This window comes from Cellulosimicrobium sp. XJ-DQ-B-000, from assembly GCF_031119065.1.
GTDB classification, from domain to species: Bacteria; Actinomycetota; Actinomycetes; order Actinomycetales; family Cellulomonadaceae; genus Cellulosimicrobium; species Cellulosimicrobium funkei.
The window spans coordinates 113,597-228,939 of the sequence record NZ_JAVHYN010000005.1 but is presented as its reverse complement, the minus strand read 5'-3'; the positions used below and the strand labels follow the sequence as shown (position 1 = coordinate 228,939).

Genomic DNA, 115,343 nt, shown 5'->3' with positions numbered 1-115,343 from the left:
TCGGAGGCGAACGCGAGCGTGCGCCCCTCGCCCTCGGTGCGGACGGCGACGAGCGGGCGGCCCTCGATGGTGGCGAGGACGGTCGCGTCGGCCTTGGCGGTGAGGCGCTGGTAGCCGAGGAGGATCGGCCACTCGCGGTCGAGGCCGGCGGTGACGGGGTGCTCGACGTCGGTCAGGGTGCCGCCGATGCCCTCGGGGGTCTCCTCGCGGTCGTCGTACGGGAGGATGTCGACGGGCAGGACGGCCTCGACCGCGGTGCCGTGGTAGTTCGCCTTGGCCTGGAAGCCCTGGAAGCTGAGGTAGCCGCCGGCCATCATGAGGCCGCCGCCGCGGCGCACCCACTCGGCGAGGAGCTTGAGCCGGTTCGGGAACGGGCGCCCCTGGGAGAACACGACCGGCGGGAGCAGGAGCGAGTTGGCGCCGATGTCGGACAGGATCACGACGTCGTAGGCGTCGAGCTCGTCGAGCGTGGAGGGGAAGTCCTCGGCGACGAGGTGCGAGGGCAGGTGCGTGACCTCGTGGCCCTCGGCGGCCAGCGCCTCGAGCAGGCGCGCGCACCCGATCTCGAGCTGGGCGTGGGGGAACGCGTCGTACCCCTTGTAGTCGGTGGTCGCGTTGATCCACGACTCCCCGGCGAGCAGAACCCGGCTCATCCCGGCCTCCTTGCGATCAGGTCGCGCGGCGACGTCCTCGACGACGTTGCGCAACGTTGTGTAGCGTTGCGCAAGACCGTAGGGGGCGAGCGGCGCGGCTGTCAACACCCGTGCGCGGCCCGACGCTCCCGGTAGAGTGCAGGGGATCTGGGGGACCGCCCCGAGGAAGGGGAGCCATGACGCTCACGCGTGTTGCGCAACGTGCCGGCGTGTCGGCCTCGACGGCGTCGCGCTACCTGCGCGGGCAGCTCAACGTCCAGCCGGAGACGGCGGCGCGGATCGACGCCGCGGTCCGCGAGGTGGGGTACGTCGTCCCCGCGCCCGGTCCCGCCGCGCGCGACGACGAGCGTCGCACCGGGGTGGTCGCGCTCGTCGTGCCCGACTTCGTCAACCCGTTCTTCACCGCTCTCGCCGAGGAGGTCGCGCGCCTCGCGGGCGACCGCCGCGTCCCGCTCGTCGTCGCGCTGTCGACGCGGCACGGCGACGCCGAGTCCGGACTGGGGCAGCTCCTCGCGAGCGACGGCTCGCTCGGCGGCGTCGTCTACGTGGGGATGTCCCGCACCGACGACCGGCTCGCGCGCGCCGTCGCGGACGGGCTGCCCGTCGTCGTCATCGACGAGGAGGTCGACCTCGACCTGCCCGTCGAGACCATCACCGTCGACAACTACGGCGGCGCCTACCAGGCCACCAGCTACCTCGTGCAGCAGGGGCACCGGCGCATCGCCCACGTCGCCGGGCCCGCGGAGCTGTCCACGACCCAGGACCGCCTGCGTGGGTACGTCGACGCGATGCACGACGCCGGCCTCGACGTCGACCCGGACCTCGTGCGCCACGGGCCGTACACCGAGCAGTTCGGCGCCTCGACTTTCCCCTACCTCACGCGGCCCGGGAACGCGCCGACGGCCGTGTTCGTCGGCAGCGACATCGTGGCCGTCGGGATGCTGGGCGCCGCCGAGCTGCACGGCATCTCCATCCCCGAGGACCTCTCGGTCGTCGGGTGCGACGGCATCCGTGTCGGCCAGTGGCTGCGCCCCAAGCTCACGACGCTCGAGCAGCCCGTCGCGGCGCTCGCGCTCGCCGCGATGGACGCGATCGAGCGCTCGATGACCGGCACGCGCCCCGCGGACCCGCCCGCGCGCACCGTGCTGCCGCTCCACCTCGTCGTGCGCGGCTCGGTCGCCGGCCCGCGGACGGCTGAGGCCAGGCGTCTCTGACGGCAGGGCGCGCCAGGCGGCACGGTCGCAGCACGGACGCCCGCTACCGAAGCACGGGCGGTGCGTCCGTTCTGCACTTTTAGTGCCTTTTCGCCACGGCGCTACGCGCAGGGTCGGAGCACGGGCCGGGCCGAAGTCGGCGGGGTGCCGCGCTCGTCGTGGGAGGTGCCGCGCTCGCCGCCGCCGTGCCCGCCCTGCTGCTGGGTCGGGCGGTCAGCGAGTATCTGTGGGAGCTGTGGCGGCTGGATGGTCGTCAGACCGCCGCGGGAGCGGCCGATCGCGTGATCAGCGGGTTCATCGCCGAACCTCATGTAGTTCGGTCGTGCCCCTGTGTCACGGGGCAGGCGTCGGGGTGCCGCTCGTCGTCCCGGTCCACCACGACGACTACGGCGTGTTCCGCAGCCCGCTGCGCGACTTCCTCGCGCGGTCGCCGGAGCTGCCCGGGGTCGAGATCCGGCCCGCGGCGCGAGGCGCGACGGTCGGCCTCCGGGTCGACTGACGGGCGGATGCTCACCGTGAGGGCCCGTCCGGCGACCCACCAGGAACAGCGACCTTGTGGTCGGTTTTCGTGAGGGGTCCGGCCCAACTTTTCGTCTCAATATTTCAACTTCTGACTTGGCATCAGCGAAAGTCGCGCTTAGGGTCGAACGCAGCGCGGGGCCAGGACGGCGCCGCGCAGGCCCCGGCCCCCGGGGCCGTCCACCCATCCGGGTCGACCGATCAGCGGCGATCGACGAAGCAGCGGCACCGAGCACCGGTGCCGCGCTGCTGGTCGGGGGACCACGGGCTCCTCGATCCACGTCAAGGAGGACGTTGTGCACAGACCATCCACGGGCCGTCGCAGGCTCACCCGAGGTGCCGCGGCGGCGTTGTCCGCCGCGTTGCTCGTCCCGCTCGCGATGAGCGGGGCGAGCGCGCACCCCGGTCACGGCGGCGACGAGAGCGAGACCACCGCCGAGGCCGCGCAGGACGACGCCGCTCTCGACTGGGACAACTACGAGAAGGTCCTGCTGAGCAAGGACACCGGCGAACCGATCGACCTCGCCGTGCTGCCCGACTCGCGGGTGCTGCACACGGCGCGCGACGGCGTCGTCCGCCTCACGGACACCGCCACGGGCCGCACGACGCAGGTCGCGAAGCTCGACGTCTACGCCAACTCCGAGGACGGGCTGCAGGGCATCTCCCTGGACCCGGACTTCGAGGAGAACGGGTTCGTCTACCTCGTGTACGCGCCCCGCGTCATGGAGGGCACCTCGCCCACCGGGGTCGAGTACCCCGAGACGACGCCGCAGGGCAGCGCGCCGAACTCCCTCCCCGCGGGCGAGGACGAGAGCTACTGGGACCGGTGGCTGGGCTACAACCAGCTCTCGCGGTTCACGTGGGACGCGGAGAGCAGCACGCTCGACCTGGACAGCGAGCGCGCGATCCTCAAGGTCGACGCGCAGCGCGGCCAGTGCTGCCACGTCGGGGCCGACATCGCGTGGGACGCCGAGGGCAACCTCTTCCTGTCCACGGGTGACAACACCCCGGCCGGCGCACCCGGCGCCGACGGCTACGCGCCGAACAACAACGCGCCCGGCATGAACCCCGGGTTCGACGCCCGTCGTGGCGCGGGCAGCACGAACGACCTGCGCGGCGCGATCCTGCGGATCGACCCGATCGAGGACATCGCCCCCGGGACCGAGGTCGGGCCCGGCACCACGTACACGATCCCCGAGGGCAACCTCTTCGACGACCCGCAGTACGCGGGGTCGGAGGACCTGGTGCGCGAGGAGATCTACGTGATGGGGCTGCGCAACCCCTTCCGGATCGACTACGACGTCGAGTCCGGGGCGCTCGTCTGGGGCGACTACGGTCCCGACGCGGCCAACGCCAACCCCGACCGTGGCCCCATGGGCTTCGTCGAGTGGCAGCTGACGACCGAGCCGATGAACGGTGGCTGGCCCTACTGCCACGGCCCCAACGCGAACTACAACGAGTGGGACTTCGCGACGGGCACGCCCGGCGAGTGGTTCGACTGCGAGGCCGGCGCGACGAACAACTCCACGTGGAACACCGGCCTGGACGTGCTCCCGCCGGCCACCGCGCCGCAGGTCTACTACGGCGACCGTCCCGGCGACCAGCCGGAGCTGCTCGACCCGCTGGTCGAGCTCGGCGGCACCGGCCAGGCGCCCATGGGCGGCCCGGTCTTCCGCTCCGCCGACTACCCCGACGCGCCGGGCAAGTTCCCCGCGTACTGGGACGGCAAGCCCTTCATGGCCGAGTTCTCCCAGGACTACGTCGTCGCGTTCACGCTCGACGAGCTCTCGTCCGCCGGTGAGGTCACCGCGGTCGAGGACTTCCTGCCGAACGCGCACCTGGAGACGGTGAACCAGCCGATCTGGGACAACGTCATGGACATGGAGTTCGGTCCGGACGGCTCGATGTACGTCCTGGAGTACGGGGACGGCTTCTTCCGCCAGAACCCGGACGCCGGGCTGTACCGCATCACCTACGGGTCGGAGAACAAGACCCCGCGCGCGGCGATCTCCGCCTCCCCGGTCTCGGGCAGCGACGCGCCGCTCGAGGTGACGTTCGACGCCTCGGCCACCACGGACGCGGAGACCCCGAACGAGGGCCTGACCTTCGACTGGGACTTCGACGCCGACGGCGAGTACGACGCCCAGGGCGAGACCGTGACGCACACGTTCACCGAGCGCGGCCGCTTCGCCGTGCAGCTGCGCGTCACGGACCCGGAGGGCAACTTCGGCCTCGCGATCCAGCAGATCACCGTCGGCAACACCGCGCCGGAGATCACGCTGAGCCAGCCGGACGGCGCGGTCTTCGACTGGGGCGACGCGGTCCCCTACACCGTCGCGGTGCACGACGCCGAGGACGGCGACGACCCCGTGTGCCGGAACATCCAGTACACGTTCGGTCTCGGCCACAACGAGCACGCCCACCCCGAGGTGAGCGGTCGCGCCGCCGACACCGAGGACGGCTGCGGCTTCACGATCCAGACGAGCCCCGACGCCGTCGAGCACGGCGAGGGCGAGAAGATCTTCGGCACGCTCGTCGTGACCTACACGGACCAGGCCCAGGGTGACGTCCCCGCCATCACCGGCGAGGCCACGCACATCCTCAAGCCCCAGGCGCAGCAGGCCGAGTGGTTCGACGCGGCCGAGGGCGTCGAGGTCGTCGAGGACGCGGCGGCGAACGCCGGCCGCTACGTCACCTCGTTCGACGAGGGCGACTCGTTCACCTACCGGCCGCTCGCGCTCGTGCACGCCCCGACGGGCGAGGCCGTCGACGAGGTCACCGTCCGCGGCAGCGGCGAGGGCACTGTCACGCTGAGCTGGCAGGGCGAGGGGGCCGAGTCCTCCGAGCCGCTGGCCGACTTCGCCTTCACGGGCGAGGGCTGGCAGGACGTCACGCAGACGCTGAGCAGCGTGCCCGAGGGCTCCGGCTCGGTCGTCGTGACGACCACCGGCGGCGTGGACGTCGACACGGTGACGTTCGCCGTGGGCGAGGGCGGCACCGAGCCGGTCGTCGTGCCGGCCGAGCAGGTGTCCATCCAGATGTTCTCGCTCATCCCGTGGGTCAACGAGGCGGGCCTCCCGGCCGTCCTCGAGCGCCTGTCGGAGATCGGCTTCAAGAACATCGAGCCCTTCGGCGGCAACTTCTCCGGCTACACCGCCGAGGAGTTCCGTGCGCTGGCCGACTCCTACGGCCTGAGCGTGAAGTCGTCGCACTACAACGTCGACGAGGCCACGTTCGACGCGACCCTGGACTACGTGGGGACGCTCGGCCAGGAGTACGTCGGCTCGGGCGGCTGGCCCGCACCGGGGATCGGCACCTACGAGAACACGCTCGCGACGGCCGAGGCCATGAACCGGCTCGGGGAGCGGGCGGTCGACGCCGGCTTCACGAAGTTCTTCGGCCACAACCACGACGGCGAGTTCCGCACGACGTACGAGCACGAGGGGGAGACGCTCTCGGCCTGGGAGATCCTGGTCCGCGAGACGAACCCCGAGTACGTCACGTTCCAGCTCGACGTCGCGTGGGCCGCCCACGCGGGCGTCGACGTCCCGGCGCTCATCGAGCAGTACGGCGACCGGATCGAGCTGCTCCACGTCAAGGACGCCACGGGCCTGAACGCGGGCGGACGCCCGTCGTTCACCAACCTGGGCGAGGGCGAGGTGCCGCTCCAGGAGATCCTCACGGCGGCGCAGGAGGCCGGCGTCGCGTACTACGTCCTCGAGTGGGACCAGGCGCCCGACGGCGAGGACTTCGCGGCCCACGGCTTCGAGTACCTCACCGGCGTCCCCGCCGGCGAGGCCGGGCCCGACGTCACGGCGACCGCGCAGGCGCGCTGCCTCGCGGGCAAGACCTACGTCGCGGTGCGCGCCCTCAACGAGGACGACGTCCCGCTCACGGTGACGCTCGAGACGCCGTACGGCACGAAGACGGTCGAGAACGTCGCCCCGGGCGCGAACGCCTACCAGTCGTTCGCGGTCCGCTCCGGCGAGGTCGAGGCCGGCTCCGCGACGGTCACCGCCACCGACGCCGAGGGGAGGACGGCCACGGTCACGGCCGAGCACGACGCGCTGTCGTGCGGCTGACACCGGCCTGACGCGCAGGAGCGCCGGGTGAGGCGGACGTCCGACGCCGCCTCACCCGGCGCTCGCGCGTCCGGGCACCGACCCGCTCCGGACTCACGCCGGCCCGGGGGACGCACGCGTCCCCCGGGCCGGCGCCCGGGTGGGCCGTCGTCACACGTGACCCGGTCGGCGGCGTAGGCACCGAGCTCTCCACCGGGTCGACGACGAGGTGGGGCTGGCGACGACCACCCGAGCCGAGACGGTTCGGCGCGCGAGTCGGGCGGTCCGTGGGGAGCATGGCGGTGGCGTCGAGCAAGGGCGCCGTCCGCGCGAGCGTCAGGAACCTGTGATGACCTCCACCGCCCTCCCCGCCCACGTCCCCACCGCCGGGTCGGCGACCGCGACCGATCCGTCGGACGGGCCCGTGCCCGATGCCTCGCCGGCGCCGGGGACCGGCCGGCTGCCGCAGCCCCGCCCGCGGGGTCCGCTGAGCGCCGCGCTGCTCGCCGCGCTCGTCGAGCCGCCCGCCCCAGGCGCGACGGACCGCCTGCGCCCGGTCGAGGACGCCGTCGGGCCGGCGCTCGACGCGGCGGCCGGGGAGATCCTGCGCGACGAGGACGTCCAGCTCACGCTCGCCCTTCTCTACGAGCTCCACTACCGGGGGATCGAGGGCGTCGACGACGACTGGGAGTGGGACCCGGCGCTGCTCGCGGTGCGCGCGCGGATCGAGGCCCCGTTCGAGGCCGCGGTGCGCGAGCGCGCCGGCCAGCCGGCGTGCGACGCGACCGATGCGGCCGGCGTCGCGCGACGGCTGTTCGAGCTCGCGGCGGCCGACGACGGCCCGAGCCTGTCGCGGTACGTCGCGAAGCGCGCCGACGCCGGGCAGGCGCGCGAGCTCCTCGCGCTGAAGTCCCTCTACCAGCTCAAGGAGGCGGACCCGCACACGTGGGCCGTCCCGCGGCTCGCGGGCGTGCCCAAGGCGGCGCTCGTGGAGATCCAGGCGGACGAGTACGGCGGCGGTCGACCCGGCCGCATGCACGCCGAGCTGTTCGCGCAGGCGATGCGCGGCGTCGGGCTCGACGACACGTACGGCCGCTACGTCGACGCCGTGCCGGCGGTCGTGCTCGCGGCCCTGAACACGATGTCGCTGTTCGGCCTGCACCGGCGCCTGCGCGGCGCGATCGTCGGCCACCTCGCCGCCTTCGAGATGACGTCGTCGGTGCCGAGCCGCCTGTACGGCAACGGCTTCCGCCGCCTCGGGCACGACGCGGACACCACCTGGTACTTCGACGAGCACGTCGAGGCCGACGCGGTGCACGAGCAGATCGCCGCGCGCGACCTCGCGGGCCGCCTCGTCGAGCAGGAGCCGGCGCTGCGGGACGACGTCCTGCTCGGCGCCGCCGCGTGCCTGGCCGTGGAGGGTGACGTGGCCGCTCACGCGCTCGAGCGCTGGCAGCAGGGTGTCTCGGCCCTGCGCGTGCCGCTCGCGCCCGCCGTCGGGCCGCAGCCGGGCGCGGACCCGGCGCAGGAGCGCGACACGCCGCGTGGCTGACGTGACCGACGTGCTGCCGCTGCGCCGCGAGCAGCCCGACGAGCCGGCGACGGCCGAGCCGTGCGCTGCGCTGCCCGGTCTCGGCTGCGTGCGCCGGGCGGGCGACGTGCGCGCGCATCCCGTGCGGGTCGCCGCGAGGCTCGCCCACGCCTCGTTCGGTCGCGGTGCTCGCTCGACGACCGCGCTGCGTGGCGCGACGGCCTGGACGGTCGCCGCGTGACCGCAGATCGCGCCCGGCGCGAGGAGTCGCGGGTGGACGAGGTCACCGTCACGGCGTGCCCGGACGGGCCGCTCCTCGTGCGCGGTCCCGCGCGCCTCGTCGACCAGCAGGGGCGTGAGATCGAGAGACGCCGCGCGACGGTCGCTCTGTGCCGCTGCGGCGGCACGGCCATCCCGCCGTGGTGCGACGGTACTCACAAGGTGAACGGCTACCGGAGCGGGGAGCCCGACAGTCCGGCTCGTGGGACGGCTGGCGGCGGCGGGACGGGCGCGTAGAGCCGGCCGCGTGACCGCGAGCGGCAACCAGCCCGCCGCGACGCAGGCGTCGCGCGCACGGTGGCGTCGAGGAGCTGTCGGTGCCCAGCACGTTCCCGCTGTCGAAGGAGGACCGTGACGTGGCCCTCGCGTCCATGAGCTTCTCCGACGGCGAGCACGCGTCCGAGTGGCGCTGGGCGAGCGGCCCGACCCGCGTCGACGAGGATGGGTGGACGCCGTGGACAGGGGCTGAGGCACGTGCCCGACCGTGCGACAGCGGTTGCCAGCGCGGGGCGCGCAACTAGCGTCGACTCATGGTGACCGTCAATCGAGCCGTGCGATGCCCCTCCGACGTGGTGCTCGGCTTCCTCGCGGACGGCTGGTCGTACTCGACGTGGGTCGTCGGGACGGCTCGGATCCGTGCCGTCGACCGCTCCTGGCCCGTGCCTGGGTCGAGGATCCTCCACTCGGTCGGCCTGTGGCCCGCGCTGCTCGACGACGAGACGGTCGTGCGTGCCTGGGACCCGGACCGGGGGATCGACCTGCAGGCACGCGGCTGGCCCGCGGGCGAGGCGCGCGTGCGGATCGAGGTGCTCCCCACGGAGCAGGGCTGCACCGTGCGCATCACCGAGGACGCGGAGAAGGGGCCCGGCACGCTCGTGCCCCGGCCGGTGCGCAGCGCGGTGATCGGGCCCCGCAACGTCGAGTCGCTGCGGCGGCTCGCGCTCCTCGCGGAGCGACGGAACCCGTAGCGCGCCGCGCCGACCACGACGGCGTCGACGGTGGTCAGGCCCACGGGTCGAGCACGACCTTGATGCAGCCGTCCTCCTTGCGCTGGAACGTGCGGTACGCGTCGGGCGCCGACTCGAGCGGCAGCCGGTGCGTGCGCAGGTCCAGCACGCCGAGCGGGTCGGAGACGTCGGCGGCGAGGGGGAGGACGTCGTCGGTCCAGCGGCGCACGTTCGCCTGGCCCATGCGCAGCGTCACCTGCTTGTCGAAGAGCTGCATCATGGGCAGCGGGTCCTTCGCCCCGCCGTAGACGCCGGAGATCGAGATCGTGCCGCCGCGACGGACGAGGTCGATCGCGGTGTAGAGGGCCGCGAGGCGGTCGGTCGCGGCGCGCTCGGTGAGGGGCGCGGCGAGCGCGTCGGGCAGGACGCCGACGACCTTCTGGGTGGCCTCGGCGACGGGGGAGCCGTGCGCCTCCATCCCGACGGCGTCGATGACGGAGTCCGCGCCGCGGCCCGACGTGAGGTCGCGCACCGCGCCGACGAGGTCGTCGACCGCCGACGGGTCGAGGGTCTCGACGCCGTGACGCTCGGCCATCGCGCGCCGCTCCGGCACGCGCTCGATCCCGACGACGCGGGACGCGCCGCGGTGCCGCGCGATCCGCGCGGACATCTGCCCGATCGGGCCGAGCCCCAGCACCACGACCGTGCCGCCGGGCGGCACGTCGGCGTACGCGACGGCCTGCCACGCGGTGGGCACGACGTCGGAGAGGTAGAGGTACCGCTCGTCCGGGGTGCCGTCGTCGGGCGCGACGACCGGCCCGTACTGGGCCTGCGGCACGCGCAGGTACTGGGCCTGCCCGCCGGGCACCTGGCCGTAGAGCTTGGTGTACCCGAAGAGCGCGGCGCCCTTGTCCTGCGAGCGGACCTGCGTCGTCTCGCACTGGGTCTGCAGCCCACGCTCGCACATCCAGCAGTGCCCGCACGCGATGTTGAACGGGACGACGACGCGGTCGCCGACCCGGAGGTTCCCCGCCTCGGGCCCGACCTCCTCGACGACGCCCATGGCCTCGTGGCCCAGGACGTCGCCGGAGTCGAGGAACATCCCGAGCACCCCGTACAGGTGCAGGTCGGAGCCGCAGATCGCGGTCGACGTGACGCGCACGATCGCGTCCGTGGGCTGCTCGATCCGGGGGTCGGGCACGTCCTCGACGCTCACCTTCTCGCGTCCCTGCCAGGTCAGTGCTCGCATGGTGCTGCCGTCCTTCCGTGGGTGGTGCGCGAGGGGTGTGCTGCCGGCCGGGGCGACGGCCTTCCGTCGCGTCGCGCTCGCGGGGCGGCGCGGGTCGACGGGTGCCGGAGCGTCGCGTGGGATCGCGTCCCCCGAGCCGTCCCGGAGGCGACCGAGCGAAAGGCCGTGGCGGTGACCACCGCTCTCGCGTATCGGCGTCTGGCTGCACCGACGCCGCCAGTGAAGCACCGGCTCTGCCCCCTCACACGTCGAGCCGCTTCTCGTGCGCGGTCGCCGAGCACCCGGGTGGGAGGGCGCGCGTGCGGGCGCCCTCCGGGCAGGGCACCCTCGTGCCGTGGCACGAGACGAGAGCAGCACGGGTCGGACCCCGCTCGCGGCCCGGGCGCCCCGGGTCGTGGAAACCGGGACGCGGGCGCGCCGGGCGGTCGCGGTCGCGCAGCGGCAGTGGGTGCGCCACCCCCGGTGGTCGTTGGCCGGCAAGGGCGCGCTCGCGGCGGCCGTCGCGTGGTACGTCGGGGTGCTCGCCCCGGCCCCGTTCTCCGAGTACCCCTACTACGCCCCGCTCGGCGCGGTCGTCGCGACGACGAGCACGCTCGCGCGCTCCGTCCGCGAGTCGGCCCAGGCGATCTTCGCGATCCTCGTCGGCGCGGCGATCGCCCGGGGCGTCGACCTCGTCCTCGCCCCGAGCGCGCTGTCCGTGGCGGTCGTCGTGGGCCTCGCGCTCCTGTGCGCGGGGTGGCGGCGGTTCGGCGAGATGGGGACGTGGGCGGTGACGTCCGCCCTGTTCGTGCTCATCATCGGCAACGCCGCGAAGGTCGAGTTCGTCGGCGCGTACGCCGGTCTCGTCGTCGTGGGTGCGGGCATCGGCGTCGTCATCAACCTGCTCGTGCCCCCGCTGCCCCTCACCCCGACCGAGGAGGCCCTCGACGGGCTGCGCGACACGCTCGTCGACCAGGTCGAGGCGCTCGGTGACGGTCTCGCGGGCGAGCGCCCGCCGTCGGCGGAGGAGTGGGAGGAACGGCGGCGCGAGGTGGAGCCGACGCTCACCCGCGCGCGCGACGCCGTCGCGCGGACCCGGGAGGCCGCGCGCGCCAACATCCGGCTGCGTCGCCACCGCGACTGGGCCGCGTCGCAGGTGCGGCGCGCGCAGGAGCTCGAGGGGTCGGCCGACGTCGTCGGGTCGCTCGTACGGCTGCTCGTCGAGTGGGAGCGCGAGGACCGCGACGACCTCGCGCTCGGCGCCCGCCTGCGGCCGCTCGCGGCCCGCGCCCTGGACGCCTACGCCGGCGCGCTGCGGTCCGTCGGCACGGAGCCCGCCGACGCGGAGGCGCTCCGCGAGCTCTCCGCGCGGGCGCAGGAGCTGCACGACGGCGTCCGGGCGGCGCGCCGCGAGGACGACCGGGACTACTTCGTCGCGGGCGCGGTCGTGCTCGCCCTGCGGCGCGGCGTGGCGGTGCTGACGGCCGGCTGACGCCGGGGAGGACGCCGGGACGACGACGGCGGGCGACCGGACGTGCCGGTCGCCCGCCGTCGGGGGTGTCGCGCGGACGGGTCAGGAGGCCTGCGCGAAGGTCTGGATGCGGTCGATCTGGAGCGGCGGCTTCTTCTCGCCCGCGGTCACCGCGACCGGCAGCCGGTTCTGCGCCGGGGCGAGCGGGCACGTGACGAAGTTCGTGAACGCGCACGGGAAGGAGAAGGCGCGGTTGAGGTCGACCACGGTGTCGCCGTCCCGCTCGGTGTCGGGGACGCGCACGAGCCGGCCGTTGCCGTAGGTCTCCTTGCCGCTCGTCGTGTCGGTGAAGTGCGCGTTGCCGCGCTCGATCCCCGTGTCGTCGTCCGGGCGCCCGGCGACGAGGAGCGTGTGCTCCGTACCGTCCAGGGTGAACGTCACGGTGCCGATCACGCGCTGCTCCTCGAACACCCCCCGCTCCACCGTCGGGTAGTCCGACGCCTGCTCGGCCGTCCGCGTGAACCGCGCCGGGAGGACCCACCGCTCGTCGAGCGGGAACGTCTCGATGTCGTCGAGGCGCTTGCGGGCCGCCTCGCGCGGGTCGCGGACGCGCACGCCGAAGATCTGGCGGCCGGTCGCGTCGGTGCGGCGGATGGTCTCGACGCGCAGGTCGCCGTAGAACGCGGGCACGAGGGAGTACTTGTGGCCGGTCGACACGGGCGTCGGCGAGGTCACGGGGGCGCCGTCGAGCGTGACCGTCTCCCCGCTGTCGTCGGGCGTGTACACGACCTCGTCGTCCTGGACCGACCAGGTGCCGGGCACGCCCTCGACCTGCAGCGGCTCGTCGCCCGTCAGCCAGTCCTGGCTGACCATGGACATCCACCCGTACGGGCTCGTCAGCTCGTCGATCCGGGCGCGGTGCCACCGCTCCCACTCCTGGCGGTACTCGGCGCTCACTGCGGGCATGTCGGTCCTCTCGTCGATGTTTCGGGTCACAGGTCGGGTCACAGGTCTGGACAGGGTCGGGGTGCAGGTCAGGGCACGCGCGTCGCGCGCTCCACGAACGCGCACACCTGCGCGAACGAGTCGGCGTCGGCGAACGCGTTGCCCGCGGGGGTCCCGCCGGCCGACAGCTCGATGCCGGAGACGGGGTGGCGCGTCGGGCCCTGCGCGACGGGGAGGTGCGGCAGGGCGATCGAGTGCCCCGCGTCGGGGTAGTCGAGCAGCAGCGTCTCGTGGGCGTGGCCCGCGGCGCGCAGCGTCTCGACGACCTGGCGGGCGTACATGCTCGAGGGCCACAGGCCGTCGGCCATGCCGGAGACGCACGCGACGGGGCCCGCGATGCGCTCGACGGGGATGCGCGACGCGGCGGCGAACCGGCGGTCGCGCAGGCCGTCGACGTAGACGTCGCGGTACCGGTCGGGGGGCGGCCCGCCGGTCCACGGCTGCCACGTCACGCCGGGGTTGTCCTGCCACAGGTGCCGGAGCGGCTCGCCGTCGAGCGTCCACGTGGGGGAGTCCCACCCCTGCGCGGGGTCCGCGGCGCCCTGGGAGCCGTGCACGTGGGCCCCGGGCACGTAGGCGACGACGGCGCCCACCAGGCCGGGGTAGGTGGCGCCCAGCAGGAGCGCGAGCTCGCCGCCCCGCGACTGGCCGCTCACCACGACGACGCCCGCGCGCGGCGCGAGCTCGCGGTGCACGTGGCGCAGCGCGGTCTCGAAGTACTCCAGCGGCGTGCGGGTGATGTGGTCGGGCAGCCCGGGAACGCCGAAGTAGCCGAGCGCGAGCGCCTGCACGCCGCGCGACGCGTAGAGCGCGCCGCGCTGCTCGTTGATCCCCCCGCCGGAGCCGTTGAGCACGACGATCGTCGGGTGCGGACCGTCGCCTTGCGGCACGAAGAGCGTGCCGACGAGCCCGTCCTCGCGGACCTCGCGCCGTCGCACCCCGGGCCCGGTCCAGCGCTGCACGAGGTCGGCCGTCGCGCGCTGCGTGGCGTCGGACTCGTCCCACGCCTCGAGGCGCGTGCGCAGCGGGCGCGAGACGTCGGTCGCGGCCGGCCGGCCGGGCGTCGTGCCGGCCGTCGTGCCGGGCGTCGGGTCGGGCCGCTGCGACGTGAGGAGCGCCATCCCGTCGACGCGCCCGTAGTCGCCGGTCATCGGCGGGTCGCGGTCGAGCCGGACGGTGCCTGACCGGTCCGCGCGGTAGGTCGCGCGGGCGGACCACGCGGTCCCGGCGCGGTCCGTCGTCGCGCGGACCGTGACGAGCGCGCCGGGCGCGGCGCCGCTCACCTCGATGCGGCGGGCGACGTCGAGCAGGTCGTCGGCGGGGCTGACGGTGAGCCGGAGCGTCACGGCGTGCCTCCCGTCGCCGGGGCCAGCGCGTCCCAGACGTCGCGGTCGACGACGAACGTCTCCGCGTCCGGCCGGGCGCCGGGGACACGGCCCCCGGCGCGCTCCCAGTCGTCGCCGAGGCGGTCGGCCCGGTCGGCGAGGTCCTCGGCGCCGAACGCGCGGGGGTCCAGCGCGAGCACCCAGAGCCCGCGCCCCACGGCGTCGCCGCGCGCCCCGGTCAGCAGCCCGGCGAGCGCCTCCACCGTGAGACCGAGGAGGGACCCGAGCAGCCCCGCCGGGAGCAGCGCGCCGACGGCGCCCGCGTCCCGGGTGGCCTCGCCGTCGGGGCCGAGCGCCGCGCCGTCGGGCAGGGGCGTGCCCTCCCGGGCGCGGCGCCGCGCGTCGGCGAGCGTGACGGCGCTCGTCGCGGCGTCCACGACGAGCGCACGACCCTGCCCGGCCCGCGGCACCGCCACGGCGAGCGGGTTCGTGCCGACCACGGGGGCGGTCCCGCCGTACGGGGCGACGGTCGCGGGGGACTGGGCGAGCGCGACCCCGACCAGCCCGTCCTCGGCGAGCGCGCGGACGTACGCGCCGACGCGCCCCGTCCCGCCCGCGTGGCGCACGGCGACCACGCCGACGCCGAGCGCGCGGGCGAGCCCCGCGGCCCGGCGGACCGCCGCGGCGAGCGCGACCGGCCCGGGGAGGTCGTACGCGTCCAGCGTCGCGGTCGCCCCGGTCACGACGGCGGACGGCGCCCCGGTCCCGGCGCGCCCCGTCGTCGTCCGCTCGCGCGCGTCCCGCAGCTCGCGGACGAGGAGCGCGAGGCCGAACTCCGGCCACCCCGACGCGTCCCCCGCGACGACGGCGCGGGCCGCCAGGTCGGCGTCGGCGGGGTCGTGGGCGGCGAGCGCCGCGCGGGCCCGGGCACGGGCGTCCGCGGCGTCGACGCGCACGGTGGGGGTGGCGGGCACGGCGGTCCTCTCGGGTGGTGGCGGTGGGTCGGGTCGTGCGGGCGGGGCGGGGCGCGGGCCGTCGCGCGGAAGAGACGCTCAGTCGTCGCCGAAGAACGCCCCGGAGTCGATCGCGAGGCCCATGACGACGCTGCGACCGCGGCGGATGTGCTCGAGCTCGAGGCGAGCCGCGCGCTCGCCGTCGCCCGCGCGGAGCGCCTCGATGAGGAGCCGGTGGTCGTCGAGCGGCGGCCCGGGCTCCAGGGGCTGGCGCCCGCAGAGCCGGAACGCCCGCTCCAGGTCCTCGAGCGCGAGCTCGGTGATCGCGTGCAGCCGGGGGTTGCGCGAGTACTTCGCGACCCGGCAGTGGAACAGGTGCGACGCCGACAGGATCGACTGCACGTCCTGCGCCTGCGGGTACGTGCCCTCGGCGATCGCCGCGAGCTCGTCGACCTCGGCCGGGCTCGCGTGAGCGGCCGCGAGCCGCGTCGCCATCGGTCCCGTCGCCTCGCGCACGTCGAGCACGTCGACGAGCGTCTTGAGGGTGACCGGGGCGACGCGGCACAGCGCGCGCGGGCGCACGTCCACGAGGCCGTCGTGGTCGAGGCGGTGCAGCGCGTCGCGCACCGGCGTGCGCGACGTCCCGAACTCGGACGCCGTCTCCGTGACGTCGATCTCCTCGCCGGGGCGCAGCTCGGTGAAGATGATCCGGCGCCGCAGCTCGTGGTAGATCCGGTCCGCGGCCGGGACGACGCTCATGCGCCGGCCCCGGGCACGCGGGACGGGTCGTGGTGGGGTGGGTTCATGCTGCCTCCTACTGACGGGACCAGGGCACGAGACGTCGTTCGAGCACCGTGACCAGGGTCGTGGAGAGGTAGCCCAGCACGGAGATGGTGACGATGCCCACGTACATCTTCGCGACGGCGAACGTCGTCCAAGAGCTCCAGATCAGGTAGCCCAGGCCGTTGCGCGACCCGACGAACTCCGAGGCCGCGATGATGACGAACGCGCCGCCCACCGCGAGCTTGAGCCCGGTGAAGATGCTCGGCAGCGCGGCGGGCAGCGCGACCGTGCGCCAGCGCTGGAGCCGGCCCGCGCCGTTGGCGGTCGCCACGTCGAAGTAGATCTGCGGCGTCTGGAGCACGCCGCCCATCGCGTTGTAGAAGACGTAGAAGAACACGCCGATCGCGACGATCACGTACTTGCTCGCCTCGCCGAGGCCGAACACGAGGAGCAGCAGCGGGAAGATCGCGACCTTCGGCACGGGCAGCAGGCTCGCGAAGATCGGCCCGAGGAGCGTGCGCAGGGTCGTGACCGACCCGAGCGCGATCCCGAGGACCAGCCCGGGCACGGCGCCGAGCACGAACCCGATCGCGATGCGCGTGAGCGTGATGCCCGCGTGCTCGAAGAGCTCGCCGCTCCCGACGAGCTGCGCGAACGTCTCGGCGATCGACGACGGCGGCGGGAAGAACCGCGCGTCGAGCACGTTCGTCCGGCTCGCGAGCTCCCACACCGCGAGGAGCAGGAGCGGCGTGAAGGGCCCGACGACCCGCACGAGGCGACCCGTCCGCCGGCGGCGCAGCTCCTCGGTCAGCTCGCGCGTGATCTCGGCCGTGCGGTCGTCGGCGTCGTGGGGCGCGTCCGGCGCGCCGCCCGGGGCGGCATGGCCGCCCGGGCGGACGGGGGTCCGCTCGTCCGTCGGGGGCGTCATGCGACCGCCTCCCGGGCACCGGCGGCGGAGCGCTCGTCCGCCCCCGCCGCGTCCTGCACCGCCGCGTCCTGTGCCTCCGCGTCCCGCAGCAGCCGCCACAGCTCGTAGGTGATCTCGCCGTGGCGCGGGTCGCGGCGCAGCTCGAGGATGTCGCGCGGGCGGTCGAAGGGGACTCGCACGTCGGCGAGGATGCGCCCGGGCCGCGCGGACATGACGACGACGCGGTCCGCGAGCACGAGCGCCTCGTCGACGCTGTGCGTGATGAAGAGCACCGACCGCGAGGTCTGCGACCAGATCTTCAGCAGCTCCTGCTGCAGCACGACGCGCGTCTGCTCGTCGAGCGCGCCGAACGGCTCGTCCATGAGGAGGGTCGCGCCGTCGTCGGCCAGCGCCCGCGCGACCGACGTGCGCTGCCGCATGCCGCCCGAGAGCTGGTGCGGGTAGAAGCCGCGGAACTCCGTGAGGCCCACCATGTCCAGCAGCGGGGCGACGCGCTCGCGCCGGGCCGAGCGCCGCACACCGCGCAGGCGCAGGGGGTACTCGACGTTCTGCTCGACCGTGAGCCACGGCAGCACGCCGTGGTCCTGGAAGACGACGGACGGGCGCTCGGTCATCGTCACGGTGCCGCGGTCGGCCTCCTCCAGGCCCGCGAGGATGCGCAGGAGGGTGCTCTTGCCGCACCCGGAGGGTCCGAGCACGCAGACGAACTCGTTGTCCTCGATGGTGAGCGACACGTCCTGGAGCGCGACGAGCACGTCGTCCCGGCGACGGTCGTGGAACCCCTTCCAGAGGCCCTCGACGGAGACGGCCGTCACGAGCCGAGCTCCGCGGCCCGCTCGCGCGCCTGCTCGAGGAGGTCGGCGCGGAAGATGCTCTCGACGTCCGCCTCGCCCTCGTACTCGAGCGTGCCGCGGTCGCGGAAGAACTGCTCCTGGGCGTGCACGTCCTCCCAGTCGATCTCGCCCGTCGGGTCCTGCTCCGTGAGCGCGAGCGACGTGAGCGTCTCGACCGGCAGCTCGGTGTACCGCGCGATGATCTCCTGGTTCGCCGGGTCGTCCCAGCCGCCCGCCTCGAGCTCCGCCGCGGCGCGCAGGTACGCGGCCGTGAACGCGACGACCGCGTCGGGGTGCTCGTCGACGTACTCGGTGCTGAACACCAGGGCGCCGAGCTCGGTGCCCGCGTGGTAGTCGATCGGGAGGATCTCGGACGCGATGCCCTCGCTCTCGAGCGACGACGAGATGGGCTCGATCGACCAGGCGGCGTCGACCGAGCCGCCCACGAGCGCGGGGCCCGTCTCGGGCGGGCCGACGTTGACGAGCTCGACGTCGTCGAGCGTGAGGCCGCCGGCCTCCAGCGCCTTGGCCACCGAGTAGATGCCGAAGCCGCCGTCGCCGGGGATGCCGACGCGGCTGCCGGCGACCTGCTCGATCGACGTGATGCCGGAGTCGGCCGCGACGACGAACGGGGCCGGGTTCGGCCCGCTCTCCGGCACGCGCGAGACGCTCGCGATGACCGAGAGCGACGCGCCGGCCTCGGTCGCGTTGAACAGGCCCGCGCCCCACGTCGCGCCACCGGCCGTGACGTTGTTCGTGCTGACGAGCTGGTAGGTCTCGCCCGACGTCCCGCCCTTGGCGAGGAGCTCGACGTCGACGCCCGCCTCCTCGAAGTACCCCTTGTCCTCTGCGAGGAAGAACGGCGCGTAGTCCGCGTAGGGGGAGTAGAGGAACGAGATCTGCGGCGCGGCGTCGTCCCCGCCGCCGGACGGGTCGCTCCCGCCCGCACAGCCCGCCAGGATCCCTGCCGCCGCGACGAGCGAGATGGTGACCGACGAGCGGCGTGAGATGGCCATGAGTCCTCCTGGGGTCTGACACACGAGCAAGCGCGCCGTGATGTGCTTGCCACTATGCGCTAGTGCATCAGTTGGCCCCAGCGTGGTCCCCATCGTCTCGCTGAGTGGGACGACGTAACGCGAAAGAACCCCGAACGGGGCATCGGCCGGCCGTGCGCGGCCCGCCCGCCCGGTCTGCCGTCGTCACGGCCCGAGGACGCGCGCCTTCTGCTCCGCGAGCTCGGCGTCGGTGAGGACGCCCCGGTCGCGCAGCGCGGCGAGGTCGCGCAGCTGCGCGATGCGCACGTCCATCGCGGACGCGCCGCCGGAGGCCGTCCCGCCGTGCCCGGGGTCGTGCGCCCCGCCGTGCGGCCCGACGTGCGCGCCGGACCGGTCGTCGTCGGGCAGCCCGGTCACGGCGCCGAGCACGCCGACGAGGTCGGAGTCCTGCACGCGGTACGTCGTGCTCGACGCCGGGTGGGCGCGCCCGACGTCGTCCAGCATCTGCTGCACGAGCGCCCCCACGGGGCCGCGGACGACGAGCTCGACGTCGGGCCGGTCGTCGGGTGCCGCGGTGCGCAGCCCGACGAGGTCGAGCCCCAGCGCCGCGAGCCGCTGGAGGAGGCCGTACAGCGCGGCCTGGTCGCGGACCCGCGCTTCCAGCCGCGTGCACTCCACGGACCGGCGCACGCCGAGCTCGGCGAGGTCGGGCTCGGGCAGCACCACCGGCCCCAGCACCGTCACCTCGACCAGCGTCGTGCGGTCCATGCGTTCCTTCTCCCGGCTCGCCCACGTCGGTCCAGGATGCGCGGGCACGGACCCGGGCGGGATCACCCGGCGGGGGTGGCCCGCCGCGCCGGGCGGCCGACTACCCCCGACGGGTGAGCACGCGGACGCCGCGGCCGCTCCACAGTGGGAGCGTCACGGGACCGCCGTGACCCGACACGAGGGGTGCCCGATGGACGGATTCTGGGACTGGTTCTGGCTCATGGTGTGGTGGTTCTTCTTCATCGCCTACCTCGTCGTGCTGTTCCAGATCGTCGCGGACCTGTTCCGCGACAAGACGCTCAGCGGCTGGTGGAAGGCGCTGTGGATCGTCGCGCTGATCTTCGTCCCCTACCTGTCCGCGCTGATCTACGTCATCGCGCGCGGGCGGGGCATGGCGGAGCGGCACGCGGAGGAGCAGCAGGCCCGTCGGCAGGTCATGGACGACTACGTGCGGGCCACCGCCGGCACCGGCAGGTCGCCCGCGAGCGAGATCGCGGACGCCAAGGCGCTGTACGACGCCGGCACGATCGACGCCGACGAGTTCGCCCGGCTCAAGGCCCGAGCGCTCGCCTGAGGACGCGCGATGGCCGACGAGACCGCGCCGGGCCGCGAGGCGTCCGACGTCGCCGCGCGCCTCGCCGCGCTCGAGCGCGAGAACGCGGAGCTGCGGCGCCGGCTCGAGGAGCGGCCGGCCGCCGCGGCGCCCGCGGGCCCGGACGGCGACGCGACCGCGCCGGAGGCGGCGCGGCGGCCCCGGCGCGGGCTGCGCGCCGCCGCGTGCGCGGTCCTCATCACGCTCGGGGCGCTCCTCGCGCCGCTCGGCGCGGTGTCGGCGTGGGCGCAGCGCGAGCTCACGGACACCGACCGCTACGTCGCGACGGTCGGACCGCTCGCGGGCGACCCGGTCGTGCAGTCCGCGGTCGCCGGGCGGCTCACCGAGGTCGTCATGTCGCGCATCGACGTGGCCGCGCTCGTCGACGACCTCGTCGGCGGGCTCGAGGAGCGCGACGTCCCGCCGCGCGCGACCCGCGCGCTCGCCGCCCTGGAGGCGCCGCTCACGAGCGGCGTCGAGTCGCTCGTGCACGAGACGGCGACGCGGCTCGTGGAGAGCGACGCGTTCGAGGGCGCCTGGCTCCAGGCGAACCGCGTGGCGCACGAGCAGCTCGTCGCCGTGATGCGCGGCGAGGACGGCGACGTCCTGCAGGTGAGCGACGACGGCCGCCTGTCCATCCAGCTCTCCGGCCTGATCGACCTGCTCAAGGAACGCCTCGTGGACCGCGGCCTGGACGTCGCGGCCCGCATCCCGTCGGTCGACGCGACGTTCACCGTCGCGCAGTCCGCCGAGCTCGTCATGCTCCAGAACCGGTACGCCCAGGTCGTGACGCTCACGACGTGGCTGCCGTGGGTCGTGCTCGGTCTGCTGGCCGCGGGCGTCCTCGTCGCGAACCACCGCTCGCGCGCGCTCGTCGTGGCGGGGCTCGCCCTCACGGGGGCGATGGTCGCGCTGGGCGTCGGGCTCGCCGTCGCGCGGGGCCTGTACCTCGGCGCGCTCTCGGGGCAGGTGGTGCGGCTCGACGCCGCGGAGGTCGTGTTCGACCAGACCGTCGGCTACCTGCGCCTCACGCTGCGCACCGTCGGCGTGCTGGGCCTCGTGGTCGCGCTCGCGGCGTACGTGGGCGGGCCGAGCGCGTCGGCCCGCAGCCTGCGCGCGGGGCTCGGGCGCGCGGGCGCCGCCGTGCGCGGCTGGGGCGAGGGCCGGGGCGTCTCGACGGGTCCCGTCGGCGACTGGCTCGGCCGGCACAAGGCGTTCGTGCGCGTCGTCGTCGTGGCGGCGGCTGCGCTCGTCCTGCTGCTGGCGGGCACGCCGACGCCGGGCCTCGTCGTCGGGGTCGCTCTCGTCGCGGGACTCGTGCTCGTCGTCGTGGAGATCCTCGCCCGGCCGCCCGTCGTCGTCGCACCGCCGGGTCCCGGACCGGCCTGAGGCCGCGCGCCCGGCCTGCGCCGAGCCTGGCCGTGCTCGCCCTGCGCTCCGGGGGGACCGGGAATACCCTGCCCCCATGGCCTCGGTCGAGCCCCGTGCCGAGCCGGAGGACGTCACGCGCGTCACGGACGCCTCCGGGACCTCGCGCGCCCGCACCACCGTCCCGGACCTGCCGCCCTCCACGGTGGGCCGCCCGGAGGTCGAGGCTCTCGTCGCGGCGGCGGCCACGCGCCGCCTCACCCTCGTGTCGGCGGGCCCGGGCTGGGGGAAGACGACCGTCGCGGCGCGGTGGGCGCGCGGCGGCACCGGCCCGCGGGTCGCGTGGCTGACGCTCGAGCCGTTCGACGACAAGCCGGCGGCCTTCTGGGCCGACGTGCTCGCGGCGCTGCGTGCGGCCGGGGCGGTGCCCGTGGGGCACCCGCTCGAGACCCTCGTCGTGCCGCCGCGCCTCACGCCCGCCCTCCTGCGCCGCGTGCTGGCGGCGATCGAGGCGCTGCCCGAGCCCGTGGTCCTCGTGCTCGACGACTTCCACCACGCCGCGTGCGCCGAGGTCGCGGCGACGGTGGACGACCTCCTGCGCTACCGGCTGCCCCTGCACCTCGTGGTCCTCACCCGCGTCGACCCGCTCCTGCGCCTGCAGCGCCTGCGCGCGCAGGGCGAGATGACGGAGGTCGGTGCCGCCGAGCTCGCGTTCGACGCCTCCGCGGTCGCGGCGCTGGCGACGGCGCAGGGACGCGACCTGGCTGCGGACGACGCCGGGCGCGTGGTCGGCGAGACCGGCGGCTGGGCCGTCGGGGTGCGGCTGCGTGTCGAGGAGCACGACGCGACCAGCCGGGCGCGCGCCGCCCGCTCGGCGGCGGAGTTCCTCCTCGCCGAGGTCCTCGACAGTCAGGGGCCCGAGGCCCGACGCTTCCTCCTGCGCACGAGCGTGGCGTCGGCGGTGTGCCCCGACCTCGCGGCCGTCCTCGACCCGGGGGCGCCGACGGACCGTCTGCTCCCCGGCCTCGCCGCGGCGGACGGTTTCGTCATGACGTCGGGCGGCCGGCGCACCTGGTACCGCTACCACCCGCTGCTGCGCGAGATGCTCCTGCACCAGCTGCGCACCGAGGACCCGGCGGGGCTGCGCGAGGCGCACCAGGCCGCGGCCCGCTGGTTCGCGCAGGACGGGCAGGCGCTGCGCGCGCTCGAGCACGCGGCGGCCGCGGAGGACTGGCCGCTGCTCAGCGAGGTGTTCGTCGAGGGCGCGGCGGCGGAGCTCGCGGGGCCGCACCGCGAGACCGTCGCCCAGGTCCTGCGGCGCGTGCCGTACGCGACCCTGCGGCCCGACGCCCGCCTGCACCTGTGCGCGGGCGCGCTCGCGACCGTCGACGAGCGGTTCGACGCCGCCCGGCTTCACGTCGCGCGGGCGCGCGATCTGCTCGCCCCCGCCACAGATCCGGTGGCCGACCCGGCGGCGGCGGTGCTGCTCGAGCTGCTCGCCGCGTCCGCCGCGCGGTCGACGGGCGACGTCCGGGCCCTCGCGACGGCCGCGGGCGCCGCCCTCGCCGCGGCGGACGCGGTGCCGTACCCGTTCCCCGCCCTCGAGACGTACCGGGGCCTCGCGCGGGCGCACCGCGCGGCGGGCCTCGCGTGGTGCGCGGTCGGCCCCGAGCCGGCGGGGGAGACGACGTCGGGCACGCTCGCCGCCCCCGGTGGCCGGTCGTGGCGCGCCCCGCAGCTCTACGTCCTCGGGGCGCGCGCCGCCGCGGCGCTCCTCGCCGTCGCGGCCGGTCGGCTCGACGCGGGGGACGGTGCCGCGCGCGACGTGCTCGTCGAGGCGGAGCGCCGCGGCTGGGACGGGTACGCGCACGTGCGGCCCGCGCACGCGGCGCGCGCGTGGGTGCGGTACCTCCGGGCGTCGGACGACGGGCTCGACCGGCACCTCGCGCACGCCCTCGCGGCGGACGCCGGCGGGCGCGAGCCCGCGTCCGAGGCGGCCGTCCGGCTGCTGCAGGCGCTCGTCGCCGCGGACCGCGGGCACGCGCGCGCCGCGCGGCAGGCGCTCGTCGCCGCGGACCGCTCACTGGGACGGTCCGCGACGCCCCCCGTGCTCGCGGACCTGTGGGTGCGCGCCACGGCGGCCGCGCGTCTGGTCGACGACGGCACGGGCCCGGCGCTCGGGGCGCGCCTCGCGCGCGAACGCCTCGGGAGCGCCGCGGTCGTCGCCGTCTGCGGCGCGCGCGAGCTCCTCGCGGCGGGCCGCACCGGGGCGGCGGAGCGTGCCGTGGCGGGCCTCGGGGACGCGCCGGGGGAGGAGGCGGACGTCGTCGTGCGGGTGGAGGCGGCGCTCGTCGAGGCGTCCGCGCTCGCCCGGGCGGGCACGCGCCGCGTCGACGCCCCGCTCGGGCGGGCCCTCGACCTGGCCGCCGCCGAGCGGGTCGTCCGGCCGTTCCTCGCCGTCCGGGGCATCGAGCTCGACGAGCCGCTCGCGCGCGCCGTCGCGCGCCGCGACGACGCGCTCGCCGCGCTGCTGCGCACCCACCTGGACGCACCGGGCCGGGCACCGGAGCCGGTCCCGCTCGTCGAGCCGCTCACCGAGCGCGAGCTCGCGGTCCTCGCCGTCCTGCCGTCGATGGCGAGCAACGCCGAGGTGGCCGCCGACCTCTTCGTGTCGGTCAACACCGTCAAGGCGCACCTGAAGTCGGTCTACCGCAAGCTCGGCGTCGGCTCGCGGCGCGAGGCGGTGCGACGCGGCCGCGAGCTCGGCGTCGTGCCCTGACGGGTCTTGCGAGGAGACGCGCTCAGGCGCGGCGCCGGTCCACCGTGCGCAGCACGAGCTTCCCGAGCTCGACGAGGACGAGGAAGGCGAGCGCGACGAGCGCGCACACGCCCCACTGGCCGCCGTCGAGGTCGACGGTGCCGAAGATCCGCTGCAGCCCGTCGAGCGTCGTGACGAGGAACGTGAGCCCGAGGGATGCGAGCAGGAGCACGACGAAGCGGCCGTTCGCGAGCGTCTCGGACGACAGGATGCTCGCCCGCGGGTCGCGCCACTCGAGCGCGGCGACGACGTGCAGGAGCGACATCGCGGTGAGGCCCATCGTCGTCGCGACCGCGAGGTCGGCGTCGGCCTCGCCCCACGCGACGGCGACGAGCGTGCCGACGGCGATGAGCACGCCCCCGACGGCGAGCCGCACGCCGAGCGCGCGCCCGATGACCGGCTCGGTGGGCGGGCGGGGCCGACGCCGCATGAGGCCGGGCGTCGCGGCGTCGAAGCCGAGGCCGACGGCGAGCAGCACGTCGATCGCGAAGTTGACCCACAGGATCTGCAGCGGCGTGAGCGGGGTGCCCCCGGCCACGGTGAAGATGCCCGCGCCGACGAACGTGAGGATGAACCCGACGAGGACGACCATCTGGAAGCGGATGTACTTCATGAGGTTGTCGTAGAGGCCGCGGCCGCCCTCGACCGCCGCCACGATCGTGGCGAAGTTGTCGTCGGTGAGGATCATCTCGGCGGCGTCCTTCGTCACCTCGGTGCCCGTGATCCCCATCGCGACGCCGATGTCCGCGCGCGTCAGGGCGGGGGCGTCGTTGACGCCGTCGCCCGTCATCGCGACCACGTCGCCCTTGCGCTTGAGCACGTCGACGAGCCGCACCTTGTCCTCCGGCGCCACGCGTGCGACCACGCCGATCTCGCCGACCTCCGCCTCGAGCTGCGCGTCGGACATCGCGGCGAACTCGGCGCCCGTGAGCGCGCGCCCCTCGATCCCGAGCTGCCCGGCGATCGCCGCGGCCGTGGTGACGTGGTCGCCCGTGATCATCCGTACCCGGATGCCGGCGTCGCGGCACTCGGCGATGGCGTCGCGCGCCTCGCGGCGCGGAGGGTCCACGATCCCGACGAGCGCGAGGAGCTCGAGGTCGCGCACCGCGGTCAGCAGGTCGCCCACGAGCTCGTCGCGCGCGACGGTGCGCCGCGCGACGGCCAGCACCCGCATGCCCTCGCCCGCGAGCGCGTCGTTCTCCGCGAGGACGCGCGCGCGGCCCTGGTCGTCGAGGGGCGCCGACCCGCCGTCGGCCGTGAGGTACCGGACCGAGCGGGCGAGCAGCACGTCCGGGGCGCCCTTGACGAAGCACACGAGCTCGCCGTCGATCTCGTGGAACGTCGCCATGAGCTTGTACGCGGCGTCGAACGGGACCTCCGCGACGCGCGGGTGCTCGGCGCGCGTCTCCTCGACGTCGAGCCCGGCCTTGGCCGCGAGCACGACGACCGCGCCCTCCGTGGGGTCGCCGATGCACTCGCCGTCGCGCACGACGGCGTCGCTCGCGAGCGCCAGCGGGAGCGCGACCGGCTCGAGCGGGACGTCGGTCGACCCGGCCGCCGCGAGGATGCGGCCGGTCGTGGAGTAGCCCTCGCCGTCGACGGAGAACCGGCGCCCGGCGAGCACGAGCCGGCGCGCGGTCATCTGGTTGAGCGTGAGCGTCCCGGTCTTGTCGGAGCAGATCGCCGACGTCGACCCGAGCGTCTCGACGGACTTGAGGCGCTTGACGATCGCGCCCTCCTCGGCGAGGCGGCGCGTGCCGAGCGACAGGAGCATCGTCACGACGGCGGGCAGCCCCGTCGGGATCGCGGCGATCGCCAGGCTGATCCCGACCACGAAGAGGCTGTCGAAGTCCTCGCCGCGCACGAGCCCCAGCACGACGACCACGACGAGGGCGACCGCCGCCATGACCGTGATGATCACCGTGATGCGGTCGAGCTGGCGCGTGAGCGGCGACCTGTCCTGCTCGACCCCGCTGAGCATCCCGGAGATGCGGCCCACCTCGGTCGTCATGCCCGTCGCGGTGACGACCATCTCGCCGCGCCCGCGCGTGACCTGGGAGTTCATGTACGCCATGTCGGTGCGGTCGCCGAGCGGGGCGTCGTCCGCCGTGACCGCCGCGACGCCCTTCGCGACAGGCGTGCTCTCGCCCGTGAGCCCGGCCTCCTCGATCTCGAGCGAGGCGGCGACGAGCAGCCGCCCGTCCGCGGGGATCTTGCCGCCCGCCTCGAACCCGACGACGTCGCCCGGCACGAGCTCCTCGGCGGGAACCTGCTCCTGGCGCCCGTCGCGGCGCACGGTGGCCGTCATGACGAGCATCTGCTGGAGCGCGGCGACGCTCTGGGCCGCCTTGCCCTCCTGGTGCAGGCCCATGAGCGCGTTGAGGACGGTGAGGGCGAGCACGACGACGCCGGTCGTCACGTCCCCGAGCGCGATGATGCTCACGACCGCCGCGCCGACGAGGACGAGCTGCATGAGGTCGCGGTACTGGCGCAGGAACGCCTGCCACGGCCGTTCCTTGCGCTCCTGCGCGAGCGCGTTCGGCCCGTAGCGCGCGCGCCGCTCGGCGACCTGCGCGGACGTCAGCCCGGCGGCCGGGTCGACGTCGAGCGCCGCGCACACCGCCTCGGGCGGTGCCGTGTGCCAGGGGCCCGCGGGGGCCGGTGCCTGCTGTCGGGGGATCGGTGCAGCCGTCATCCTCGGCTCCTCTCGGGCGCTCGTCCCACCGTCGCAGCGGGCTCGGACGGGGTCCTCACCCGGCGGGGGTGAACGCCCCGCGGCGGCGCGGCACCGGTGCGCGACGTGCCGCCGACGCCCGCGCTCGACGCGCGTGCCGCCCGGGCCTCAGCCGCGCGACCCCACGAGCCCGCTCTCGTACGCGACGATCACGGCCTGCACCCGGTCGCGCACGCCCAGCTTGGCCAGCAGGTTGCCGACGTGCGTCTTCACGGTCGTCGCGGACAGCACGAGGCGGTCGGCGATCTCGGCGTTCGACATCCCCTCGGCCACGCACCGCAGGACGTCGAGCTCGCGCGGCGTGAGGGAGCGCAGCCGGGGGTCGAGGCCGTCGTCGACGGCCGGCTGCTCGCCCGCGGGCAGGTGCGGCGCGAAGAGGTCGAGCATGCGGCGCAGCACGCGGGGCGCGACGACCGAGCTCCCTGCCGCGACGGTGCGGATCGCCTCGACGAGCTCGTGCGGGCGCGCGTTCTTCAGCAGGAACCCGCTCGCCCCGGCGCGCAGCGCCGCGAACGCGTACTCGTCCACGTCGAACGTCGTGAGCACGAGCACGCGCGTCCCGGGGTGCTCGGCGACGACGCGCCGGGTCGCCTCGATGCCGTCCATGCCGGGCATCCGGACGTCCATGACGACGACGTCGGGGGCGAGGGCCGCGACCTGGTCGAGCGCGACGCGCCCGTCGGAGGCCTCGCCCACCACCTCGAGGTCGGGCTCGGACTCGATGACGAGCCGGAAGCCCATCCGCAGCAGCGCCTGATCGTCGACGAGCAGCACGGTCGTCACGGTCGTCCTCCCTCGTCGACGTGCAGGTCCCTGTCCGGGTGCTCCTGCTCCGGGGCGGTCCGGGCCCCGTCCTCGCCCGGGTCGCAGGGCAGGACCACGTGCACCGCCCAGCCGCCGCCCGGTCGCGGCCCCGCCTCGACGACGCCGCCGAGCAGCGCGGCGCGCTCGCGCATGCCCACGATCCCGCGGCCGGTGCCTCCGCCGGCGGCCGGACGCGTGCCGCCCTCGTCGCGGACGTCGATCTCGACCGCGCGCGCGGTGCGCCGCACCACGACCTCGGCCGCGGGCGTCCCGGGCGCGTGCCGCAGCACGTTGGTCAGGGCCTCCTGCACGATGCGCACGGCCCCGAGCCGCAGCGACGTGTCCGCAGGCAGCGCGACGTCGAGGCCGCTCGCGGCGACGGGCACGCCCGCCGCGCGGAACCGTGCGACGACGGCCGCGAGGTCCGTCCCGGTCGGCTCGACCGGGGTGCCCGCCCCGTCGCCGCCCTCCTCGGGGTCGAGCGCGCCGAGGACGCGCTGCATGTCGGCCAGCGCGTCCCGTCCCGTGCGGGACAGCTCGTGCAGGGCCTCGCGCGAGCGGTCCGGCGCCCGGTCGAGCGCCGCGCCCGCGCCGTCGGACAGCGCGACCATCACGGACACGCTGTGCGCGACGACGTCGTGCATCTCGCGCGCGATCCGCGCCCGCTCGGCGGCCCGGGCGAGCGCCGCGCTCTGGTCGCGGTCGCGCGCCATGGCGCGGTAGCGCGCGACGAGGTCCTCGTCGTGCAGCCGTCGTGCCCGTGCTCCCGACCCCGTCGCCATCCCCAGCAGCAGGAGCGCGAGCAGGAGGAGGACCGACACGGAGCGCCGGCCGGGGGAGAAGGGCGGCTGCGCGAGGTCGCGCACCGGGTCGCCGTCCGGCAGGACGATCGGGTCGCTCCACAGCAGCATCTCGGCGAGGCCGATGTCCTGCCACCACCACAGCGCCGCCACGACGACGGCGAGCACCGCTCCGCACACGATCCACGCCGTGCGGGGCGCGCGCTCGGCGGCCACGGTGTGCACCGCGCACGCGAGGCACACGCCGAGCACGCCGAGCACGCCCGCCGTCGCGAGCGAGGCGACGGCCAGCACGGTGAGGGCCGCCGTGACGGTCAGCGGGCGCGACCGCCGGAGCAGGAGCAGGGCCGCCCCGAGGCCGGCGCCGACGAGCCAGGCCGCGACGACCACCTGGGCCACGGGCTCGTCGGGGCGGAACAGCCCCAGCCCGGTGGACCCCTCGACCGTCGTGAGCGCGACCGCCGCGGTGACGAGCCCGAGCAGCGCGACCGCGCCTGCGAGCGCGAGGTCGGTCGCCCACGGGTGCCGCGCGAGCACGCGGCCGACGGCGCCGCGCCGCCGCACGTCGGGCTCGGCGCGCGGTCCGCCGTCGTGCGCCCCGGGCGCGGACGGGAGGGCGAGGGGCGACGAGGGCACGGGCCTACTCTCCCATCGGCCGTCGCGCGCCGCGTCAGACGACGTCATGGCGCCGCAGCCGGTACGCCGCCGCGGCGAGCAGCGCGGCGGCCCACGCCGCGAGGACGAGGCCTCCGCCCCACGTGCCGAGGTGCGGTCCCAGGGTCGTCGCGTCGAGCGCGGCGAGGCGCGCGTCGTCCTGCAGCAGGCGCGCCCCCGCACCGGGCAGCAGCGCGCGCGCCGTGTCCGCGACGCGTCCCGGGTTCGTCGCGAGCACGTGGTCGAGCACGACGAGCAGCACGACCCCGCCGACGAGCGCCCCGTCCGGCCGCCGCACGAGCGCCCCCAGGCCCAGGCCCACGAGGGCGACCCCGGTCAGGTAGAGCACGAAGCCCGCCAGCACGCGCAGCGTCTCGCGGTCCGCGAGGTCGAGCACGAGCGCGGCGTCCGCGCGCTGCTCGGCGGTCGCGGCGAGCGCCGCACCCAGCGCGAGCACCGCGACGGCGAGCGCGGCCGCCGTCGTCACGAGCGCCTGCGCCGCGAGCACGGGCAGGCGGCGGGGGACCGCGGCGAACGTCACGCGCGCGGTGCCGGTCCGGAACTCTCCGGCGCCGACTCCCGCGCCGAGCACGAGGAAGCCGAGCTGGGCGAGCACGGACCCCGCGACGGCGAGCGGCGCCCCGGAGGACCCGGCGTCGGGCCGGGCGAACGCGCCCAGCGCCCACGCCGTCCCCGCCGCCGCGGCGACGGTCCCGAGCGCGAGCCAGGCCGTCGAGCGCAGGCTCGTCAGCTTGTCCCACTCCGCCGCGAGCACCCGGGGCAGGGTCACCTGCGGCCGGTCGGGCGCGGGCGCGGTGCGGATCGGTGCCGGGGCCGTCGGGGGGACCGTCGCGGCCACGTCAGACCACGTCCCGCGTGCGCAGGCGGACGGCGGCCAGGGCGAGCGGGACGAGGACCCACGCCGCGAGGACGAGCCCTCCGCCGACGGCACCCAGGTCGGGCGCGCCCTCGACCGCGCCCTCGCCCGTGAGCAGGGACGCCGCCCCGGTGGGGAGGAACGTGACGACCGTGTTCACCGCCGCCTGCGCCGACGAGACGCCCGCGGGTGCCGCGAGCGGGTCGCCCGACAGGTCGGCCGCCAGCACGAGCGCGACCGGCAGCACGAGCACGACGAGCACCGCCGCGGTGAGCGCGGGGACGGGCCGCCGCACGAGCGCGCCGATCGCGAGGCCGAGCAGCGCCATGCCGGCGAGCAGGAGCGCCATCCCGACGAGGACCTGCGGCGTGCCGTCCCGGCCGAGGTCGAGCGCGAGGCCGCGCGCGCGGGCCGACGGCAGCAGCGCGAGCACCGCCGCCCCGACCGAGAGCACCGCGGTGAGCAGCGCGAACGCGGCGGTCGCCGCCGTCTGCCCCACGAGCACGGGCCAGCGCCGCGGCTCCGCGACGAACGTCGTGCGGAACGTGCCCGTGCTGTACTCGCCCGTCCCGACGAGGACGCCCAGGACGAGGGGCGGCACCTGGGCCAGCAGCAGGCCCGACGTGAGGGAGCCGAGCGGGTCGAACCCCGGGTCCACGGACGACGCCTGCGCCGAGAGGTACGTCAGCACAGCCGAGACGACGACGGTGAGCGCGGCCGCCCACCACGACGAGCGCAGGCTCGTCAGCCTCGTCCACTCCGCCGCGACGGCGCGGGGGAGCGTGGGGCCACCGGCGCTCGCGGGCCGGGGCACCGCCGGGTGCGCACGCCCTGACGACGCGGTCGGTGCGGTGGGGGCGGTCATCGGGCACCTCCGGCCGACGCCAGACCGGTCTCGCCCGCGGCACGGCCGCGGTACTGGACGGCGTCGGCGGTGAGCCGCAGGTACGCCTCCTCGAGCGAGCCCGCCGCGCCCGCGAGCTCCTGCACCGGCGCGTCGGCGAGCAGCCGACCCTGGCCGATGACGACGACGCGGTCGGCGCACAGCGCGAGCTCGTGCATGAGGTGCGACGACAGCAGCACCGCGCGGCCCTCCGCCGCGAGACCGCGCACGAGCCCGCGCACCCACAGCACGCCGTCGGGGTCCAGGCCGTTGACGGGCTCGTCGAGGACGAGCGTCCCGGGGTCGCCGAGGAGCGCGCCCGCGATGCCGAGGCGCTGGCCCATCCCGAGCGAGAACGTGCCTGCACGCCGCCCCGCGACGCTCTCGAGGCCGGTCATCCCGATCACCTCGTCCACGCGCGCCCGCCCGATCCCGTGGGTGCGGGCGAGCGCCGTCAGGTGGCGGAACGCCGTGCGGCCCGGGTGCACGGAGCGCGCGTCGAGCATGACCCCGACCGCGCGCAGGGGCGCCGGCAGGTCCGCGTACCGGCGACCGTCGACGGTCGCCGTGCCGGAGGTCGGGCGCTCCAGCCCGACGACGACGCGCATCGTCGTGGACTTTCCGGCACCGTTCGGGCCGAGGAAGCCCGTCACGGTCCCGGGCCGCGCCGTGAACGTCAGCCCGTCCACCGCCGTCGTGGGTCCGTAGCGCTTCGTCAGCGCCTCCACCTGGATCATCGGTCCTCCCGTCGTCCGCGGGCCCGGTCGTCGGGCACCGCCGTCGTCGACGCTACGAAGACCCGCGGGGGCACCGGCTCGGGCGGTCGGCCGAGATCCGCGACACTCCCGCCTCCTCCTCGGGGAGGAGGAGGTCGTGCCGGGGTGGGACGAGCGTGCCCAGGAGGGACGGTCCTGCCCGGGCGGACGGGGCGCGGCGCGGGCGGGCACGACGACGGTCAGGCGGTGGCGGTCCTTGCGGCCATCCGGACGCCCGCGTCCCATCCCGGTGCGCGCCCGCCGCCCGGGGGGACGTGGTCGGTCGCGAGCCCTGCCCGGGCGAGGGACCACGCGACGAGCGAGTTCGAGTTCCACATCTCGCCCCCGCCGGGCGGCCGCCGACCCCACGTGAGCGGCGGGACGCCACGCACGGCCCGCAGGATCCGCACGACCGCGGCGGCGTCGCGCGTGACGACGACGGGTGGCCCGACGGCGTGCTCCCGGTCGGGGATGGCGCCGTGCGCCCAGCAGCGGACCTCGTACCGGAACCAGCGGGAGCGGCCCAGCGGCCGCAGGCCCACGGGGCCGGTCACGACGACGCCCCGGTCGCACACCGGGCCGCCCCACGCGGGGGTCATCTCGACGACGTACGGCACCCCGTCGCAGCGCAGCCCCAGCGCCGCGTGGAACAGCGGGCGGGGACGCCGCCGCGCGAGCAGCGCGGCGGCGCGCTCCCACGCGGCGCTCGTGCGGCGGACGACGTGGCCCCCCGCCCCGACGGGCAGCCAGAGGAGCTCCGCCCGGTCGTCGCCGGGCGTGGTCGCGGTCACGCCCCGACGCTACGGCACCCGGGTCCGCGCGGGAGCGGTAGGCTCGGGGGCATGCTTCCGGCGTGAGAGCGCCGGCGGGATCCGAATGAGACAGCGGATCGAGAGGCCCCGTCGCTCCACACGACGGGGCCTCTCGCTGTCCCGGCGCGTCCTGCCGCCCGGCCGGGTGCCGTGCCTCACCGGACAGGGGAGGGCGCGGCGTCCGCTCCCGGCAGGAACGGGCCGAAGATGGCGGCGACCGCTGCGGCGGCCCCGGCGGCGTCCTGCCGCGCGACGGCCTCGACCAGCTCGTGGTGGTGGCGGTGCGCCGCCTCGTCGTCCTCGTTCTCCTCGTCGCGCATGTGCACGGTGAAGACGTCGAGCATGCTCGAGTAGAGCGTGACGTAGAGCGGGTTGTGCGTCGCGGCGACGATCGCGCGGTGCAGGTCGAGGTCGGCGCGCGCGCGGGCGTCGCGGTCGTCGGCCTCCCAGGCCGCCTCCCGCCGGTCGCGGAGCTCGCGCAGGTGCTCGACGTCGTCGTCCGAGCGGCTCGCCGCGGCGAGCGAGGCGGCGGTGCTGTCGAGGGCGAGGCGGAGCTCGAGGTAGTGGCGGCGGCTGCCGCCCGCGAGCTGGCGCTCCAGGGTGCCGGTCAGCTCGGAGCTCGAGATGACGAACGTGCCGCGGCCCTGCTCGCGGCGCAGCAGCCCGGCGTGCACGAGCGACTGCAGCGCCTCGCGCACGGTGTTGCGCCCGACGCCGAACTCCGCCACGAGCGCGGCCTCCGTGGGGATCCGTTCGCCGACCGCCCAGCGACCCGAGACGATCTCGTCCCGGAAGCGCGCCGCGGCCTGGTCGATGAGGCCTACTCGACGCATCGGTCCGCCTGTGCCAGACTGCTCCAGATTCATCCCATGATCCCATCATCCGCCGACCTCAGTGTGGAGTGTAGCGTGGCCACCCTCTCTCCCTCCCGAGCCCGCGTGCGCCCCGGACGCCTCACTCTCTGGGCGGGTCTCGCCGTCGCGCTGACGGCCCTCAACCTCCGGACGGCGGTGACCGGGTTCACCCCGCTGCTGGAGACGGTGGGCGCCGACCTCGGGTTCGGGGTCGCCGTCGCGGGCCTGCTCGGCACGGTCCCCGCGGCGTCGTTCGCCGTGTTCGGCTTCCTCGCGCCCGCGGTCACGCGGCGGTTCGGGCTCGAGCGCACGGCCACCGTGGCGCTGGGCCTCACCGCGCTGTCCCTCGTGCTGCGCGCGGCCTCCCCGACGACGACCGTGCTCGTCCTGTCGACGGTGCTCGCGCTCGCGGGCATCGGGGCGGCCAACGTCGTCATCGTGCCGCTGGTGAAGGCGTGGTTCTCCGACCGGCTCGCGCTGTGGACCTCGCTCTACCTCCTCCTCATGCAGACGGGGCAGTTCGTCGCCCCGCTGCTCGCGGTCCCGGTCGCCGAGGCGAGCAGCTGGCGCCTGTCCGTGGGGCTCTGGGCCGGGCCCGCCGCCGTGGCCGCCGTCGTCTGGCTCCTGCTCGCGCTCCGGCTGCCCGCCGCCCACCACGCGCCCGCACCCGTCGCGGCGGCCGGTGCGCGCCTCCGGGTGGGCCGGTCGTCCACCGCGTGGGGCCTCGTCGGCCTCTTCGCCATGATGTCGCTGTCCAACTACGCGATCATCACGTGGGTGCCGGCCGTCCTCACCGACGCCGGGGGCAGCGCCGCGCTCGGCGGTTCCATGGTCGCGCTGTACTCGGCGTGGGGCGTGCTCGCGGCCCTGGTGGTGCCCCAGGTCGCCACCCGGATGACGAACCCGTTCGTCGTCGTGGTCGCGTGCTCGGTGGTGCTCGTCGCCGGGTACCTGGGCCTCCTGCTCTCCCCGCTCGGCGGCACGGTGGTGTGGGTGTGCGCGCTCGGCATCGGGGTGAGCACCTTCCCCCTGTGCATGACGCTCATCAACCGGCGCACGCGGACGGCCCAGGCGGCGTCGGCCGTGTCCGGCTTCGTCCAGGGCATCGGGTACGGGCTCGCCTGCTTCGGGCCCCTCGGGCTCGGCCTGCTGCGCGAGGCGACCGGTTCGTGGTCCGTCCCGCTCGTCGTGCTCGCCGCGACCGCCGTCCCGGGGGTCGTGGCCGGCTGGTTCGCCTGCCGACCCCGCTTCGTCGACGACGCCGGCGTGTCCGCCGACCGTCCGGACGACACGGCTACCGAGGGCCCGGCATGACGTCCGCGTTCCCCGTGGAGGGTCTCGCCGGCTGCGCTCCGGCCGCGGCCCGGCGCGACGACTACGGGGCGGACCGGTCGGGGTCGGCCGTGATCTCGATCGTGCCCCGGGTGCCCCACCCGACCGCCGCCTTGCGCGCCGTGAGGATCGCGTACCAGCGCAGCGCCCGGAGGAACGTGGCCTGCCACAGACCGACCAGGGGAGCGGTGGCGTAGACGGCGAACCGCTGGGCGCGGCTCTGGTCCGAGCGGCGGAGCGTCAGGTACGGCGACGTCAGGACGAGCTGCGCCGCGACGAGGATCACCAACGACTGCCAGAGGATCGCGGCCTGGAAGATGGCGCCGGTGACGACGAGCGCGACCATCACGGCGGTCACCGCTCCGTACTGCATCCATCTCAGCGTGTGGTACCACCACGCGAACCGACCGACGGGCAGGTATCGCGCTCGCCATGCCGCACGGATGGTCGATCCCCGCATCCATCGCAGCTGCTGGCGCCGGTGGTGGGACATGGTCGTCGGCATGAGCGTGAACGCGAACACGTTGGGTTGCGCGACGGTCCGGCCACGCCGGAGCGCGAAGAGCGTCAGCAGCGAGTCGTCCGAGGCGTGCATCTCGCGGCCCAGGAGCGTCTCGCCGAGGTAGGTCTCCTTGTTGTCCCGGAGGACGTCCCCGCGGTAGAACGCGCAGCCGCCGGAGTTCACCATCACCGAGCCCATGCGAGACATCGCACCGCGGCTGACCATCTGCAGCGCGACGAACCACAGCTCCTGCATGCGGGTCAGGAGGTTGGTGCCGTAGTTGGAGACGAGGATGACCCCCGCGACCGACTGGACACGGGCGTCCGTGAACGGGGGGAGGGCGTTGTGCACGGCGTCGGCGTCGAGCACCGTGTCCGAGTCGACGGTGAGGTAGATGTCCGCGTCGGGCTCGGCGTCGACCCCGGTCATCTGGGCGTGCCGCTTGCCGCCGTTCGGGGTGCGGACCCAGTGCGCCACGATCCCGAGCTCGGCGGCCGCCTTCACGAACCACGCGCGCACCGGCGCGTAGTCGCCCGAGGTCGAGCCGTCGTCCGTGACGCAGACGGCGTCGAGACGGCGGGTCTGGCGCAGCATGGAGTCGAGGCAGTCGCGCAGCGCCGCCTCGTCCTCGTTGTACGCCGGGACGAGGGCCACGACGCGCAACCGGGCGAGCTCGACCTGCTCGCCCGGCGTGGCGACGACGGTGCGTTCGAGCGACGCCGTCAAGGCCTCCCACACCACCATCAGCAGGCCGACGAAGTAGACGACCGTGACCGCCGTCGTCACGCCGAGCAGGGAGAGCAGACGCCAGGACGCGTAGCCGGCGATCGCGAGCCCGACGCCCGCCATGACGACGCGTGCGGCCGTCCCGGCGTAGCGGGCCGAGCGCGGTGCGGTGCTGATCGCGGTCATGACGACCTCCCGTGCCCTCTCGGGCGAAGTCAGCGGGCCTCGCTGCCGCGGTCGCGCGACCGGCGACGGGCGACACGCACCAGGATAATCCCGAGCAGCACGGTCGCGGCCCCCGCGATCGCCACCCAGGTCACGCTCGCGCCCGTCGTCGCCAGGGCGACGGTCGCGACCGGCGCTCCGGCCATCCCTGCAGGTCCGAAGTCCTCGCTCATGGTCGTGCCTTCCTCGAGATCCCTCCGCCGCGTGCGCGGCGTTCGTTGACATCTCAAGGTTCGGGCCCGGCACCCCTCCGGCTCCTCGTCCGAACGGGCGCGGCCCCTCCTCCGATCGGTCGGGTTCCGCGAGCCGGTACGGCGCCGGTCACAGGAGCGCGGTGAGCTCCAGCCGCTCCGGGACCACGTCGCGGCCCGCCGCCGGGGTGAGCGACACGACCAGCCCGTCCTCGCCGGCGAGGACGTCCAGGTCGCCCGCGAGGCGCGCCCGGTGCGCAGCGTGCACGACGGCGACCACGACGAGACGCGACGACCGGGGCCCGGCCAGGACCGCCGCGACGTGCGCGGGGTCGTCGACGAGCCGGTCGAGGGTGGTGACGTCGAACTCTCGCTCCCGCAGGTGCGCGGCCAGGCGCAGGGGCCCGGAGTTGCGGGTGTCGTCCACGTCCGGCTTGTAGGTCGTGCCGTAGACCACGACCCGCGGGCGCTCGCCGCGACCCGCGACCAGCGCCTCGATCCGGTCGGCCAGCCGCTGGTGGTAGCGGGCGTTCGTCGCTCGTGCGGAGGCCGTCGCCGTCATGTCGACGCCGATCGAGGCGGCGTGGTCGAGGAGGTAGTACGGGTCGACCGCGATGCAGTGGCCGCCGACCAGCCCGGGGCGGAAGTCCTTGAACGACCACTTCGTGCGGCAGGCCGCCAGCACCTCGGCGAGGTCGACACCGAGGGCGTGGGCGTACTCGTTCACCTCGTTCATGAACGCGATGTTGACGTCGCGCTGACCGTTCTCGACGAGCTTGGTCAGCTCGGCCGCCTCCAGGCTGGAGACGGCGACGAGCCCTGCCGCGACCACGGGTTCGTACAGGTCCCACGCCGCCCGGGACGACGCCTCGTCGAGGCCGCCCACCACCTTGACGACCTCGGTGAGCCCGACCTCGCCGGGCGCGATCCGCTCGGGGGAGAAGGCCACGTGGAAGTCGCGCCCCGCGACCAGGCCGGAGCGCTCCTCCAGGATCGGCACGCACACCCCTCGGGTGACGCCGGGGTGCACGGTCGACTCGAACGAGACGAGGCTGCCGGGCGCGAGGGCGCCGCCGACGTCGCGGCAGGCGGCCTCGACCGCGGACAGGTCCGGGCGGTCGTCGTCGCCGACGGGTGTGGGGACGGCGACGACGAACGCGTCGCAGCCTCGGAGCGCGGCGGGGCTGCGCACGGTCCGGAACCGCGCACCCTCGCGCGGTGTCACGGTGGCGGCGTCGCGTGCGGCCTGCGTCCGGCGCCCCGCGGTGAGGTCGTAGCCGACGACGTGATGACCGTGCCGGTACAGCTCCAGCGCGAGCGGTCGCCCGACGTAGCCCAGTCCGACCACCGCGACCTTCCGCAGCGTCGGTCCGCTCTCGACGGGACCCGATGCGGTGTCCAGGAGTGCGCTCATCAGCGGTATCTCGGCTCTTCGACGTCCGGAGCGGGTTCGCCCTCGTGACCGGGCGGGATGACGCCGAGGCGTCGCAGGTGCGGCAGGGTGCTCGTCGTCCCGACCCACCACGACACCACCGTGGCCGGTCGTCGTCCATCGCACGCGTCACGGGGGCTGGAGGCCGGCCTGGAAGCCGATGATCGCGGCCTGGGTCCGGTTCGTGGCCCCGAGCTTGGCCATCGCGTGCGCGAGGTGGGTCTTGGCCGTGGTCTCCGACATGTAGAGGCGTCGGGCGACCTCGGCGTTCGACATCCCGGCCGTGACGCACCCGAGGACGTCGCGCTCGCGGGCGCTCAGTCGGTCGACGGCCCGGTGCGCGTGGTCGTCGTGGACGGGCAGACGGTCGCCGAGGGCGTCGAGCAGCCGACGCGTCACGGCGGGCGAGAGGATCGCCTCGCCCGCGGCGGCGACGTGCACCGCGTGGCGCAGCTCCGCGGTGGACGAGTCCTTGAGGAGGTACCCGGCGGCGCCGTCGCGCAGCGCGGGCAGCACGTACTCGTCGTACTGGAAGCTGGTCAGGACGAGCACGGCGACGGCCGGGTTCGTGCGTCGGATCTCGACGGTGGCGTCGAGGCCGTTCATGACGGGCATCTGCATGTCCAGCAGCACGACGTCGGGGCGGTGCGCCTGGACGGCGGCGACGCCCGCTCGGCCGTCGCCCGCCTGCCCGACGACGTCGATGTCGGGGTCCCCCTGGAGGAGCTCCACCAGGCCCTCGCGGAAGAGGACCTCGTCGTCGACCACGACGACCCGGATCATGGCTCTGCCCTCGGGATGACCGCCTCCACGGCGAAGCCTCCGTCCGGTGCGGGTCCGGCGCTCCATCGGCCCGCCAGCAGGTCCACGCGCTCGCGCAGCCCGTCGAGCCCGTGCCCGCCCGTCGTCAGCGGTTGCTCGGGGATGCGCGCCGGACGGGCGTTGGCCACCCGTACGCGGAGCGTCGCCGGTTCGTCCGCGACGTCGACCGTCGTGCGTGCGCCGGGCGCGTGGCGGACGGCGTTGGTGAGCGCCTCGCGCACGACGAGCACCGCCGTGCGTTCGGCGACGTCGGGAGGCTCCCGGTGGGCCGCCGTGACGCGCGCGTCGACCGGCTGGCCCACCTGCCGCATCTCCGTGACCAGTCCGTCGATCTCCGGGAGGGACAGGTGAGCGAGGTCCGGTGCGGCGACGTCGTGGCGGAGCCGTCCGAGCACCTCGCGCATGTCGTCGAGCGCGGCGCGCCCGGTCTGCCGGATCTGCGCGGCGACCGCGCCGGGGTCGGGCGCGGACCCCGCCTCGATGCGGTTCGCGCTCAGGACGATGAGCGAGATGCGGTGGGCGACGACGTCGTGCATCTCGCGCGCGAGACGGTCCCGCTCTCCGCGACGGACCGCGTCGGCGAGCTGCGTCTCCCGGACGATCTCCGCGTCCTGGCGCGCCCGCGCCGCGTCTGCCGTGGTCCGGGCGGCACCTCCCAGGAGCCACGCCAGCAGCGTCACGGCCACCACCGCCACCAGGTGGCTCGCCTCCCACGGTGGCGCGGAGACGACCCAGACCACGACGGCCCCGGCCTGGGCGCCCAGGACGGTCGTCGTGACCGCGCGCGTGGGTGCCAGGTCGCGGCCCACGAGGTAGGCGCACACCGCGGTGGCGACCACGGGGGAGAAGGCGCTGAGGACGGTGCACGCGACGTACGCTCCGAGCGGCCACCGGCCGAGCGCGACGAGCAGCACGGCGCCGACGACCTGCGCGGCCGCCTCGACCTCGACGGGACGACCGAGCACGTCCGCGTCCGCGCGCAGCACGACCAGGGTCACGCCGAGCATCGCGGTGGCGACCCCCACCGCGGCCTCGGCCCGCCAGCCACCCCTGGTGAGGACGCCCACGGTGACACGCTAGCCGCTCGTGCCGCCCAGCGACCGGCGAACGAGCACGTGTCCGCGCCGTGCCCACGGCTCGACCGGACGGTGGAGCATGTGCCCGGGGCACGACGAAGGCCCCTGGTCTGCGTCTCCGCAGGCCAGGGGCCACGATCATGGTGTCCGGAGGGGGACTTGAACCCCCACGCCCGATAAAGGGCACTAGCACCTCAAGCTAGCGCGTCTGCCATTCCGCCACCCGGACGAGTGGACCTTCCCGGCGTTTCCGCCGTTCCGGTGCGGGGAAAAACATAGCACGGTTCGGGGGTGGTTCTCACATCGCCGTCACGGCCCGGACCAGGGCCGCGACCTCGACCTCGACCTCGTCGTCCAGCTCGACCAGGGCCGTGCGCGGCGCCCGGCGTGCGGGGACGACCTGGGGCAGACTGGGCGGATGGTGGCCACGACGCGACGGAGGCACGCGTGACGGACGAGCAGCGACCCGCGGCAGGCCCGGCACCGACAGCACGGCCGGGCTCCGGCTCCGACCGCTCGGCGGCGTCGGTCAAGCACCTCGCCGGGGCGTCGAGCGCCGCGCGCAAGGTCGCGGGAGCGCGCCGCAACCCGTCGGTGGTGGGGTACGACGAGACCGTGCCCGCCTGGCTGCGCACGACGGCCGGCTGGTCGTGGCGCCTGCTCATGATCGTCGCGGCGGTCGCGCTCGTCTTCTTCGCGACCGCGCAGGTGCAGCTCGTGTTCGTCGCGGTCTTCCTCGCGCTCGTCATCACGTCCGTCCTGCGGCCGGTGACCGACTTCTACAGCAGGATCATGCCGCGCGGCCTGGCCACGGGGCTCGCGATCCTCACGGCCCTGCTCTTCTTCGCGGGCCTGCTGACGTACGTCATCACGTCGGTCGCGGGCCAGTGGCAGAGCCTCGCGGAGCAGTTCGACCAGGGCATCGAGCAGATCTTCGACTTCCTCGAGAACGGCCCGCTGCCCGTCACGATCACCGCGGACGACGTCAACGGCTGGATCGACAACGGGCGCCAGTGGCTCACGGAGCACGGCGGCGACATCGCGAGCCAGGCCGCGGCGAGCGCGGGCTCCGTCTTCGAGGCGTTCGCGGCCATCGCGCTCGCGATCTTCTGCACGGTCTTCTTCCTCGCCCGCGGCAAGGACATGTGGACGTGGTTCCTCAACCAGCTCCCGTCGCGCTCGCGCGACAGCTGGAAGATCGCGGGCGGCGCCGGCTGGTACACCTTCTCCGGCTACGCGCGCGGCACGGTGATCATCGCGCTCGTCGACGGCATCCTCGCGGGGATCTTCCTCGCGATCCTCGGCGTCCCGCTCGCGGCGCCGCTCGCCGTCCTGGTGTTCATCGGGGCGTTCATCCCGATCATCGGCGCCCCGCTCGCGATGATCATCGCCGCGATCGTCGCGCTCGCGGCCAAGGGCTTCCTCATCGCGCTGATCGTGACGATCGGCATCGCGCTCATCGGGCAGTTCGAGGGTCACGTGCTGCAGCCGCTCGTCATGGGCAAGCAGGTGTCGCTCCACCCGGTGGTGGTCGCGATCGCCGTGACGGCCGGCACCCTGCTCGCCGGGATCCTCGGCGCGGTCGTGTCGGTGCCGCTCGTCGCGGTCGCGTGGTCGGTGTTCTCGCACCTGCGGCACAAGGATCCACCGATGGAGGACGAGCTGCCGACGGCGAAGGAGATCGCCCTCGGGGACGTCGGCCCGGGCGTCACGCCGCCGCCCCCGGAGAGCGCGACGAGCTGACCGCCGCGCCTCCGGGGCGGCGCGCGGCCGAGGCGCGTCGACCCGTGCGGTGCCGCGTCGCGGGGAGGCGACCGGGATCACCGCGGGACGGCGGACACCCCCGCGTCGAGCCGGACCGAGACGTGCACGGTGTCCCCGACGTCCTTGCCGGTCGCGGCTCGCACGGACCGGAGCACCGCGAGCAGGTGCGGGCCGCCGTAGGCGACGAGGGACGCGTGGTACGCGACGTCGTCGACCGCCGCGAGCACGGGGACCCGGCCGCGCGTCCCGAACAGGTCGAGGACGTCGACGGGGAGCGTGACGAACGCTCCCGACCGTGTCCCGGCGGCGACCACCACGGCGTCGAACTCCACCGGGCCGGGGTCCGTCCACGTGGGCATGGCGTCGACCGTAGCGGAGAGCGCGGACGCGGGGAACGGGCCGCCCGGGCGATTTCCGCGCGGCCCGGTCAGCCGGCCTCGGGCCCGGCCGACCGGCCGTCGGCCCGTGCACGCGCGGCGCCACGACGGACGAGCGTCACCACGACCGCGGCCGCGGCGAGCAGCGCCGGTGCGACGAGCGACGCCCCTGCGAGGAGCAGCAGCAGCGCCGTCAGGGCCGTCGCGACCGCGGCGAGCCACCAGCCGGGAGAGCGTCGGGGGAGCAGGCGCAGCGCCGCCACCATGCCCAGCGCGTAGACGGCCACCATGCTGCTCGTGTGGACGCGGACGAACGGCTCGAGGTCCAGCCCCGTGGCGACGAGCACCGCGAGGTAGCCCGTCGCGAGCGCGAGCGTGACGGCCAGCGCGCGGCGCGGGACGCCCGCACGGCCCGCGAGCGCGGCGAGGGGTCGCGGGAGGTCGCCGTCCCGGGCGAGCGCCTGCCCGAGGTTCGCGAACGCGGCAAGATACGCGGTGAGCACCCCGGACGTGACGACCGCGGCGACGACGCCCACGAGCACCGGACCCGCCCCGGGTGCGCCCACGTGCGCGAGGTCGAGGAGCGCGACCGTCCCCGTCCCCGCGTCCGTGCCGAGCACCCCGACCGTCGTGACCTGGAGCGCCAGGTACGCGACGCCGACCACGACGAGCGCCACGCCCGTCGCGGCGGGGATCGTGCGCCGCGGGTCGCGGAAGTCGGCCGAGACGTGCGTGCCGACCTCCCACCCCGCGAACGCCCACACGAACAGGCTCACGGCGGAGCCCACGCCGGACCACCCCTCGCTGAGGAACGGCGTGAAGCGCTCGGCGCTCGCCGCCGGCGCCGCCGCGGCGACGACCACGACGACGGCCGTGAGCAGGAGCGTCGTCAGGCCGAGCTGGACGGCGCCCGCCACGCGCACGCCGAGGGCGACGGCGAGCGCCGGCACGACGACGAGCGCGACCGCCACGACCGGGACGACGGCGCGGTCCGCCCCGACGACGGCCACGACGTACTCGGCCCCGAGCACCGCGACGACGGGGACGCCCGCGCACACGCCGAGGAAGAACCAGTACCCGGTGGCGCGGGCCGCCGTCGGGCCGAGCGCCGCACGCACCGCGCTCGCGACCCCGCCCCGGTCGGGGTGCCGTGCGGCGAGCGCGGCGAACGTCCCCGCGAGCGGCACGCTCGCCACGAGGACGAGCGCGACGGCGAGCACGGACGCGGGCCCGGCGACGCGCGTCGCGAGGCCCGGCAGCGCGAGGACGCCGGTCCCGAGGACGCTCGCGACGTAGAGCGCGCTGCCGCGCGCGAGGCCCAGCGTGCCCGTCGGGGACCGGTCGAGCGGGCTGGCGGGCAGATCCCGTCCGGAGGGGGAGGCCGGGCCGCCCGTCGGGGCGGGCCGGGCTGTGCGGGAGGTCGTCGGGTCCACCCGCCCACCCTGGCAACGACGGCGGGGCCGGACGAGTGGCAGGCAGGACACGCAGGCACAAGATCCTGCCACCCTGCGCACGACGGCAGCCTGCGGCCACACTGGACCATGAGGATCGGGATACCCACCGAGGTCAAGAACCACGAGGACCGCGTCGCGCTCACCCCCGCCGGCGCGCACCACCTCGTACGGGCCGGGCACGACGTGCTCGTCCAGTCCGGGGCCGGGACCGGCTCCCACCTGCCCGACGCGGAGTTCGAGAGCGCGGGAGCGCGCATCGTGCCGACCGCCGAGGAGGTCTGGGGCGAGGCGGAGCTCGTCTGCAAGGTCAAGGAGCCGGTCGCGAGCGAGCACCGCTTCCTGCGCGACGACCTCCTGCTCTTCGCCTACCTCCACCTCGCGGCCGACGCGGCGTGCACGCGCGCCCTGCTCGACGCCGGTACCACCGCGGTCGCCTACGAGACCGCCCGGGCCCCGGACGGCACCCTCCCGCTCCTGGCGCCCATGAGCGAGGTCGCCGGACGCATGGCGACCCAGGTCGGCGCGTGGCTCCTCCAGCGCCCGGCAGGCGGCCGCGGCGTCCTGCTCGGCGGCGTGCCCGGGACGCGACCCGGCCGGGTCGTCGTGCTCGGGGGCGGCACCGCGGGGCGCCACGCCGCCGAGATCGCCGTCGGCATGCGCGCCGAGGTCACGGTCGTCGACCTCGCGCTGCCCGTGCTGCGCGCCGTCGACCGGGAGTTCTCCGGGCACGTGCGCACCGTCGTGTCGAGCGCGTACGCGATCGAGCGCGAGGTGCTGGAGGCCGACCTCGTCGTCGGCGCCGTGCTCGTCGCGGGGGCGCGCGCCCCGCGCCTCGTCACCGACGACCTCGTCGCGCGGATGCGGCCCGGCGCCGTGCTCGTGGACGTCGCCGTGGACCAGGGCGGGTGCTTCGAGGGGTCGCGGCCCACGACCCACGACGACCCGACCTTCGCCGTCCACGGCACCACGTTCTACTGCGTCGCGAACATGCCCGGCGCGGTTCCCGTGACGAGCACGCTCGCGCTGACCAGCGCGACGCTCCCGTACCTCGCGGCGCTCGCGGACGGCGGGGTCGACGCGCTGCGGGAGGACCCGCTCCTGCGGTCGGGGGCGTCCACCCACCGCGGCACGCTCCTCAACGCGGCGGTGGCCGCCGCGCACGACCTGCCGTGGACGCCCGTGGAGGACGCCCTGCGCCGGTGACGCACCCGGGTCCGGGACGGTCGAGAGCGGACGTCGCTGCGCGTCCACGGGCCGGGAATCCGGGTGACGCCGTGCGGCGCGGCGTGCCAGGCTCGGGCGGGTGCACCCCTTCGCCCTCGACGACGGCCACGTCCACCTGTCGAACCCGACCCTCGACGACGTCGACGCGATCACGGCCGCGTGCCAGGACCCGGACGTCGCCGCATGGACGGTGGTGCCGTCGCCGTACACGCGCGCGGACGCGGTGCAGTTCGTCGAGGAGTACGTCGGTCCCGGGTGGGAGCGCGGGGACGTCCTCACGTGGGGCGTGCGCGAGAGCGCGGGCCGCTCGGGCATCCCCGGCCCCGACGGCGTGGGCCCGGTCCTCGGCATGATCGGCCTCAGCCTCGACGACGCGCCCGAGGGCCGGCGGTCGGCCGAGATCGGCTACTGGACCGCCCCCGGTGCCCGGGGCCGGGGCCTCATGACGGCTGCGGGCCGCCTCGTCGTCGACTGGGCTCTCGACCCCGAGGGGGCGGGTCTCGCGCGGCTCTTCTGGCAGGCGTACGTCGGCAACTGGCCCTCGCGCCGGACCGCGTGGCGCCTCGGCTTCCGGGTCGAGGGCACGGTGCGCGGCTTCGCGCTGCAGCGCGGCGAGCGACGTGACGCGTGGCTCGGCACGCTCCTGCCCGACGACCCGCGCGAGCCGGCGGAGCCGTGGCCGGCGGACGCGCCGCCGTCGGGCCGCGCGGCCTGACGCCGTACCGCCACGGCGCTCCCGGGCGGCGAGGTATCCGTTTCCGTCGTGCCCGCCCGCGGGCCAAGATGGGCACCATGACCTCCGAGCCCACGACGCGCGCCGACGCGCCCGCGCCCACCACCGCGCCGGTCCTTCTCGACCTCGACCCCGCCAACCCGTTCGCGGCGCCGTCGGTGCTGCCGTACGAGCTGCCCGACTACGACGCGATCCGTGAGGAGCACTACCTCCCGGCGCTGCGGGCCGCGACGGCCGCGCAGCGCGCGGCGATCGAGGCGATCGCGACCGACGACGCGCCGCCCACCGCCGCGAGCGTGCTCGAGGCGCTCGAGCGGTCGGGCCGCGACCTCGCGCGCGTGCTCAACGCGTTCTACAACCAGCTCTCGGCCGACGCGACGCCGGGCCTGGAGCAGATCGAGGAGGAGTTCGCGCCCGAGCTCGCCGCGCACCACGACGCGATCTACATGGACGCGCGCCTCTACGCCCGCGCCCGCGCGCTCCAGGACGCGGTGGACGCCGGCGAGCAGACCCTCGAGCCCGACGCCGCGTGGCTGCTCCGCACGCTGCTCGTCCGGTTCCGCCGCTCGGGCGTGGAGCTCGACACGGAGCAGCAGGAGCGCCTGCGCGCGCTCAACGGCCGCCTGACCACGCTCGAGGCCGCGTTCGGCCGCAAGCTGCTCGCGGGCGCGAACGCCGCGAGCGTGCTCGTCACCGACAGTGCGGAGCTCGACGGCCTCGCCGAGGACGCCGTCGCGGGCGCGGCGGCGGCCGCCGCCGCGCGGGGGCACGAGGGCGCGTGGTTGCTGGAGATGCAGCTCCCCACCCAGCAGGGAGTCCTCGCCTCGCTCGCGCGCCGCGACGTGCGCGAGCGCGTGCAGCAGGCGTCGGAGTCGCGCGGTGCGACCGGCGACGACCACGACACGCGCGAGATCGTGCTCGAGACCGTGCGCCTGCGCGCCGAGCGCGCGCGCCTGCTCGGTTACGAGCACCACGCCGCGTACGTCGCGGAGGACGCGACCGCCAAGACGACCGAGGCCGTGAACGCGATGCTCGGGCGGCTCGCTCCCGCCGCCGTCGCGAACGCGCGCCGCGAGGCGGCCGACCTCGAGACGGCGCTGCGGGCCGACGAGCCGGGCGCGACGCTGCGCGCGTCCGACTGGTCGTTCTACGCCGAGCGCGTGCGCAAGGACCGCTACGCGCTCGACGACGCGCTGCTGCGCCCGTACCTCGAGCTCGAGCGCGTCGTGCACGACGGCGTGTTCCTGGCCGCGAACCGCCTGTTCGGCATCTCCTTCGCCGAGCGCCACGACCTCGTCGGGTACCACCCGGACGTGCGCGTCTTCGAGGTGTTCGACGCCGAGACGCCGGGGGAGCCGGGCCAGGGCCTGGGTCTCTTCCTCGCCGACTGGTACACGCGTGAGTCCAAGCGCGGCGGCGCCTGGATGAACAACCTCGTCGACCAGAACCACCTGCTCGGGCAGAAGCCGGTCGTCGTCAACAACCTCAACATCGTCAAGCCGCCGGCCGGCCAGCCCACGCTGCTCGTCTGGGACGAGGTCATCACGCTCTTCCACGAGTTCGGGCACGCGCTGCACGGCCTGTTCTCCGACGTGCGCTACCCGTCGCAGTCCGGCACCGAGGTGCCGCGCGACTTCGTCGAGTACCCCTCGCAGGTCAACGAGATGTGGGCGTGGGAGCCGACGGTCCTGCGCTCCTACGCGGTGCACCACGTCACGGGCGAGCCGATGCCCGCCGAGTGGGTCGACACGATGCTCGCCTCGCGCCAGTTCAACGAGGGCTTCGGCACGACCGAGTACCTCGCCGCTGCGCTGCTCGACCAGGCCTGGCACCAGGTCGGGCCCGACGGCGTCCCCGCGTCGGAGGCCGACGTCGTACCGTTCGAGGCCGCCGCGCTCGAGGCGGCGGGCGTCGCGTTCGCGCCCGTCCCGCCGCGCTACCGCACGACGTACTACAACCACGTGTTCGGGGGCGGGTACGCGGCCGGGTACTACTCCTACATCTGGTCCGAGGTCCTCGACGCCGACACGGTCGAGTGGTACCGCGAGAACGGCGGCCTGTCGCGTGAGAACGGCGAGCGCTTCCGCCGCGTGCTGCTCGCGCGCGGCGGCTCGCAGGACCCGCTGCAGTCGTTCCGGGAGCTCCGCGGCCGCGACGCCGACATCGCGCCGCTCCTCGCGCGCCGCGGCCTCGACGCCTGAGCCGACGGCCCGGGGAGGCCCCTGAGCCTCCCCGGCCCGCGCTCAGGGTCCGCTCCGGGCGCGCGTACGCCGCCCGGCCGACGCCCGACGCCCCGCGGGCCTCCTAGCGTCGAGACGTGGCCCTCGCCCGGGCCGCCACCGGCCCCGGTCCCGGAGGCCGCCGTCGTCCCCTGGAGCGCAGCCGCCATGCCGACCTCGCCGACCGTCCCGCCCGCCGTCGTCCCGGCCGCGGGCCCGCCGCACCGTGCGCGGCGGGTCGTCCTCGTGCTCGGCCTGGGCGCGCTCCTGCTCGTCGGGACGGTCGTCGCCGTCCTCGGCGTCGCGTGGGCGCGCGCCGCGACGAGCACGGCCGGCGCCGTGGAGTTCACCCGAGCTCTCGCCGTCCCGCCCCTCGCGGAGTCGCGCGTGGAGGACGGCGTGCGCGTCTTCGCGCTCGAGGCGCGCGCGGGCCTCGCGGACCTCGGCGCGTCCGCGCCCACACCGACGATCGGCCTGAACGGGGACTACCTCGGGCCCACGCTGCGGGCCGCGCGGGGCGAGCGGGTGCGCGTCGACGTGACGAACGCGCTCGACGAGACGACGACGCTCCACTGGCACGGCATGCACCTGCCGCCCGCGATGGACGGCGGCCCGCACCAGATGGTCGAGCCCGGCAAGACATGGTCGCCCACGTGGACGGTCGACCAGCCCGCCGCGACGCTCTGGTACCACCCGCACCTGCACGGTCGCACGGCGGACCAGGTGTACCGCGGCCTCGCGGGGATGTTCCTCCTCGACGACCCCGTCGGTTCGGAGGGCCCGGCTGCCGACCTGCCGCACGAGTACGGCGTCGACGACATCCCGGTGATCCTCCAGGACAAGCGCTTCCACGCCGACGGCCGGCTCGACGACGCGGTGTCGTTCCTGTCGCCGGTCGGCACGCTCGGCGACACGGTCCTCGTCAACGGCACGCCGGGCCCCTACCTCGACGTCACGACCGAGCGCGTCCGGCTCCGCCTGCTCAACGGCTCCGACTCGCGCGTCTACGACGTCGGGCTCGCCGACGGGGGCGCGTTCCGGCTCGTCGGGACCGACGGCGGCCTGCTCGCCGCGCCGCAGACCGTCGAGCGGGTCCGGCTCTCGCCCGGCGACCGCGCCGAGGTCGTCGTGACTCTGACGCCCGGGCAGCGCGAGGTGCTGCGCAGCTTCCCGCCCGACCTCGGCGTCAACCCCGTGTTCGAGCGCTTCTCCGGCGGGGACGACACGTTCGACCTCCTCGAGCTGCGCGCGGCCGCGACGCTCGCGCCCAGCCCGGACGTCCCGGCCGTCCTCGGAGCGACCGACCCGGCCGACGCGCTCGACGAGTCCGACGCCGTCCGCACCCGGCGCTTCGAGCTCTCCGGGAGCGCGATCAACGGCCGGTCCATGGACATGAACCGGGTCGACGAGGTCGTCACCGTCGGCGAGACCGAGGTCTGGGAGGTCACGGGCCTCGACGACACCCCGCACAACTTCCACGTGCACGACGTCCGGTTCCGCGTGCTCGACGTCGCCGGCGAGCCGCCCGGCCCCGACCTCGCCGGCTGGCAGGACACGGTCTACGTCCAGCCGGGGCGCGTGACGCGACTCCTCGTGCGGTTCGACGCCGCCGAGGGCACGACCGACCCGACGACCCCGTACATGTTCCACTGCCACCTGCTCACGCACGAGGACCGCGGCATGATGGGCCAGCTCGTCCTCGTCGCCCCGGGCGAGCAGGCGCCGTCGCGCCTCGACGCGCCCGACGGCTCCCCGCACCCCGGTCACGACGCCGCGCCCCTCGGCGGCACGGGCCCCCGCAGCCTCGCTCGGGGCCCGCACGGCGGTCACTGAGCCGCCCGCCGGACGACGGCGCGTCCGGGATATGGGCGGTCGGGCCCGGCGGTCGGCGCGTCCTGCGGCGACGGGTAGCGTGTCGCTCATGACCGCTCCGCACCCGGACTCCCTGGCCAGCGCCCTCGCGGCGACCGACGCGACCCTCGGCGCGGTGCCGCGCGCCGAGGACGAGGTCGTGCGGATCTGCCGCGAGCTGCTGCGCATCGACACGTCGAACTTCGGCGACGGGTCGGGCCCGGGGGAGCGGGCCGCCGCGGAGTACGTCATGGGGCTGCTGCACGAGGTCGGGCTCGAGCCGGAGCTGTTCGAGTCGGAGCCCGGCCGGGCGAGCGTCGTCGTGCGGCTCGAGGGCGCGGACCCGACGCGACCGGCGCTCGTGCTCCACGGTCACCTCGACGTCGTCCCCGCGCAGGCGGAGGACTGGTCGGTGGACCCGTTCGCGGGAGAGGAGATCGACGGACTGCTGTGGGGGCGCGGCGCCGTCGACATGAAGGACATGGACGCGATGATCCTCGCGGTCGTGCGCCAGATGGTGCGCGAGGGCCGCAAGCCCGCGCGCGACGTCGTCGTCGCGTTCTTCGCGGACGAGGAGGCGGGCGGTGCCTACGGGGCGCGCTACGCCGTCGACCACCGGCCCGAGCTGTTCGAGGGCGCGACCGAGGCGATCAGCGAGGTCGGCGGGTTCTCGGTCGAGGTCGGGGGGCGGCGGGCCTACCTGCTCCAGACGGCGGAGAAGGGCATCGCCTGGCTGCGCCTCGTCGCGGAGGGCCGCGCCGGGCACGGGTCGCAGGTGAACGACGACAACGCGGTGACGCGGCTCGCCGAGGCGGTCGCGCGCATCGGGACGCACCACTGGCCGAACACGCTCACGCCGACGGTCGACAAGCTGCTGCGCGGCGTGGCGGACCTCACGGGCCTGCGGTACGACCCCGAGGACTCCCGGTCGATCGAGGCCCTCGTGGCCGCGCTGGGCCCGGCGTCGCGGTTCGTCGGCGCCACGGTGCGGCACACGTCGAACCCGACGCAGCTCGCCGCGGGCTACAAGGCGAACGTCATCCCCGGCCGCGCCGAGGCGGCGATCGACGCGCGCCTCCTGCCGGGCCACGAGGAGGACGGGTTCGCGACGCTCCGCGCGCTCGCGGGCGAGCACGTGCGGGTCGAGGAGATCCACCGCGACATCGCGCTCGAGGTGCCGTTCGAGGGCGACCTGGTGGACGCGATGGTGGACTCGCTGCTCGCGGAGGACCCGGAGGCGACGGTGCTGCCGTACACGCTGTCGGGCGGCACGGACAACAAGTCGCTCGCCCGGCTCGGGATCACGGGCTACGGCTTCGCGCCGCTGCGCCTGCCCGCCGACCTCGACTTCTCCGGCATGTTCCACGGCGTCGACGAGCGCGTGCCCGTCGACTCGCTGCGGTTCGGCGTGCGCGTCCTGGACCGGCTCCTGCGCACCTGCTGACCGGAGGGCGTCGCGCGGTCAGGTCTCGCCGAGCAGCGCTCGGACGCAGGAGCGCAGCTGCGCGCGGTACCCCCCGCCGAACAGCACCGCGTGCACCGCGACCGGGTACACCTGGTGCAGCGCGACGCGGTGGCGCCACCCGCGCGCGAGCGGGTGCGCGGCGTCGTACGCGGCGAAGATCTCGTCGAGGAACGGCGCGCCGAACAGCGCGAGCATCGCGAGGTCGGCCTCGCGGTGCCCGCCGTGCGCGGCCGGGTCGATGAGCACGGCCTCGACCGCGCCCGCCGAGCCGCCCGTGCGGTCGTCCGGGCCGCCGCCCCGGCCTGGCGCCCACAGCACGTTGCCCGACCAGAGGTCGCCGTGCACGCGCGCCGGCGCGTCGTCGAGCGCGGGGCGGGCGAGGTCGGTCAGGCGCGCGGCGAGGCGGTCGAGGAGCCGCGCGTCCTCGGCGTCGAGCGCACCCCGGTCGCGGCCCTGCCGCGCGACCGGCAGGAGGCGCGCCTCGGCGTAGAAGGTCGGCCAGTCCGACCACGCGCCCGTCGGCAGCGGCAGCGGGTCGTCGAGCGGGCCGAAGAACGCCTCACCGGACCACCCCGGCGGGGCAGCACCCCAGGCCGGCGCCCCGGTGTCGTGCACGACGGCGAGCGCCCGCCCGAACGCCCGGGCCGCCTCGCGGGTCGGCGCGGTCGTCGGCACGCGCTCCAGGTCGAGGTGGTCGGGGCCGACGTCGAGCACGCGGGCGACGCGCGGCCCGCCCGGGACGTCGAGCCACGCCAGCCCGGCGGCCTCGCAGCGGAAGAACCCCGCCGGCGCCGCGGCGCGCGACTTCGTGAAGACGGCCGGCGCCGCCTCGTGCTCGCCGCTCACCGGGCCGCTCTCACCGGTTCGTGCTCGTGCTCACAGCGTCGAGCTGACCCGGATGATCTTGCGCCGCAGCCAGACCCGGCGCTCGCCCCCGACGTACAGCCGGGTGCGGGCCAGCTCCCAGCGCCCGTACTCCGCCTCGTCGGTGAGGAGCCTGCTCGCGTCCGACCGGCTCGTGGAGCGGTCGATCGTCAGGACGCGGTACTCGTACTGCCCGCCGTGCGCGGCCCATCCGGACCTCCGGCGTGACGTCGGCCTCTCCTCCACGTGCCACCGTCCTCTCTCGCCTGTCTCGGTCGCGGGCCGGGTGGTGGGACCGACCCGGCCAACGAGTGCCATTGTGCCCCTCTCGGCGCTACCGTCAGGGTATGACCGCTGACCCGCGTGCCGCGCTCGACCGGTTCATCGCCGCGCTCGAAGCCCACTACAACGCCGTCGCCGCACGTCGCGGGGAGGACGACCCCGCGGTCGACGACGCCTACTACGTCCTCGGGGACGCCTTCGAGGTGTACGACGAGGCGCTGGGACAGGTGCACGGGGAGGCGACGCCGTTCTACCTCGCGGAGGAGGACGACGACGAGGACGACGAGGACGACGACGCGGAGGAGGACGACGACCTCGACGACACGCTCGACGACGACGTCCTCTCCGGCGAGCTCGAGACCGACGGCGCGCGCTGAGCCGCCCGAGGTCGCCGAGGGAAGGACGGGGTCACCACCGCTCGGGGTAGCCGACGTCGAGCGCGCTCACGTCGTCGAGCGCTGCGCGCACGGCGTCGGGCAGCACGAGGTCGGTCGCGGCGAGCGACGTGCGCAGCTGCGCCGGGGTGCGCGCACCGACGACCGCGCTCGCGACGGCGGGGCGCCCCAGGAGCCAGGACAGCGCGACGTCGAGCGGCGCGCGGCCCAGGCCCTCAGCGGCGGTGACGACGGCCTCGACGATCCCCGACGACGCGTGGTCGAGGTACGGCTCGACGAACGCGGCGAGGTGCGGGGACGCGCCGCGCGAGTCGGCGGGGAGCGAGCGCCGGTACTTGCCGGTGAGGACGCCGCGCCCGAGCGGGGACCACGCGAGCAGGCCCAGGCCCAGCGACTCGGCGGCCGGGACGACCTCGCGCTCGGCGCCGCGCTGGAGCAGCGAGTACTCGAGCTGGACGGCGGCGAGGCCGACGTCGTCGGTCCCGCCGAGGAGGGTCGCGGCCCGCGCCGTCGCCCATCCCGGGTGGTTGGACAGCCCGACGTAGCGCGCGCGCCCGGAGGTCACCGCGTGGCGCAGCGCCGACAGCGTCTCGGTGAACGGCGTGCGCGGGTCGGGCGCGTGCACGAGGAACAGGTCGACGTGGTCGGTGCCCAGGCGCGCGAGCGAGTCGTCGAGCGAGTCGAGGAGCGCGCCGCGGGACGCGTCGACCACGGGGCCCGACGGCGTGTGGCGCACCCCCGCCTTGGTGCACAGCAGGACGTCGCGCCGGTCGACCTTCGCCCCGAGCAGCGACCCGAGGAGCGACTCGGCGTCGCCGTCGGCGTAGGAGGCGGCCGTGTCCACGAGGGTGCCGCCGGCGTCCACGAAGTCCCGCAGCTGCTCGGCCGCGTCGAGCTCGTCCGTGTCCCGGGCCCACGTCATGGTGCCGAGCCCGAGCTCGGACACGCGCAGGCCGGTGCTGCCGAGGTGGCGGTTCTCCATGGTTGCCGAGGGTACCGGCGGGCGCCCGCGGGCGACCGTCGGGGCGCGCGGTCGGGGACCTGGTCGGCCCAGGTTCACCCGCTCGGTCGCGGGTCTGCACGTGCGCGGCTGCCGCGCCCCGAGCGGGTATCGTGACCGCTCGTGAACGCGTGGGAAGCCGTCCTCCTCGGCCTCGTCCAGGGCCTGACCGAGTTCCTCCCGATCTCGTCGAGCGCCCACCTGCGCATCGTCGGCGAGCTGATCGGGTCGCAGGACCCGGGTGCCGCCTTCACGGCGATCACGCAGATCGGGACCGAGACGGCGGTGCTGCTGTACTTCCGGCGGGACATCGCGCGCATCTGCTCCGCGTGGTGGCGCTCGGTGCGCGGCGACCACGGCACGGACTGGCGGGCGCGGCTCGGCCGGCACGACCACGACGCCGCGATGGCCTGGTACATCGCGCTCGGCTCGGTGCCCATCGTGCTGCTCGGCCTGCTGTTCCAGGACGCGATCGAGAACACGTTCCGGAACCTCTACCTGACGGCGCTCATGCTCGCGGTCTTCGCGCTCCTGCTCGGCTGGGCCGACCGCATCGGCGCCAAGCGGCGCACGCTGCGCGAGCTCTCGGCCGGGCAGGCGGTCGCGTTCGGCTTCGCGCAGGCGCTCGCGCTCGTCCCCGGCGTCTCGCGCTCGGGCGGCACGATCACCGCCGGCCTGCTCATGGGCTTCACGCGCGAGGCGGCGGCGCGCTACTCGTTCCTCCTCGCGATCCCGGCCGTCATGGGCTCGGGCTTCTACCAGCTCTTCAAGTCCGCGGACGAGCCGGCCCCCGGGGCCCCCGGCGCCGGGGCGACCCTCATCGCTACGCTCGTCGCGTTCGTCGTCGGGTACTTCGTCATCATCGCGTTCCTCAAGATCGTCTCGACCTTCAGCTACACGCCGTTCGTGGTCTACCGCCTCGTGCTCGCGGCGCTCGTCGTGCTGCTCCTGCTCGTGGGCGTGCTGGAGCCGGGCGGGACGGCCGTCTCGACGCCGTGACCCTCTCGGGCCGCGGTCAGAGCCAGCCGACGCGCTTGAAGACGCGGTAGAGCACGACGCAGCCGCCCGCCATGAGGGCGAGCGCGAAGGGGTAGCCGAACGCCCAGTGCAGCTCCGGCATGTTGCGGAAGTTCATCCCGTACACGCCCGCGACGATCGTCGGGTACACGAGGATCGCCGCCCACGCCGAGATCTTGCGCATGTCCTCGTTCTGCCGCACCGAGACCTGGGTCATGTGGACCTGGAGCATGTCCGAGAGCAGGTCGTCGTGCGCGTCGAGGTGTCGGTCGATCCGTTCGACCGTCGTCACGACGCGCTCGAGCATGCGCCGGTTCACCCCGAGGTGGTCGGGGACGTCCGGGTCGAGCAGCTCGGGCAGCTCCGCCGTGACGGGCATCAGGGCGCGCCGCGCCTCGGTGATCTCGCGCTTGAGGTCGTAGATGCGCTCGACCGGGTCCTCGCGCTGCTGGTCGAACACCACGCGCTCGGTGTCGGCGACGGCGTCGCCCAGGCCCAGCTCGACCTGCGAGGCGCCGCCGACGATGGCGAGGACCGCGGCGGAGACGATCCGCTGGACGGGCGAGCCGTGGGGGTCGCCGGGCGCGGCGACCTTGTCGAGCATGATCGCGTGCACGTCCGCGTCGCCCTCCTCGGCGGTGAGGACGAGGCCCGGGCCGAGCAGCGCGGCGAACTGGCCCGTGTGCACCTGGCGGTCCGACTCGGTGAACCATGCCGTCGGGGTCACCAGGAGGAGCCAGTCCGCCGCGACGCGGCGCACGTGCGCCAAGGGGTGGCGGTTGTGCCGCGCGAGGTCCTGCCGCGTCGGGCCCACCCCGGTCGTGACCTGGGCCGCGGCGTCGAGCACGGCGTCGAGGTCCTCCAGACGCGCCCAGGTCACCGTGGCGCGGGCGGCGTGCCGGTCGCCAGGCGTGTCCAGGGTGCCGGGATCGGCCGGGTGCACGCCGTCGGCGCCGGGCTCGACCGTCCACGCCGCGACGGCGCGCACGGTCGGTCGTCGGGGCGCGGGGGCGGGCGCGCCGTCGGGCGGGGTGCCCGTCCGCGGCTCGGTGGGGTTCGTCACGTCCGCATTGTCCCGCGCCCCGCACGGACCTGCCCGGTCGCCGTCGGGCGCGGCGCCGCGCCTCGCCCGCGTGCCGGACGGCGGTCCGACGGCGGCGCCCCGGCGGCTAAGGTTGACGCGTGCACAGCTGGCCCGCCCCGCAGATCCCCGAGCTCCCCGGACGAGGCCTCCCGGTCCGGGTGCACGACTCGTCGACCCGTGAGCTCGTCGTCGCCGCCGCGGGCGAGGACGCCACCCTGTACGTGTGCGGCATCACGCCCTACGACGCGACGCACATCGGCCACGCGGCCACCTACGTCGCGTTCGACCTGCTCGTGCGCGCGTGGACGGACGCCGGGCACCGCGTGCGCTACGCGTCGAACGTCACCGACGTCGACGACCCGCTGCTGGAGCGTGCCGCCGCGACCGGCGTCGACTGGCGCGCGCTCGCCGTCGAGCAGACCGCGCTGTTCGCCGAGGACATGACGGCGCTCGGCGTCGTCCCGCCCGACGTCTACGAGGGCGCGGTGGAGACGATCCCCGCCGTCGTGGACGCGGTGACCCAGCTCCTCGACGCGGGCCTCGCGTACCGTGTCCCGGTCGAGCCCGGTGCGGGCGGTACCGACCCCGGCCTGGGCGACGTCTACGCCGACCTCTCGGCCGACCGCGCGTTCGGCTCGGTCTCACGGCTCGCGCGCGACGTCATGGAGCACCTCTTCGCCGAGCGCGGCGGCGACCCCGACCGCGAGGGCAAGAAGGACGCGCTCGACCCGCTGCTGTGGCGCCGCGAGCGCCCGGGGGAGCCCGCGTGGGACGGCGGCGCGCTCGGCACCGGCCGCCCCGGCTGGCACGTGGAGTGCGCGGTCATCTCGCGCGACGGGCTCGGCCTGCCGTTCGACGTGCAGGGCGGGGGAGCGGACCTGCTGTTCCCGCACCACGAGATGTCGTCGTCGCACGACCGCATGCTCGCGGGCGGCGGTGCGCCCCGCGCGCACGTGCACGCCGGACTCGTCGCGTACGAGGGCGAGAAGATGAGCAAGTCGCGCGGCAACCTCGTGCTCGTGTCGAACCTGCGGGCCACGGGCGTCGACCCGATGGCGATCCGCCTCGCGCTGCTCGCGCACCACTACCGCGGCGAGTGGGAGTGGACCGACGACGACCTGCCCGCGGGCGTGCGACGTCTCGAGACGTGGCGCGACGCCGTGTCCGGCAACGGTGGCCCGGACGCGACCGCGACGCTCGCGGCCGTGCGCGCCGCGCTCGCCGACGACCTCGACGCCCCGACGGCGCTCGCCGCCGTGGACGCCTGGGCCGCGGAGTCGCTGCGCCCCGGTCGTGACACCTCTCGCGACGAGGAGGGCGCCCCGGGCGTCGTCGCGCGCGCGGTGAACGCCCTGCTGGGCGTCCGGCTCTGACGAGCCGCCCCGCGCTGACACCGCCGCCCGCGAGGCGGGCCGTGCGTCAGACGGTCGGGCCCTTGCCCGGGTTGCCGCGGTCGCGGCGGCGCAGGTAGCGCTCGAACTCGCGCGCGATGGCCTCGCCGCTCGCCTCGGGGAGCTCGGCCGTGTCCTTCGCCTCCTCGAGCTGCTGGACGTACTCCGCGATCTCCGCGTCCTCCGCGGCGAGCTCGTCGACGCCGTGCTGCCACGCCTCGGCGTCCTCCGGCAGGTCGCCCAGCGGGATCGGCTCGGACAGCAGCTCCTCGATGCGCGCGAGGATCGCGAGCGTCGCCTTGGGCGACGGCGGGTGCGCCACGTAGTGCGGCACGGCCGCCCAGAGCGACACCGACTGCATCCCGCGCTCCGCCGCGGCGTGCTGGAGGACGCCGACGATGCCCGTCGGACCCTCGTACGTGCTCGGCTCGACGTCGAGCACGGCCTGCAGGCCCACGCTCTCCGACGTCGCCGTCATGGGGATCGGCCGCGTGTGCGGCACGTCCGCGAGCAGCGCGCCGAGCGTGACGACCGTGCGCACGCCGTGCTCCTCCGCGACGTCGAGCAGCTCGCGGCAGTACCGGCGCCAGCGCATGGACGGCTCGATGCCGTGCACGAGCACCACGCGGCGACCCGTCGGCGACAGGACCGCCGACGCGATCGTCGTCGTGGGCCACGTGATCTCGCGGCGGCCGTCGTCGTCGGTCGTGACGACCGGGCGGTTCACCTGGAAGTCGTGGTACTCCTCCGGGTCCAGCTCGTCGACGTCCTCGGCGCCCCACACCTCGTGCAGGTGCTGGAGGGCGGCCGTGGCGGCGCTCCCGGCGTCGTTCCAGCCCTCGAACGCCGCGATCATCACGGTCTGGCGGGTGCCCTCGGTCGCGTTCTCGGTCATCACCCCAGCCTATGCGGCCGGGCCCGACGGCGTCGGGGCGGGTTCGCGCCCGGCGTAGCCGCCTCAGCCGCAGTCGAGCGCCGGGTAGGCGACGTCGTCCGACGACGACCGCCCGTCTCCCGTGGCCGTCACCAGCGCGCTGCCCGCGTCGAGCGTGGCCGAGCGCGCCGAGAACGACTGGTACGCGGACGCGCCGGGCGCGACGCCCGCCACGGTGCGCTCACCGAACGGCGTGCTCAGTGTGACGTCCGCGGGCACCGCGCCGTCGTTCGTCGCGCGGACCGCGACGTACGCCCGCCCGGCCAGGCACCGGGGGACGGCGGTCGCGGAGACGTCGGGGCCGTCGAGGGCGGCGGACAGCGCGAGGACGCCGAGCACGGCGGTGGTCGACCGCACGACGCTCGCCGACGCGCCGGCGTCCTCGATCGCCGTGGAGCCGAGAGCGAGCGCCTCCTGGACCAGGGTCTGCGCCACGTCCCAGTCACGCCGGTCCGCGGCCTCGAGCGCGCGCCGCATCCGGTCCTGGACCCGCGCCCCGGCCTCCGGCTCGACCGTGCCCGCGGCGACGCGCTCGTCGACGAGGTCGACGACGTCGGTGTACCAGGAGGGGTCGGCCGCGACGTCGGCTCCCACGAAGCCCGCCTCCACCGCGGCACGGGTCGACGCGACGACGGCGTCGCGGTAGTCCTCGGCGTCCGGGTACCAGGCCGCGAGCGTGGCGTCGTCGACCGGGCGCGAGCCGCCGTCGAGGAAGCAGAACCCGGGCCCGGCGTTGGCGCCGGAGTTGATCCGCGTCGGGACGTCCTGCTGCGCGAGCCGGACGCCGCCCAGGCCCAGGCCGCGCTCGTCGCGCACCACCTGGCGCGGCGCCTGGTCGGTCAGCGTGATGGGCGCCGCCGACGGTGGGGCCGTCCCGTCCGCGACCCACGCGGCCACGTGGTCGTACACCGACGCCTGGACGAGGTGCTGAGGTACCCGGGAGCCGGACGGCTCCTCGCACGTCTGCGGCGTCCCGGGGTAGCCGCCGGGCGCGGAGCCGACGTCGCGGATCCGCAGCCGCCCGTAGTCGGTGATGAGCTTCCAGTCGCCGTGCGACGCGCCCGCGACCTCCCACGTGCGCCGCAGGTCGGTGTCGGGCTGGCGCTGCGCCGCCCCGAGGAGGTCGATCGCGACGTCGGTCTCGCTGTTGATCTTGAACACCGGCGTCTCGAGGTCGTCGCGCAGCAGGCCGCCCCCGCCGTGCAGCACGACGGCGTCGACGACCCCCGCGAGCGGGTCGACCGAGTTCACGTACGACCACAGCCGCCCCGCCGACTGCGAGTGCCCGGTCGCGACGACGCGCTCCGCCTCGAGCGGACCGAGCGGCGCCGTGCCCGCGGGGTCGCGCACCGCGGCCACGGCCTGGCTGAAGACGTCCCACGAGAGGGTGTCGTCGGTCACGGTGCCGCCGTCGGTGAGGTCGAGCGTGCCGTAGCGCTCGGGGCTCCAGGCCCGTAGGCCGGTGGGCGAGTGCACGCCCGCCCGCTGCGCCGACACCCCGACCCACGCGTAGCCCTCGCGCACCAGGTGCTCGTGCGTCTGGAACCAGTCGACCTCCTGGTCCCACTGGTTCGAGACGTTGTACCACTCGGCGATCACCGTGCCGTTGAACGTCGCGGGGTCGACGGGCCGGCGCACCACGACGCGGGTCCGGAACGCGTGCCCGGTGCTGAGGACCGTCGCGTCCGTCACGCCGTCCGCCTGGTAGCGGGTCGCCTCGCCCTCGACGAAGAACTCCTCCTCGACGTAGCCGCGCGCGGCCAGGTCGTAGTCGGTCGCGAGGAAGGGATATCCATGGGCGGGATCGCCGGGCGCCGTCGTCGCGGGCACCGGGCCGGTCACCACGGGGTCGGGGACGGCGGCGCTCGCGGGGAGCGCGGTCCCGGCGAGCACGAGCACCCCGGCGAGGGCGAGCACGAGCGGGCGGCGGACGGGGGGTGCGGACATGGCGACTCCTTCGTCGGGCCCGACGGCGGTGGCGGGCGCTCAGCAGCCTAGGGAAGCCGCACGCTTCTGTCGACCGGCGCGCGAGTTCAGGAGCGGCGTCGCCAGAAGCCGTCGCGCGCGACCGCACGCCCAGGAACGGCGGCGCGCCCGCGGCGGAGCCGCCCGGTTAGGGTCGAGGGTGCAGGGGTTCGTCGTACGACCGTTGATGGAGACCGCTTTGCCTTTTCGCCCTGACAGCACGTCCGCAGGTCAGCGCTCTGCCGAGCGTCCCGACGCCCCGACGTTGCCCGAGGCAGTCCTGTGGGACATGGACGGGACGCTCGTCGACACCGAGCCCTACTGGATCGCGGCGGAGCACGAGCTCGTCGCCGCGCACGGCGGCACGTGGACGCACGAGGACGCGATGTCGCTCGTCGGGAACCCGCTGCGCGAGTCGGCGCGCATCCTGCGCGAGCGCGGCGGCGTCGACCTGCCGGTGGACGAGATCGTGGCGTTCCTCATCGGGCGCGTGATCGAGCAGGTGCGGGTCGAGGTGCCGTGGCAGCCCGGCGCGCGCGAGCTCCTCACGGCGCTGGGCGAGGCGGGCGTGCCCTGCGCGCTCGTCACGATGTCCTACCGCGAGCTCGCCCGGCCCGTCGCCGAGATGGCGCCGCCGGACGCGTTCCAGGTGCTGGTCTGCGGCGACGAGGTCGAGCGCGGCAAGCCCGACCCGGAGCCCTACCTCCTCGCCGCGCAGCGCCTGGGCGTCGACGTCACGCGTTGCGTCGCGATCGAGGACTCGCCGGCAGGGATCGCCTCGGCCCGCGCCGCAGGGGCCGCGACGCTGGGCGTCGAGGCCGTGGTCCCGGTGCTCCCGGCGCCGGGCCTGAGCCGGACGCCGTCGCTCGAGCTCGTCGACGTCGCGCTCCTGTCGCGTCTCGTCGCGGGCGACGTCGTCGACCTCATGGAGGACGACGCCGCCTGAGGCGCCCGGACGGCCTGCCCGACGGTGCGCGGGCCGTCGGGGACGGACCTGCCGAGCGCATAGGCTCTCAGGGTGGACGGACCCGAACCTCGAGCACCCCGCACGCCCGCACCGGCAGGCCCGCGCACGAAGGGCTGGGTGATCGGCCGCGTCGTCGGCGCACCGGTGATCCTCACGCCGTCGTGGTTCCTCGCCGCGGCGATCCTCACGGTCCTCTTCGCGCCGACGGTGCAGCGGCTCGCCCCGCACCTCGGCCCCGAGATCTACCTCGTGTCCTTCGCGTTCGTGCTGCTGCTCTTCGCGTCCGTCTTCCTGCACGAGGTCGCCCACGCGCTCGTCGCGCGCGCCCGGGGCCAGCACGTGACCGAGCTCGCGGTGACGCTCTGGGGCGGCCACACGGCGTACTCCGGGACGTCGGCGCGCCCGCTCGACGGCTTCCTCATCTCGGTCGTCGGACCGCTGACCAACCTGGCGCTCGCGGTCGTGTTCTGGGTGACGTTCCAGGCGCAGCCGACCTTCTCCGTGCCCGCCCTCTTGCTGTACGCGGCCGCGTTCTCCAACGCGTTCGTCGGCTTCTTCAACCTCCTGCCCGGCCTCCCGCTCGACGGCGGCCAGATCCTCGAGTCCGCCGTGTGGGCCGCGACCGGGTCGCGGACGAAGGGCACGGTCGCAGCGGGATGGGTCGGGCGCGCGGTCGCCGTCGGGGTCGTCGCGTGGGCGCTCGTGTGGCCGCTGACCTACGGCGGACGGCCGGACCTGTGGACCGTCGCCTGGGCGGCGCTCATCGGGGCGTTCCTGTGGAGCGGCGCGGGGCAGGCCATCACCGTCGGGCGCACCCGCGAGGCGGTGTCCGGGCTCACCGTCCGCAGCCTCGCGCGCCCCGCGGTCGCCGTGCCGTCCACGGCGACGGTCGGCGCGGTCGGGCGCTCGGTGGCGCTCGCGGGCGGTCCGCACGTGGTGGCCGTCCTGGTGGACGGCGCGGGCCGGCCCCTCGGGTACGTGGATCCCGCCGCCGCTGCGGCCGTGCCGCCCGACGCCGCGGAGACGACCCCGGTCGGCGCCGTCGCCGTGCCCCTGCCCGGGGCCGCGACGATCGACGCCCACGGTGCGGGGCAGGACATGCTCGCCGAGCTCTCGCGCGTCGGGCGGGACGCGGCGGTCGTCGTCGTGACCGACGGCGGCCGCGTCGTCGGCGCGCTCGAGGTCGCCCGGGTCGTCGCGGCGCTGCGGGACGCCCGACGCGGACGGTGACCGGCGCGTCGTCCGCGCGCGCGACCGACCGGCGTCGGGTGCGGGGCGGGCGGCCCGTAGGATGGTCGCCCGTGACCTCCGAGCCCGCCACCACGCCCGGCCACCCGACCCCGCAGCCCGGTGGGGACGGCGCAGCCGCCCCCGCGCACGGCGCGTCCGACCGCCCCGGCGCGACGGGCGCGGACGAGCGCCGCGGTCCGCTCCGCGTGGGGGACAAGGTCCAGCTCACGGACCCGCGCGGTCGCCTGCACACCATCACGCTCGCGCCGGGCGCGACGTTCCACACGCACAAGGGCTACCTGCGGCACGACGACCTCATCGGCCGCCCCGAGGGCAGCGTCGTGCGCAACACCGCCGAGATCGAGTACCTCGCGATGCGCCCGCTCCTCGCGGACTACGTGCTCTCGATGCCCCGCGGCGCGGCGGTCGTCTACCCGAAGGACGCCGGCCAGATCGTCGCGATGGCGGACATCTTCCCGGGCGCGCGCGTCGTCGAGGCCGGCGTCGGGTCGGGCGCGCTGACGATGTCGCTGCTGCGCGCCGTCGGCGACGCGGGCGAGCTGCACTCGATCGAGCGGCGCGAGGACTTCGCCGCGATCGCGCGCGGCAACGTCGAGACGTTCTTCGGCGGCGAGCACCCGGCCTGGACGCTGTCCGTGGGCGACCTCGCCGACGTGCTCCCGACCGTCGCCGAGGACGGCACGGTCGACCGCGTCGTGCTCGACATGCTCGCGCCCTGGGAGAACCTCGACGTCGTCGCGCGCGCGCTCGTGCCCGGCGGCGTCCTCGTGTGCTACGTCGCCACGACGACCCAGCTCTCGCGCCTCGCGGAGGACCTGCGGGCCGACGGCCGCTACGCGGAGCCCGTCGCGTGGGAGTCGATGGTGCGCGGCTGGCACCTCGAGGGTCTTGCGGTGCGGCCGCAGCACCGCATGATCGGGCACACCGGGTTCCTGCTCACCGCACGGCGCCTCGCGGACGGCGTCGCGCCGCCCGAGCGCAAGCGCCGCCCGGCCAAGGGCGCGTACCCGACCGACGCGGAGCAGTGGTCGCCCGAGGAGCTGGGCGAGCGCCCGGTCTCCGAGAAGAAGATCCGGCGCGTGCGGCGCGACGTCGGCCAGGGCCCCGAGCAGACGACCGGTCCGGGCGCCGAGCAGAGCACGGACCGTGGCGCGGAGCACGGCGTGCAGCAGGGCGCGGACGAGGCCGGCGGGGCGCCCGACGTGTCGGGCGCGTGACGGTCCGGTAACGATCGGGGCGCCGCCGTCTCACCCTGGGTGTCGTCCGTGTGCACGGGCGAGACTTGTGCCTAAGGTCTACACCCGACCGCCGGACGATGGTCGGCACGGGCGCCTCGCGAGGCCCGTCGTCCGCCGTCCACCCGTGGTCGGGCGAGCCGGCGGCGAGAGGGACACCCGATGAGCGAGACATTCGGCCGTAGCGACCAGGCCCCGCAGGACGGCGCGCGCGAGCTCGCGCTGCTGTCCGCGAAGAACGAGAGGCTCGCCGAGGCGCTGCGCGCGGCCCGGGACCAGATCCTCGACCTCAAGCGGCAGATCGACGACCTCGCCAAGCCCCCGGGCACGTACGCGGTGTTCCTCGCCGCGCACCCGGACGGATCGGTCGACGTGTCCGCCGCCGGACGCAAGATGCACGTCGGCGCGAGCCCCAGCCTCGACGTCCAGCGCCTGCGTCCGGGGCAGGAGGTCAAGCTCAACGAGGCGATGACCGTCGTCGCCGCGGGCGGCTACGAGCGCACGGGCGAGATCGTCACGGTCAAGGAGATCCTCGACGCCGACCGCGTGCTCGTCGTCGGCCGGGCCGACGAGGAGCGGGTCGTGCGGCTCGCCGGGTCGGTCGCGCGCACGACGCTCCGCGTCGGCGACTCGCTCACCATCGACACGCGCAGCGGCTTCGTGTTCGAGGTCATCCCGAAGTCCGAGGTCGAGGAGCTCGTCCTCGAAGAGGTCCCGGACATCGAGTACGAGGACATCGGCGGTCTCGGGCCCCAGATCGAGCAGATCCGCGACGCCGTCGAGCTGCCGTTCACGCACCCCGACCTGTTCCGCGAGCACGGCCTGCACCCGCCCAAGGGCGTGCTGCTGTACGGGCCGCCCGGGTGCGGCAAGACGCTCATCGCCAAGGCCGTCGCCAACTCGCTCGCGCACACCGTGGCGCGGGCGCGCGGCGAGCAGGTGGAGGACGGCTCGGGCGCGGCGCGCAGCTACTTCCTCAACGTCAAGGGCCCCGAGCTGCTCAACAAGTACGTGGGCGAGACCGAGCGGCACATCCGGCTGATCTTCGCCCGCGCTCGGGAGAAGGCGTCGCAGGGGACGCCCGTCGTCGTGTTCTTCGACGAGATGGAGTCGCTGTTCCGCACCCGCGGGACGGGCCTGTCGTCGGACGTTGAGACGACGATCGTGCCCCAGCTCCTCGCCGAGATCGACGGCGTCGAGCGGCTGGACAACGTCATCGTCATCGGGGCGTCGAACCGCGAGGACATGATCGACCCTGCCATCCTGCGGCCCGGGCGCCTCGACGTGAAGATCAAGATCGAGCGGCCCGACGCCGAGGGCGCCAAGGAGATCTTCGCCAAGTACCTCACGGAGGACCTGCCGATCCACGCGGCCGACCTCGCCGAGCACGGCGGCAACCAGCGCGAGGCCCTCGACGCGATGATCCGCTCGGTCGTGGAGCGCATGTACTCCGAGGAGGAGGAGAACCAGTTCCTCGAGGTCACCTACGCCAGCGGCGACAAGGAGATCCTGTACTTCAAGGACTTCAACTCGGGCGCGATGATCCAGAACGTCGTGGACCGCGCGAAGAAGTCGGCGATCAAGGACCTCCTGGCCACGGGCCAGCGCGGCATCCGCGTCGACCACCTGCTCGCCGCGTGCGTCGACGAGTTCAAGGAGAACGAGGACCTGCCGAACACCACCAACCCCGACGACTGGGCGCGCATCAGCGGGAAGAAGGGCGAGCGCATCGTCTTCATCCGCACGATCGTCCAGAAGAAGGGGGAGGGCGGCTCGCCGCGCACCATCGACACGGTCACCAACACCGGCCAGTACCTGTAAGCAGGGGTGGTCGCGCCGCCCCGTGGACGGCGCGGCGCGGCGTCGGAGGGCGGACATAGGGTGAGCGCGTGAGCGTACGACGGGTCATGGGGATCGAGACGGAGTACGGCGTCCTGCAGCCGGGGAAGCCGATGGCGAACCCGATGCTCATGTCGAGCCAGGTCGTCACCACGTACCGGGCGCTCGCCGCGCGCAGCGACGGCGCCCGGGGTCGGGCGCGCTGGGACTACGACGACGAGGACCCGCTGCAGGACGCGCGGGGGTTCCACGTGCCGCGCGCGTCGGCGCACCCGTCCCTCCTGACGGACGACCCGTCGCGCCCCGCGCCGTCGGGGCCGGTCGACCGGGCCGCGGAGGGCGGCGCCGCCGGGGCCTCCCTCCAAGAGGTCGCGCGGCCGACGACGGAGGAGTACGACGACCCGAGCGCGGCGAACGTCATCCTCACCAACGGCGCCCGGCTCTACGTCGACCACGCGCACCCCGAGTACTCCTCGCCCGAGGTCACGGTGCCGCACGACGTCGTGTGCTGGGACGTCGCGGGGGAGCGGGTCATGCTCGCCGCGGCGCGCGAGCTGGCCCAGGTGCCGGGCGGCGGCGTCGTGCTCTACAAGAACAACGTCGACGGCAAGGGCGCGAGCTACGGGACCCACGAGAACTTCCTCGTCGACCGCGAGGTGCCGTTCGGCGTCCTCGTGGAGATGCTCACGCCGTTCCTCGTGACCCGGCAGGTGTTCGCCGGCTCGGGGCGCGTGGGGCTCGGCCCGGCGGGGGAGGAGCACGGGTTCCAGATCTCCCAGCGCGCCGACTACGTCGAGGCGGAGGTCGGGCTGGAGACGACGCTGCGCCGCCCCATCGTCAACACGCGCGACGAGCCGCACGCGGACCGGCAGCGCTGGCGCCGGCTGCACCTCATCATCGGCGACGCGAACATGTTCGAGACCGCGACCTACCTCAAGACGGGCACGACGTCGCTCGTGCTCTTCGTCGTCGAGCACCTGGAAGAGCTCGGCCCGGAGGTGCGCGCCCGCCTGGCCGGGCTGCGCCTCGCGGACCCGGTCGCGGACGTCCAGCGCGTGAGCCGCGACCTCGACCTGACGCGTCGTCTCGCCCTCGCCGACGGGCGCGAGCTGACGGCGCTCGAGGTGCAGCGCGAGTACCTGGAGGTCGCCGCCGACGCGGCGGAGCGCCTCGCGGGACCGGACGGGGTCGACGCCCCGACGCGCGACGTGCTCGCGCGGTGGCGCTCGGTGCTCGACCGTCTGGCGACCGACCGCGACGCGTGCGGGCGCGACGTCGAGTGGGTCGCGAAGCTGCGGCTCCTCGACCGCCTGCGCGAGCGCGACGGTCTCGACTGGGGCCACTCGCGCCTCGCGGCGATGGACCTCCAGTGGTCCGACGTGCGGCCCGAGCGCGGCATCTACCACCGCCTCCTCGCCGCCGACGCCGTGGACCGGGTGGTCACCGAGCGCGAGGTCGGCGCGGCGGTGCACCACGCGCCCGAGGACACGCGCGCGTTCTTCCGCGGCGAGGTCATGGCGCGCTACGGCGACGAGGTCTCCGCGGCGAGCTGGGACTCGGTGATCTTCGATGTGCCGGGCGCGCCGTCGCTCCAGCGCGTCCCGATGATGGACCCGCTGCGCGGGACGCGCGCCCACATCGGGGCGCTGCTCGACGCGAGCCCGGACGCCGCCGCGCTGCTGGCGGGTCTGGCAGGCCCGTCGTGACCGGCGGCGACTAGGCTGGACGCACGACGGCGCCCGCCCTCCGTGGGAGGGGCGCCGCGTGCGAGCAGGGCCGGGAAGGGCGCGAGCCCGGACGGGGTTGGAACGGACAGAGCGTCGGCGCGAGGCCGGCCGACGGACGAGGAGGCAGCCATGGCGGGTACCGAACGCACGCACGCGTCGCACGAGGACCGGCGTCCCGACGACGAGCCCGAGGCCCCGGCGACCCCGGTCGCGCCGCAGGCGCAGTCGCGCGACGCCGAGGTGGACGCGCTCCTCGAGGAGATCGACGAGGTCCTGGAGACGAACGCGGAGTCCTTCGTCCGGGGCTTCGTGCAGAAGGGCGGCGAGTAGGAAGGGTGACGGCAACCCGATGAGCACGGACCAGCCCGGGCGCCTGCCCGACGCGTTCACGACCCCCGGGTCGTCGTCCTTCCTGGAGTTCCTGTCCGGGCACGCCCCCGACCTGCTGCCGTCGCACCGCGTGGCCGGGCACGCGGCGTCCGGCACGCTTCCGGACGCGCCGCACGCCACCACGATCGTGGCGCTGACGTTCGGCGCCGAGGGCGTGGGCGCGGGCGTCGTGATGGCGGGGGACCGCCGCGCGACGATGGGCTCGATGATCGCGAACCGGGAGATCGAGAAGGTCTTCCCGGCCGACGAGTACTCGGCCGTGGGTATCGCCGGGACGGCGGGGATCGCCGTCGAGCTCGTGCGCCTGTTCCAGCTCGAGCTCGAGCACTACGAGAAGATCGAGGGCGCGCTGCTCTCGCTCGACGGCAAGGCGAACCGCCTGTCGACGATGATCCGCCAGAACCTCGGCCTCGCCATGCAGGGCCTCGCGGTCGTGCCGCTCTTCGCCGGGTTCGACCTCGACCGCGGCGCCGGCCGGATCTTCTCGTACGACGTCACGGGCGGGCGGTACGAGGAGCGGGCGTACCACTCGGTGGGATCGGGCTCGGTCTTCGCGCGCGGCTCACTGAAGAAGCTGTGGCGCACCGGTCTCGACCGGGCGGCCTCCGTGCGCGTCGCGGTCGAGGCGCTCTACGACGCGGCGGACGACGACTCGGCCACCGGCGGCCCGGACCCGGTCCGCCGGATCTGGCCGGTGGTCGCGGTCGTCACGGCCGACGGCTACGAGCGCGTGCCGGACGACGAGCTCGCGGCGGTCGTCGAGCAGATCGTGGCGGAGCGCTCCGGGGCGGGCGTGGAGCGCGGCCGTCCCCCGGTGACGAACGCCGAGGCCGTCCCGCACGACCGCCCGCAGGACGGCCCGACCGGAGGTGACGACGCGTGAACATGCCTTTCTACGTCTCGCCCGAGCAGCTGATGAAGGACCGGGCGGACTTCGCGCGCAAGGGCATCGCGCGCGGCCGGTCGGTCGTGGTCCTCGCCTACGAGGACGGCATCGCGTTCGCGACGGAGAACCCGTCGCGCGCGCTGCACAAGATCTCGGAGATCTACGACCGCATCGCGTTCGCCGCGGTGGGCAAGTACAACGAGTTCGAGAACCTGCGCGTCGCCGGGGTGCGGTACGCGGACCTGCGCGGCTACTCCTACGACCGCACGGACGTCAACGCGCGCGGTCTCGCGAACGCGTACGCCCAGACGCTCGGCACGGTGTTCACCACGGAGTCGAAGCCGCTCGAGGTCGAGCTCGTCGTCGCGGAGGTCGGTCGCACGGCGGAGCAGGACCAGCTCTACCGCATCTCCTACGACGGCTCCGTCGCCGACGAGCAGGGCGTGGTCGTCATGGGCGGCCAGGCCGACCAGCTCGGTCGCGTGCTCCAGGACGCGTGGCGGCCCGGTCTCGGGCTCGCCGAGGTGCTGCGCCTGGCGGTGCACGCGCTCGCGTCCGGCGGCGAGGCGGACGACGCCCGCACCATCCCGGCCGCGCAGCTCGAGGTGGCCGTCCTGGACCGCACCCGGCCCCGGCGCGCGTTCCGCCGTCTCACGGGCTCCGTCCTCGAGGGCCTCCTCGCGGACGACGACGCGGCGACCACCACCGACGGGACCGCCGAGGGCGCGCCCGACGACACGACGGGCACCGGCCCGACGGACGAGGGGTAGCGCCGCATGGACCGCAGGATCTTCGGGCTGGAGACCGAGTACGGCGTGACGTGCGCGTCCGACGACGGGCGCGGGCTCTCGGCGGACGAGGTCGCGCGGTACCTCTTCCGCAAGGTGGTCGCCTGGGGCCGCTCGTCGAACGTGTTCCTGCGCAACGGCTCCCGGCTGTACCTGGACGTCGGCTCGCACCCCGAGTACGCGACGGCGGAGTGCGACGACGTCCGTCAGCTCGTCGCGTACGACCGTGGCGGCGAGCGGATCCTCGAGGGCCTCGTCGCGGACGCGCAGCAGCGGCTCGAGCACGAGGGACTGCCCGGCCGGATCCACCTGTTCAAGAACAACACCGACTCGGCGGGCAACTCGTACGGCTGCCACGAGAACTACCTCGTGCGACGCCAGGGCGACTTCGCTCGCCTGTCGGACGTCCTCGTGCCGTTCCTCATCACGCGCCAGGTCCTCACTGGCGCCGGCAAGGTCCTCGCGACGCCGCGTGGCGCCGTGTACTGCCTGTCCCAGCGCGCCGACCACATCTGGGAGGCGGTGTCGAGCGCGACGACCAGGTCGCGCCCGATCATCAACACGCGCGACGAGCCGCACGCCGACGCCGAGAGCTATCGGCGCCTGCACGTCATCGTCGGGGACTCCTCGATGGCGGAGACGACGACCATGCTCAAGGTCGGCTCGACCGACCTCATCCTGCGCATGGTCGAGGCGGGGGTCCCCATGCGGGACCTGGCGCTCGAGAACCCCATCCGGTCGATCCGCGAGATCAGCCACGACATGACGGGCAAGCAGCCCGTCCAGCTCGCGAGCGGCCGGACGGTCACCGCGATCGACCTCCAGGGCGAGTACCTGCAGCGCGTGCGCGAGTTCGTCGAGCAGGACGTCGCGCCGACGCCCGTCGTCAAGCAGGTGCTCGACCTGTGGGAGCGCGGGCTGCGCGCCCTCGAGACGGGCGACCTCTCGCTCGTCGACCGCGAGCTGGACTGGGTCATCAAGTACCGCCTGATCCAGCGCTACCAGGCCAAGCACGGTCTCGAGCTCGACGACCCGCGGATCGCGCGCCTCGACCTCGCCTACCACGACATCTCGCGCACCGAGGGGCTGTACAACCTGCTCGCGGCACGCGGCATGGTCGAGCGGGTGACCACGGACCTCGAGGTGTTCGAGTCGACGGCCGTCCCGCCGCAGACCACGCGCGCGAAGCTGCGCGGCGACTTCGTGCGCGCCGCCCAGGAGGCCCGCCGGGACTACACGGTGGACTGGGTGCACCTCAAGCTCAACGACCAGGCGCAGCGCACCGTGCTGTGCAAGGACCCGTTCCGGAACGTCGACGAGCGCGTGGAGCGCCTCATCGAGTCGATGTGATGCAGGACGTGATGTGACGAACCTGGCCCTCGCGGCCGGGCGCCCTCGGGGCGTCCGGCGCGCTCGTCGTGCGCCCGCGTCCCGGGCCGCGCTCGTGCTGCTCGTGGCGCTCCTCGCGGCGCTCGTGCTCGGTGCGTGCACGGAGCCGGAGGACGCGACGGAGACGCCGCTCAACACCGACCTCACGGTCGCCGGGTCGTCCGGCGCCCCGCCGGCGCTGGAGTACCGCGCGCCGCTCGACGTGCCGGACGCGCGGTCGGAGGTGGTGTGGCCGGGCGCCGGGGCGGAGCTCGTCGACGGCGGCCCGCTGCTGCTCAACCTCTACGCGGAGGACCTGCGCGACGGCACCGTCCTGCAGAACACGTACACGGACGCGCCGCGCTGGCGCACGCTGACCGACGAGTCCGTCGGCCGCGAGCTGCGTGACCTTCTGCGGGGCCAGCGCGTGGGGGCGCGCCTGCTGCGCCTCGAGGTGGACGACGGCGTCCCCGTCGCCCTGGTCGTCGACGTCCTGCCGACGCGTGCGTCCGGGGAGCCGGTCGAGCCGGTCGACGGCCTGCCCACGGTGACGCTCGACGAGCAGGGCGCACCGAGCGTCACCGTCCCGTCGGAGGCCGCGGCGCCCGCGGGCCTCGTGGTGCAGCCGCTCGTCCGCGGCGACGGGCGCCAGGTCGAGGTCGGTCAGGTGGTCACCGTCCGGTACTCGGGCGTGCGCTGGTCCGACGGCGAGGTCTTCGACTCGACGTGGACGGACGGCGCGGCGCCCCTGTCGGTGATGATCGGCATCGGCGAGGTCATCGAGGGGTGGGAGCAAGGGCTCCTCGAGCAGTCGGTGGGGAGCCAGGTGCTCCTCGTCGTGCCGCCCGACCTGGCCTACGGCGCGACCGCCAACCCGCTGGCCGGCGAGACGCTCGTCTACGTCGTCGACATCCTCGACGCCCAGTTCCCCGTGACCGAGGAGAGCGCGGGCGACACCGGCACGGCCGACGACACAGCCGGCACGGCCGGCACCGACACGACCGGCACGGCCGGCACCGACACGACCGGCGGAGCGCCGGCCGACCGAGGAGACTCCCCATGACCGTCGCGATCCGCGTGATCCCGTGCCTCGACGTCGACGCGGGACGCGTCGTCAAGGGCGTGAACTTCGAGAACCTGCGCGACGCGGGCGACCCCGTCGAGCTCGCCGCCCGCTACGACACCGAGGGCGCCGACGAGCTGACGTTCCTCGACGTCTCGGCGTCGTCCGGCAACCGGGAGACGACGTACGACGTCGTGCGGCGGACCGCCGAGCAGGTCTTCGTCCCGCTCACCGTCGGTGGCGGGGTCCGCTCGGCGGACGACGTGGACCGTCTCCTGCGCGCGGGCGCGGACAAGGTCGGCGTGAACACGGCGGCGATCGCCCGTCCGGAGCTCATCGCGGAGATCGCGGACCGTTTCGGCAGCCAGGTGCTCGTGCTCTCGGTGGACGCGCGCCGCACGACCGGCGACGTGCGGACGGAGTCCGGCTACGAGGTGACGACCCACGGCGGGCGTCGCGGCACGGGGATCGACGCCGTGGAGTGGGCGTCGCGCGCAGCGGGGCTGGGCGCGGGCGAGATCCTGCTCAACTCGATGGACGCGGACGGCACGACCGCCGGGTTCGACCTCGAGATGCTCGCCGCGGTGCGCTCCGAGGTGCGTGTGCCGCTGATCGCGAGCGGCGGGGCGGGCGCGCCCGAGCACTTCGTGGCGGCGGCGCGCGCCGGGGCGGACGCGGTGCTCGCCGCGAGCGTCTTCCACTTCGGCGCCCTCACCGTCGGCCAGGTGAAGGACGCGATGCGGGCCGAGGGCGTGCGGGTGCGCTGACCGGCGCGGACGCCCGGCGGCGGTGTCGGGCGCCCGTGAGAGGATCGGGCCACCCCCTGAACGAAAGACGAGGACCGTCCCGTGCCCGGCAGCAGGACGCGCCCCACCGGCGCCGACGCCCCGCCCGCCCCGACCGACCCGCCGGCCACCGCCGCCCGGCACGACCGCTCCCGCGACCGGCTCCCCGCCGAGCCGTCGGTCCGCCGACCGCACGCGCTCACCGGCTCCCGGGTCCGCCGCTCGCTCGCGCTCATGGGGCGCGGCATCCGCGACGAGCCGCGCACCTACGTGCTGGCGATCGGGTCCTCCGCGCTGTTCGGCGCGCTGACCGTCGCCGTGAGCAGCGCGGTCGGCCGGGTCACCGACGACGTCGTGGTGCCCGCGCTCGCGGGCGACGAGGCTGCGCGCGGCCGCATCTGGGTCGCGGGCCTCGTGCTCGCCGGGATCGCGCTCTCGCTCGCGGTGAGCGTCGCCGCGCGGCGCATCTTCGCGGGCAACGGGTACGCCGCGCTGCAGGCACGCCACCGCACCGCGGTGACCCGCCAGTACCTGCGCCTGCCGATGTCGTGGCACCGCTCGCACCCGGCCGGGCAGCTCCTGTCGAACGCGAACTCCGACGTCGAGGCCGCGACGGGCGTCTTCAACCCGCTGCCGTTCGCGCTGGGCGTCGTCGTCATGATCGGCGTCGCCGCCGTGATGCTCTTCCGGGTGGACGTCTGGCTCGCGTGCGCGGCGCTCGTCGTGATCCCTGTCGCCGTCGCCGTGAACATCGTGTTCCAGCGCTACATGTCGCCCGCCATCACGCGGGCGCAGCAGCTGCGCGCCGAGGTGTCCGACGTCGCGCACGAGAGCTTCGAGGCCGCGCTCCTCGTCACGTCGCTCGGCACCGCGGACCGCGAGGAGCGCCGCTTCGCCGAGCGCACCGACGAGCTGCGCGCCGCGAACGTGCGGGTCGGCGTCGTGCGCGCGTTCTTCGACCCCGTCATCGAGCTCCTGCCGTCGCTCGGCACGCTCCTCGTGCTGGGCGTCGGGACCGTGCGCCTCACCGCGGGCGACGTCGCGCCCGGCGACATCATCACCGCCGCGTACCTCCTGACCGTCATGGCCGTGCCGGTCCGCGCGTTCGGCTGGGTCCTCGGCGAGCTCCCGCGCGCGCTCGTCGGGTACGAGCGCATCAGCCGCGTCGTCGACGCCGGGGGCGTGCTGCGTCCCGGGACGTCGGCCCTGAGCGGGACGGGTGCCGGGCTGGGCGTGCGGCTCGAGGGCGTCGGTGTCGATGTCCGGGCGGGCGGCCGCGAGCTCACGCTGCTCGACGGCGTGGACCTCACCGTGGCGCCGGGGACGACGGTCGCCGTCGTGGGCCCGACGGGCGCCGGCAAGACGACGCTCGTCTCGCTCCTCGCGCGGCTCTCGGACCCGACGCGCGGGCGCGTGCTCCTCGACGGCACGGACGTGCGCGACGTGCGCGAGGCGGACCTCACGACGCAGGTCGCCCTCGTCGCGCAGCAGGCGTTCGTGTTCGAGGACACCGTGCGCGCGAACGTCACGCTCGTCGACGACGGCGACCCCGGCCCGGACGACGCGGAGGTCTGGGCGGCCCTGCGGCTCGCGCGCGTGGACGACGTCGTCGAGCGGCTCCCGGAGGGCCTCGACGCCCCGCTCGGGGAGCGGGGGGCCAACCTGTCCGGTGGCCAGCGCCAGCGTCTCGCGATCGCGCGCGCGCTCGTCCGGCGTCCTCGCCTCCTCGTCCTCGACGACGCGACCTCGGCCGTCGACCCGCGGGTCGAGCAGGAGATCCTCGCGGGCGTCGCGCGGGGCGGCGACGACCGCCCGACGGTCGTGATGGTCGCCTACCGCATGTCGAGCGTCGCGCTCGCGGACGTCGTCGTGCACGTGGAGTCCGGGCGGGTGGTGGACGTCGGGACGCACGACGAGCTGCTCGCCCGCGACCCGGGGTACCGCGAGCTCGCGACCGCGTACGCGCGCGAGGCGGAGCGCCGGGAGAACGAGCGCGCCGACGCGACGGACGACTCCGTGCGCGAGGCGGGCGAGGACGAGCAGGTCCGCGACGGTCACCGGGACGACGACCTCGCGCGCCAGGAGGAGACGGAGGAGGACGACGTCGTGCGGCACGTCGAGACGGGGGCGCTGGAGGAATGACCCGGACCACGACCGAACGACCCGGACGGTCGCCCCGCCGGGGCGCGGGTCCCGCCGTCGACGGCGGCGCGGACGTCCGCACCGGCGACGCGCGCATCGCCTCGGCGAGCTCCCTGGGCGTCCTCGCGACGCTGCGTCGCGGCGTGCAGGTGTCGCCGCAGATCCTCGCCGGCATCTGGGTGACTCTCGGCCTCGCCGTCGCCGCCGCGCTCGGCCGGGTCGTCGTGCCCGTGACCGTGCAGCAGACCATCGACACGGGCGTGCTCGCCGACGGCGGTCCGGACACGACGCGCGTCGCGGTGCTCGTGGGCGCCGCCGCCGTGATCCTCGTCCTCGCCGGGTTGTGCTCGGCCCTCGTCAACGTGCGCCTGTTCCGGTCGACGGAGGCGGGCCTCGCCGCGCTGCGCGTACGCGCGTTCCGGCACGTGCACGACCTGTCGGTGCTCACCCAGAACTCCGAGCGGCGCGGGTCGCTCGTCTCGCGCGTCACGAGCGACGTCGACACGATCTCGCTGTTCGTGCAGTGGGGCGGCATCATGCTGCTCGTCTCGGTGCTGCAGATCGGCGTCGCGACGGCGCTCATGGCGGTGTACTCCTGGCAGCTCACGCTCGTGGTGTGGGCGTGCTTCGTGCCGCTGTTCCTCGTCCTGCGCCCCGCGCAGGCGCGGGTCAACGACGCGTACACCCAGGTCCGCGCGCGGGTCGGCGCGATGCTCGGCGCGATCTCGGAGTCCGTCGTCGGCGCGGAGACCATCCGCGCGTACGGCGCCGGGGCCCGGACGGCCCGCCGCATCGACGCCGCGGTCGACGCGACGCGGCGCGCGATGGTCCGGGCGCAGAAGCTCGTCGCCGTCGTGTTCTCGAGCGGCGTGCTCGTGGCGAACCTCGTGCTCGCGGTCGTCGTGGTCGTCGGGTCGCTGCTCGGCGTGGCGGGCGACATCTCGGTGGGGCAGCTCCTCGCCTTCCTGTTCCTCGTCCAGCTCTTCACCGGCCCCGTCCAGATGGCGACGGAGATCCTCAACGAGCTGCAGAACGCCGTGGCGGGCTGGCGCCGCGTCCTCGCGGTCCTGGAGACGCCGGTCGAGGTCGTCGACAAGGGCCCCGACGGCGTGCGCAGCCTGCGCGGCCCGGCCCACGTACGCCTCGAGGGCGTCCGGTTCGCCTACCCCGACGGGCCCGAGGTGCTGCACGGCGTCGACCTCGACCTGCCGGCGCGTGCCTCGGTCGCCGTCGTCGGCGCGACCGGCTCGGGCAAGACGACGATCGCGAAGCTCGTCACGCGGCTCATGGACCCGACGGGCGGGCGCGTGCTCCTGGACGGCACGGACCTGCGCGACCTGTCCGTGGCGTCCCTGCGCGAGCGCGTCGTGCTCGTGCCCCAGGAGGGCTTCCTGTTCGACGGGACGCTCGCCGACAACGTCGCCTACGGGCTCCGGGGCGCCGCCGAGGAGGAGCCGGCCGCCGCGCGTCGCGCCCGGATCGAGGCGGCCGTCGAGCGGCTCGGCCTCACCGACTGGGTCGCGGACCTGCCGGACGGGCTCGACTCCTCGGTCGGCCAGCGGGGCGAGTCCCTCTCCGCGGGCGAGCGGCAGCTCGTCGCGCTCGTCCGGGCCTACCTGGCCGAGGCGGACCTGCTCGTCCTCGACGAGGCGACGTCCGCCGTCGACCCGGCGACCGAGGTCCGGATCGCGCGGGCGCTCGCGTCGCTCACCGCGGGCCGGTCGACGCTGACGATCGCGCACCGCCTCTCCACGGCCGAGGCGGCCGACCTCGTCGTCGTCGTCGACGCCGGGCACGTCGTGGAGGTGGGCCACCACGACGACCTCGCCCGCGCGGGCGGGGTCTACGCCCGCATGCACGACGCCTGGGTCTCCCAGACCCGCTGACCCGCGCGGCCGGGCGACCGACGTCACGCCGGGTCGGGCGAGACGGGGGACCGGCGGCGGCCCGGCGTCTGGCAGGATTCTCGGGTGCCCGACTCCACGACCGGCCCGCAGACCACGACCCCGTCCGCGCTCGACCCCGAGGTCGCCGCGCGGCTCAAGCGCGACGACGCCGGCCTGGTCGCCGCGATCGTCCAGCAGCACGACACGGGCGAGGTGCTCATGCTCGGCTGGATGGACGACGAGGCGCTCCACCGCACCCTGACCACCGGGCGGGTGACGTTCTGGAGCCGGTCGCGCCAGGAGTACTGGCGCAAGGGCGACACGTCGGGCCACGTCCAGGTGGTGCGCTCGGTCGCGCTCGACTGCGACGGCGACGCGCTCCTCGTGCGCGTGCACCAGGTCGGCGCCGCGTGCCACACGGGCACCCGCACGTGCTTCGAGGCCGGCGGAGACCTGGGCGCCGTCGTCGGCGAGCTGCCGTCCGCGCCGGGTGCCCCGGACGCCGGGGCCGCGCCCGCCGTCGGACCGGACCCCGAGGAGGAGAACCAGTGAGCACGACCGTCGACCCGGCCGGAACCACCACCGTCCCCGCGGGCGGGCCCGCGTGGGGCACGACGTGGCCCGTGCTCGACGGCTTCCGCGCGCTCGCCCGCTCCCGCCGGGTCGTCCCGGTCGTGCGGCGCCTCCTGGCCGACGACGTCACGCCCGTCGGGCTCTACCGCACCCTCGCGCAGGGGCGCCCGGGCACCTTCGTGCTGGAGTCCGCGGAGTCGGACGGGCGCTGGGCCCGCTACTCGTTCGTCGGCGTCGCGTCCCGCGCGACCCTCACGGCGCGCGACGGCCGGGCGGTGTGGTCGGGCGACGTGCCCGCGGGCGTCCCGCGCGAGGGCGACGTGGTCGAGGTGCTGGAGGCGACGCTCGACGTGCTGCGCACGCCCGCGGTCGACGGCCTCCCGCCGCTCACGGGCGGGCTCGCCGGGGCGATCGGGTGGGACGTCATCCGGCACTGGGAGCCGACGCTGCCCGCGCACGCGCCCGACGAGCTGGGCGTCCCGGAGCTCACGCTGTGCCTCGCGACGGACCTCGCGGTCGTCGACCACGCGGAGGGCAGCGTGTGGCTCGTGGCGAACGCGATCAACTTCGACGACACGGACGAGCGGGTCGACGAGGCGTACGCCGACGCGGTGCGGCGCCTGGACGCGATGCAGGCGCGCCTCGTCGCGGGCGGTGCGCACGTCGCGTCGGTCGTGGCCGCCGACGCCGTCGAGCCCGAGCTCGAGTTCCGCTCGACGCGCGACGAGTTCGAGGCGTCCGTCGTGGCGGGCAAGGGCGCGATCCGCGAGGGCGAGGTCTTCCAGGTCGTCCTCTCGCAGCGCCTGGACCTCGACTGCCCGGCGGACCCGCTGGACGTCTACCGGGCGCTGCGCACGATCAACCCGAGCCCGTACATGTACTACTTCCAGCTCACGGACGCGGACGGGCGCGACTTCGCGGTCGTCGGGTCGAGCCCGGAGACGCTGGTCAAGGTCGAGGACGGGCGGGTCACGACGTTCCCCATCGCGGGCTCGCGGCCGCGCGGCGCCACGCCCGAGGAGGACGTCGCGCTCGGGGAGGAGCTGCGCGAGGACCCCAAGGAGCTCGCGGAGCACATCATGCTCGTCGACCTCTCGCGCAACGACCTCGTCAAGGTCTGCGAGCCGACGTCGGTCGAGGTCGTGGAGTTCATGGCGACCAAGCGGTTCAGCCACATCATGCACCTGTGCTCGACGGTCGTCGGCACGCTGCGCGACGGCGCGACCGCGCTCGACGCCTTCCGGGCCACGTTCCCCGCGGGGACGCTCTCGGGCGCGCCCAAGCCGCGCGCGATCGCCCTCATCGACGAGCTCGAGCCCGCCTCGCGCGGGATCTACGGTGGGACGGCCGGGTACTTCGACTTCGACGGGAACATGGACATGGCGATCGCCATCCGCACGGCGCTGATCCGCGACGGGCGCGCGAGCGTCCAGGCCGGGGGCGGGATCGTCGCCGACTCCGTGCCGGCGCTCGAGTACGCGGAGTCGCGCAACAAGGCGGCCGCGGCGGTCCGCGCCGTGCAGGTCGCGGCGCGGCTGCGGGGGCTCGCGTGAGCCGCCCCGGCGGCCCGGCCCGCCGCACGGCCATCTGGGTCCTGCTGCTCCTCGGGGGCGCGACCCTCGCGGCGGCCGTGCCCACGTGGCTGCGCACGACGGGGGCCACCGCGCTCGACCCGCAGGTCGACGTCGCGGTGGCCGGCACGTCGGCCGCACCCGGCGTGAGCGCGGCCGCGCTCGTGCTCGTCGCGGCCGCGCTCGCGCTCGGCCTCGTGGGACGTGTCGGCCGGTGGGTCGTCCTGGCGGTCGCGGCGGCGAGCGGCGTCGTCGCGACGGTGTCGGCGCTGAGCGTCGCGATCGACCCGGAACCGACCGCCCGGTCGGCGGTGGCCGAGGCGACGGGCGTGACGGAGCTGATCGCACCGGTCGAGCTCACCGCGGCGCCCTGGGTGGCGGCCGTGCTCGGCGTGCTCACCGTGCTCGTGGTGGTGTGGGTGGCGCGCGGCGCGCGGTCGTGGGCGAGCGCCTCGACGCGGCACGAGCGGGCCGGGGCGGCGCCCGCGACGGCAGCCGGCACGCCCGCGGACGGGACGCCCGAGGCCAAGGGCGCGGCCGGCCCCGCCGACGCCGAGGACGTCTCCGACCACGACGCGTGGGACGCGCTCTCCCGCGGCGAGGACCCCACGGACCGCTGAGCAGCGCGGACGTGTCCCACGCGACGTCCGCCGACGTCCCGCGACGGGACGGGCCCCGGCCCGGTCCGATAGGCTCTGACCACATCTTGACGAAAGGCACGACCCTCATGGCCGAGAACCAGCAGACCACCGAGATCGCCTACCTGCCGCCCGCGGCACCGCCCACGAACCACGGCCACACCGTCGCCGCGTGGTTCACCATGATCGGCATCATGGTCGGCGCCCTCGTGGCCGCGATCGGTGTCGTGGTCGCCGCCGTCTGGCTGTTCTGGGTCGGCATGGGCGTCGTGGCCGTGGCGCTCGTCGGCGGCCTCGTGCTCCGCAACATGGGCTACGGGCAGAAGAAGCAGGACGCGCGGTGACGCAGCCGCCGGGACCGGGCCCGCACGACGGCACGCCCCCGCAGGACGGGTCGCAGGCGCCGTACGGCTCGTCGGTGCCCGGCGGCGCGCAGCACCCCGGCCCGCAGGACCCGGACCAGGGCTACGCCGGGCAGCAGCAGCCCGGTCACCCGTACCCGGGCCAGCAGTACCCCGGGCAGCCGTACCCCGGCCAGCAGTACCCGGGCCAGCCGTACCCGGCAGGCGCCTACGCGCCGCCGCCGTACTACCCGAAGAACAACCTCGCGATCTGGTCCCTCGTCCTGGGCATCGCCGCGTTCGTGCTCAGCTGCGGCTTCTTCACGGGCATCCCCGCGGTCATCGTGGGCAACGCGGCGAAGCGTGCCGTCGCGGAGGGCCAGGCGGACAACGACGGCATGGCGACGGCGGGGATCATCCTCGGCTGGGTCGCGATCGGCCTGTCCGCGATCGGTCTGCTGCTCCTGCTGGTGTTCTTCCCCGCCGTCCTCGCCTGGGTCGGCACGATCCCCGACCAGTACTGACGGGGCGGTCACGTGACGTCCGAGGCGGTGCGCCGACGGCTGGTGCCGCGCGAGGCCGTGGCGCCGCTCGCCGTCGGTGCGCTCGTCGCGGCCGCGACGGCGTACGTGGGCGCAGTCGACCCGAACCGCCCGGGCCACTACGTCACGTGCCCGCTGCTCGCCCTGACGGGCCTCGCGTGCCCCGGGTGCGGAGGCCTGCGCGCCACGCACGACCTCGTGCACCTCGACCTGGCCGCGGCCTGGTCCATGAACCCGCTGTGGGTCGTCGTCGCGCCTCTGCTCGTCGTGCTGTGGGGCCTGTGGCTCGCCCGTGCGTGGCGCGGCCGCCCCGCGCCGCGCGTGCCCGCGGGGGTGGCGTGGACGTCGCTCGCCGTGCTCGTGCTCTTCGGGGTGCTGCGCAACGTGCCCGCTCTGGTCCCGTGGCTCGGCCCGGTGGCCGCCTGAGCCGGCGGCCGTGACTGCGACCGGCCGCGCCGCGCGCGTCTCGGGGGCTGGGCCGTGGTCATCGTCACTCGGGGGCGGCTCTACGATGGCAGGTACCTCCCTGTCAACGGGTCGGCCCGAACCTGTGGGTGCACGCCGGCCGACCGGCCCGGCAGGGGGCGGGACGACACGGGGAGTGGTGGGACGATGACGGTGCTGGACGACATCGTCGCGGGTGTGCGCGAGGACCTCGCGGCACGCCAGGCGACGACCTCGCTCGACGAGCTCAAGGAACGAGCCGCCCGCGTCCCCGGTGCGCTCGAGTGCGTGAGCCGCCTCAAGGCGGACGACGCCGTGGCCGTCATCGCCGAGGTGAAGCGGTCGAGCCCCAGCAAGGGCGCGCTCGCGTCCATCTCCGACCCGGCCGAGCTCGCGGGGGAGTACGAGAAGGGCGGCGCGGCCGCGATCTCGGTGCTCACCGAGCAGCGGCGGTTCAACGGGAGCCTCGCCGACCTCGACGCCGTCCGGGCGCGGGTCGACGTCCCCGTGCTCCGCAAGGACTTCGTCGTGACGCCGTACCAGGTGTGGGAGGCGCGCGCCCACGGCGCGGACATCGTGCTCCTCATCGTCGCGGCGCTCGAGCAGACGGTGCTCACGTCGCTCGTCGAGCGCGTGCACTCGCTCGGCATGACCGCGCTCGTCGAGGTCCACACGCTCGACGAGGTCACGCGCGCGCTCGACGCCGGGGCGCGGGTCGTCGGCGTCAACTCGCGCGACCTCAAGACGCTCGACGTCGACCGCACGACCTTCGCGCGCCTCGCGCCCGCGATCCCCGACGAGGTCGTCCGCGTGGCCGAGTCCGGCGTGCGCGGGCCGCACGACGTCATGGACTACGCCCGCTCCGGCGCGCACGCCGTGCTGGTCGGCGAGGCGCTCGTGACCGACGACGCGCCGCGCTCGTCCGTCGCCGACCTCGTCGCGGCCGGGTCGCACCCGTCGCTGTGGTCCGTGCGGCCCTGAGGCACGACGGCACCGTCCGTCACGCCGCAGGCGCCGCGCCCCGGCCCAGCACACCCCACCACGCAGGAGGACCGGCCCCGTGCCCGACTCGACACCATCGACCACCCCTCCGAGCGGCGCGCACTCCGTCCGCGCCGACCTGGCGCGCTCCCTCGCGACCCAGGAGGGCCCCTACTTCGGCGAGTTCGGCGGGCGCTATGTGCCCGAGGCGCTCGTCGCCGCGCTCGACGAGCTCGAGACCGAGTACCGCAAGGCGCTCGACGACCCGGCGTTCGTGACCGAGCTCGCGCGCCTTCAGCGCGAGTACACCGGCCGCCCGAGCCCGCTCACGGAGGTGCCCCGCTTCGCGGAGCACGCCGGCGCCTCGCGCGTGTTCCTCAAGCGCGAGGACCTCAACCACACCGGCTCGCACAAGATCAACAACGTCCTCGGCCAGGCGCTGCTCGTCAAGCGCATGGGCAAGAAGCGCGTGATCGCCGAGACGGGCGCCGGCCAGCACGGCGTCGCGACGGCGACGGCCGCGGCCCTGCTCGACCTCGAGTGCGTCGTGTACATGGGCGAGGAGGACACGCGGCGCCAGGCGCTGAACGTCGCGCGCATGCGCCTCCTCGGCGCCGAGGTCGTCCCCGTGACGATCGGCCAGCGCACCCTCAAGGACGCGATCAACGAGGCGCTGCGCGACTGGGTCGCCAACGTCGACACGACGCACTACCTGCTCGGCACCGTGACCGGGCCCCACCCGTTCCCCGAGATGGTGCGCGAGTTCCACCGCGTCATCGGCGAGGAGGCGCGCACGCAGATCCTCGACCGCATCGGGCGCCTGCCCGACGCGCTCGCCGCGTGCGTGGGCGGCGGCTCGAACGCGCTCGGGCTCTTCAACGCCTTCCTCGACGACGAGGGCGTCGAGCTCTTCGGCTTCGAGGCGGGGGGCGAGGGCATCGAGACGGGCCGCCACGCGGCCCGCTTCAGCGGCGGCGCGCCGGGCGTCCTGCACGGCGCGCGCTCGTACCTCCTCCAGGACGAGGACGGCCAGACCCTGCCGAGCCACTCGGTGTCGGCGGGTCTCGACTACCCGAGCGTCGGGCCGGCCCACTCGTGGCTCCACGACATCGGCCGCGCGACGTACCTGCCCGTGACCGACGCCGAGGCGATGGACGCGTTCCGGCTGCTGTGCCGCACCGAGGGGATCATCCCGGCGATCGAGTCGGCCCACGCCCTCGCGGGCGCGCTGCGGGTCGGGCGCGAGGCCGCGGCCGCGGGCCGCACCGACCACGTGATCCTCGTGAACCTCTCGGGGCGCGGGGACAAGGACGTGGCGACCGCCGCCCGGTGGTTCGACCTCGTGGACGACGACGCGATCGCCGAGACGGCGACGGGCACGGAGGGACAGCTGTGAGCGCCGCCCAGACCCAGGACGCACCCGGGGCGTCGACGCCGGGGACGGCGTCGGCCACCGCCCGCCGTCTGCTCGAGCTGCGCGCGGAGGGTCGCGCGGGGCTCGTCGGCTACCTGCCGGTCGGCTTCCCGACGGTCGACCGCTCCGTCGAGGCGGCGCTCGCGCTCGTGGACTCGGGCGTGGACGTGCTCGAGCTCGGCATCCCGTACACGGACCCCGTCATGGACGGACCGGTCATCCAGGCCGCTGCCCAGGCGGCGCTCGACGGCGGTGCGCGCGTCGCGGACGTCTTCCGCGTCGTCGCGGCCGTCACGGAGCGCACGGGCGGACGCGTGCCGGTGCTCGTCATGACGTACTGGAACCCCGTGCTGCGCTACGGCGTCGACGCGTTCGCGCGCGACCTCGCGGCGGCCGGGGGAGCCGGGCTCATCACGGCCGACCTCGTCCCCGACGAGGGCCGCGCGTGGCTGGACGCCGCCGAGGCGCACGGTCTCGACCGCGTGTTCCTCGTCGCGCCGAGCTCGACGCCGGAGCGCCTCCGGCTCACCGCGCGCGCGTCGCGCGGCTTCGTCTACGCGGCCTCGACGATGGGCGTCACGGGCGTGCGCGCCGCCGTCGGGCCCCAGGCCGCGCGGCTCGTCGCCGACACGCGCGCGGCGGGCGCCGAGCTCGTGTGCGTCGGCCTCGGCGTCTCCACGGCCGAGCAGGCCGCGGAGGTCGCGCGCTACGCCGACGGCGTCATCGTCGGCTCGGCGTTCGTCCGGCCCCTGCTGGGTGACGCCCCGTGGGACGAGCGGCTCGCCGCGCTCCGCACGGTCGCCGCCTCGCTGGCGGCCGGGGTGCGGTCCGCCCGCCAGGAGCAGCCCGGCACGACGACGCCCGGCGGGGTGGTCGCATGAGCGCCGCGCTCGCCGTCGGGCAGCTCGTGGAGGCCGCGGGCGCCCTGCCCTCGGCGATCCCGAGCCCGCCCCAGCACACCTGGTACCTCGGGCCGTTCCCCATCCGCGCCTACGCGCTCGCGATCCTCGCCGGGATCGGCGTCGCCCTGTGGCTCACGCGCCGCCGCTGGGTCGAGCGCGGGGGAGAGGCCGACGACGTCCTGGAGATCGCGTTCTGGGCGGTCCCGTTCGGGATCGTCGGCGGGCGGCTCTACCACGTCTTCTCGACGCCCGACCCGTACTGGGGCCCGAACGGGGATCCCGTCCGCGCGCTGTACGTGTGGGAGGGCGGCCTCGGCATCTGGGGCGCGGTCGCGCTCGGCGCGGTCGGCGCGTACATCGGGTGCCGGCGCCAGCGTGTGAGCTTCCCGGCGTTCGCGGACGCGCTCGCCCCGGGGCTGCTCCTCGCGCAGGCCGTCGGCCGCCTCGGCAACTGGTTCAACCAGGAGCTGTTCGGCTCGCCCACGACGCTGCCGTGGGGCCTGCGGGTCGACGACTCGGTCGCCGCCGCGGCCGGCTACCCGCCGGGCACGCTGTTCCACCCGACGTTCCTCTACGAGATGGTCTGGAACATCGCGGCTGCCCTGCTCCTGATCTACCTGGACCGTCGGTTCCGGCTCGGTCATGGTCGGGTATTCTGGCTCTACGTCTTCGTCTACACGCTCGGTCGGGTGTGGATCGAGATGCTGCGCATCGACGAGGCCGAGCTCGTCCTCGGTCTCCGGCTGAACGTCTGGACCTCGATCCTGGTCGGTGTCGGTGCGTTGGTAGCGTTTATCGTTGTCGGGCGTCGCCACCCCGGGCGCGAGGAGACGGTGTCCCTCGACGCGCCGGGCGAGGCGCCCGCCACGGAGCCCACGGAGCCGGTCGAGGAGTCGACCGACGCCGCGGACCCCGAGAAGACCGCGGACTCCGACGACTCGGAGGAGTCCGAGCAGGCAGATGCCGCGCGACCAGACCCCGGTCGCTGAGCCTCCGTCACTCAACGGCGATTCCGCCGGGCGACCGCCCGGTGGTTCCGTCATGTCCACCAGGGCCGACGACGTCCCGAACCCCCCCAGCTGGAACCAGCCCGGCCGTCTCGGTCGGGCGCCTGTGAGGACGGTGTTGATGACCACGCCGCAGTATCGGGACGCGCACCGGGCACCCGCCCTGTCCGCCCCTCCCACGGCATCCGGTCTGTACGACCCCGCCGCCGAGCACGACGCGTGCGGCGTCGCCTTCGTGGCGACGCTCCGCGGCACGCCCGGACGCGACATCGTGGACGCGGGGCTCACGGCCCTGCTCAACCTGGACCACCGCGGCGCGGTGGGCGCCGAGGAGAACAGCGGCGACGGCGCGGGGATCCTCACGCAGATCCCCGACGCCTTCGTGCGCGACGTGGTCGACGCCGAGCTCCCGCCCGCCGGGCACTACGCCATCGGCATGGCGTTCCTCCCGCAGGACCCCGAGGCGGCCGCCGCCACGGCCCGCGCGGTCGAGGCGATCGCCGCCGAGGAGAAGCTCGAGGTCCTCGCCTGGCGCGACGTCCCCGTGACGGCCGACCTCGTGGGCCCGAGCGCGCGCGCCTCGATGCCGTTGTTCCGTCAGGTCGTCGTGGCCGACCCGTCGCGCGAGCTGGCCGGCGTCGACCTCGACCGCCGGACCTACCGCCTGCGCAAGCGCGCGGAGAACGAGCTCGGTCTCTTCTTCGCGTCGCTGTCGGCGCGCACGCTCACCTACAAGGGCATGCTCACGACGGCGCAGCTCGAGCCGTTCTTCCCCGACCTGTCCGACCCGCGGTACGCGAGCGAGATCGCGCTCGTGCACTCGCGGTTCTCGACGAACACGTTCCCGTCCTGGCCGCTCGCGCAGCCGTTCCGGATGATCGCGCACAACGGCGAGATCAACACGGTGCGCGGCAACCGGAACTGGATGGCCGCGCGCGAGGGCACGCTCGCGAGCGACGCCCTCGGCGACCTCGCGCCGCTGCTCCCGGTCTGCTCCGACGGCTCGAGCGACTCGGCGAGCTTCGACGAGGTGCTGGAGCTGCTGCACCTGTCGGGCCGCTCGCTGCCGCACGCCGTGCTCATGATGGTCCCGGAGGCGTGGGAGAACCACGCCGAGATGGACCCGGACCTGCGCGCGTTCTACGAGTACCACTCGACGCTCATGGAGCCGTGGGACGGCCCCGCGTGCCTCAACTTCACCGACGGCACCCTCATCGGCGCGGTCCTCGACCGCAACGGCCTGCGCCCCGGGCGCTACTGGGTCACGGAGGACGGCCTCGTCGTGCTCGCGAGCGAGGCGGGCGTGCTCGACCTCGACCCCGCGACGATCGTCCGCAAGGGCCGTCTCGAGCCGGGCCGCATGTTCCTCGTCGACACCGGCCAGGGCCGGATCATCGAGGACGAGGAGATCAAGTCCCAGCTCGCGGCGCAGCGCCCGTACGCGCGGTGGGTCGCGGAGAACGCGGTCTACCTCGACCAGCTCCCCGAGCGCGAGCACGTCGCGCACAGCCCCGCGTCGGTCGAGCGCCGCCAGCGTGCCTTCGGGTACACGCAGGAGGAGCTCAAGGTCATCCTCACGCCGATGGCCAACACGGGCGCCGAGCCTCTCGGCGCCATGGGCACGGACACGCCCATCGCCGTCCTCGCGAAGCGCCCGCGCCTGCTGTTCGACTACTTCACGCAGATGTTCGCGCAGGTCACGAACCCGCCGCTGGACGCGATCCGCGAGGAGCTCGTCACGTCGATCGGCGGGGCGATCGGCCCCGAGCCGAACCTGCTCGTCGACACCCCGGAGCACGCGCGCAAGCTCATGCTGCCGTTCCCGGTGCTCGACAACGACCAGCTCGCGAAGATCATCCGCGTCGACAAGGACCCGAACCTCGCGGGCGTCTTCCGCGCCGTGACGATCAAGGGCCTGTACCGCGTGGCGGGCGGCGGCGAGTCGCTGCTCGCGCGGCTCGAGGAGATCTTCGCCGAGGTCGACGCGCACGTCGCCGCCGGCGCGAGCTTCATCGTGCTGTCGGACCGCGACTCGGACGCCGAGCACGCGCCGATCCCGTCGCTCCTGCTGTCGAGCGCGGTGCACCACCACCTCCTGCGGCGTCACACGCGCACGCAGGTGTCGCTCGTCGTCGAGGCGGGGGACGTGCGCGAGGTGCACCACGTCGCGCTCCTCATCGGCTACGGCGCCGCCGCGGTGAACCCCTACCTCGCCATGGAGACCGTCGAGGATCTCGCGCGCCGTGGCTACCTCGCGGTCGACCCGGCCAAGGCTGTCGCGAACCTCATCAAGGGCCTCGGCAAGGGCGTCCTCAAGGTCATGAGCAAGATGGGCATCTCGACCATCTCCTCCTACCGCGGCGCCCAGGTCTTCGAGGCCGTGGGTCTCTCGCACGACCTCGTGCAGGCGTTCTTCACGGGCACGACGTCGCGCCTCAGCGGGATCGGGCTCGACGTCGTCGCGGCCGAGGTCGCGGCGCGCCACGTGGACGCGTACCCGCGCTCCGGCAACCACCGCCCGCACGTCCGCCTGACCACGGGCGGCGAGTACCAGTGGCGCCGCGACAGCGAGGAGCACCTGTTCGACCCGGAGACGGTCTTCCGTCTCCAGCACTCGACGCGCGAGCGCCGGTTCGACATCTTCCGCGAGTACACGCACCGCGTGGACGAGCAGTCCTCGCGGCTCATGACGCTGCGCGGCCTCCTCGAGCTGCGCGAGGGCGAGCGCCCCGCGGTGCCGCTCGACGAGGTCGAGCCCGTGAGCGAGATCGTCAAGCGCTTCAACACCGGCGCGATGTCGTACGGCTCCATCTCGGCCGAGGCCCACGAGACCCTCGCGATCGCGATGAACCGCCTCGGCGGTCGGTCGAACACGGGCGAGGGCGGCGAGGACCCGGAGCGCCTGTACGACCCGGAGCGTCGCTCGAAGGTCAAGCAGATCGCGTCGGGCCGCTTCGGCGTCACGAGCGAGTACCTGACGAACGCCGACGACATCCAGATCAAGCTCGCCCAGGGCGCCAAGCCCGGCGAGGGCGGTCAGCTCCCGGGCCACAAGGTGTACCCGTGGGTCGCGAAGACCCGGCACTCCACGCCGGGCGTCGGCCTCATCTCGCCGCCGCCGCACCACGACATCTACTCGATCGAGGACCTCGCGCAGCTCATCCACGACGCGAAGAACGCGAACCCGGCGGCGCGCGTCCACGTCAAGCTCGTCTCCGAGTTCGGCGTCGGCACGGTCGCGACGGGCGTGTCCAAGGCGCACGCGGACGTCGTCCTCATCTCGGGCCACGACGGCGGCACGGGCGCGAGCCCGCTCACGTCGCTCAAGCACGCGGGCACGCCGTGGGAGATCGGCCTCGCCGAGACGCAGCAGACCCTCGTGCTCAACAACCTGCGCGACCGCATCGTCGTGCAGGTCGACGGGCAGATGAAGACCGGGCGCGACGTCGTCGTGGCCGCGCTGCTCGGGGCCGAGGAGTTCGGCTTCGCGACCGCGCCGATGGTGGTCTCGGGCTGCGTCATGATGCGCGTGTGCCACCTGGACACGTGCCCGGTGGGCGTCGCGACGCAGAACCCGGAGCTGCGGGCCCGGTTCACCGGCAAGCCGGAGTTCGTCGTGAACTTCTTCGAGTTCATCGCGGAGGAGGTGCGCGAGTACCTGGCACGCCTCGGGTTCCGGAGCATCGAGGAGGCGATCGGCCACGTCGAGTACCTGGACACGCGCCAGGCGATCGACCACTGGAAGGCGCAGGGTCTCGACCTCGCGCCCATCCTCGAGAAGCCCGTCCCCGTCGAGGGCGCGTCGCTGCGGAACACGACGACGCAGGACCACGGCCTGGAGAAGGCGCTCGACAACCAGCTCGTCGCGCTGGCCGAGGACGCGCTCGAGCGGCGCGAGCCGGTGCGGATCTCGCTGCCGGTCCGCAACGTCAACCGCACGGTCGGCACGATGCTCGGCCACGAGGTGACCAAGCGCTTCCGCGGCGAGGGCCTGCCGGACGACACGATCGACGTGACCCTCACGGGGTCCGCCGGCCAGTCGCTCGGCGCCTTCCTCCCGCGCGGCGTCACGCTGCGCCTGTTCGGGGACGCGAACGACTACGTCGGCAAGGGCCTGTCGGGCGGGCGGATCGTCGTGCGGCCGGACCGCAACGCGGTCCTCACCGGGTCGAGCAACGTCGTCGCCGGGAACGTCATCGGCTACGGCGCGACGTCGGGCGAGATCTTCCTGCGCGGTCGCGTCGGGGAGCGCTTCGGCGTCCGCAACTCGGGCGCGACGCTCGTCGTCGAGGGCGTGGGCGACCACGGGTGCGAGTACATGACGGGCGGCACGGTCGTCGTGCTGGGCCCGACCGGGCGCAACTTCGGCGCCGGCATGTCCGGCGGCACCGCGTACGTGCTCGACCTGCGCGAGAGCGCCGTGAACACGAGCGCGCTCGCGACCGGCGAGCTCGGGCTGAGCCCGCTCGAGGACGCCGAGGTCGCGCTCGTCGAGCGGCTCGTCCGCCGTCACCACGAGGAGACCGGGTCGCCGCTCGCGGCCGAGCTGCTCGAGGACTTCGCCACGGCGGTGCAGCGCCTCACGCGCGTCCTGCCGACCGACTTCGCCCGCATGCGCTCGGCGCTCGAGAAGGCCGAGTCGGCCGGTCTCGACCCGGCCGCGCCCGGCGTGTGGGACCAGATCTTGGAGGTGGCCCGTGGCTGACCCCCGCGGATTCCTGAAGGTGCGGGAGCGCGAGCTCCCGCCGAACCGCCCGGTGGCCGTGCGCCTGCGGGACTGGAAGGACGTGCACGCGCACCTCGAGGAGGGCCAGCCGTTCCTCAAGGAGCAGGCGGGCCGCTGCATGGACTGCGGCATCCCGTTCTGCCACCAGGGCTGCCCGCTCGGGAACCTCATCCCCGAGTGGAACGACCTCGTCTACCGCGAGCAGTGGGCCGACGCGATCGACCGCCTCCACGAGACGAACAACTTCCCGGAGTTCACCGGTCGCGTGTGCCCGGCGCCGTGCGAGTCGAGCTGCGTGCTCGGCATCAACCAGCCGCCCGTGACGATCAAGAACGTCGAGGTCTCGATCATCGACGAGGCCTTCGAGCGCGGGTACGTCACGCCCCAGGTGCCCCAGCGGCTCACGGGCTTCACGGTCGCGGTTGTCGGGTCCGGCCCCGCCGGGCTCGCCGCCGCGCAGCAGCTCACGCGCGCCGGGCACACCGTCGCGGTGTACGAGCGCGACGACGCCGTCGGAGGCCTGCTGCGCTACGGCATTCCCGACTTCAAGCTCGAGAAGCACCACATCGACCGCCGCGTCGCGCAGATGGAGGCCGAGGGCACGCGGTTCCGCCCCGGCGTCGAGATCGGCGTCGACATCACGTGGGACGACCTGCGGGCGCGGTACGACGCCGTCGTGGTCGCGACCGGCGCGACGGTGCCGCGCGACCTGTCGGTGCCCGGGCGCGAGCTCGACGGCATCCACTTCGCGATGGACTTCCTGCACCAGGCGAACGCGGTCGTGGCGGGGCACGAGGTGCCCGACCAGATCACGGCCACGGGCAAGCACGTCATCGTCATCGGTGGCGGCGACACGGGCTCGGACTGCCTCGGCACCTCGCTGCGCCAGGGCGCGGCGAGCGTCACGACGCTCGCGATCGGCAAGCAGCCGCCGCTCGAGCGGTCCGCGACCCAGCCGTGGCCGACCGACCCGATCGTGTTCGAGGTGTCCTCGTCCCACGAGGAGGGCGGCGAGCGCGAGTTCCTCGCGTCGACCGTCGCGTTCCTCGGTGACGAGAACGGGGCCGTGCGCGCGCTGCGCGTCGCGGAGACCGAGTACCTGCCCGATGGCCGTCGCGTGCCCAAGGAGGGCACCGAGCGCGAGATCCCCGCGGACCTCGTGCTCGTCGCGATGGGCTTCACCGGACCGGAGACGGCTGCCCTCACGACCCAGACCGGCGCGGACCTCACGGGGCGCGGCCTCGTGGCGCGCGGCGACGACTTCGCGTCGTCGCTGCCCGGGGTCTTCGTGGCCGGCGACGCCGGTCGTGGGCAGTCGTTGATCGTGTGGGCGATCGCCGAGGGGCGGGCGGCGGCGGCATCCGTCGACGCCTACCTTCAGGGAGGGACCGAGCTGCCCGCGCCCGTGCGCGCGAACACCGTGTCCTTGCGCGCTTGACGTGCACCCCGACGTCGGATGTCCGGCGCCGGGACGATGAGCGGGGCATCCTAGGGAGGGGCACCCCGCGACGACCGGCTCCTGGCCGGTCGGAAGACTAGAGGCTGGAGATATGCGCAGAGCAAAGATCGTCTGCACCATCGGACCCGCGACCGAGTCGAAGGAGCAGCTCCGCGCGCTCGTCGACGCGGGCATGGACGTGGCGCGGATCAACCGCAGCCACGGCAGCGCCGAGGAGCACGCGGCCGTCTACCACGGCGTGCGCGAGGCCGCCGCCGAGTCGGGCCGCTCCGTGGCCGTCCTCGTCGACCTCCAGGGGCCGAAGATCCGTCTGGGCCGCTTCGCGGGCGACGAGAAGCACTGGCTCGAGGAGGGTGACACCTTCACGATCACGACCGAGGACGTCGTCGGGACCAAGGAGCTCGTCTCCACGACGCACAAGGGCCTGCCGGGCGACGCCCGCGTCGGCGACCCGATCCTCATCGACGACGGCAAGGTGCTCGTCCGCGTCACCGCCGTCGAGGGCCCGCGCGTCGTCACGCGCGTCGAGGTCGCCGGTCCGGTGTCGAACAACAAGGGCCTGAACCTCCCGGGTGTCGCGGTCTCCGTGCCGGCGCTCTCCGAGAAGGACCAGGACGACCTGCGCTGGGCCCTCAAGCTCGGCGCGGACATCATCGCGCTGTCGTTCGTGCGGTCCGCGAAGGACTTCGAGGACGTCAAGCGGATCATGGACGAGGAGGGCCGCACGGTCCCCGTCGTCGCCAAGATCGAGAAGCCGCAGGCCGTCGACAACCTCGCCGAGATCGTCGACGCGTTCGACGGCGTCATGGTCGCCCGCGGCGACCTCGCGGTCGAGCTCCCGCTGGAGCAGGTGCCGCTCGTCCAGAAGCGCATCGTCGAGCTCGCGCGTCGCAACGCGAAGCCCGTCATCGTCGCCACGCAGGTGCTCGAGTCCATGACGAACTCGCCGCGCCCGACGCGCGCCGAGGCGTCCGACTGCGCCAACGCCGTCCTCGACGGCGCCGACGCGGTCATGCTCTCGGGCGAGACGAGCGTGGGCGAGTACCCGATCCTCACGGTCCAGACGATGGCCCGGATCATCGAGGCGACGGAGGAGGCGGGCCGCGAGCGCATCGCGCCGCTCGGCTCGACGCCGCACACCCGCGGTGGCGCCATCACGCGCGCGGCGGCCGAGATCGGCGAGATCCTCGGTGCGAAGTACCTCGCGACCTTCACGCAGTCGGGCGACTCGGCGCGCCGCATGTCGCGCCTGCGCTCGTCCATCCCGCTGCTCGCGTTCACGCCGCGCGAGCACGTGCGCAACGTCCTGTCGCTCACGTGGGGCACCCAGACGTACCAGGTGCCCGAGGTGGAGAACACCGACGCGATGGTCGGCCAGGTCGACACGACCCTGCAGGCCAACGGCCTCGCCGAGGTCGGCGACCTCGTGGTCGTCGTCTCCGGTGCCCCCGTGGGCCAGCCGGGCACGACGAACTCGATCCTCGTGCACAAGATCGGCGACCACTCCGACACCCGGAACTGACGTCCGGAGCTCGCACCGGAGCTGACGCCGCGCGCCCGCCACGGGCGCTCGTGCTGCCCGACGGCGGCGCCCCCTGCGCGGGGGCGCCGCCGTCGGTCGTCCTGCGCGCTCGGGAAAGCCCGCGACACGGCCCCCGGCGCGCCCCTACCCTCGCGGGATGCGAGCCGTGCCTGCATCCCTGGACCCCGCGGTCGTGCGTCGGGTCGACGCGCGGCTGGACGCCGTCGTGCGCGACGAGGGCGTCGAGGTCCCGCTCGCGGTGGAGAGCGGCAGCCGGGCGTGGGGGTTCCCGTCGCCGGACTCGGACTACGACTGCCGCTTCGTGTACGTGCGCCCGGAGGCCGACTACCTCGACCCCTGGCCGTGGCGCGACGTCGTCGAGACGCCGCTCGACGCGGTGCTGGACGTCAACGGGTGGGACCTCGTCAAGGCCGTGCGGCTGCTCGTCCGCGGGAACGCGACGTTGCTGGAGTGGCTGCGCTCGCCGATCGTCTACCGCGGCGACCCCGCGTTCCGCGCGGACCTGCTCGCGCTCGCCGAGCGGGTCGTCGACCGCGACGCCGTGCGGCGCCACTACCTGCACGTCGCGCTGGGCCAGCGGGAGCGCTGGTGGACCGCGGACGACGTGCCGCTCAAGAAGCACTTCTACGTCCTGCGCCCGGCCGCGACGCTGCGCTGGCTGCGCGTGCGGCCGGACGCCGTCCCGCCCATGCGCCTCGCGACGCTGCTCGACGAGGGCGAGGCACCGAGCGCGGTGGTGCAGGAGGCGTCCGGGCTCGTCGCGCTCAAGGCGGTCTCGCGCGAGATGGGCGCGGGCCCGGTCCCGGCCGTGCTCCGCCGGTTCGTCGACGACGAGCTCGCCGCCGCCTCGGCGGCCGCGACGGTGGCGGGAGCCGGGTCCCTGACGGCGCGTTCGGTGGCGGGGGATTTCTTCCGGTCGGCGGTCGCGCGGTACGGCCCGGCGGGGTCGCGGTCGACGGCGGCTGCGAGCGCGCCGGGCGTCGCGTCGGGGGAGTGGCGGTGACCGACGGGCGCGCGCCTCGCTCGAGCGAGCACGGCGGGTCGGCCCTACGCTCGCGTGGGTGACCAGCGACCAGATCGAGGACGTCGACCAGGACCTCTACGCGGCGGCGAGCGACCCCGACGCCGACGGCGCGGCGGCCGCCGCGCGCGAGGCGACCTTTCGTGCGCTCGTCGCGCGCCGCGACGCGCGCGAGACCGCGGAGGCGGCCGCCGGCGTCTGCGAGCAGGTCCAGCAGGTGGCGGAGGCCGCCGAGCGCAGCGCGCAGGATGCGCTGCGGTCCGCGACCGTCGCGCACGCCGCCGCTCTCCTCGGCGACGAGGCGATCGCCCGGCAGGCGGCGCGCGACGCGAGCGCCGCCGCCCGGGAGGCCGCGCGCGAGGCGGTCGTGCTGGACAGGGCGCGGCCCGAGCTCTAGACGGCGTCGGTCCGTGCGCGGGGCCCGTCGCCCGTCCGTCCCGTCCCGAGCCCCGCGGCGCCGCTCGTCCTCGCCCTCTACCCTGGGCCCAGCGCTCGGCGACCGCTCGGTGCTGACCATCCAGCCACCGGTCGACGGTGGGAGAGCGAGGTCCGTCGTGCCCCGAGCGCACCGGCGCGGGCGCTCCTCGGGGGGCGCGGTCCTTCCGGCCCTCCAGGAGCGGTACGACCTGATCGACGGGGTGCGGGTGTACTCCGTCGTCGCGGAGCCGTACCGGGTGCAATGCCCGGAGGCCCGCGCCGTACCCGCGGACGTGGTCCTCGTGCACGGGCTCGCGCTGTCGACGCGGTACCTGGAGCCGGGCGTCCGCCGGCTCGGGACGGACCGCCGCACCGCAGCCTTGGACCTGCCGGGCGTCGGGCGCAGCGGCCGCCCGCCGCACCTGCCGTCGATGGCCGAGATGGCGGACGTCGTGGCCCGCTGGATGGACGGGCTCGGCATGACGGGCGCGGACGTCGTCGGGCACTCGTTGGGCTGCCAGATCGTCAGCCATCTCGCCGCGGAGCGGCCCGACCTGGTCCGGCGGGTCGTGCTCGTCGGCCCCTCTCGGGACCCGGAGCACCCCCGGTGGTGGCAGAGCGCGTGGCGCCTGCTCCTCGACGGCCCGCGCGAGAGGTGGTCGCTGCTGCCGATCGCCGTCGTGGACTACCTGCGGGCCGGTCCGGTCGCGGCGGTGCGGGCCCTGAAGCAGGCGCGCCGCGCCGAGGTCAGCCACCTGGTGCAGAGCATCACGCAGCCCGTCCTCGTGGTCGTCGGGGACCGCGACCCGCTCGTCTCGGGGACGTGGGCCCGCCGCCTCGTCGACGCGCTGCCCGACGGGCGGCTCGTCACGGTCCCGGGGGCTCCGCACGGGCTGCCGTACTCGAGCGTCGAGTCCTTCGTCGCGACGACGCGGGAGTTCCTCGACCGCGACGAGCCGTGACGTCGAGCACCGTACGCCTGCCGAGATGAGGGGTGCCCCGGGTGGGATTCGAACCCACACTGGATCGGGTTTGAGCCGAACGCCTCTGCCGGTTGGGCTACCGGGGCCGCGCGCGGAGGTGTCCAGCCGGGTTCCGCCGCGCGGGCACCATCGAACCACACGCGCGCGCCTTCACGAGAATCACACTCCTCGGAGGGTGAAACGCGGGGGCGGCACCCGGTGCGGCGCACTACGATGAGTCCCGTGAGTGACCAGACAGCGCAGCCCGAGGACAAGCAGCCGCTCGACCTGCCCCCGATGATCGAGCCCGAGCCCGCCGCCACCCCCGCCCCGTCGGGTCGCGCCGCGCGCCGCGCCGTCGTCGCGGAGGACGAGGCCCTGATCCGTCTCGACGTCGTCGAGACGCTGCGGGACGCCGGGTTCGACGTCGTCGGCGAGGCCGGCGACGGTGCGACGGCGGTGAAGCTGGCGCTCGAGCTCAAGCCCGACGTCGTGGTCATGGACGTGAAGATGCCCGAGCTCGACGGCATCTCCGCGGCGGAGCAGATCGGCAAGGCGCACGCCGCCCCGGTCGTCCTGCTGACGGCGTTCTCGCAGGCGGAGCTCGTCGAGCGGGCGCGCGACGCCGGCGCCATGGCGTACGTCGTCAAGCCGTTCACCCCGGCTGACCTGCTGCCTGCGGTCGAGATCGCGATCTCGCGCTACTCGCAGATCTCGGCCCTCGAGTCCGAGGTGGCCGACCTCGCGGAGCGCTTCGAGACGCGCAAGCGTGTCGACCGTGCGAAGGGCCTGCTCATGACGAAGATGGGCCTGTCGGAGCCGGAGTCGTTCCGCTGGATCCAGAAGACGTCGATGGACCGCCGCCTCACGATGCGCGAGGTCGCGGACGCCGTCATCGAGCAGGTCGGCGGCGCCTGAGCCGCCCGCCACGCCCGGCGCGCCGCGCGGGGGTCCTGATCAGGACCTTTGTCACGGGGCTCCGGGCGGGCTATCGTCTTGGACTGGCGTCCAGCAGTTCCGGGGCGGTGAACACGGTCGCCACGTAGTGCTCATGTCGACGGCCGACGGTGCTGTCCGAGCGACGTGGACCTTCTCACGCCCCACGTCCCTCGGTGCCGCCGCCGGTCCCACGGTGCGAACGAGGAGGAGCGCAGTGCGCCCAGCAGTGGAGGTCAGGCCCGCGGTCGGTGACGACCTGCCGGGGATCGCTGTGCTGTGCTCGGAGGCACGCCGCGAGTCGGCGTCCGGGGCACAGATCTGCGCGCCCGACGAGGACCGCCTGGTCCGGCACCTGTCAGTGCTGCTCACCCTGCCCGGCGGCAACGTGCTCGTCGCCCTGCACGACGGCCGCCCCGTCGGGTTCGTCCTGGCCCGCGTGCTCGACCCGCACCTGTTCGCGGACGAGCCGAGCCTGTACGTCGAGGCGGTGTACGTGGGGGAGGACGCCCGGCGCCGCGGCGTGGGTCACGCGCTCCTCAGCGCGACGGCCGAGCTCGCCGCGTCGTCCGGCGCGACGCACGTCTACTCCGTGCCCATCCCCGGTTCCCGAGGCGTGCAGCGCTTCCTCGCGCGACTGGGCTTCGGCCCGGTGGCCGGGCACCGCGTCGTCTCGACGGCGGTCCTGCAGCGCCGGCTCGCGGCCGACCTCACCCCGGCCCGCCGGGGCACGCGCTCCCTCGAGGACCTCATCGCGCGCCGTCGGCGCGCCCGCACCGAGACGATGTCGGGGCCGGTCGACCTGCGCGAGTTCCAGGCCGAGTACAACAGCCGCGCGGGCGTGGTGACGCCGGCCGACACGCGCGAGACCCTGCCCGGCTGAGCCGGGCTCTCGCGCCCTGCGGCCGGCGTCGCCCCGGTCAGCCCTGCGCGAGGATCATGCACGTGAGGCGCGCCGTGCACACGCGGCGCCCCTCGTCGTCGGACACGACGATCTCGTAGCTCGCCGTCGTGCGCCCGCGGTGCACCGCGACCGCCTCGCCGTGCACCCAGCCGTCGCGCACCCCCCGGTGGTGCGTCGCGTTCACCTCGATGCCCACGGCCGCGCGGCCGGGCCCGCCGTGCAGCTGCGCGGCGATGGACCCCAGCGTCTCGGCGAGGACGACGGACGCGCCCCCGTGCAGCAGCCCCGCGGGCTGCGTGTTGCCCGCCACGGGCATGCGTGCGGTGACACGGTCGGCCCCCACCTCGCCCAGCTCGATGCCCATGCGCTCGATGAGCGTCCCCTCGGTGCGCAGGCCCATCGCCTCGTAGGCGTGGCGCGGGGCGTCGGGTGTCGACGGCGTGGCGGGGGACGGCGTCCCGGTCCGGGCGGCGTTCTGGTCGGAACCGTGCGTGTGGGTCATGGGCGATAGGTTGGCACCCGTGACGACCTCCGCGCGACCTCGCCTCCTGCTCATCGACGGACACTCCATGGCCTACCGCGCGTTCTTCGCGCTCCCGGCGGAGAACTTCTCGACGACCACGGGGCAGCACACGAACGCGGTCTACGGGTTCACCTCGATGCTCATCAACCTCCTGCGGGACGAGGAGCCCACGCACGTCGCCGTCGCGTTCGACGCCGGGCGCCAGTCCTTCCGCACCGAGATCCTGCCCAGCTACAAGGGCACGCGGGAGTCCACGCCCGAGCCGTTCCGGGGCCAGGTGCCGCTCATCAAGGAGATCCTGGAGACGCTGCACATCCCCACGCTCGAGCGCGAGGGCTACGAGGCCGACGACATCTTCGCGACCCTCGCGACGCAGGGCGCCGCCGCCGGGATGGAGGTGCTCGTCTGCTCGGGGGACCGAGACTCGTTCCAGCTCGTCGGCCCGGACGTCACGGTGCTCTACCCGAAGAAGGGCGTCTCGGAGCTCGCGCGCATGGACAGCGCCGCCGTCGTCGAGAAGTACGGCGTGCCGCCCGAGCGCTACCCGGACCTCGCCGCCCTCGTCGGCGAGACGTCCGACAACCTGCCGGGCATCCCCGGCGTCGGCCCCAAGACGGCCGCCAAGTGGATCACGGCGTACGGCGACCTCGACGGCCTGCTGGACCACGCGGACGAGATCAAGGGCAAGGCGGGGGAGAACCTGCGGGCGCACCTCGACCAGGTCCGCCTCAACCGGCAGCTCAACGCGCTCCTGCGCGACCTCGAGCTGCCCGTCGGCCCCGACGACCTCGCGACCCGTCCCTGGGACCGCGAGGCCGCCCACCGCGTCCTCGACGCCCTGGAGTTCCGCGCCCTGCGCGACCGGCTCTTCGCGATCGCCCCCGAGGGCGAGGTCGAGGCCGAGGCGGGGTTCGACGTCGCGCTCGCCGACGTCCTGCCGGGGGGCCTGGGCGCCTGGCTGGCCGAGCACGGCACGCGCCCGCTGGGCGTCGAGGTGGCCGGCAAGGCCGTGCCGGGCGGCGGGGACGCGTGGGGCCTCGCGGTGTCCGACGACGCCGGGGCGGCCGTCGCGCTCGAGCTCGCCGACGTCGCGGGCGCCGACGACGAGGCGCTCGCCGCGTGGCTCGCCGACCCGGAGCGGCCCAAGGTCGTGCACGGCGCGAAGTCGGCCTGGCACGAGCTCGCGGCGCGCGGCTACGACCTCGCGGGCGTCACGTTCGACACCGAGCTCGCCGCGTACCTGTGCCACCCCGACCAGCGCGGCTACGACCTGGGCGACCTCGTCGTGCGGCACCTGCACCGCGAGCTCCGCCCGGACACGGAGGCGGGCAACGACGCGCAGGGCGCGCTCGACCTCTCGCTCGACGGCAGCGGCGAGCAGGAGCGCGACGCGGTGCGCGCGCTCGCCGTCGCCCAGCTCGGCGAGGTCCTCGCGGGCGAGCTCGAGGACCGGGGGGCCACGACGCTCCTCGCCGACCTCGAGCTGCCGCTGTCCCAGGTGCTCGCGCGCATGGAGCAGCGCGGCATCGCGGCGGACGTCACGTACCTGCGCGAGCTCGAGCAGCACTTCGGCGACCTCGTCGCGACCGCCGCGTCGGAGGCCTACGCCGTCATCGGGCGCGAGGTGAACCTGGGCTCCCCGAAGCAGCTCCAGGAGGTGCTGTTCGACCAGCTCGGGATGCCCAAGACGAAGAAGATCAAGACGGGCTACACGACCGACGCGTCGGCGCTCGCGGACCTCTTCGTCAAGACGCAGCACCCGTTCCTCGAGCACCTGCTCGCCCACCGCGACGCGTCGCGGCTGCGCCAGACGGTCGAGGGGCTGCTGAAGTCCGTCGCCGACGACGGCCGCATCCACACGACGTTCCAGCAGACGATCGCGGCGACGGGCCGGCTCAGCTCGACCGACCCGAACCTCCAGAACATCCCGATCCGCACCGAGGCGGGCCGGCGCATCCGGCGCGCGTTCGTCGTCGGCGAGGGCTTCGAGACGCTCATGACGGCCGACTACAGCCAGATCGAGATGCGCATCATGGCGCACCTCTCGGGCGACGAGGGCCTCATCGAGGCGTTCCGGTCGGGGGAGGACCTGCACTCCTACGTCGGGTCGCGCGTGTTCGAGGTCCCGGCGGCCGAGGTCACGCCCGCGATGCGCTCGAAGATCAAGGCGATGTCGTACGGCCTCGCGTACGGGCTGTCGGCGTTCGGGCTCTCGCAGCAGCTCACCATCGAGGTGGGCGAGGCCCAGAAGCTCATGGACGACTACTTCGAGCGCTTCGGCGGCGTGCGCGACTACCTCACGGGCGTCGTCGACGAGGCGCGGGCCACGGGCTACACGGCGACCATCCTCGGGCGCCGCCGGTACCTGCCCGACCTCACGAGCGACAACCGGCAGCGCCGCCAGATGGCGGAGCGCATGGCCCTCAACGCGCCGATCCAGGGCAGCGCGGCCGACATCATCAAGGTCGCGATGCTCAACGTGCAGCGGGCGCTCGACGAGCGCGGGCTGCGCTCACGGCTGCTCCTCCAGGTGCACGACGAGCTCGTGGTCGAGGTCGCCCCCGGCGAGCGCGACGCGGTCGAGGAGGTGCTGCGCACGCAGATGGGCGCGGCGGCGGACCTCGACGTGCCGCTCGACGTCTCGGTCGGAGTCGGTGCCACGTGGCACGAGGCGGGTCACTGACCCGGGCGCGTCAGCCCGGGAGGCGCGTGCGGAAGATCGCCGTCCCGGGCAGGTAGGCGCCACGCACCGGTCCCCAGCCGCCCCACACCTCGGTGTTGTCGGCGGGCCACTCGGGCTCGACGACGTCGCGCAGCTCCAGCCCGGCGGCGACCACCTCGCGCACGTGGTCGCCCAGGGTGCGGTGGTACTCGGCGTAGACGACACGGCCGGCGGCGTCGGTCTCGACGTAGGGCCGGCGGTCGAAGTAGGACCGGTTCGCGGTCAGCCCGCGCTCGCTCGGGTCGTCGGGGAACGCCCACCGGGTCGGGTGCGTCACCGAGAACGTCCACGTGCCGCCGGGCCGCAGCACGCGCGCGACCTCGCGGTGGACGGCCGCCGCGTCGGGCACGAACGGGATCGCGCCGAACGAGGTGAACGCGACGTCGAACGTGGCGTCGGCGAACGGGAGCCGGCGCGCGTCGGCCTGGACGGCCGGGACGCGCACGCCCGTCGCCCGGTCCAGCGCCGCCCCCGCGGCGAGCATGCCGCCGGACACGTCCGTCGCGACGACCTCCGCTCCCTGCGTCTCGAGCCAGCGCGAGCACTGTGCCGCGCCCGCGCCGACCTCGAGCACCCGGCGTCCCGCGACGTCGCCGAGCAGACGCGCGTCCCGCTCGCGCAGGCCCTCCGGGCACCAGCAGAAGTCCGCCGCGCCGAGGAAGGTCCCGTGCTCGTGGAGGTACTCCTGCGCGTTGGCGTCCCACCACCCGCGGCCGGCGCGGCCGCCCTCGGTCGCGGGCACGTCGCGGTAGCCGGCGTCGGCGGTCGGACCGGGGGCCGCGCCGGAGGGCGCGACGACGGGCGGCTCGGGCGAGGAGTGCACGCTCATGCCTCCCATTCTCCCGGTCCCCGCCGCACGGCCCGTCCGGTCGGGACCTTGGTCGTCGGCGTGCCCGCGGACCGGGACGGGCGGTGACCCGTCGCGCAGGGGTGGCTAGGGTTGAGGGCGACGCGGTGCCGCGGAGGTCGGCACCTCCGTCGACGCCCGGCATGCGCGCGAGGCCGCGCGACGCGACGACGAGACGGAGGAACAGGTGCGCATCGGACTTCTCACCGGCGGGGGCGACTGCCCCGGGCTGAACGCGGCGATCCGGGCCGTGGTCAAGCAGGGGACGGGGGAGTACGGGCACACCATCATCGGCTTCCGCAACGGCTGGCGCGGCGTCGTCGACGGCGACGTCCACCCGCTCGGCCGCCAGGACATCCGGAACGTCCTGCCCGTGGGCGGCACGCTGCTCGGCACCGCGCGGTTCCACCCGCGCGAGGAGGACGGCAGCATGGACGCCGTGCTCGCGACGGTCGAGGCCGAGCACCTCGACGCGCTGATCTGCATCGGCGGCGACGGCACGCTGCACGCGGCAAGCCGTGTCGCGGAGGCGGGCGTGAAGATCGTCGCCATCCCCAAGACGATCGACAACGACGTCGAGGGCACGGACCTGTCGATCGGGTTCCACACCGCCGTGAACATCGCGACGGAGGCGCTCGACCGCGTGCACACGACGGCGGAGAGCCACAACCGCGTCATGGTGGTCGAGGTCATGGGCCGCCACGCCGGCTGGATCGCGGTCAACGCGGGCATCGCCGGTGGCGCCGAGGTCGTGCTCGCGCCGGAGCAGCCGTTCGACATCGACCAGGTCGTGAAGTTCCTCCGCCACCGGCACCGCGCGCACGCGAACTTCTCGATCGTCGTCGTGGCCGAGGGCGCCGTGCCGCGCGAGGGGTCGTCGATGGAGTTCACGCAGCAGCTCGGTCGGTTCGGCGAGATCGTCGCCGGCTCGATCGGGGAGCGCGTGAGCGCCGAGATCGCGGAGCGCACCGGGTTCGACACCCGGCTCACGGTGCTCGGGCACGTGCAGCGCGGGGGCGAGCCCACGCCGACCGACCGGATCCTCGGCAGCCGCTTCGGGGTCGCGGCCGTGGACGCCGTGAGCGCGGGGACGTCGGGCGTCATGACGGCGCTGCGGGGCGAGCGGGTCGAGCTCGTGCCGCTCGCGGAGGTCGCGGGCCGGCCGAAGCGGGTCCCGGAGGAGCTGCTGCGGGTCGCCCGCGTGCTCGCGTGACGCGGATCCGGTAGTCGGGACGCCCCGGCGGGGCGCGCGAGACGCGTTGACCGCCGGGGTGACACCCGGATAAGGTGGACGGCGGTGCGCTGCGCCTGCCTTCATCCCGAGCCACGACGTCGACCACGACGCCGGAGCGCCCGGGGGCGTCGGCGGGAGACGCGCCGAAAACCCTACCCGCTCGACTACACCTGTCCGCATCGGAGCATCGAACTCAATGACCATCTCTACCCCCGCGAAGTCCGCACCCCAGGTTGCCGTCAACGACATCGGCACCGAGGAGGACTTCCTCGCCGCCGTTGACGCGACCATCAAGTACTTCAACGACGGCGACATCGTCGAAGGCACGATCGTCAAGGTGGACCGCGACGAGGTCCTCCTCGACATCGGCTACAAGACCGAGGGCGTCATCCCCTCCCGCGAGCTGTCCATCAAGCACGACGTGGACCCCGGTGAGGTCGTCAACGTCGGCGACGCGGTCGAGGCCCTCGTCCTCCAGAAGGAGGACAAGGAAGGCCGTCTGATCCTGTCCAAGAAGCGCGCCCAGTACGAGCGCGCCTGGGGCACGATCGAGAAGATCAAGGAGGAGGACGGCGTCGTCACCGGCACCGTCATCGAGGTCGTCAAGGGTGGTCTCATCCTCGACATCGGCCTGCGGGGCTTCCTCCCGGCCTCCCTGGTGGAGATGCGTCGCGTCCGCGACCTCCAGCCGTACGTCGGCAAGGAGATCGAGGCGAAGATCATCGAGCTCGACAAGAACCGCAACAACGTCGTCCTCTCGCGCCGTGCCTGGCTCGAGCAGACGCAGTCCGAGGTCCGCTCCACCTTCCTGCAGACCCTGCAGAAGGGCCAGGTGCGCCCCGGTGTCGTCTCCTCGATTGTCAACTTCGGTGCGTTCGTGGACCTCGGCGGCGTCGACGGCCTCGTGCACGTCTCCGAGCTGTCCTGGAAGCACATCGACCACCCGTCCGAGGTCGTCGAGGTCGGCCAGGAGGTCACGGTCGAGGTCCTGGACGTCGACTTCGACCGCGAGCGCGTCTCGCTGTCGCTGAAGGCGACGCAGGAGGACCCGTGGCAGACGTTCGCCCGGACCCACGCGATCGGTCAGGTCGTCCCGGGCAAGGTCACCAAGCTCGTCCCGTTCGGTGCGTTCGTGCGCGTCGAGGACGGCATCGAGGGCCTCGTGCACATCTCGGAGCTGGCCGTGCGCCACGTCGAGCTGCCGGAGCAGGTCGTCAACGTCGGTGACGAGGTCTTCGTCAAGGTCATCGACATCGACCTCGAGCGCCGCCGCATCTCGCTGTCGCTCAAGCAGGCCAACGAGGGCGTGGACCCGGAGTCGGACGACTTCGACCCCGCGCTCTACGGCATGGCCGCCGAGTACGACGAGCAGGGGAACTACAAGTACCCCGAGGGCTTCGACCCGGAGACCAACGAGTGGCTCGAGGGCTTCGAGGCGCAGCGCGAGGCGTGGGAGGCGGAGTACGCCAAGGCGCACGAGCGCTGGGAGGCGCACCGCAAGCAGGTCGCCGAGGCGGTCAAGGCCGACTACGACGCCGCGTCGGGCGAGACCACGAGCTCCTCGAGCTCGTCGTCCTCCAGCACGTCCTACTCGTCGGCCCCGGCCGCCGAGGCGACGGGCACGCTCGCGTCGGACGAGGCGCTCGCCGCGCTCCGCGAGAAGCTCACGGGCAACTGACCCGGCCGGCGGCCCCGCGCGGGACGCCACGCTGAGCAGACGAAGGCCCGCCACCCCTCGGGGTGGCGGGCCTTCGCCATGCCCGGAACGTGCCCGGGCACTCACGGCGCCGACCAGGTGGTCCTGGTCCGTCAGCGGCACCGGACGAGCCGGGACCGCCTGGTCGACGGCCCGGGACGGCCTGCTCGGCGGTCGGGCCGTCAGGCGGTCGCCGGCTCGGGGGCCGGGGCAGTGGCCGGGTCGGTGCCCGACGACGCGGGCGAGTCGGCGAACTGCGTCCGGTAGAGCGTGGCGTAGCGCCCGCCCCGTGCCAGGAGCTCGGTGTGCGTCCCCGTCTCGACGACGCGGCCGGCGTCGAGCACGACGATGAGGTCGGCCTCGCGCACGGTGGAGAGCCGGTGCGCGATGACGAGCGACGTCCGACCGCGCAGCGCCTCGGCGAGCGCGGCCTGGACCGCCGCCTCGGAGTCCGAGTCGAGGTGCGCCGTCGCCTCGTCGAGGACGACGAGCTGAGGGGCCTTGAGGAACACCCGGGCGATCGCGAGGCGCTGCCGCTCGCCGCCGGACATCCGGTAACCGCGGTCGCCCACGACGGTGTCCAAGCCGGACGGCAGGGCGGCGACGACGTCCCACACGTGCGCGCGCCGCAGCGCGGACTCGAGCTCGGCGTCGGTCGCGTCCGGCTTGGCGTACCGCAGGTTCTCCGCGATCGAGTCGTGGAACAGGTGCGCCTCCTGCGTGACCACGCCGACGGCGTCGTGCAGGCTCTCCTGCGTGACGTCGCGCAGGTCGCGACCGGCGATCCGGACGTGCCCGGCGCTCGGGTCGTACATGCGCGTCACGAGCTGCGACACGGTGGTCTTGCCCGCGCCGGACGACCCGACGAGCGCGACCATCGCGCCCGCGGGCACGGAGAACGAGACGTCGTGGAGCGTGTCGGTGGTCGGGTCGGTGCCCTCGACGGCCACGGACTCGAGCGAGGCGAGGGAGACCTCGGCCGCGCTCGGGTAGCGGAAGGTCACGCCGTCGAGCTCGAGGCTCGCGCCCTCGCGCGCGACGTCCGCGGCGAGGTCGTCGGCGTCGGGGGCGTCCGTGACGGTGGGCTCGAGGTCGAGCACCTCGAGCACGCGCTCGAAGCTGACGAGGGCCGTCATGACGTCGACCTGGACGTTCGACATCGCCGTCAGCGGGCCGTAGAGACGGCCCAGGTAGGCGGTGAGCGCGACGACCGTGCCGACGGTCAGCGAGCCCGAGATGGCCATGACGCCACCGAGTCCGTAGACGATCGCGACGGCGACGGACGCGACGACCGTGAGCCCGACGCGGAACACGGTCCCGTACATGGCCTGGCGGACCCCGATGTCGCGGACGCGGCGCGCCTGGGCGGCGAACCGCGACGACTCGCGGTCCGGGTCGCCGAACACCTTGACGAGGTGGGCGCCCGCCACGTTGAAGCGCTCGTTCATCGTCTGCGCCGCCTCGGCGTTGAGCTCGTAGCTCTCCCGCGTGATCGCGGCGAGGCGCTTGCCGACCCAGCGGGCGGGCAGGACGAACGCGGGCAGGAGGGTGAGGGCGAGGAGCGTGAGCTGCCACGACATCGAGAGCATCGCGGCGAGCACGAACACGACGGTGAGCAGGTTGGAGAACACGTTCGACAGGGTCGACGTGAACGCCTGCTGGGCGCCGAGGACGTCGCCGTTGAGCCGCTGGACGAGCGCACCGGTGCGCGTGCGGCTGAAGAAGGCGAGCGGCATGCGTTGGACGTGGTCGAAGACGGCGGTGCGCAGGTCGACGATGAGCCCCTCGCCGATGCGGGAGGAGAACCAGCGCTGCGCGACGCCGAGCGCGCCGGAGAGCACGGCGAGGCCGGCGGCGACCGCCGAGAGCGCGACGACGAGGCCGACGTCGCCGGCGGTGATGCCGTCGTCGATGATGCGCTGGAAGAGGAGTGGGGTGACCGCACCGGCGGCGGCGTCGACGGAGATGAGCACGAGGAACGCGGCGAGCTGGCGCCGGTAGGGCCGGGCGAACGTGAGCACCCGGCGGATCGTGCCGCGGTGCAGCCGTCGGGAGGTGACGGAGGCGTCCTGGCGGAAGGAGCGCATGCCGCGCCCGCCGCCGGCGCCGGGGAGGGATGAGGGGAAGGACATGGGGCCTCCTGGGTGGGGGAGGGGCGCGTCGTCCGCGGCGGCGGTGGCCGTCCGGCGGGCGCGGTCCGAGAATCGCTCGCGCGACAACGATAGTGAGTCTAACTCACAATGAGCCGATACCACAAGTGGGCCCGGTCCCGGTACGCTCGGCCTCGTGACGACCGACGCGAGCCAGCCTGCCACGCTGGGCGCAGCCCCGGGCGGCCGAGCCACCTCCACCGACGAGGCGGGGGAGTTCCTCGCGCTCCTGCACGCCGCGCTGCGCAGCGTGCGTCGCGAGGCGAGCGAGCGGCTCGAGCCCGCGGGCACGACGCCCGGCCAGTTCCGGATGCTGCGCTTCCTCTCCCGCTGCGACGGCCCGTGCCGGCTCGGCGCGGTGGCGTCGGCGCTCGACGTCGCGCCGCGCTCGGTCACCTCGAAGGTGGACGACGCCGAGCAGGCCGGTCTCGTGCGCCGCACCCCCGACCCGCAGGACCGTCGGGCCACGCTCGTCGAGCTGACGCCGCGCGGGCGCGAGGTCGTCGAGCAGGTCGGGGCGGAGAGGTCGTCGAGCGCGGGCACCCTGCTGGCCCGCCTGGACGCGCACGAGCGCGCCGAGCTGCTCCGGCTGCTGCGCGCGGTCGCGGGCGAGCGGCCCGACGACGGCGAAGCGGCCGAAGGCTCCCCGCGGGCGGGTTCCTCCCGCTGAGCGGTGGCCGCACGTGGGGCCACCTCACCCCCCGACGCGGGGCGGTGCGCAGGCTGGCAGGATGGGACGCATGTTTCGCATCGGCCTGACCGGAGGAATAGCGGCGGGGAAGTCCGTCGCGCTCGCCCGCTTCGCCGAGCTGGGCGCGGTGGTCGTCGACTACGACGCCCTCGCGCGCGACGCCGTCGCGCCCGGCACCGTCGGCCTCGACGAGGTGGTCGAGGCCTTCGGGCCCGAGGTTCTCGGTGAGGACGGCGCGCTCGACCGGCCCGCGCTCGGACGCGTGGTGTTCGGGGACGACGCCGCGCGTGAGCGGCTCAACGCGATCGTGCACCCCGAGGTGCGCCGGCTCGCCGCCGAGCGCGAGGCCGCGGCCGGTGCGGCCGACCCGCGGGCCGTCGTCGTGCACGACATCCCGCTCCTCGTCGAGACGGGCGACCCGGCGCGGTTCCACTGCGTCGTGGTCGTGCACACGCCCGAGGACGTCCGGGTGGACCGCCTCGTGACCTCGCGCGGGCTGAGCGAGGACGAGGCGCGCGCGCGGCTCGCCGCCCAGGCCGACGACGCGGCGCGCCTCGCGGCCGCGGACGTCACTCTCGACGGCTCGGGCGAGCCCGACGCGCTGCGCGCGCAGGTCGACGCGCTCTGGGCGCGCGTGCGCGCGGAGGTCGACGCGGAGGTGCTCGCGGAGCTCGAGGAGCGCGAGGCGTGACGGTCGTGGTGAGCGGCTTCGAGCCCTTCGGCGGCGACGCGACGAACCCGTCGTGGGAGACCGCCCAGCTCCTCGCGGAGCGCGGCGAGGAGCTCGTGGGGGGACCGCGTGGTCGCCGTCCGGCTCCCCGTGACGTTCGCCGGGGCGTGGCCCGCGCTCGACGCCGTCGTCCGGGAGCACGACCCGGAGGTCGTCGTGGCGCTGGGGCTCGCGGGCGGCGCCGGGCGCGTGCGCCTCGAGCGCGTGGCCGTCAACGTGCGCGACGCCCGGATCCCCGACAACGCCGGGGCGCAGCCGGTCGACGTGCCCGTCGTGCCGGGGGCGCCCGTCGGGCACTGGTCCACGCTCCCGCTCAAGGCGTCGCTCGTCGCCGTCCGGGAAGCCGGCGTCCCCGTGGAGGTCTCCGGGACGGCCGGCACCTACGTGTGCAACGACGTGTTCTACGCCCTCATGCACCACTGGGGCTCCGTGCCGGGCCGCCGTGCGGGCTTCGTGCACGTGCCCGACGCCGGCGCGGTGCCCGTCGAGGACCAGGTGACCGCCGTCGCGGCCGTCGTGCGGCAGGCGCTCCTCGGCGCCCCCGAGCCGCGGGTCGCCGCGGGCACCGAGAGCTGAGCGGGCGCCCGGGGGCAGGCAGGTCGCCCTGCCGGCCCCCGGGCGCCGCGGACCGTCAGCCCGCCGCGCGGCGACGGGCGACGACCACGAGCAGGGCCGCGCCCCCGGCGAGCAGGAGCGCCGCCACCACGGCGAGCACGACGACCGAGGAACCGGTCGAGGCCAGCCCGCCCCCCGGCGTCGGCTCGCTGCTGGGGGACGCCGACGGCGTCGGGTCCGTGCTCGCCACGGGCGTCGCCTCCGGAGCGGGCGTGCTCTCCGCGGCGGGCTCGCCGGACACCTCGGCGCCGGGCGTCTGGGTGGTCGTCGAAGGCGTCGTCGTCTCGGTGCCACCCGGGGTCGGAGTCTCGGGAGTCTGCTCCGGCTCCGGCTCCGCGGCGACCGGGACCGGCTCGCACGGGCCCGCGAACGGGTAGTTGTGGTGCTCGATGCCGGCCCCGCCGGTGTACGCGACCGCGCCGTTCGCGAGGACGCGCCCGTTCGTCGACGTGGACACCGTGAGCGTCGCGTCGGCGCGCGGGACGACGATCGTGCCGGGGAACTGGTCGTTCGTGCCGAGCGCGACCTGCGTCGCGTCCGGGAACGCCCAGAGGAAGTGGGACGACAGGTACTGCGTCGCCTGGTAGAGGCGCACGCCGTCGTACGCGACGTACGCGAGGGACGGGATGCGCACCGTGGACCCGCTGACGCTGAGCAGCACCGGCCCGGTGCCCGTGACGTGCAGCTCGCGGAGCGATGCGGCACCCTCTGCCGTGAGCGCGTACCGCGCGCCCGCCTCGACGGTCAGGACGCCGTTCTCGGGGGCGACCTGCTCGGCGCCGTCGGTGGCGTCGGCGGCGATGCCGGCGACGAGCGCGGGGAGCTCGTCGTAGGGCGCGAGCGCCGCGTCCCGGCCGACGCCCTGGCGCACGGACCCGTGCGTGCCGAGCGCGTTCGCGCTCTCGGTGCTCGGCGCCGAGCCGGTGATCGCGCCGCCCACCACGACGTTGCCGCCGCGCGACGCGTGGAACCCGACCTGCGTGTTCCGCGCGGTGGCGAGGTCACCGCCGACGACGAGCATGTCGGTCCCGCCCGCGGGGGTGATCGCGGACCCGCCGCCGCCCGCGGTCCCGACGTTGAGGGAGCCGGCCCCCGTGAGGTCGGCGTCCTTGCCGACCACGACGCGGCCCTCGAGCTCGGTCGCGGTCGCGACGGTGAGCCCGCCGCCCGCCCAGATGCCGACGCCCGCGTCCTCCACCGCGGTGAGCTCGTACACGCCGACGGGGCGGGTCGTGGCGTCCGCGGAGCAGACGTCGTCGGCGTCGACGACGGGCGTCGCGCTCGCGGGCGCGACGAAGCCGGCGGACAGGACCAGGGTGGTGAGGGCGATCAGGGGGATTCCGCGGGGGCGCGCGGGGTTCAGGTGCATGAGGGCTCCAGGTCGAGGGGTCGTTGACGGTGCTGACGAGAGCTGCGTGCAGGCCTCCACGCCCGTGGCCGGCCGGTCACCGGAGCTCCACGGGCGTCGGGGAGCGGGCAGGTCGAGGGAACCCTAGGGGTTCGGCACCACGCCTTCCAAATTGCGCGCGGGTGAACTCGGGTGTATATGGTGCGCAGCCCGTCGAGGCGCTCCCGCGAACGATGTGGGTGGCTGGACGTACCGTGGTCATATGCGTCCCGTGACCGATCTCCAGCGCGCCACCGCTCCGTTCGAGGTCATCTCCGAGTACCAGCCGTCGGGCGACCAGCCCACGGCCATCGCGGACCTCTCGCAGCGCGTCCGCGCGGGCGAGAAGGACGTCGTGCTGCTCGGCGCCACCGGTACGGGAAAGTCCGCCACGACGGCCTGGCTGATCGAGGAGCTGCAGCGCCCGACGCTCGTCATGGCTCCCAACAAGACGCTCGCCGCGCAGCTCGCCACGGAGTTCCGCGAGCTGCTGCCGAACAACGCGGTCGAGTACTTCGTCTCGTACTACGACTACTACCAGCCCGAGGCGTACATCGCGCAGACGGACACCTACATCGAGAAGGACTCGTCCATCAACGACGAGGTGGAGCGGCTGCGCCACTCCGCGACGAGCTCGCTCCTGACGCGCCGGGACGTCGTCGTCGTGGCGTCCGTGTCGTGCATCTACGGCCTGGGCACTCCGCAGGAGTACGTCGACCGGATGGTGCGCCTCGACGTCGGGATGCAGGTGGAGCGTGACGACCTGCTGCGGCAGTTCGTCACGATGCAGTACACGCGCAACGACATGGCGTTCACGCGCGGCACGTTCCGCGTGCGCGGCGACACGGTCGAGATCATCCCGGTCTACGAGGAGCTCGCGGTCCGTATCGAGTTCTTCGGCGACGAGATCGAGAGCATCCAGACGCTGCACCCCCTCACGGGGGAGGTCATCCGCTCCGAGCCGAGCATCCACGTGTTCCCCGCGACGCACTACGTCGCCGGCCCGGAGCGCATGGAGCGCGCGATCTCCTCGATCGAGGCCGAGCTCACCGAGCGGCTCGACGAGCTCGAGCGGCAGAACAAGCTGCTCGAGGCGCAGCGGCTGCGCATGCGCACCACCTACGACATCGAGATGATGCGCCAGATCGGCACGTGCTCCGGGATCGAGAACTACTCCCGGCACATCGACGGCCGCGAGGCGGGGTCGCCCCCGAACACCCTGCTCGACTACTTCCCGGAGGACTTCCTCCTCGTCATCGACGAGTCGCACGTGACCGTGCCGCAGATCGGCGCGATGTTCGAGGGGGACATGTCGCGCAAGCGCAGCCTGGTGGACCACGGGTTCCGCCTGCCGAGCGCGATGGACAACCGCCCGCTGCGGTGGGAGGAGTTCGTCGAGCGCATCGGCCAGACCGTGTACCTGTCGGCCACGCCGGGCGACTACGAGCTCTCGATGGCGGACGGCGTGGTCGAGCAGATCATCCGCCCGACGGGCCTCGTCGACCCCGAGGTGATCGTCAAGCCGACCACCGGCCAGATCGACGACCTCCTGCACGAGATCCGCGAGCGGGTCGACCGTGACGAGCGCGTGCTGGTCACGACACTCACCAAGAAGATGGCTGAGGACCTCACGGACTACCTGCTCGAGAAGGACGTCCGGGTCCGCTACCTCCACTCCGAGGTCGACACGCTGCGCCGCGTCGAGCTGCTGCGCGAGCTGCGGCTCGGCGAGTACGACGTCCTCGTCGGCATCAACCTGCTGCGCGAGGGCCTCGACCTGCCCGAGGTCTCGCTCGTCGCGATCCTCGACGCCGACAAGGAGGGCTTCCTGCGCTCGCCCAAGTCGCTCATCCAGACGATCGGCCGCGCGGCCCGCAACGTGTCCGGCCAGGTGCACATGTACGCGGACCGGATCACGCCGGCGATGGCCGCGGCGATCGAGGAGACCGAGCGTCGCCGCGAGAAGCAGATCGCGTACAACACCGAGCACGGCGTCGACCCGACGCCGCTGCGCAAGCGCATCTCCGACGTGACCGACATGCTCGCGCGCGAGGACGTGGACACCGCCGAGCTCCTGGCCGGCGGCTACCGCCAGCCGGGCAAGGGTGCCAAGGGCAAGGCCCCGGTACCGGGCGGGCCGAAGGAGGGCGCGTCGTCGGGCAACCGGCTCGCGGGCGCCGCGGCGAGCGACCTCGCGGAGCTCATCCAGGAGCTGAGCGACCAGATGCACGCGGCCGCGGGCGAGCTCCAGTTCGAGCTCGCGGCCCGGCTGCGCGACGAGATCTCGGGGCTCAAGAAGGAGCTCCGCCAGATGCACGCCGCGACGGCCTGACCGGTCCTGGGGGGACCGGCCGGGGGTCGCCGCGGGCGCGCCCGCGGAACAGTCCACGGTGGCGTGGTGTTGTCACACGAGCAGGAGCGATGGCCTATGCTGGCTCCTCGTTGAAGGGGAGTATTCCTCCGCGGTGATGTCGTCATCACGGTCGGCGCAGTCGTCGGCCCGGTGTCACCGGTCCCGCAACCACCAGCCCGCGTCTCGGACGCGCGCGCATGGCGGTGCGTGGCGGAAGAGACCTTCGGTACTCAGTGCTACGTACCGGAGGTTTCTGCATGGACGTCCCTGTCTGGGCCTGGCTCGTCACCATCGGCGTGATCCTCGCGATGCTCGCCGTCGACTACGTCGGCCACGTGCGCACGCCGCACGCCCCGAGCCTGCGCGAGGCCAGCTGGTGGTCCGCGGGCTACGTCGCCGTCGCGGTGCTGTTCGGCGGCATCGTCTGGGCCGTCTGGGGCTCGACGTACGGCGGCGAGTACTTCGCCGGCTACATCACCGAGAAGAGCCTGTCGGTCGACAACCTCTTCGTCTTCGTGCTCATCATGACGAGCTTCCGCGTCCCGCGGCTGTACCAGCAGAAGGTGCTGCTGATCGGCATCACGATCGCGCTCATCCTGCGGACGGTCTTCATCCTCCTGGGCGCCGCGCTCATCGAGAACTTCAGCTGGATCTTCTACGTCTTCGGCGCGTTCCTGCTGTACACCGCGTGGACGCAGGTGAAGGCGGGCTCCGGTCACGACGAGGAGTTCCACGAGAACGGCGCGCTCAGGCTGACCCGCCGCCTGTTCCCGACGACGGAGACGTACGTCGAGGACAAGATGACGACCAAGATCGACGGGAAGCGCTTCATCACCCCGATGCTCATCGTCATGATCGCGATCGGCAGCGCCGACCTGCTGTTCGCCGTCGACTCGATCCCCGCGATCTTCGGCCTCACGCAGGAGACGTACCTCGTGTTCGCGGCCAACGCGTTCTCGCTGCTCGGCCTGCGCCAGCTCTACTTCCTCATCGACGGCCTGCTGGACCGCCTCGTCTACCTCGCCTACGGCCTCGCCGCGATCCTCGGCTTCATCGGCGTGAAGCTGCTCATCCACGCGCTGCACAAGAACGAGGTGCCGTTCATCAACGGCGGTGAGCACATCACCGTCATCCCGGAGATCCCGACCGCCCTGTCCCTCGGGTTCATCGTCGTCGTGCTCACGATCACCACGGTCGCGAGCCTTGCCAAGGACCGCGCCGACCGTCGACGCGAGGCCGAGATCTCGGAGGGCTAGCCACCGATGGTTCACGAACTTCCCGTCTGGTTCGAGTGGGCGTCGCTGTCGGCGCTCGCCGTCCTGCTCCTCGTCGACCTGTTCGTCGTCGGGCGCCGGCCGCACGTCCCGTCCATGCGCGAGAGCGCGCTGTGGGTCGGGTTCTACGTCGCGCTCGCGCTCGTCTTCGGGGCGGTCGTCGGAGCGGTGGGGGGCGCGGCACCGGCCGGGGAGTTCTACGCCGGGTGGCTCACCGAGTACAGCCTCTCGGTGGACAACCTGTTCGTGTTCGTCATCATCATGGCGCGCTTCGCGGTCCCGCGGGAGCAGCAGCAGCGCGTCCTCATGGTCGGGATCATCGTCGCGCTCGTCCTGCGGGGAGCGTTCATCCTGGCGGGCGCGGCGATCATCTCGCAGTTCGTCTGGGTGTTCTACCTGTTCGGCGCGTTCCTCGTGTACACGGCGATCAAGCTCGTGGCGGGCGGCGACGAGCCCGAGGAGTACCACGAGAACCGCGCCGTCCGGGCGCTGCGCCGGGTCCTGCCGCTCGGCACCCGGTACGACGGCGGCCGGCTGCGCACGGTCGAGGACGGCAAGCGGGTGTTCACGCCGCTCGTCGTCGTGTTCCTCGCGATCGGCAGCACCGACCTGCTGTTCGCGTTCGACTCCATCCCGGCCATCTTCGGGCTCACGCAGGACCCGTTCATCGTCTTCACGACGAACGTCTTCGCCCTCATGGGGCTGCGCCAGCTCTACTTCCTGCTGGGCGGTCTGCTCGAGCGGCTGGTCTACCTGCCGATCGGCCTGGCCGTCATCCTCGGGTTCATCGGCGTCAAGCTCATCCTCGAGGCGCTGCACGAGAACACGCTGCCGTTCATCAACGGCGGCGAGCACCTCGAGGCGGTGCCGACGGTCCCCATCTGGCTCTCGCTCGTGGTGATCGTCGGGGCGCTCGCGGTCACGACCGTCGCGAGCCTGCTGCGCACCCGTGCGCTGCACGCACGGAGCGAGCCGGCGGACGGCGAGGAGCCCGGGACCGCGGCGTCGTCCACGGAGGACGCCACGGAGACCGTGACCGACGAGGTGCCCGCCGCGGGGGAGACCCCGCCGCAGAGCGGCGGGGTCCCTCGTGGGGGCGCCGCGCGCTAGCGCCCGGCCAGGACGGCGGTGCCGGCGAGCGGGCGGCCCGGCTCAGACGCGGTCCGCCCAGTCGCCGATCACCGGCGACCACGGGCGGACCGTGCGCTGTGCGACCAGCCCGGCGCGCGCGAAGGGGTCCTCGTCGAGGACCGCGGCGACGGCGTCGGGCGTCTCCCCGTCGAGGACGAGCAGCGCTCCGGCGGGCGCGTCCTCGTGGGCGGGAAGCGGACCGGAGGCGAGCAGCGTGCCCCGGGTGTGGAGGTCGGCGAGGAACGCGCGGTGCTCGGGTCGCAGGGCGTCGAGCTCGGCGCTGCGGTCGGCGTAGACGTAGGTGACGGCGTGGATCGGCATGGAGCCAGTGAACCAGGCCGGCCCGACGGCGCGGGGCCCGGTCCGCGCCTCGGCTGCGCCCCGTGCTGCCTGCCGCCCGCTACCGGTCCCGCGCCATCGGCCACGCGCTACCAGCCCCGCTCACGCCACTCGGCGAGGTGCGGCCGCTCGGCACCGAGCGTCGTGTCGGCGCCGTGACCGGGATAGACCCACGTGGCGTCGTCGAACCGGTCGAAGACCCGCTCGACGACGTCGGACAGCAGGCTCGCGAACCGCGCCGGGTCGCGGTCGGTGTTCCCGACCCCGCCGGGGAAGAGCGAGTCCCCGGTGAACAGGTGCACCCGGCCGGGCACGGCGTCGGCCTCGGCGACGTCGTCCGGCTCGCGGTAGGCGAGCGCGACGGAGCCCGGCGTGTGCCCGCGCAGCGCCACGACCTCGAGGTCGATCGCGCCCACCCGCAGCACGTCCCGGTGCCGTAGGCGGCGCTCGACGGGTACGCCGGACGCCGCGGCGACCGCGTCCGCGTCGGGCTCGCCGGCAGCCGACCACGCGCCCGTCGCACCGACGACCGGCGCGAGCGCCCGGAGATGGTCGGCGTGCCGGTGCGTCGTGACGACGCCGTCGAGCCGTCCCGACGGCGAGCCCGCCCGCACGAGGCCGAGCACGTCGTCGGGCGCGTCGGCGGCGTCGACGAGGAGCTGGGCGCCGGTGCGCCGGCACGTGAGGAGGTAGACGTCGTTCGCGAGCGGCCCGACGGCGAGCTTGCGGATCTCGACCTCGTCGAGGCGTCGCAGGTCGTGCGGGCCGCCCACGGCGACCTGTCCGGTGTACGTCATGCGCCCAGTGTGCCGTCCGCTCGCGGCGGGCGGTGCGCCGCGACCCCGGGCCGCGGTGACCCGGGTCACGGCGGAGCGCGTGGACGTGGGGCGCTCGTGTGCGTTCGCCGGGTGCCGTGCGGAGGTGACGTCGAACACCTGTGCGAGTGTGGGTGGTCCGCCGTACGATGCTGCGGTGAGCAATCGCCTCGTCATCTCCGGTGCCCGCGAGCACAACCTGCGCAACGTCGACCTCGACCTCCCGCGCGACAAGCTCATCGTCTTCACGGGGCTCTCCGGCTCGGGCAAGTCGTCGCTCGCCTTCGACACCATCTTCGCGGAGGGGCAGCGCCGGTACGTCGAGTCGCTGTCCGCGTACGCGCGCCAGTTCCTCGGCC

99 protein-coding genes and 2 tRNA genes (2 of these 101 running past the window's edge) are annotated in these 115,343 nt (G+C 74.7%); 62 read left to right on the top strand and 39 right to left on the bottom strand.

Features of this window, described 5'->3' with window-relative positions; all coding sequences use genetic code 11:
- Positions 1-653 carry the 5' portion of a glutamine amidotransferase gene (locus tag RDI86_RS10390; RefSeq protein WP_043653991.1) on the bottom strand. 91 nt of this gene lie to the left of the window's left edge, so the window shows 653 of its 744 coding nt (coding positions 1-653); it begins with the start codon at positions 651-653; its stop codon lies beyond the left edge, outside the window.
- A 176-nt stretch (positions 654-829) separates the two neighbouring features.
- On the opposite strand from RDI86_RS10390, the gene RDI86_RS10385 reads away from it, so the two are divergent.
- The 7 genes from RDI86_RS10385 to RDI86_RS10355 all read left to right on the top strand — a co-directional run bounded on the left by RDI86_RS10385 (position 830) and on the right by RDI86_RS10355 (position 9,225).
- Complete coding sequence (locus tag RDI86_RS10385) at positions 830-1,867, top strand: LacI family DNA-binding transcriptional regulator (RefSeq protein ID WP_308821342.1); 1,038 nt, start codon at positions 830-832, stop codon at positions 1,865-1,867.
- A 322-nt stretch (positions 1,868-2,189) separates the two neighbouring features.
- The gene (locus RDI86_RS10380; protein ID WP_308821341.1) at positions 2,190-2,366 is read left to right on the top strand and encodes a hypothetical protein; all 177 of its coding nucleotides are present in this window, start codon (positions 2,190-2,192) and stop codon (positions 2,364-2,366) included.
- A 370-nt stretch (positions 2,367-2,736) separates the two neighbouring features.
- A complete protein-coding gene (locus tag RDI86_RS10375) occupies positions 2,737-6,468 on the top strand; it encodes a PQQ-dependent sugar dehydrogenase (RefSeq protein WP_251176255.1) in 3,732 nt (1,243 codons plus the stop codon).
- A gap of 328 nt (positions 6,469-6,796) precedes the next feature.
- Positions 6,797-7,999 (top strand): iron-containing redox enzyme family protein, encoded by a 1,203-nt coding sequence (locus RDI86_RS10370; RefSeq protein WP_251176256.1) that lies wholly within the window; start codon positions 6,797-6,799, stop codon positions 7,997-7,999.
- Positions 7,992-8,219, top strand: a complete 228-nt coding sequence (locus RDI86_RS10365) for a hypothetical protein (RefSeq protein WP_251176257.1) — start codon at positions 7,992-7,994, stop codon at positions 8,217-8,219. The genes RDI86_RS10370 and RDI86_RS10365 overlap by 8 nt, the downstream gene beginning before the upstream one ends.
- Positions 8,216-8,494 (top strand): CDGSH iron-sulfur domain-containing protein, encoded by a 279-nt coding sequence (locus RDI86_RS10360; protein WP_308821340.1) that lies wholly within the window; start codon positions 8,216-8,218, stop codon positions 8,492-8,494. Before RDI86_RS10365 ends, RDI86_RS10360 begins: the two co-directional genes overlap by 4 nt.
- Before the next feature lie 293 nt (positions 8,495-8,787).
- Positions 8,788-9,225, top strand: a complete 438-nt coding sequence (locus RDI86_RS10355; protein WP_308821339.1) for an SRPBCC family protein — start codon at positions 8,788-8,790, stop codon at positions 9,223-9,225.
- Between the two features lie 34 nt (positions 9,226-9,259).
- On the opposite strand, the gene RDI86_RS10350 is transcribed toward RDI86_RS10355, so the two are convergent.
- A complete protein-coding gene (locus RDI86_RS10350) occupies positions 9,260-10,453 on the bottom strand; it encodes a zinc-dependent alcohol dehydrogenase (RefSeq protein ID WP_308821338.1) in 1,194 nt (397 codons plus the stop codon).
- Between the two features lie 334 nt (positions 10,454-10,787).
- Here RDI86_RS10350 and RDI86_RS10345 point away from each other — a divergent pair, with 334 nt between their 5' ends.
- Positions 10,788-11,924, top strand: a complete 1,137-nt coding sequence (locus tag RDI86_RS10345) for an FUSC family protein (protein WP_308821337.1) — start codon at positions 10,788-10,790, stop codon at positions 11,922-11,924.
- Positions 11,925-12,005: 81 nt separating this feature from the next.
- Here RDI86_RS10345 and RDI86_RS10340 read toward each other — a convergent pair whose 3' ends face one another.
- From RDI86_RS10340 to RDI86_RS10305, 8 genes are all read right to left on the bottom strand, one after another.
- Complete coding sequence (locus RDI86_RS10340) at positions 12,006-12,869, bottom strand: DUF1684 domain-containing protein (protein ID WP_308821336.1); 864 nt, start codon at positions 12,867-12,869, stop codon at positions 12,006-12,008.
- A 68-nt stretch (positions 12,870-12,937) separates the two neighbouring features.
- Positions 12,938-14,254, bottom strand: coding sequence for an acyl-CoA thioesterase/bile acid-CoA:amino acid N-acyltransferase family protein (locus RDI86_RS10335; RefSeq protein ID WP_308821335.1), 1,317 nt, complete (start codon positions 14,252-14,254; stop codon positions 12,938-12,940).
- On the bottom strand, positions 14,251-15,207 hold the full coding sequence (locus tag RDI86_RS10330; protein WP_308821334.1) for an Ldh family oxidoreductase: 957 nt from the start codon (positions 15,205-15,207) through the stop codon (positions 14,251-14,253). Before RDI86_RS10330 ends, RDI86_RS10335 begins: the two co-directional genes overlap by 4 nt.
- Before the next feature lie 78 nt (positions 15,208-15,285).
- Positions 15,286-15,945, bottom strand: a complete 660-nt coding sequence (locus tag RDI86_RS10325; protein ID WP_021483335.1) for a GntR family transcriptional regulator — start codon at positions 15,943-15,945, stop codon at positions 15,286-15,288.
- Positions 15,946-16,000: 55 nt separating this feature from the next.
- Positions 16,001-16,897 (bottom strand): ABC transporter permease, encoded by an 897-nt coding sequence (locus RDI86_RS10320; RefSeq protein WP_308821333.1) that lies wholly within the window; start codon positions 16,895-16,897, stop codon positions 16,001-16,003.
- Entirely contained in the window at positions 16,894-17,712 is an 819-nt protein-coding gene (locus RDI86_RS10315) for an ABC transporter ATP-binding protein (RefSeq protein WP_168945461.1), read from the bottom strand. Before RDI86_RS10315 ends, RDI86_RS10320 begins: the two co-directional genes overlap by 4 nt.
- On the bottom strand, positions 17,709-18,746 hold the full coding sequence (locus RDI86_RS10310) for an ABC transporter substrate-binding protein (protein ID WP_021482976.1): 1,038 nt from the start codon (positions 18,744-18,746) through the stop codon (positions 17,709-17,711). The genes RDI86_RS10315 and RDI86_RS10310 overlap by 4 nt, the downstream gene beginning before the upstream one ends.
- A 183-nt stretch (positions 18,747-18,929) precedes the next feature.
- On the bottom strand, positions 18,930-19,493 hold the full coding sequence (locus RDI86_RS10305) for an SHOCT domain-containing protein (RefSeq protein WP_308821332.1): 564 nt from the start codon (positions 19,491-19,493) through the stop codon (positions 18,930-18,932).
- 190 nt (positions 19,494-19,683) lie between these two features.
- Here RDI86_RS10305 and RDI86_RS10300 point away from each other — a divergent pair, with 190 nt between their 5' ends.
- The 3 genes from RDI86_RS10300 (at position 19,684) to RDI86_RS10290 (ending at position 24,232) form a co-directional block, all read left to right on the top strand.
- A complete protein-coding gene (locus RDI86_RS10300) occupies positions 19,684-20,067 on the top strand; it encodes an SHOCT domain-containing protein (RefSeq protein ID WP_034654895.1) in 384 nt (127 codons plus the stop codon).
- Positions 20,068-20,076: 9 nt separating this feature from the next.
- Positions 20,077-21,474 (top strand): hypothetical protein, encoded by a 1,398-nt coding sequence (locus RDI86_RS10295; protein ID WP_308821331.1) that lies wholly within the window; start codon positions 20,077-20,079, stop codon positions 21,472-21,474.
- Positions 21,475-21,550: 76 nt separating this feature from the next.
- Positions 21,551-24,232: a LuxR C-terminal-related transcriptional regulator gene (locus tag RDI86_RS10290; RefSeq protein ID WP_308821330.1), complete on the top strand. Its 2,682-nt coding sequence runs from the start codon at positions 21,551-21,553 to the stop codon at positions 24,230-24,232.
- A gap of 22 nt (positions 24,233-24,254) precedes the next feature.
- Here the strand turns inward: RDI86_RS10290 and RDI86_RS10285 are convergent, their stop codons facing one another.
- The 8 genes from RDI86_RS10285 to RDI86_RS10250 all read right to left on the bottom strand — a co-directional run bounded on the left by RDI86_RS10285 (position 24,255) and on the right by RDI86_RS10250 (position 33,423).
- On the bottom strand, positions 24,255-26,966 hold the full coding sequence (locus tag RDI86_RS10285; RefSeq protein WP_308821329.1) for an HAD-IC family P-type ATPase: 2,712 nt from the start codon (positions 26,964-26,966) through the stop codon (positions 24,255-24,257).
- 147 nt (positions 26,967-27,113) lie between these two features.
- Positions 27,114-27,788 carry a response regulator transcription factor gene (locus tag RDI86_RS10280; protein ID WP_061267712.1) on the bottom strand — a complete coding sequence of 225 codons (675 nt, stop codon included), beginning with the start codon at positions 27,786-27,788 and terminating at the stop codon, positions 27,114-27,116.
- Positions 27,785-29,245, bottom strand: coding sequence for a histidine kinase (locus RDI86_RS10275; RefSeq protein WP_308821328.1), 1,461 nt, complete (start codon positions 29,243-29,245; stop codon positions 27,785-27,787). Before RDI86_RS10275 ends, RDI86_RS10280 begins: the two co-directional genes overlap by 4 nt.
- 34 nt (positions 29,246-29,279) lie before the next feature.
- Positions 29,280-30,122: a hypothetical protein gene (locus RDI86_RS10270; protein WP_308821327.1), complete on the bottom strand. Its 843-nt coding sequence runs from the start codon at positions 30,120-30,122 to the stop codon at positions 29,280-29,282.
- A 1-nt stretch (position 30,123) separates the two neighbouring features.
- Positions 30,124-31,005, bottom strand: coding sequence for an ABC transporter permease subunit (locus tag RDI86_RS10265; RefSeq protein WP_308821326.1), 882 nt, complete (start codon positions 31,003-31,005; stop codon positions 30,124-30,126).
- Complete coding sequence (locus RDI86_RS10260; protein ID WP_061267715.1) at positions 31,002-31,760, bottom strand: ABC transporter ATP-binding protein; 759 nt, start codon at positions 31,758-31,760, stop codon at positions 31,002-31,004. Before RDI86_RS10260 ends, RDI86_RS10265 begins: the two co-directional genes overlap by 4 nt.
- Before the next feature lie 218 nt (positions 31,761-31,978).
- A complete protein-coding gene (locus RDI86_RS10255) occupies positions 31,979-32,569 on the bottom strand; it encodes a hypothetical protein (protein WP_308821325.1) in 591 nt (196 codons plus the stop codon).
- Positions 32,570-32,745: 176 nt separating this feature from the next.
- Positions 32,746-33,423 carry a FadR/GntR family transcriptional regulator gene (locus RDI86_RS10250; protein ID WP_043652628.1) on the bottom strand — a complete coding sequence of 226 codons (678 nt, stop codon included), beginning with the start codon at positions 33,421-33,423 and terminating at the stop codon, positions 32,746-32,748.
- 75 nt (positions 33,424-33,498) lie between these two features.
- On the opposite strand from RDI86_RS10250, the gene RDI86_RS10245 reads away from it, so the two are divergent.
- Complete coding sequence (locus RDI86_RS10245) at positions 33,499-34,758, top strand: MFS transporter (protein WP_308821324.1); 1,260 nt, start codon at positions 33,499-33,501, stop codon at positions 34,756-34,758.
- A gap of 61 nt (positions 34,759-34,819) precedes the next feature.
- On the opposite strand, the gene RDI86_RS10240 is transcribed toward RDI86_RS10245, so the two are convergent.
- The 6 genes from RDI86_RS10240 to RDI86_RS10215 all read right to left on the bottom strand — a co-directional run bounded on the left by RDI86_RS10240 (position 34,820) and on the right by RDI86_RS10215 (position 39,979).
- The gene (locus tag RDI86_RS10240) at positions 34,820-36,190 is read right to left on the bottom strand and encodes a glycosyltransferase (protein WP_308821323.1); all 1,371 of its coding nucleotides are present in this window, start codon (positions 36,188-36,190) and stop codon (positions 34,820-34,822) included.
- 29 nt (positions 36,191-36,219) lie between these two features.
- Entirely contained in the window at positions 36,220-36,402 is a 183-nt protein-coding gene (locus RDI86_RS10235; protein WP_143311111.1) for an LPXTG cell wall anchor domain-containing protein, read from the bottom strand.
- A gap of 148 nt (positions 36,403-36,550) precedes the next feature.
- Positions 36,551-37,834, bottom strand: coding sequence for a nucleotide sugar dehydrogenase (locus tag RDI86_RS10230; RefSeq protein WP_076404763.1), 1,284 nt, complete (start codon positions 37,832-37,834; stop codon positions 36,551-36,553).
- A 147-nt stretch (positions 37,835-37,981) separates the two neighbouring features.
- Positions 37,982-38,635, bottom strand: coding sequence for a response regulator transcription factor (locus RDI86_RS10225; protein ID WP_076404764.1), 654 nt, complete (start codon positions 38,633-38,635; stop codon positions 37,982-37,984).
- Positions 38,632-39,741: a histidine kinase gene (locus RDI86_RS10220; RefSeq protein WP_308821322.1), complete on the bottom strand. Its 1,110-nt coding sequence runs from the start codon at positions 39,739-39,741 to the stop codon at positions 38,632-38,634. The genes RDI86_RS10225 and RDI86_RS10220 overlap by 4 nt, the downstream gene beginning before the upstream one ends.
- Before the next feature lie 150 nt (positions 39,742-39,891).
- Positions 39,892-39,979, bottom strand: a tRNA-Leu gene (locus RDI86_RS10215).
- A gap of 218 nt (positions 39,980-40,197) precedes the next feature.
- On the opposite strand from RDI86_RS10215, the gene RDI86_RS10210 reads away from it, so the two are divergent.
- On the top strand, positions 40,198-41,493 hold the full coding sequence (locus RDI86_RS10210) for an AI-2E family transporter (protein ID WP_251176276.1): 1,296 nt from the start codon (positions 40,198-40,200) through the stop codon (positions 41,491-41,493).
- Positions 41,494-41,570: 77 nt separating this feature from the next.
- Here RDI86_RS10210 and RDI86_RS10205 read toward each other — a convergent pair whose 3' ends face one another.
- Together RDI86_RS10205 and RDI86_RS10200 are read right to left on the bottom strand one after the other, a co-directional pair.
- Entirely contained in the window at positions 41,571-41,873 is a 303-nt protein-coding gene (locus RDI86_RS10205) for a DUF1905 domain-containing protein (protein WP_076404766.1), read from the bottom strand.
- A gap of 68 nt (positions 41,874-41,941) precedes the next feature.
- Complete coding sequence (locus RDI86_RS10200) at positions 41,942-43,324, bottom strand: amino acid permease (protein ID WP_308821321.1); 1,383 nt, start codon at positions 43,322-43,324, stop codon at positions 41,942-41,944.
- Positions 43,325-43,432: 108 nt separating this feature from the next.
- Here RDI86_RS10200 and ald point away from each other — a divergent pair, with 108 nt between their 5' ends.
- The 5 genes from ald (at position 43,433) to RDI86_RS10175 (ending at position 50,816) form a co-directional block, all read left to right on the top strand.
- Complete coding sequence (ald, locus tag RDI86_RS10195) at positions 43,433-44,548, top strand: alanine dehydrogenase (protein ID WP_061267724.1); 1,116 nt, start codon at positions 43,433-43,435, stop codon at positions 44,546-44,548.
- A 100-nt stretch (positions 44,549-44,648) separates the two neighbouring features.
- Positions 44,649-45,284, top strand: coding sequence for a GNAT family N-acetyltransferase (locus RDI86_RS10190; RefSeq protein ID WP_144723273.1), 636 nt, complete (start codon positions 44,649-44,651; stop codon positions 45,282-45,284).
- A 77-nt stretch (positions 45,285-45,361) separates the two neighbouring features.
- Entirely contained in the window at positions 45,362-47,503 is a 2,142-nt protein-coding gene (locus RDI86_RS10185; protein ID WP_308821320.1) for a M3 family metallopeptidase, read from the top strand.
- Between the two features lie 186 nt (positions 47,504-47,689).
- Positions 47,690-49,354: a multicopper oxidase domain-containing protein gene (locus RDI86_RS10180; RefSeq protein ID WP_308821319.1), complete on the top strand. Its 1,665-nt coding sequence runs from the start codon at positions 47,690-47,692 to the stop codon at positions 49,352-49,354.
- An 88-nt stretch (positions 49,355-49,442) separates the two neighbouring features.
- Positions 49,443-50,816 carry a M20/M25/M40 family metallo-hydrolase gene (locus RDI86_RS10175; protein ID WP_308821318.1) on the top strand — a complete coding sequence of 458 codons (1,374 nt, stop codon included), beginning with the start codon at positions 49,443-49,445 and terminating at the stop codon, positions 50,814-50,816.
- Between the two features lie 18 nt (positions 50,817-50,834).
- Here RDI86_RS10175 and RDI86_RS10170 read toward each other — a convergent pair whose 3' ends face one another.
- Positions 50,835-51,683 (bottom strand): fructosamine kinase family protein, encoded by an 849-nt coding sequence (locus RDI86_RS10170; protein WP_308821317.1) that lies wholly within the window; start codon positions 51,681-51,683, stop codon positions 50,835-50,837.
- 30 nt (positions 51,684-51,713) lie between these two features.
- Entirely contained in the window at positions 51,714-51,947 is a 234-nt protein-coding gene (locus tag RDI86_RS10165; protein WP_009861400.1) for a DUF5703 family protein, read from the bottom strand.
- Between the two features lie 101 nt (positions 51,948-52,048).
- Between RDI86_RS10165 and RDI86_RS10160 the strand changes: the two genes are divergently transcribed.
- Positions 52,049-52,360: a hypothetical protein gene (locus RDI86_RS10160; protein WP_034651396.1), complete on the top strand. Its 312-nt coding sequence runs from the start codon at positions 52,049-52,051 to the stop codon at positions 52,358-52,360.
- Between the two features lie 31 nt (positions 52,361-52,391).
- Here RDI86_RS10160 and RDI86_RS10155 read toward each other — a convergent pair whose 3' ends face one another.
- A complete protein-coding gene (locus RDI86_RS10155) occupies positions 52,392-53,360 on the bottom strand; it encodes an aldo/keto reductase (RefSeq protein ID WP_034651393.1) in 969 nt (322 codons plus the stop codon).
- Between the two features lie 141 nt (positions 53,361-53,501).
- On the opposite strand from RDI86_RS10155, the gene RDI86_RS10150 reads away from it, so the two are divergent.
- The gene (locus RDI86_RS10150; RefSeq protein ID WP_061267730.1) at positions 53,502-54,377 is read left to right on the top strand and encodes an undecaprenyl-diphosphate phosphatase; all 876 of its coding nucleotides are present in this window, start codon (positions 53,502-53,504) and stop codon (positions 54,375-54,377) included.
- A 16-nt stretch (positions 54,378-54,393) separates the two neighbouring features.
- On the opposite strand, the gene RDI86_RS10145 is transcribed toward RDI86_RS10150, so the two are convergent.
- The gene (locus tag RDI86_RS10145; protein ID WP_061267731.1) at positions 54,394-55,458 is read right to left on the bottom strand and encodes a CorA family divalent cation transporter; all 1,065 of its coding nucleotides are present in this window, start codon (positions 55,456-55,458) and stop codon (positions 54,394-54,396) included.
- Positions 55,459-55,577: 119 nt separating this feature from the next.
- Here RDI86_RS10145 and mshC point away from each other — a divergent pair, with 119 nt between their 5' ends.
- Positions 55,578-56,852, top strand: coding sequence for a cysteine--1-D-myo-inosityl 2-amino-2-deoxy-alpha-D-glucopyranoside ligase (gene mshC, locus RDI86_RS10140; RefSeq protein ID WP_085387864.1), 1,275 nt, complete (start codon positions 55,578-55,580; stop codon positions 56,850-56,852).
- A 46-nt stretch (positions 56,853-56,898) separates the two neighbouring features.
- On the opposite strand, the gene RDI86_RS10135 is transcribed toward mshC, so the two are convergent.
- Both RDI86_RS10135 and RDI86_RS10130 read right to left on the bottom strand, forming a co-directional pair.
- Positions 56,899-57,765 (bottom strand): PAC2 family protein, encoded by an 867-nt coding sequence (locus tag RDI86_RS10135; protein WP_021482086.1) that lies wholly within the window; start codon positions 57,763-57,765, stop codon positions 56,899-56,901.
- 63 nt (positions 57,766-57,828) lie between these two features.
- Positions 57,829-59,751, bottom strand: a complete 1,923-nt coding sequence (locus RDI86_RS10130) for an alpha/beta hydrolase domain-containing protein (protein ID WP_308821316.1) — start codon at positions 59,749-59,751, stop codon at positions 57,829-57,831.
- Positions 59,752-60,034: 283 nt separating this feature from the next.
- Between RDI86_RS10130 and RDI86_RS10125 the strand changes: the two genes are divergently transcribed.
- The 29 genes from RDI86_RS10125 to RDI86_RS09985 all read left to right on the top strand — a co-directional run bounded on the left by RDI86_RS10125 (position 60,035) and on the right by RDI86_RS09985 (position 94,637).
- A complete protein-coding gene (locus tag RDI86_RS10125; RefSeq protein ID WP_277351133.1) occupies positions 60,035-60,715 on the top strand; it encodes an HAD family phosphatase in 681 nt (226 codons plus the stop codon).
- 72 nt (positions 60,716-60,787) lie between these two features.
- Positions 60,788-61,966, top strand: coding sequence for a site-2 protease family protein (locus tag RDI86_RS10120; protein WP_241005764.1), 1,179 nt, complete (start codon positions 60,788-60,790; stop codon positions 61,964-61,966).
- Positions 61,967-62,172: 206 nt separating this feature from the next.
- On the top strand, positions 62,173-63,204 hold the full coding sequence (locus RDI86_RS10115) for a tRNA (adenine-N1)-methyltransferase (RefSeq protein ID WP_228485415.1): 1,032 nt from the start codon (positions 62,173-62,175) through the stop codon (positions 63,202-63,204).
- 180 nt (positions 63,205-63,384) lie between these two features.
- Positions 63,385-65,043, top strand: a complete 1,659-nt coding sequence (arc, locus tag RDI86_RS10110; protein ID WP_021479740.1) for a proteasome ATPase — start codon at positions 63,385-63,387, stop codon at positions 65,041-65,043.
- Between the two features lie 86 nt (positions 65,044-65,129).
- Positions 65,130-66,767: a depupylase/deamidase Dop gene (gene dop / locus RDI86_RS10105; RefSeq protein ID WP_308821383.1), complete on the top strand. Its 1,638-nt coding sequence runs from the start codon at positions 65,130-65,132 to the stop codon at positions 66,765-66,767.
- Positions 66,768-66,917: 150 nt separating this feature from the next.
- The gene (locus RDI86_RS10100; protein ID WP_021479766.1) at positions 66,918-67,118 is read left to right on the top strand and encodes a ubiquitin-like protein Pup; all 201 of its coding nucleotides are present in this window, start codon (positions 66,918-66,920) and stop codon (positions 67,116-67,118) included.
- Between the two features lie 19 nt (positions 67,119-67,137).
- Positions 67,138-68,061, top strand: a complete 924-nt coding sequence (gene prcB, locus RDI86_RS10095; RefSeq protein WP_082774448.1) for a proteasome subunit beta — start codon at positions 67,138-67,140, stop codon at positions 68,059-68,061.
- A complete protein-coding gene (gene prcA, locus RDI86_RS10090) occupies positions 68,058-68,834 on the top strand; it encodes a proteasome subunit alpha (RefSeq protein WP_082774449.1) in 777 nt (258 codons plus the stop codon). The genes prcB and prcA overlap by 4 nt, the downstream gene beginning before the upstream one ends.
- Before the next feature lie 6 nt (positions 68,835-68,840).
- Positions 68,841-70,202, top strand: coding sequence for a Pup--protein ligase (pafA, locus tag RDI86_RS10085; protein WP_021479769.1), 1,362 nt, complete (start codon positions 68,841-68,843; stop codon positions 70,200-70,202).
- Positions 70,203-70,215: 13 nt separating this feature from the next.
- Positions 70,216-71,283, top strand: coding sequence for an FKBP-type peptidyl-prolyl cis-trans isomerase (locus RDI86_RS10080; protein ID WP_251176290.1), 1,068 nt, complete (start codon positions 70,216-70,218; stop codon positions 71,281-71,283).
- The gene (hisF, locus tag RDI86_RS10075) at positions 71,280-72,050 is read left to right on the top strand and encodes an imidazole glycerol phosphate synthase subunit HisF (protein WP_061267737.1); all 771 of its coding nucleotides are present in this window, start codon (positions 71,280-71,282) and stop codon (positions 72,048-72,050) included. Before RDI86_RS10080 ends, hisF begins: the two co-directional genes overlap by 4 nt.
- Before the next feature lie 252 nt (positions 72,051-72,302).
- Positions 72,303-74,210 (top strand): ABC transporter ATP-binding protein, encoded by a 1,908-nt coding sequence (locus RDI86_RS10070; protein ID WP_137280680.1) that lies wholly within the window; start codon positions 72,303-72,305, stop codon positions 74,208-74,210.
- Complete coding sequence (locus RDI86_RS10065; protein WP_308821315.1) at positions 74,207-76,096, top strand: ABC transporter ATP-binding protein; 1,890 nt, start codon at positions 74,207-74,209, stop codon at positions 76,094-76,096. The genes RDI86_RS10070 and RDI86_RS10065 overlap by 4 nt, the downstream gene beginning before the upstream one ends.
- Positions 76,097-76,180: 84 nt before the next feature.
- Entirely contained in the window at positions 76,181-76,648 is a 468-nt protein-coding gene (hisI, locus tag RDI86_RS10060) for a phosphoribosyl-AMP cyclohydrolase (protein ID WP_076404777.1), read from the top strand.
- A complete protein-coding gene (locus tag RDI86_RS10055; RefSeq protein WP_308821314.1) occupies positions 76,645-78,222 on the top strand; it encodes an anthranilate synthase component I in 1,578 nt (525 codons plus the stop codon). The genes hisI and RDI86_RS10055 overlap by 4 nt, the downstream gene beginning before the upstream one ends.
- Positions 78,219-78,860: a Trp biosynthesis-associated membrane protein gene (locus RDI86_RS10050; protein WP_083711766.1), complete on the top strand. Its 642-nt coding sequence runs from the start codon at positions 78,219-78,221 to the stop codon at positions 78,858-78,860. The genes RDI86_RS10055 and RDI86_RS10050 overlap by 4 nt, the downstream gene beginning before the upstream one ends.
- An 86-nt stretch (positions 78,861-78,946) precedes the next feature.
- Positions 78,947-79,222 carry an HGxxPAAW family protein gene (locus RDI86_RS10045; RefSeq protein ID WP_228075274.1) on the top strand — a complete coding sequence of 92 codons (276 nt, stop codon included), beginning with the start codon at positions 78,947-78,949 and terminating at the stop codon, positions 79,220-79,222.
- Positions 79,219-79,743 (top strand): DUF4190 domain-containing protein, encoded by a 525-nt coding sequence (locus RDI86_RS10040; RefSeq protein ID WP_168945482.1) that lies wholly within the window; start codon positions 79,219-79,221, stop codon positions 79,741-79,743. The genes RDI86_RS10045 and RDI86_RS10040 overlap by 4 nt, the downstream gene beginning before the upstream one ends.
- Before the next feature lie 12 nt (positions 79,744-79,755).
- Positions 79,756-80,187, top strand: coding sequence for a DUF2752 domain-containing protein (locus RDI86_RS10035; RefSeq protein WP_009862722.1), 432 nt, complete (start codon positions 79,756-79,758; stop codon positions 80,185-80,187).
- Positions 80,188-80,373: 186 nt separating this feature from the next.
- A complete protein-coding gene (gene trpC / locus RDI86_RS10030; RefSeq protein WP_043651188.1) occupies positions 80,374-81,186 on the top strand; it encodes an indole-3-glycerol phosphate synthase TrpC in 813 nt (270 codons plus the stop codon).
- Between the two features lie 139 nt (positions 81,187-81,325).
- Positions 81,326-82,582 carry a tryptophan synthase subunit beta gene (gene trpB / locus RDI86_RS10025; RefSeq protein ID WP_308821382.1) on the top strand — a complete coding sequence of 419 codons (1,257 nt, stop codon included), beginning with the start codon at positions 81,326-81,328 and terminating at the stop codon, positions 82,580-82,582.
- Positions 82,579-83,481, top strand: a complete 903-nt coding sequence (gene trpA / locus RDI86_RS10020; RefSeq protein WP_163187506.1) for a tryptophan synthase subunit alpha — start codon at positions 82,579-82,581, stop codon at positions 83,479-83,481. Before trpB ends, trpA begins: the two co-directional genes overlap by 4 nt.
- Entirely contained in the window at positions 83,478-84,491 is a 1,014-nt protein-coding gene (gene lgt, locus RDI86_RS10015) for a prolipoprotein diacylglyceryl transferase (protein ID WP_061267744.1), read from the top strand. The genes trpA and lgt overlap by 4 nt, the downstream gene beginning before the upstream one ends.
- A 139-nt stretch (positions 84,492-84,630) precedes the next feature.
- Positions 84,631-89,214: a glutamate synthase large subunit gene (gene gltB / locus RDI86_RS10010; RefSeq protein WP_308821312.1), complete on the top strand. Its 4,584-nt coding sequence runs from the start codon at positions 84,631-84,633 to the stop codon at positions 89,212-89,214.
- The gene (locus RDI86_RS10005; RefSeq protein ID WP_076404783.1) at positions 89,207-90,673 is read left to right on the top strand and encodes a glutamate synthase subunit beta; all 1,467 of its coding nucleotides are present in this window, start codon (positions 89,207-89,209) and stop codon (positions 90,671-90,673) included. The genes gltB and RDI86_RS10005 overlap by 8 nt, the downstream gene beginning before the upstream one ends.
- 112 nt (positions 90,674-90,785) lie before the next feature.
- Complete coding sequence (pyk, locus tag RDI86_RS10000; protein WP_061267747.1) at positions 90,786-92,216, top strand: pyruvate kinase; 1,431 nt, start codon at positions 90,786-90,788, stop codon at positions 92,214-92,216.
- Positions 92,217-92,373: 157 nt separating this feature from the next.
- A complete protein-coding gene (locus RDI86_RS09995; protein ID WP_308821311.1) occupies positions 92,374-93,240 on the top strand; it encodes a nucleotidyltransferase domain-containing protein in 867 nt (288 codons plus the stop codon).
- A 58-nt stretch (positions 93,241-93,298) separates the two neighbouring features.
- Positions 93,299-93,655, top strand: a complete 357-nt coding sequence (locus tag RDI86_RS09990) for a hypothetical protein (RefSeq protein WP_076404784.1) — start codon at positions 93,299-93,301, stop codon at positions 93,653-93,655.
- Between the two features lie 157 nt (positions 93,656-93,812).
- Positions 93,813-94,637 carry an alpha/beta fold hydrolase gene (locus RDI86_RS09985; RefSeq protein ID WP_308821310.1) on the top strand — a complete coding sequence of 275 codons (825 nt, stop codon included), beginning with the start codon at positions 93,813-93,815 and terminating at the stop codon, positions 94,635-94,637.
- Positions 94,638-94,670: 33 nt separating this feature from the next.
- Here the strand turns inward: RDI86_RS09985 and RDI86_RS09980 are convergent.
- A tRNA-Leu gene (locus tag RDI86_RS09980) sits at positions 94,671-94,744 on the bottom strand.
- A 190-nt stretch (positions 94,745-94,934) separates the two neighbouring features.
- Between RDI86_RS09980 and RDI86_RS09975 the strand changes: the two genes are divergently transcribed.
- Both RDI86_RS09975 and RDI86_RS09970 read left to right on the top strand, forming a co-directional pair.
- On the top strand, positions 94,935-95,555 hold the full coding sequence (locus RDI86_RS09975; protein ID WP_044144409.1) for an ANTAR domain-containing response regulator: 621 nt from the start codon (positions 94,935-94,937) through the stop codon (positions 95,553-95,555).
- 235 nt (positions 95,556-95,790) lie between these two features.
- Positions 95,791-96,456 (top strand): GNAT family N-acetyltransferase, encoded by a 666-nt coding sequence (locus RDI86_RS09970; RefSeq protein ID WP_021482502.1) that lies wholly within the window; start codon positions 95,791-95,793, stop codon positions 96,454-96,456.
- 37 nt (positions 96,457-96,493) lie between these two features.
- Here RDI86_RS09970 and RDI86_RS09965 read toward each other — a convergent pair whose 3' ends face one another.
- A complete protein-coding gene (locus RDI86_RS09965) occupies positions 96,494-96,877 on the bottom strand; it encodes a hotdog fold thioesterase (protein ID WP_043651213.1) in 384 nt (127 codons plus the stop codon).
- Positions 96,878-96,977: 100 nt separating this feature from the next.
- On the opposite strand from RDI86_RS09965, the gene polA reads away from it, so the two are divergent.
- Entirely contained in the window at positions 96,978-99,683 is a 2,706-nt protein-coding gene (gene polA / locus RDI86_RS09960; RefSeq protein ID WP_308821309.1) for a DNA polymerase I, read from the top strand.
- A 10-nt stretch (positions 99,684-99,693) separates the two neighbouring features.
- On the opposite strand, the gene RDI86_RS09955 is transcribed toward polA, so the two are convergent.
- Positions 99,694-100,551: a class I SAM-dependent methyltransferase gene (locus RDI86_RS09955; RefSeq protein WP_308821308.1), complete on the bottom strand. Its 858-nt coding sequence runs from the start codon at positions 100,549-100,551 to the stop codon at positions 99,694-99,696.
- Between the two features lie 205 nt (positions 100,552-100,756).
- Between RDI86_RS09955 and RDI86_RS09950 the strand changes: the two genes are divergently transcribed.
- Both RDI86_RS09950 and rpsA read left to right on the top strand, forming a co-directional pair.
- Positions 100,757-101,782, top strand: coding sequence for a 6-phosphofructokinase (locus RDI86_RS09950; RefSeq protein WP_034651013.1), 1,026 nt, complete (start codon positions 100,757-100,759; stop codon positions 101,780-101,782).
- Between the two features lie 217 nt (positions 101,783-101,999).
- Entirely contained in the window at positions 102,000-103,481 is a 1,482-nt protein-coding gene (gene rpsA, locus RDI86_RS09945) for a 30S ribosomal protein S1 (RefSeq protein WP_021483115.1), read from the top strand.
- Positions 103,482-103,681: 200 nt separating this feature from the next.
- Here the strand turns inward: rpsA and RDI86_RS09940 are convergent, their stop codons facing one another.
- Complete coding sequence (locus tag RDI86_RS09940; RefSeq protein WP_308821307.1) at positions 103,682-105,631, bottom strand: ABC transporter ATP-binding protein; 1,950 nt, start codon at positions 105,629-105,631, stop codon at positions 103,682-103,684.
- A gap of 154 nt (positions 105,632-105,785) precedes the next feature.
- On the opposite strand from RDI86_RS09940, the gene RDI86_RS09935 reads away from it, so the two are divergent.
- The 3 genes from RDI86_RS09935 (at position 105,786) to RDI86_RS09925 (ending at position 107,646) form a co-directional block, all read left to right on the top strand.
- Positions 105,786-106,319 (top strand): MarR family transcriptional regulator, encoded by a 534-nt coding sequence (locus tag RDI86_RS09935; RefSeq protein WP_308821306.1) that lies wholly within the window; start codon positions 105,786-105,788, stop codon positions 106,317-106,319.
- A 70-nt stretch (positions 106,320-106,389) separates the two neighbouring features.
- Positions 106,390-107,031, top strand: coding sequence for a dephospho-CoA kinase (gene coaE, locus RDI86_RS09930; protein WP_076404788.1), 642 nt, complete (start codon positions 106,390-106,392; stop codon positions 107,029-107,031).
- A gap of 108 nt (positions 107,032-107,139) precedes the next feature.
- A complete protein-coding gene (locus RDI86_RS09925) occupies positions 107,140-107,646 on the top strand; it encodes a pyroglutamyl-peptidase I (RefSeq protein ID WP_308821305.1) in 507 nt (168 codons plus the stop codon).
- 55 nt (positions 107,647-107,701) lie between these two features.
- Here the strand turns inward: RDI86_RS09925 and RDI86_RS09920 are convergent, their stop codons facing one another.
- The gene (locus RDI86_RS09920; RefSeq protein ID WP_308821304.1) at positions 107,702-109,054 is read right to left on the bottom strand and encodes a collagen-binding domain-containing protein; all 1,353 of its coding nucleotides are present in this window, start codon (positions 109,052-109,054) and stop codon (positions 107,702-107,704) included.
- 241 nt (positions 109,055-109,295) lie between these two features.
- Between RDI86_RS09920 and uvrB the strand changes: the two genes are divergently transcribed.
- The 3 genes from uvrB to RDI86_RS09905 all read left to right on the top strand — a co-directional run bounded on the left by uvrB (position 109,296) and on the right by RDI86_RS09905 (position 113,809).
- Positions 109,296-111,404, top strand: coding sequence for an excinuclease ABC subunit UvrB (gene uvrB, locus RDI86_RS09915; RefSeq protein ID WP_031315536.1), 2,109 nt, complete (start codon positions 109,296-109,298; stop codon positions 111,402-111,404).
- 278 nt (positions 111,405-111,682) lie between these two features.
- Positions 111,683-112,681 carry a TerC family protein gene (locus RDI86_RS09910; RefSeq protein ID WP_308821303.1) on the top strand — a complete coding sequence of 333 codons (999 nt, stop codon included), beginning with the start codon at positions 111,683-111,685 and terminating at the stop codon, positions 112,679-112,681.
- A gap of 6 nt (positions 112,682-112,687) precedes the next feature.
- The gene (locus tag RDI86_RS09905; protein ID WP_308821302.1) at positions 112,688-113,809 is read left to right on the top strand and encodes a TerC family protein; all 1,122 of its coding nucleotides are present in this window, start codon (positions 112,688-112,690) and stop codon (positions 113,807-113,809) included.
- 42 nt (positions 113,810-113,851) lie between these two features.
- Here RDI86_RS09905 and RDI86_RS09900 read toward each other — a convergent pair whose 3' ends face one another.
- Together RDI86_RS09900 and RDI86_RS09895 are read right to left on the bottom strand one after the other, a co-directional pair.
- A complete protein-coding gene (locus RDI86_RS09900) occupies positions 113,852-114,151 on the bottom strand; it encodes a YciI family protein (protein ID WP_168945497.1) in 300 nt (99 codons plus the stop codon).
- Between the two features lie 107 nt (positions 114,152-114,258).
- Positions 114,259-114,966, bottom strand: a complete 708-nt coding sequence (locus RDI86_RS09895) for an MBL fold metallo-hydrolase (protein ID WP_308821301.1) — start codon at positions 114,964-114,966, stop codon at positions 114,259-114,261.
- A 175-nt stretch (positions 114,967-115,141) separates the two neighbouring features.
- On the opposite strand from RDI86_RS09895, the gene uvrA reads away from it, so the two are divergent.
- A protein-coding gene (uvrA, locus tag RDI86_RS09890; protein ID WP_308821300.1) for an excinuclease ABC subunit UvrA crosses the window boundary here: on the top strand, positions 115,142-115,343 show its start. 2,795 nt of this gene lie beyond the right edge of the window; only the first 202 of its 2,997 coding nucleotides appear in the window; its start codon is at positions 115,142-115,144; the stop codon falls past the right edge of the window.

Coding starts and splice junctions, on each gene's coding strand:
- RDI86_RS10385 (WP_308821342.1), top strand. CDS start 830: ATGACGCTCACGCGTGTTGCGCAACGTGCCGGCGTGTCGGCCTCGACG.
- RDI86_RS10370 (WP_251176256.1), top strand. CDS start 6,797: ATGACCTCCACCGCCCTCCCCGCCCACGTCCCCACCGCCGGGTCGGCG.
- RDI86_RS10355 (WP_308821339.1), top strand. CDS start 8,788: ATGGTGACCGTCAATCGAGCCGTGCGATGCCCCTCCGACGTGGTGCTC.
- RDI86_RS10350 (WP_308821338.1), bottom strand. CDS start 10,453: ATGCGAGCACTGACCTGGCAGGGACGCGAGAAGGTGAGCGTCGAGGAC.
- RDI86_RS10340 (WP_308821336.1), bottom strand. CDS start 12,869: ATGCCCGCAGTGAGCGCCGAGTACCGCCAGGAGTGGGAGCGGTGGCAC.
- RDI86_RS10325 (WP_021483335.1), bottom strand. CDS start 15,945: ATGAGCGTCGTCCCGGCCGCGGACCGGATCTACCACGAGCTGCGGCGC.
- RDI86_RS10320 (WP_308821333.1), bottom strand. CDS start 16,897: ATGACGCCCCCGACGGACGAGCGGACCCCCGTCCGCCCGGGCGGCCAT.
- RDI86_RS10310 (WP_021482976.1), bottom strand. CDS start 18,746: ATGGCCATCTCACGCCGCTCGTCGGTCACCATCTCGCTCGTCGCGGCG.
- RDI86_RS10305 (WP_308821332.1), bottom strand. CDS start 19,493: ATGGACCGCACGACGCTGGTCGAGGTGACGGTGCTGGGGCCGGTGGTG.
- RDI86_RS10300 (WP_034654895.1), top strand. CDS start 19,684: ATGGACGGATTCTGGGACTGGTTCTGGCTCATGGTGTGGTGGTTCTTC.
- RDI86_RS10295 (WP_308821331.1), top strand. CDS start 20,077: ATGGCCGACGAGACCGCGCCGGGCCGCGAGGCGTCCGACGTCGCCGCG.
- RDI86_RS10290 (WP_308821330.1), top strand. CDS start 21,551: ATGGCCTCGGTCGAGCCCCGTGCCGAGCCGGAGGACGTCACGCGCGTC.
- RDI86_RS10285 (WP_308821329.1), bottom strand. CDS start 26,966: ATGACGGCTGCACCGATCCCCCGACAGCAGGCACCGGCCCCCGCGGGC.
- RDI86_RS10265 (WP_308821326.1), bottom strand. CDS start 31,005: ATGACCGCCCCCACCGCACCGACCGCGTCGTCAGGGCGTGCGCACCCG.
- RDI86_RS10260 (WP_061267715.1), bottom strand. CDS start 31,760: ATGATCCAGGTGGAGGCGCTGACGAAGCGCTACGGACCCACGACGGCG.
- RDI86_RS10250 (WP_043652628.1), bottom strand. CDS start 33,423: ATGCGTCGAGTAGGCCTCATCGACCAGGCCGCGGCGCGCTTCCGGGAC.
- RDI86_RS10240 (WP_308821323.1), bottom strand. CDS start 36,190: ATGACCGCGATCAGCACCGCACCGCGCTCGGCCCGCTACGCCGGGACG.
- RDI86_RS10235 (WP_143311111.1), bottom strand. CDS start 36,402: ATGAGCGAGGACTTCGGACCTGCAGGGATGGCCGGAGCGCCGGTCGCG.
- RDI86_RS10230 (WP_076404763.1), bottom strand. CDS start 37,834: ATGAGCGCACTCCTGGACACCGCATCGGGTCCCGTCGAGAGCGGACCG.
- RDI86_RS10225 (WP_076404764.1), bottom strand. CDS start 38,635: ATGATCCGGGTCGTCGTGGTCGACGACGAGGTCCTCTTCCGCGAGGGC.
- RDI86_RS10205 (WP_076404766.1), bottom strand. CDS start 41,873: ATGCCCACGTGGACGGACCCCGGCCCGGTGGAGTTCGACGCCGTGGTG.
- ald (WP_061267724.1), top strand. CDS start 43,433: ATGAGGATCGGGATACCCACCGAGGTCAAGAACCACGAGGACCGCGTC.
- RDI86_RS10185 (WP_308821320.1), top strand. CDS start 45,362: ATGACCTCCGAGCCCACGACGCGCGCCGACGCGCCCGCGCCCACCACC.
- RDI86_RS10180 (WP_308821319.1), top strand. CDS start 47,690: ATGCCGACCTCGCCGACCGTCCCGCCCGCCGTCGTCCCGGCCGCGGGC.
- RDI86_RS10175 (WP_308821318.1), top strand. CDS start 49,443: ATGACCGCTCCGCACCCGGACTCCCTGGCCAGCGCCCTCGCGGCGACC.
- RDI86_RS10160 (WP_034651396.1), top strand. CDS start 52,049: ATGACCGCTGACCCGCGTGCCGCGCTCGACCGGTTCATCGCCGCGCTC.
- RDI86_RS10155 (WP_034651393.1), bottom strand. CDS start 53,360: ATGGAGAACCGCCACCTCGGCAGCACCGGCCTGCGCGTGTCCGAGCTC.
- RDI86_RS10135 (WP_021482086.1), bottom strand. CDS start 57,765: ATGACCGAGAACGCGACCGAGGGCACCCGCCAGACCGTGATGATCGCG.
- RDI86_RS10130 (WP_308821316.1), bottom strand. CDS start 59,751: ATGTCCGCACCCCCCGTCCGCCGCCCGCTCGTGCTCGCCCTCGCCGGG.
- arc (WP_021479740.1), top strand. CDS start 63,385: ATGAGCGAGACATTCGGCCGTAGCGACCAGGCCCCGCAGGACGGCGCG.
- dop (WP_308821383.1), top strand. CDS start 65,130: ATGGGGATCGAGACGGAGTACGGCGTCCTGCAGCCGGGGAAGCCGATG.
- RDI86_RS10100 (WP_021479766.1), top strand. CDS start 66,918: ATGGCGGGTACCGAACGCACGCACGCGTCGCACGAGGACCGGCGTCCC.
- prcB (WP_082774448.1), top strand. CDS start 67,138: ATGAGCACGGACCAGCCCGGGCGCCTGCCCGACGCGTTCACGACCCCC.
- pafA (WP_021479769.1), top strand. CDS start 68,841: ATGGACCGCAGGATCTTCGGGCTGGAGACCGAGTACGGCGTGACGTGC.
- hisF (WP_061267737.1), top strand. CDS start 71,280: ATGACCGTCGCGATCCGCGTGATCCCGTGCCTCGACGTCGACGCGGGA.
- RDI86_RS10070 (WP_137280680.1), top strand. CDS start 72,303: ATGGGGCGCGGCATCCGCGACGAGCCGCGCACCTACGTGCTGGCGATC.
- RDI86_RS10065 (WP_308821315.1), top strand. CDS start 74,207: ATGACCCGGACCACGACCGAACGACCCGGACGGTCGCCCCGCCGGGGC.
- trpC (WP_043651188.1), top strand. CDS start 80,374: ATGACGGTGCTGGACGACATCGTCGCGGGTGTGCGCGAGGACCTCGCG.
- lgt (WP_061267744.1), top strand. CDS start 83,478: ATGAGCGCCGCGCTCGCCGTCGGGCAGCTCGTGGAGGCCGCGGGCGCC.
- gltB (WP_308821312.1), top strand. CDS start 84,631: ATGACCACGCCGCAGTATCGGGACGCGCACCGGGCACCCGCCCTGTCC.
- pyk (WP_061267747.1), top strand. CDS start 90,786: ATGCGCAGAGCAAAGATCGTCTGCACCATCGGACCCGCGACCGAGTCG.
- RDI86_RS09995 (WP_308821311.1), top strand. CDS start 92,374: ATGCGAGCCGTGCCTGCATCCCTGGACCCCGCGGTCGTGCGTCGGGTC.
- RDI86_RS09975 (WP_044144409.1), top strand. CDS start 94,935: ATGATCGAGCCCGAGCCCGCCGCCACCCCCGCCCCGTCGGGTCGCGCC.
- RDI86_RS09965 (WP_043651213.1), bottom strand. CDS start 96,877: ATGGGCCTGCGCACCGAGGGGACGCTCATCGAGCGCATGGGCATCGAG.
- polA (WP_308821309.1), top strand. CDS start 96,978: ATGGGCGATAGGTTGGCACCCGTGACGACCTCCGCGCGACCTCGCCTC.
- RDI86_RS09955 (WP_308821308.1), bottom strand. CDS start 100,551: ATGAGCGTGCACTCCTCGCCCGAGCCGCCCGTCGTCGCGCCCTCCGGC.
- rpsA (WP_021483115.1), top strand. CDS start 102,000: ATGACCATCTCTACCCCCGCGAAGTCCGCACCCCAGGTTGCCGTCAAC.
- RDI86_RS09940 (WP_308821307.1), bottom strand. CDS start 105,631: ATGTCCTTCCCCTCATCCCTCCCCGGCGCCGGCGGCGGGCGCGGCATG.
- coaE (WP_076404788.1), top strand. CDS start 106,390: ATGTTTCGCATCGGCCTGACCGGAGGAATAGCGGCGGGGAAGTCCGTC.
- RDI86_RS09920 (WP_308821304.1), bottom strand. CDS start 109,054: ATGCACCTGAACCCCGCGCGCCCCCGCGGAATCCCCCTGATCGCCCTC.
- uvrB (WP_031315536.1), top strand. CDS start 109,296: ATGCGTCCCGTGACCGATCTCCAGCGCGCCACCGCTCCGTTCGAGGTC.
- RDI86_RS09910 (WP_308821303.1), top strand. CDS start 111,683: ATGGACGTCCCTGTCTGGGCCTGGCTCGTCACCATCGGCGTGATCCTC.
- RDI86_RS09905 (WP_308821302.1), top strand. CDS start 112,688: ATGGTTCACGAACTTCCCGTCTGGTTCGAGTGGGCGTCGCTGTCGGCG.
- RDI86_RS09900 (WP_168945497.1), bottom strand. CDS start 114,151: ATGCCGATCCACGCCGTCACCTACGTCTACGCCGACCGCAGCGCCGAG.
- RDI86_RS09895 (WP_308821301.1), bottom strand. CDS start 114,966: ATGACGTACACCGGACAGGTCGCCGTGGGCGGCCCGCACGACCTGCGA.